The sequence below is a fragment of the Streptomyces sp. NPDC005878 genome, from assembly GCF_040629815.1.
Taxonomy (GTDB): domain Bacteria; phylum Actinomycetota; class Actinomycetes; order Streptomycetales; family Streptomycetaceae; genus Streptomyces.
Map to the genome: position 1 here is coordinate 56,356 of NZ_JBEXWK010000018.1, position 115,066 is coordinate 171,421.

Annotated in this window: 97 protein-coding genes and 2 pseudogenes (2 of these 99 running past the window's edge); 47 read left to right on the top strand and 52 right to left on the bottom strand. The window is 73.3% G+C overall.

Annotated features, from left to right (window positions below; genetic code table 11):
- Both ABZ404_RS24600 and ABZ404_RS24605 read left to right on the top strand, forming a co-directional pair.
- Positions 1–136: the 3' end of a cupin domain-containing protein gene (locus tag ABZ404_RS24600; RefSeq protein ID WP_358835236.1), read on the top strand. It extends 284 nt beyond the left edge of the window; the window shows 136 of its 420 coding nt (coding positions 285–420); its start codon lies beyond the left edge, outside the window; its stop codon occupies positions 134–136.
- A 193-nt stretch (positions 137–329) separates the two neighbouring features.
- Positions 330–2,132, top strand: coding sequence for a S8 family serine peptidase (locus ABZ404_RS24605; RefSeq protein WP_358835237.1), 1,803 nt, complete (start codon positions 330–332; stop codon positions 2,130–2,132).
- Between the two features lie 94 nt (positions 2,133–2,226).
- On the opposite strand, the gene ABZ404_RS24610 is transcribed toward ABZ404_RS24605, so the two are convergent.
- Complete coding sequence (locus tag ABZ404_RS24610) at positions 2,227–4,536, bottom strand: NlpC/P60 family protein (protein WP_358835238.1); 2,310 nt, start codon at positions 4,534–4,536, stop codon at positions 2,227–2,229.
- A 441-nt stretch (positions 4,537–4,977) separates the two neighbouring features.
- Here ABZ404_RS24610 and ABZ404_RS24615 point away from each other — a divergent pair, with 441 nt between their 5' ends.
- Positions 4,978–5,796 carry an endonuclease/exonuclease/phosphatase family protein gene (locus tag ABZ404_RS24615; RefSeq protein WP_358990877.1) on the top strand — a complete coding sequence of 273 codons (819 nt, stop codon included), beginning with the start codon at positions 4,978–4,980 and terminating at the stop codon, positions 5,794–5,796.
- A gap of 102 nt (positions 5,797–5,898) precedes the next feature.
- A complete protein-coding gene (locus ABZ404_RS24620; RefSeq protein WP_358835240.1) occupies positions 5,899–7,890 on the top strand; it encodes a glycoside hydrolase in 1,992 nt (663 codons plus the stop codon).
- A 31-nt stretch (positions 7,891–7,921) separates the two neighbouring features.
- Here ABZ404_RS24620 and ABZ404_RS24625 read toward each other — a convergent pair whose 3' ends face one another.
- Positions 7,922–8,083 (bottom strand): hypothetical protein, encoded by a 162-nt coding sequence (locus ABZ404_RS24625; RefSeq protein WP_358835241.1) that lies wholly within the window; start codon positions 8,081–8,083, stop codon positions 7,922–7,924.
- 378 nt (positions 8,084–8,461) lie between these two features.
- Between ABZ404_RS24625 and ABZ404_RS24630 the strand changes: the two genes are divergently transcribed.
- Positions 8,462–9,379, top strand: coding sequence for a MurR/RpiR family transcriptional regulator (locus tag ABZ404_RS24630; RefSeq protein ID WP_358835242.1), 918 nt, complete (start codon positions 8,462–8,464; stop codon positions 9,377–9,379).
- Between the two features lie 336 nt (positions 9,380–9,715).
- A complete protein-coding gene (locus ABZ404_RS24635; protein ID WP_358835243.1) occupies positions 9,716–10,105 on the top strand; it encodes a hypothetical protein in 390 nt (129 codons plus the stop codon).
- A gap of 16 nt (positions 10,106–10,121) precedes the next feature.
- On the opposite strand, the pseudogene ABZ404_RS24640 reads toward ABZ404_RS24635, so the two are convergent.
- Both ABZ404_RS24640 and ABZ404_RS24645 read right to left on the bottom strand, forming a co-directional pair.
- Positions 10,122–11,612, bottom strand: a pseudogene (locus tag ABZ404_RS24640) (YfcC family protein); the annotation flags it as partial.
- A 212-nt stretch (positions 11,613–11,824) separates the two neighbouring features.
- Positions 11,825–13,198, bottom strand: a complete 1,374-nt coding sequence (locus ABZ404_RS24645; RefSeq protein ID WP_358836606.1) for a M20/M25/M40 family metallo-hydrolase — start codon at positions 13,196–13,198, stop codon at positions 11,825–11,827.
- A 176-nt stretch (positions 13,199–13,374) separates the two neighbouring features.
- On the opposite strand from ABZ404_RS24645, the gene ABZ404_RS24650 reads away from it, so the two are divergent.
- Positions 13,375–13,641, top strand: coding sequence for a hypothetical protein (locus tag ABZ404_RS24650; protein WP_358836605.1), 267 nt, complete (start codon positions 13,375–13,377; stop codon positions 13,639–13,641).
- A gap of 96 nt (positions 13,642–13,737) precedes the next feature.
- Here the strand turns inward: ABZ404_RS24650 and ABZ404_RS24655 are convergent, their stop codons facing one another.
- Positions 13,738–14,739: a LacI family DNA-binding transcriptional regulator gene (locus ABZ404_RS24655; protein ID WP_358836604.1), complete on the bottom strand. Its 1,002-nt coding sequence runs from the start codon at positions 14,737–14,739 to the stop codon at positions 13,738–13,740.
- Positions 14,740–15,080: 341 nt separating this feature from the next.
- Between ABZ404_RS24655 and ABZ404_RS24660 the strand changes: the two genes are divergently transcribed.
- Positions 15,081–17,810: a GH92 family glycosyl hydrolase gene (locus tag ABZ404_RS24660; protein WP_358836603.1), complete on the top strand. Its 2,730-nt coding sequence runs from the start codon at positions 15,081–15,083 to the stop codon at positions 17,808–17,810.
- Here the strand turns inward: ABZ404_RS24660 and ABZ404_RS24665 are convergent.
- From ABZ404_RS24665 to ABZ404_RS24680, 4 genes are all read right to left on the bottom strand, one after another.
- Positions 17,783–19,354, bottom strand: coding sequence for an alpha/beta hydrolase (locus ABZ404_RS24665; protein WP_358836602.1), 1,572 nt, complete (start codon positions 19,352–19,354; stop codon positions 17,783–17,785). The genes ABZ404_RS24660 and ABZ404_RS24665 overlap by 28 nt on opposite strands.
- Positions 19,355–19,410: 56 nt before the next feature.
- The gene (locus tag ABZ404_RS24670; protein ID WP_358836601.1) at positions 19,411–20,472 is read right to left on the bottom strand and encodes an SIS domain-containing protein; all 1,062 of its coding nucleotides are present in this window, start codon (positions 20,470–20,472) and stop codon (positions 19,411–19,413) included.
- Between the two features lie 357 nt (positions 20,473–20,829).
- Complete coding sequence (locus ABZ404_RS24675) at positions 20,830–22,281, bottom strand: amino acid permease (RefSeq protein WP_358831920.1); 1,452 nt, start codon at positions 22,279–22,281, stop codon at positions 20,830–20,832.
- Between the two features lie 166 nt (positions 22,282–22,447).
- A complete protein-coding gene (locus ABZ404_RS24680) occupies positions 22,448–23,404 on the bottom strand; it encodes a hypothetical protein (RefSeq protein WP_358831915.1) in 957 nt (318 codons plus the stop codon).
- A gap of 439 nt (positions 23,405–23,843) precedes the next feature.
- Between ABZ404_RS24680 and ABZ404_RS24685 the strand changes: the two genes are divergently transcribed.
- The gene (locus tag ABZ404_RS24685) at positions 23,844–24,785 is read left to right on the top strand and encodes a DUF389 domain-containing protein (protein WP_358831914.1); all 942 of its coding nucleotides are present in this window, start codon (positions 23,844–23,846) and stop codon (positions 24,783–24,785) included.
- A gap of 71 nt (positions 24,786–24,856) precedes the next feature.
- Here ABZ404_RS24685 and ABZ404_RS24690 read toward each other — a convergent pair whose 3' ends face one another.
- Complete coding sequence (locus tag ABZ404_RS24690) at positions 24,857–25,324, bottom strand: hypothetical protein (protein WP_358831913.1); 468 nt, start codon at positions 25,322–25,324, stop codon at positions 24,857–24,859.
- A 200-nt stretch (positions 25,325–25,524) separates the two neighbouring features.
- Between ABZ404_RS24690 and tgmA the strand changes: the two genes are divergently transcribed.
- The gene (gene tgmA, locus ABZ404_RS24695) at positions 25,525–25,716 is read left to right on the top strand and encodes a putative ATP-grasp-modified RiPP (protein WP_358831912.1); all 192 of its coding nucleotides are present in this window, start codon (positions 25,525–25,527) and stop codon (positions 25,714–25,716) included.
- 15 nt (positions 25,717–25,731) lie between these two features.
- A complete protein-coding gene (gene tgmB, locus ABZ404_RS24700) occupies positions 25,732–26,658 on the top strand; it encodes an ATP-grasp ribosomal peptide maturase (RefSeq protein ID WP_358831911.1) in 927 nt (308 codons plus the stop codon).
- Here the strand turns inward: tgmB and ABZ404_RS24705 are convergent.
- Positions 26,652–28,064 carry a cytochrome P450 gene (locus tag ABZ404_RS24705; RefSeq protein WP_358831910.1) on the bottom strand — a complete coding sequence of 471 codons (1,413 nt, stop codon included), beginning with the start codon at positions 28,062–28,064 and terminating at the stop codon, positions 26,652–26,654. The two genes, tgmB and ABZ404_RS24705, sit on opposite strands and share 7 nt — an antisense overlap.
- 73 nt (positions 28,065–28,137) lie before the next feature.
- The gene (locus ABZ404_RS24710; RefSeq protein ID WP_358831909.1) at positions 28,138–29,124 is read right to left on the bottom strand and encodes a LysR family transcriptional regulator; all 987 of its coding nucleotides are present in this window, start codon (positions 29,122–29,124) and stop codon (positions 28,138–28,140) included.
- A gap of 157 nt (positions 29,125–29,281) precedes the next feature.
- On the opposite strand from ABZ404_RS24710, the gene ABZ404_RS24715 reads away from it, so the two are divergent.
- Entirely contained in the window at positions 29,282–32,761 is a 3,480-nt protein-coding gene (locus tag ABZ404_RS24715; RefSeq protein ID WP_358831908.1) for a M28 family peptidase, read from the top strand.
- Positions 32,762–32,844: 83 nt separating this feature from the next.
- On the opposite strand, the gene ABZ404_RS24720 is transcribed toward ABZ404_RS24715, so the two are convergent.
- Entirely contained in the window at positions 32,845–34,206 is a 1,362-nt protein-coding gene (locus ABZ404_RS24720) for an FAD-dependent oxidoreductase (protein WP_358831907.1), read from the bottom strand.
- Positions 34,207–34,441: 235 nt separating this feature from the next.
- Between ABZ404_RS24720 and ABZ404_RS24725 the strand changes: the two genes are divergently transcribed.
- The gene (locus tag ABZ404_RS24725; protein WP_358831906.1) at positions 34,442–34,738 is read left to right on the top strand and encodes a DUF4031 domain-containing protein; all 297 of its coding nucleotides are present in this window, start codon (positions 34,442–34,444) and stop codon (positions 34,736–34,738) included.
- Positions 34,739–34,751: 13 nt separating this feature from the next.
- Here ABZ404_RS24725 and ABZ404_RS24730 read toward each other — a convergent pair whose 3' ends face one another.
- Both ABZ404_RS24730 and ABZ404_RS24735 read right to left on the bottom strand, forming a co-directional pair.
- Positions 34,752–36,026: an MFS transporter gene (locus ABZ404_RS24730; protein WP_358831905.1), complete on the bottom strand. Its 1,275-nt coding sequence runs from the start codon at positions 36,024–36,026 to the stop codon at positions 34,752–34,754.
- 66 nt (positions 36,027–36,092) lie between these two features.
- The gene (locus ABZ404_RS24735; protein ID WP_358831919.1) at positions 36,093–36,599 is read right to left on the bottom strand and encodes a DUF664 domain-containing protein; all 507 of its coding nucleotides are present in this window, start codon (positions 36,597–36,599) and stop codon (positions 36,093–36,095) included.
- Between the two features lie 167 nt (positions 36,600–36,766).
- Here ABZ404_RS24735 and ABZ404_RS24740 point away from each other — a divergent pair, with 167 nt between their 5' ends.
- Positions 36,767–37,657: an arylamine N-acetyltransferase gene (locus ABZ404_RS24740; protein ID WP_358831904.1), complete on the top strand. Its 891-nt coding sequence runs from the start codon at positions 36,767–36,769 to the stop codon at positions 37,655–37,657.
- A 132-nt stretch (positions 37,658–37,789) separates the two neighbouring features.
- On the opposite strand, the gene ABZ404_RS24745 is transcribed toward ABZ404_RS24740, so the two are convergent.
- A complete protein-coding gene (locus ABZ404_RS24745; protein ID WP_358831903.1) occupies positions 37,790–38,194 on the bottom strand; it encodes a DUF5997 family protein in 405 nt (134 codons plus the stop codon).
- A gap of 58 nt (positions 38,195–38,252) precedes the next feature.
- Between ABZ404_RS24745 and ABZ404_RS24750 the strand changes: the two genes are divergently transcribed.
- Positions 38,253–39,047, top strand: a complete 795-nt coding sequence (locus ABZ404_RS24750) for a LysR substrate-binding domain-containing protein (protein ID WP_358831902.1) — start codon at positions 38,253–38,255, stop codon at positions 39,045–39,047.
- Between the two features lie 22 nt (positions 39,048–39,069).
- On the opposite strand, the gene ABZ404_RS24755 is transcribed toward ABZ404_RS24750, so the two are convergent.
- Positions 39,070–39,648 (bottom strand): histone deacetylase, encoded by a 579-nt coding sequence (locus ABZ404_RS24755; RefSeq protein WP_358831918.1) that lies wholly within the window; start codon positions 39,646–39,648, stop codon positions 39,070–39,072.
- Between the two features lie 80 nt (positions 39,649–39,728).
- Positions 39,729–40,235 carry a GNAT family N-acetyltransferase gene (locus ABZ404_RS24760; protein ID WP_358831901.1) on the bottom strand — a complete coding sequence of 169 codons (507 nt, stop codon included), beginning with the start codon at positions 40,233–40,235 and terminating at the stop codon, positions 39,729–39,731.
- A 299-nt stretch (positions 40,236–40,534) separates the two neighbouring features.
- On the opposite strand from ABZ404_RS24760, the gene ABZ404_RS24765 reads away from it, so the two are divergent.
- A complete protein-coding gene (locus ABZ404_RS24765) occupies positions 40,535–41,761 on the top strand; it encodes an aromatic acid exporter family protein (protein WP_358831900.1) in 1,227 nt (408 codons plus the stop codon).
- A gap of 443 nt (positions 41,762–42,204) precedes the next feature.
- A complete protein-coding gene (fusA, locus tag ABZ404_RS24770; RefSeq protein ID WP_358831899.1) occupies positions 42,205–44,304 on the top strand; it encodes an elongation factor G in 2,100 nt (699 codons plus the stop codon).
- A 70-nt stretch (positions 44,305–44,374) separates the two neighbouring features.
- On the opposite strand, the pseudogene ABZ404_RS24775 reads toward fusA, so the two are convergent.
- The 7 genes and pseudogenes from ABZ404_RS24775 to ABZ404_RS24805 all read right to left on the bottom strand — a co-directional run.
- Positions 44,375–44,794: pseudogene (locus tag ABZ404_RS24775) on the bottom strand (peptidylprolyl isomerase); the annotation flags it as partial.
- Between the two features lie 454 nt (positions 44,795–45,248).
- A complete protein-coding gene (locus ABZ404_RS24780) occupies positions 45,249–46,187 on the bottom strand; it encodes an AraC family transcriptional regulator (RefSeq protein WP_358831898.1) in 939 nt (312 codons plus the stop codon).
- A 35-nt stretch (positions 46,188–46,222) separates the two neighbouring features.
- On the bottom strand, positions 46,223–47,146 hold the full coding sequence (locus ABZ404_RS24785; protein ID WP_358990880.1) for an NADP-dependent oxidoreductase: 924 nt from the start codon (positions 47,144–47,146) through the stop codon (positions 46,223–46,225).
- A 138-nt stretch (positions 47,147–47,284) separates the two neighbouring features.
- Positions 47,285–48,391, bottom strand: a complete 1,107-nt coding sequence (locus ABZ404_RS24790) for a glycosyl hydrolase (RefSeq protein WP_358990883.1) — start codon at positions 48,389–48,391, stop codon at positions 47,285–47,287.
- Positions 48,388–50,136 carry a glycosyltransferase family 2 protein gene (locus tag ABZ404_RS24795; protein WP_358837401.1) on the bottom strand — a complete coding sequence of 583 codons (1,749 nt, stop codon included), beginning with the start codon at positions 50,134–50,136 and terminating at the stop codon, positions 48,388–48,390. The genes ABZ404_RS24790 and ABZ404_RS24795 overlap by 4 nt, the downstream gene beginning before the upstream one ends.
- A 124-nt stretch (positions 50,137–50,260) precedes the next feature.
- On the bottom strand, positions 50,261–52,237 hold the full coding sequence (locus ABZ404_RS24800; protein ID WP_358837400.1) for a serine/threonine-protein kinase: 1,977 nt from the start codon (positions 52,235–52,237) through the stop codon (positions 50,261–50,263).
- Between the two features lie 61 nt (positions 52,238–52,298).
- Positions 52,299–52,604 (bottom strand): hypothetical protein, encoded by a 306-nt coding sequence (locus ABZ404_RS24805; RefSeq protein ID WP_358837399.1) that lies wholly within the window; start codon positions 52,602–52,604, stop codon positions 52,299–52,301.
- 278 nt (positions 52,605–52,882) lie between these two features.
- On the opposite strand from ABZ404_RS24805, the gene ABZ404_RS24810 reads away from it, so the two are divergent.
- The 3 genes from ABZ404_RS24810 to ABZ404_RS24820 are packed head-to-tail and all read left to right on the top strand — an operon-like array spanning position 52,883 to position 55,473.
- Positions 52,883–54,583: a reprolysin-like metallopeptidase gene (locus ABZ404_RS24810; protein WP_358990886.1), complete on the top strand. Its 1,701-nt coding sequence runs from the start codon at positions 52,883–52,885 to the stop codon at positions 54,581–54,583.
- A gap of 13 nt (positions 54,584–54,596) precedes the next feature.
- On the top strand, positions 54,597–55,229 hold the full coding sequence (locus ABZ404_RS24815; protein WP_358836725.1) for a superoxide dismutase family protein: 633 nt from the start codon (positions 54,597–54,599) through the stop codon (positions 55,227–55,229).
- Entirely contained in the window at positions 55,222–55,473 is a 252-nt protein-coding gene (locus ABZ404_RS24820) for a DUF6225 family protein (RefSeq protein ID WP_358836726.1), read from the top strand. Before ABZ404_RS24815 ends, ABZ404_RS24820 begins: the two co-directional genes overlap by 8 nt.
- A 6-nt stretch (positions 55,474–55,479) precedes the next feature.
- Here the strand turns inward: ABZ404_RS24820 and ABZ404_RS24825 are convergent, their stop codons facing one another.
- The 3 genes from ABZ404_RS24825 to thrC all read right to left on the bottom strand — a co-directional run bounded on the left by ABZ404_RS24825 (position 55,480) and on the right by thrC (position 58,301).
- Complete coding sequence (locus ABZ404_RS24825) at positions 55,480–56,100, bottom strand: L-threonylcarbamoyladenylate synthase (RefSeq protein ID WP_358836727.1); 621 nt, start codon at positions 56,098–56,100, stop codon at positions 55,480–55,482.
- 150 nt (positions 56,101–56,250) lie between these two features.
- Positions 56,251–57,150, bottom strand: a complete 900-nt coding sequence (locus ABZ404_RS24830; protein WP_358836728.1) for an arginase family protein — start codon at positions 57,148–57,150, stop codon at positions 56,251–56,253.
- A gap of 92 nt (positions 57,151–57,242) precedes the next feature.
- On the bottom strand, positions 57,243–58,301 hold the full coding sequence (gene thrC / locus ABZ404_RS24835) for a threonine synthase (protein WP_358836731.1): 1,059 nt from the start codon (positions 58,299–58,301) through the stop codon (positions 57,243–57,245).
- A gap of 120 nt (positions 58,302–58,421) precedes the next feature.
- Between thrC and ABZ404_RS24840 the strand changes: the two genes are divergently transcribed.
- The 8 genes from ABZ404_RS24840 (at position 58,422) to ABZ404_RS24875 (ending at position 71,698) form a co-directional block, all read left to right on the top strand.
- Positions 58,422–59,258 carry a MurR/RpiR family transcriptional regulator gene (locus tag ABZ404_RS24840; protein ID WP_358836729.1) on the top strand — a complete coding sequence of 279 codons (837 nt, stop codon included), beginning with the start codon at positions 58,422–58,424 and terminating at the stop codon, positions 59,256–59,258.
- A gap of 174 nt (positions 59,259–59,432) precedes the next feature.
- Positions 59,433–63,239, top strand: coding sequence for a helix-turn-helix domain-containing protein (locus tag ABZ404_RS24845; RefSeq protein WP_358990888.1), 3,807 nt, complete (start codon positions 59,433–59,435; stop codon positions 63,237–63,239).
- Between the two features lie 213 nt (positions 63,240–63,452).
- Entirely contained in the window at positions 63,453–63,836 is a 384-nt protein-coding gene (locus ABZ404_RS24850) for a hypothetical protein (protein WP_358834233.1), read from the top strand.
- Positions 63,837–64,304: 468 nt separating this feature from the next.
- The gene (locus ABZ404_RS24855) at positions 64,305–65,576 is read left to right on the top strand and encodes an AMP-binding protein (protein ID WP_358834234.1); all 1,272 of its coding nucleotides are present in this window, start codon (positions 64,305–64,307) and stop codon (positions 65,574–65,576) included.
- Entirely contained in the window at positions 65,573–66,880 is a 1,308-nt protein-coding gene (locus ABZ404_RS24860) for an MFS transporter (RefSeq protein WP_358834235.1), read from the top strand. Before ABZ404_RS24855 ends, ABZ404_RS24860 begins: the two co-directional genes overlap by 4 nt.
- Complete coding sequence (locus ABZ404_RS24865) at positions 66,877–68,013, top strand: GNAT family N-acetyltransferase (protein ID WP_358834236.1); 1,137 nt, start codon at positions 66,877–66,879, stop codon at positions 68,011–68,013. The genes ABZ404_RS24860 and ABZ404_RS24865 overlap by 4 nt, the downstream gene beginning before the upstream one ends.
- Positions 68,010–69,158: an acyl-protein synthase gene (locus tag ABZ404_RS24870; RefSeq protein ID WP_358834237.1), complete on the top strand. Its 1,149-nt coding sequence runs from the start codon at positions 68,010–68,012 to the stop codon at positions 69,156–69,158. The genes ABZ404_RS24865 and ABZ404_RS24870 overlap by 4 nt, the downstream gene beginning before the upstream one ends.
- A gap of 26 nt (positions 69,159–69,184) precedes the next feature.
- A complete protein-coding gene (locus ABZ404_RS24875) occupies positions 69,185–71,698 on the top strand; it encodes an acyl-CoA reductase (RefSeq protein WP_358834238.1) in 2,514 nt (837 codons plus the stop codon).
- Between the two features lie 52 nt (positions 71,699–71,750).
- Here the strand turns inward: ABZ404_RS24875 and ABZ404_RS24880 are convergent, their stop codons facing one another.
- Both ABZ404_RS24880 and ABZ404_RS24885 read right to left on the bottom strand, forming a co-directional pair.
- Entirely contained in the window at positions 71,751–72,098 is a 348-nt protein-coding gene (locus ABZ404_RS24880) for a VOC family protein (protein ID WP_358834239.1), read from the bottom strand.
- An 80-nt stretch (positions 72,099–72,178) separates the two neighbouring features.
- Entirely contained in the window at positions 72,179–72,994 is an 816-nt protein-coding gene (locus tag ABZ404_RS24885) for a uracil-DNA glycosylase family protein (RefSeq protein WP_358834240.1), read from the bottom strand.
- 144 nt (positions 72,995–73,138) lie between these two features.
- Between ABZ404_RS24885 and ABZ404_RS24890 the strand changes: the two genes are divergently transcribed.
- The 5 genes from ABZ404_RS24890 to ABZ404_RS24910 all read left to right on the top strand — a co-directional run bounded on the left by ABZ404_RS24890 (position 73,139) and on the right by ABZ404_RS24910 (position 79,647).
- On the top strand, positions 73,139–74,770 hold the full coding sequence (locus tag ABZ404_RS24890) for an amidohydrolase family protein (protein ID WP_358834241.1): 1,632 nt from the start codon (positions 73,139–73,141) through the stop codon (positions 74,768–74,770).
- A 24-nt stretch (positions 74,771–74,794) separates the two neighbouring features.
- Complete coding sequence (locus ABZ404_RS24895; protein WP_358834242.1) at positions 74,795–75,679, top strand: hypothetical protein; 885 nt, start codon at positions 74,795–74,797, stop codon at positions 75,677–75,679.
- On the top strand, positions 75,672–75,983 hold the full coding sequence (locus ABZ404_RS24900; protein WP_358834243.1) for a hypothetical protein: 312 nt from the start codon (positions 75,672–75,674) through the stop codon (positions 75,981–75,983). Before ABZ404_RS24895 ends, ABZ404_RS24900 begins: the two co-directional genes overlap by 8 nt.
- 90 nt (positions 75,984–76,073) lie before the next feature.
- Entirely contained in the window at positions 76,074–79,169 is a 3,096-nt protein-coding gene (locus ABZ404_RS24905) for a hypothetical protein (RefSeq protein ID WP_358834244.1), read from the top strand.
- 31 nt (positions 79,170–79,200) lie between these two features.
- Positions 79,201–79,647 carry a hypothetical protein gene (locus tag ABZ404_RS24910; protein ID WP_358834245.1) on the top strand — a complete coding sequence of 149 codons (447 nt, stop codon included), beginning with the start codon at positions 79,201–79,203 and terminating at the stop codon, positions 79,645–79,647.
- 48 nt (positions 79,648–79,695) lie between these two features.
- Here the strand turns inward: ABZ404_RS24910 and ABZ404_RS24915 are convergent, their stop codons facing one another.
- On the bottom strand, positions 79,696–80,892 hold the full coding sequence (locus tag ABZ404_RS24915) for an alcohol dehydrogenase catalytic domain-containing protein (RefSeq protein ID WP_358834246.1): 1,197 nt from the start codon (positions 80,890–80,892) through the stop codon (positions 79,696–79,698).
- A gap of 157 nt (positions 80,893–81,049) precedes the next feature.
- Entirely contained in the window at positions 81,050–81,547 is a 498-nt protein-coding gene (locus ABZ404_RS24920; RefSeq protein ID WP_358834247.1) for a MarR family transcriptional regulator, read from the bottom strand.
- Positions 81,548–81,687: 140 nt separating this feature from the next.
- Between ABZ404_RS24920 and ABZ404_RS24925 the strand changes: the two genes are divergently transcribed.
- Positions 81,688–82,038 carry an HGxxPAAW family protein gene (locus ABZ404_RS24925; RefSeq protein ID WP_358834248.1) on the top strand — a complete coding sequence of 117 codons (351 nt, stop codon included), beginning with the start codon at positions 81,688–81,690 and terminating at the stop codon, positions 82,036–82,038.
- Here the strand turns inward: ABZ404_RS24925 and ABZ404_RS24930 are convergent.
- The 8 genes from ABZ404_RS24930 to ABZ404_RS24965 form a co-directional block, all read right to left on the bottom strand.
- Positions 81,948–82,550 (bottom strand): GNAT family N-acetyltransferase, encoded by a 603-nt coding sequence (locus ABZ404_RS24930; RefSeq protein ID WP_358834249.1) that lies wholly within the window; start codon positions 82,548–82,550, stop codon positions 81,948–81,950. The two genes, ABZ404_RS24925 and ABZ404_RS24930, sit on opposite strands and share 91 nt — an antisense overlap.
- Positions 82,551–82,661: 111 nt before the next feature.
- A complete protein-coding gene (locus ABZ404_RS24935) occupies positions 82,662–82,928 on the bottom strand; it encodes a hypothetical protein (protein ID WP_358834250.1) in 267 nt (88 codons plus the stop codon).
- 383 nt (positions 82,929–83,311) lie between these two features.
- A complete protein-coding gene (locus ABZ404_RS24940) occupies positions 83,312–84,169 on the bottom strand; it encodes an alpha/beta hydrolase (RefSeq protein WP_358834251.1) in 858 nt (285 codons plus the stop codon).
- 169 nt (positions 84,170–84,338) lie between these two features.
- The gene (locus ABZ404_RS24945; protein WP_358834495.1) at positions 84,339–84,533 is read right to left on the bottom strand and encodes a hypothetical protein; all 195 of its coding nucleotides are present in this window, start codon (positions 84,531–84,533) and stop codon (positions 84,339–84,341) included.
- Positions 84,533–84,955 carry a hypothetical protein gene (locus ABZ404_RS24950; RefSeq protein WP_358834494.1) on the bottom strand — a complete coding sequence of 141 codons (423 nt, stop codon included), beginning with the start codon at positions 84,953–84,955 and terminating at the stop codon, positions 84,533–84,535. Before ABZ404_RS24950 ends, ABZ404_RS24945 begins: the two co-directional genes overlap by 1 nt.
- A 45-nt stretch (positions 84,956–85,000) precedes the next feature.
- Entirely contained in the window at positions 85,001–86,464 is a 1,464-nt protein-coding gene (locus ABZ404_RS24955) for a HAMP domain-containing sensor histidine kinase (protein ID WP_358834493.1), read from the bottom strand.
- On the bottom strand, positions 86,461–87,156 hold the full coding sequence (locus tag ABZ404_RS24960) for a response regulator transcription factor (RefSeq protein ID WP_358834492.1): 696 nt from the start codon (positions 87,154–87,156) through the stop codon (positions 86,461–86,463). Before ABZ404_RS24960 ends, ABZ404_RS24955 begins: the two co-directional genes overlap by 4 nt.
- 93 nt (positions 87,157–87,249) lie before the next feature.
- Positions 87,250–88,131 (bottom strand): GNAT family N-acetyltransferase, encoded by an 882-nt coding sequence (locus tag ABZ404_RS24965; RefSeq protein WP_358834491.1) that lies wholly within the window; start codon positions 88,129–88,131, stop codon positions 87,250–87,252.
- A gap of 247 nt (positions 88,132–88,378) precedes the next feature.
- On the opposite strand from ABZ404_RS24965, the gene ABZ404_RS24970 reads away from it, so the two are divergent.
- The 6 genes from ABZ404_RS24970 (at position 88,379) to ABZ404_RS24995 (ending at position 97,368) form a co-directional block, all read left to right on the top strand.
- The gene (locus ABZ404_RS24970; RefSeq protein ID WP_358834496.1) at positions 88,379–88,918 is read left to right on the top strand and encodes an N-acetyltransferase; all 540 of its coding nucleotides are present in this window, start codon (positions 88,379–88,381) and stop codon (positions 88,916–88,918) included.
- 230 nt (positions 88,919–89,148) lie between these two features.
- Complete coding sequence (locus tag ABZ404_RS24975) at positions 89,149–91,587, top strand: RICIN domain-containing protein (protein ID WP_358834490.1); 2,439 nt, start codon at positions 89,149–89,151, stop codon at positions 91,585–91,587.
- A gap of 73 nt (positions 91,588–91,660) precedes the next feature.
- Positions 91,661–93,547, top strand: a complete 1,887-nt coding sequence (locus ABZ404_RS24980) for an ABC transporter ATP-binding protein (protein WP_358834489.1) — start codon at positions 91,661–91,663, stop codon at positions 93,545–93,547.
- A gap of 253 nt (positions 93,548–93,800) precedes the next feature.
- Positions 93,801–95,147 carry a discoidin domain-containing protein gene (locus ABZ404_RS24985; RefSeq protein WP_358834488.1) on the top strand — a complete coding sequence of 449 codons (1,347 nt, stop codon included), beginning with the start codon at positions 93,801–93,803 and terminating at the stop codon, positions 95,145–95,147.
- The gene (locus ABZ404_RS24990) at positions 95,147–96,382 is read left to right on the top strand and encodes an MFS transporter (protein ID WP_358834487.1); all 1,236 of its coding nucleotides are present in this window, start codon (positions 95,147–95,149) and stop codon (positions 96,380–96,382) included. Before ABZ404_RS24985 ends, ABZ404_RS24990 begins: the two co-directional genes overlap by 1 nt.
- The gene (locus ABZ404_RS24995; RefSeq protein WP_358834486.1) at positions 96,379–97,368 is read left to right on the top strand and encodes a hypothetical protein; all 990 of its coding nucleotides are present in this window, start codon (positions 96,379–96,381) and stop codon (positions 97,366–97,368) included. Before ABZ404_RS24990 ends, ABZ404_RS24995 begins: the two co-directional genes overlap by 4 nt.
- Positions 97,369–97,370: 2 nt before the next feature.
- Here the strand turns inward: ABZ404_RS24995 and ABZ404_RS25000 are convergent, their stop codons facing one another.
- Positions 97,371–99,707, bottom strand: a complete 2,337-nt coding sequence (locus ABZ404_RS25000; RefSeq protein ID WP_358834485.1) for a protein kinase — start codon at positions 99,705–99,707, stop codon at positions 97,371–97,373.
- 36 nt (positions 99,708–99,743) lie between these two features.
- Positions 99,744–100,535, bottom strand: coding sequence for a polysaccharide lyase family 7 protein (locus tag ABZ404_RS25005; RefSeq protein ID WP_358834484.1), 792 nt, complete (start codon positions 100,533–100,535; stop codon positions 99,744–99,746).
- A gap of 285 nt (positions 100,536–100,820) precedes the next feature.
- On the opposite strand from ABZ404_RS25005, the gene ABZ404_RS25010 reads away from it, so the two are divergent.
- From ABZ404_RS25010 to ABZ404_RS25025, 4 genes are all read left to right on the top strand, one after another.
- On the top strand, positions 100,821–101,663 hold the full coding sequence (locus ABZ404_RS25010; RefSeq protein ID WP_358834483.1) for an aquaporin: 843 nt from the start codon (positions 100,821–100,823) through the stop codon (positions 101,661–101,663).
- Positions 101,664–101,779: 116 nt separating this feature from the next.
- Positions 101,780–102,331 carry an AAA family ATPase gene (locus ABZ404_RS25015; RefSeq protein WP_358834482.1) on the top strand — a complete coding sequence of 184 codons (552 nt, stop codon included), beginning with the start codon at positions 101,780–101,782 and terminating at the stop codon, positions 102,329–102,331.
- Between the two features lie 76 nt (positions 102,332–102,407).
- Positions 102,408–103,661, top strand: a complete 1,254-nt coding sequence (locus tag ABZ404_RS25020) for a 4-hydroxybenzoate 3-monooxygenase (protein ID WP_358834481.1) — start codon at positions 102,408–102,410, stop codon at positions 103,659–103,661.
- Between the two features lie 146 nt (positions 103,662–103,807).
- Positions 103,808–104,737 carry an alpha-L-glutamate ligase gene (locus ABZ404_RS25025; protein ID WP_358834480.1) on the top strand — a complete coding sequence of 310 codons (930 nt, stop codon included), beginning with the start codon at positions 103,808–103,810 and terminating at the stop codon, positions 104,735–104,737.
- A gap of 83 nt (positions 104,738–104,820) precedes the next feature.
- Here the strand turns inward: ABZ404_RS25025 and ABZ404_RS25030 are convergent, their stop codons facing one another.
- Positions 104,821–105,108, bottom strand: coding sequence for a hypothetical protein (locus tag ABZ404_RS25030; RefSeq protein ID WP_358834479.1), 288 nt, complete (start codon positions 105,106–105,108; stop codon positions 104,821–104,823).
- Positions 105,109–105,335: 227 nt separating this feature from the next.
- On the opposite strand from ABZ404_RS25030, the gene ABZ404_RS25035 reads away from it, so the two are divergent.
- Entirely contained in the window at positions 105,336–105,524 is a 189-nt protein-coding gene (locus ABZ404_RS25035; RefSeq protein ID WP_358834478.1) for a DUF6381 family protein, read from the top strand.
- A gap of 222 nt (positions 105,525–105,746) precedes the next feature.
- Here ABZ404_RS25035 and ABZ404_RS25040 read toward each other — a convergent pair whose 3' ends face one another.
- From ABZ404_RS25040 to ABZ404_RS25050, 3 genes are all read right to left on the bottom strand, one after another.
- Positions 105,747–106,580: a polyphosphate polymerase domain-containing protein gene (locus ABZ404_RS25040; protein WP_358832068.1), complete on the bottom strand. Its 834-nt coding sequence runs from the start codon at positions 106,578–106,580 to the stop codon at positions 105,747–105,749.
- Complete coding sequence (locus ABZ404_RS25045; RefSeq protein WP_358832067.1) at positions 106,577–107,200, bottom strand: DUF4956 domain-containing protein; 624 nt, start codon at positions 107,198–107,200, stop codon at positions 106,577–106,579. Before ABZ404_RS25045 ends, ABZ404_RS25040 begins: the two co-directional genes overlap by 4 nt.
- A 199-nt stretch (positions 107,201–107,399) precedes the next feature.
- Positions 107,400–107,966, bottom strand: coding sequence for a thiol:disulfide interchange protein DsbA/DsbL (locus ABZ404_RS25050; protein ID WP_358832066.1), 567 nt, complete (start codon positions 107,964–107,966; stop codon positions 107,400–107,402).
- Between the two features lie 128 nt (positions 107,967–108,094).
- Here ABZ404_RS25050 and ABZ404_RS25055 point away from each other — a divergent pair, with 128 nt between their 5' ends.
- On the top strand, positions 108,095–108,934 hold the full coding sequence (locus tag ABZ404_RS25055) for a carboxymuconolactone decarboxylase family protein (RefSeq protein ID WP_358832065.1): 840 nt from the start codon (positions 108,095–108,097) through the stop codon (positions 108,932–108,934).
- Positions 108,935–109,010: 76 nt separating this feature from the next.
- On the opposite strand, the gene ABZ404_RS25060 is transcribed toward ABZ404_RS25055, so the two are convergent.
- Genes ABZ404_RS25060 through ABZ404_RS25070 form a run of 3 tightly spaced genes read right to left on the bottom strand, consistent with a single transcriptional unit; the run spans position 109,011 to position 112,733 of the window.
- Entirely contained in the window at positions 109,011–110,603 is a 1,593-nt protein-coding gene (locus ABZ404_RS25060; protein WP_358832064.1) for a class I adenylate-forming enzyme family protein, read from the bottom strand.
- Complete coding sequence (locus tag ABZ404_RS25065) at positions 110,600–111,040, bottom strand: thioesterase family protein (RefSeq protein ID WP_358832063.1); 441 nt, start codon at positions 111,038–111,040, stop codon at positions 110,600–110,602. The genes ABZ404_RS25060 and ABZ404_RS25065 overlap by 4 nt, the downstream gene beginning before the upstream one ends.
- On the bottom strand, positions 111,021–112,733 hold the full coding sequence (locus ABZ404_RS25070; RefSeq protein ID WP_358832062.1) for an AMP-binding protein: 1,713 nt from the start codon (positions 112,731–112,733) through the stop codon (positions 111,021–111,023). The genes ABZ404_RS25065 and ABZ404_RS25070 overlap by 20 nt, the downstream gene beginning before the upstream one ends.
- A 665-nt stretch (positions 112,734–113,398) precedes the next feature.
- Between ABZ404_RS25070 and ABZ404_RS25075 the strand changes: the two genes are divergently transcribed.
- Positions 113,399–113,569: a hypothetical protein gene (locus tag ABZ404_RS25075; protein WP_358832061.1), complete on the top strand. Its 171-nt coding sequence runs from the start codon at positions 113,399–113,401 to the stop codon at positions 113,567–113,569.
- Between the two features lie 158 nt (positions 113,570–113,727).
- On the opposite strand, the gene ABZ404_RS25080 is transcribed toward ABZ404_RS25075, so the two are convergent.
- The 3 genes from ABZ404_RS25080 to ABZ404_RS25090 form a co-directional block, all read right to left on the bottom strand.
- Positions 113,728–113,859: a hypothetical protein gene (locus ABZ404_RS25080; protein WP_358832060.1), complete on the bottom strand. Its 132-nt coding sequence runs from the start codon at positions 113,857–113,859 to the stop codon at positions 113,728–113,730.
- A gap of 35 nt (positions 113,860–113,894) precedes the next feature.
- Entirely contained in the window at positions 113,895–114,437 is a 543-nt protein-coding gene (locus ABZ404_RS25085) for an FABP family protein (protein WP_358832059.1), read from the bottom strand.
- 219 nt (positions 114,438–114,656) lie between these two features.
- Positions 114,657–115,066, bottom strand: the end of a protein-coding gene (locus ABZ404_RS25090; RefSeq protein WP_358832058.1) for an amidase. It continues 1,015 nt past the right edge of the window; only the last 410 of its 1,425 coding nucleotides appear in the window; its start codon lies off the right edge, out of view; it ends in the stop codon at positions 114,657–114,659.

Below are 115,066 nucleotides of genomic sequence, written 5' to 3' on the forward strand. Positions count from 1 at the left end.
CGGCACCGAGCACAAACCCTCCGCGCCGACCGGTGCCTCGATCCTCATGTTCGAGCCCAGCGGCACGCTCTCGGTGGGAGACCGCCACGAGGAGGTGCCCGCCCACGTCGACGCGACGACCGGGCACGCGCTCTGACCGCCCGCGTCCGGGCGGAGGGCCGGTGACGGCGGTGATGGCCTCGTGGGCACAGTGTGCGTGCCGCAGATGAACACCCGCACCGCGAAAGCCCCTTCCCTCCCCGGCTGATCATCTGACATCTTGCGTCCACCACTCGTTTCGTACGACCCGGTAGGTGCCACCCGTGCCTGTCGGGTCATCGGAGGACGCATTGATACCCCCCATATCCAGACGCCCCCGACGCCTCCTGGCCGGGGCCGTCGCCCTCGGAGCCGCGCTGACCTTCGCGGCTCCCGCCCTCGCGAGCACCCAGCCCGTCGCCCCGTCCGCCACCGCGCCGGCCCGCGCGACCGCGCCGGTCACGGCCCGCACCACGGCGGCCTGGGCCGCGGGCACCCGTGCCTACCTGGTCATCACCGCCCCCGGTGACACCTCGGCAGTGCGCTCGGCCGTCACCGCCAACGGCGGCACGGTGTTCTCCTCCTTCGACGCGATCGGCGTCATCGTCGCCCACTCCGCCTCCGGCACCTTCGCCGCCACCATGCGGGGCGTCGGCGGAGTCCAGCAGGTCGGCGCCACCCGCACCGCGGACGTCCCGGCCGACGCCTACAACCCGGCGCTGCCCGCCAACCCGGCCCAGTCGACCACCCCGGCCGGTGAGCCGGTGCGCTGGGACATGAGCCAGATCAAGGCCGACCAGGCCTGGGCGGTCTCCACCGGATCGTCCTCGGTGAAGGTGGGCGTCCTCGACACCGGTGTGGACGACCAGCACCAGGACCTCTCCGCCAACTTCGACGCCGCCGACTCCGTCTCCTGCGCCTACGGCAAGCCGGACACCCGCGCCGGCGCCTGGCGCGATGTCGACAGCCACGGCACGCACGTCGCGGGCACGATCGCCGCCGCCAGGAACGGCAAGGGCGTCGTCGGCGTCGCCCCCGGAGTGAAGATCGCCTCGGTCCGCCTGGCGGAGCCGGGCTCGACGCTCTTCTACGCGGAGAACACCGTCTGCGGTCTGATGTGGGCCGGTGACCACGGCTTCAAGGTCACCAACAACAGCTACTACACCGACCCGTGGCAGTTCAACTGCCCGGACAACGCCGACCAGGCCGCCATCATCGAGGGGGTGCGGCGCGCCCAGGCGTACGCCGAGGGCAAGGGCTCCCTCCAGGTCGCCGCCGCGGGCAACTCCAACTACGACCTCGCGAACAAGACGACCGACACCGAGAGCCCCAACGACTCGACGCCCACCACCCGCCGCATCACCAACGCCTGCCTCGACATCCCCACCGAGCTGCCGGGCGTCGTCACCGTCTCGGCGATGGGCAGCGGCAACGTGAAGGCGTCCTACTCCAACTTCGGCAACGGCGTCATCGACGTCGCGGCCCCGGGCGGCGACGGCTCCAACGGCGTCTACTCCACCCTGCCGGGCGGCAAGTACGGCACGAAGAGCGGCACCTCGATGGCCTCCCCGCACGTCGTGGGAGTGGCCGCGCTCCTGGCGAGCGCCACCCCGGGGATCACCCCGGCCCAGCTCCGCGACAAGCTGGCCGTCCAGGCCAACGACGTCGCCTGCCCGTCGGACAGCCGGTGCACCGGCACCACCGCCAAGAACGCGTTCTTCGGCGAGGGCCAGGTCGACGCGCTCAAGGCGGTCGGCGGCACCGTCCCGCCGGGCGCGTACTTCGAGAACACGGCCGACGTCGCCATCGGCGACAACACCACCGTGGAGAGCGCGCTCACCGTCACCGGCGTGACCGGCAACGCCCCGGCCGCGCTCAAGGTGGGGGTGAACATCGTGCACACCTACATCGGCGACCTGAAGGTCGACCTCGTCGCCCCCGACGGCACCGTGTACACCCTGCACAACCACACCGGCGGCAGCGCGGACGACATCCACCAGACGTACACCGTCGACGCGTCCGCGCGGGTGGCCAACGGCACGTGGAAGCTGCGCGTCAACGACAACGCGGGCGGTGACACCGGCCGGATCGACAGCTGGAACCTGACGTTCTGAGACGGTCGGGCCCGCGTACCGGCGGAAAAGGCCCGGGCGTCCACTCCCCGGAGGGAGCGGACGCCCGGGCGTCGTGCCGTTCACCGCACAGCGGTCAGGCCCTGGTCTCCGGGTCCAGGGCGGGCGGCCGAGTGCAGTCGATGACCCGGTCGAGCCAGTAGGCGCCCTTGACGAAGATGTTGCTGACCCAGCCGTTGTAGTCCGGCAGGTACGACCACACGTCGTTGGTGACGCCCTCGGCCGTCACCGACTGCGCGTGCTTCTGGCAGCCGATCCTGACCTGGGTCGGGCCGCTGAAGGTGTTCTTCACGTCGGAGGTGACGTACGGACGCGCATGGGTGTTCACCCCGGTGCCCCAGGTGCTGAACATACCGTCGGCGCCCGCGCTGGTGCCGCCTCCGCTGCCGGTGTCCGGGTCCAGGGCCGGCGGCCGGGTGCAGTCCATGACACCGTCCAGCCAGGCCGGGCCCTTGAGGTAGATGTTGCTGATCCAGGCCCCGTAGTCGGGCAGGTACGACCACACGTCGTTGGTGATGCCCTCGGCGGTCACCGACTGGGCGTGCTTCTGGCAGCCGATCTTCACCGGGGTCGGCCCGGAGAAGGTGCTCTTCACCGCGGAGGTGGTGGTGGGGTGCGCGTGGGTGTTCACGTCGGTGCCCCAGGTGCTGTTGTTGCCGGTCGACGTGCCACCGCCGCAGTCCGGCACACCGTCGAGCCAGGCCGCGCCCCTGACGAAGATGTTGCTCACCCAGCCGCCCAGGTCGGGCAGGTGCGACCAGGCGTCGTTGGTGATGCCCTCCGCCGTCACCGACTCCGCGTGCTTCTGGCAGTCGATGTGGATGGCGGTGGGGGCGGAGAAGGTGGTGACCACCGAGCCGGAGCGCGAGGGCGTGGAGCGTACGTTGACGCTGTCGCCCCAGGTCGAGTGCTCCCCGGAGCCGCTCGCACCGCCGCAGTCGGGCACCCCGTCGAGCCAGTAGGCGCCCTTGACGAAGATGTTGCTGACCCAGCCGTTGTAGTCCGGCAGATGGGACCAGACGTCGTTGGTGATGCCCTCGGCGGTGACCGACTCGCCGTGCTTCTGGCAGTCGATGGTGATCGCCGTCGGACCGGGGAAGGTGGTGACGACCGAGGCCGAACGGGCCGCGGCGGAACGGACGTTGATACCCGTTCCCCACGTCATGTGGTTGCCCGAGCCCGCCCCGCCCATGAACCGCAGACCACCCGCGTAGTCAGCCATGTTGTGGCTGTTCAGGTCCGAGACCATCACATGGGTGTCGGACTCGCGCGCCTCGACGATCTTCCCCGCGCCCAGGTAGATGGCCACGTGGTGCACCGACCGCTTGCCCCAGAACACGATGTCACCCGGGCTGAGCGCCGTGGTGTCCGTGCCGAGCCGCTGTCCCGGCAGGCTGAAGATGCCCGCGGCGGTGGTGTTGCCCATGACGTCGTAGCCCACCGCCTGCGACCAGGCCCACCGCACCAGGCCCGAGCAGTCGAAGCCCTTGCGGTACGGGTCGTTCTTGCTGCGTTCGGGATCCGACTGGTCCACCCACCCGTAGGAGGCACCGGGCGAGGCTCCGTGGCCGCCGCCCCAGCTGTACCAGGTGCCCGCCGCGACCTGCGAACAGGCCGCGTCGATGGCCCGGTTCGCGGCCGGGGAGACCGCGCCGCCGTGGGCGGCGCACCCCCAGGTGTTCTGCCCGTCCGGCGGACCGTACTGCCACGGCCAGTAGAGGTGCCCCATCTCGCAGGGGATGTGCGCGTTGCGCGCCAGGTCGACCGGGTAGCGGCACTGCGAGTCGAGGTGCTCCAGGAAGCCGTCGGGGTACGCCCACTGGTGCCACTCGCCATGGGTGATCCCGTACGACAGGTTCTTGGCGTACTGGTCCCAGATGATGGTGGCGACCGGCGTGTTGTAGGTGAGCCACTCGCTCAGGCTCCACGGCCCGTCCGCCCGTACGTGCAGCAGCAGCGCGCTGTCCGTGCGCTCGATCCAGAACACGATGGCGCGGCCCGCGCCCTCGGAGTGGCCGGGCAGCGAGACCAGCCGGAAGCCGGTGGTGTACACGTCGGTGGCCTGCACCGGGTTCTCGGTGCCGAGGTAGGAGAGCATGCACTTCGCGCCGGGCTTGAGCTGGCCCTGGCAGTCGGTGTCGAAGGCGAAGTACTGGGCGAACCGCCACTCGGCCATCGCCGCGACCTGCCAGGCCGCGGGCTCCGCGGAGCCCTTGTCGACGGATGCCAGGGTGTAGGTGAGCTCGTGCGCGTCGTCCGCCCGGGCGGTGGTGGTGCCGGTGAAGAGCAGGGTGCCGATGGCCATGATGAGACCGGCGGCCAGGGCGAGGGCACGGTGCCACACGCTCCGCGGGCGCCCTGGCGCCCGTGCGACCTGTGAGGTCATGGTTCTCCTTGGTCAGGGGGGTGCGCGTGCCCGTTGGCGGAAAGCCGACCCCCCGGTCGGCCGGGAACGCGCGCACGGATCATAGCGTTGTCTGAGCACGGTCAAAGTGGATCTTGAGGGGGCTCCCGGGAGGCCGGGACAGGTCCGCCCGGAGGGCGTCGAAACGCTCCTCTTCTTCGCCGTTTCACACGGGCCAAGAGGGCGCTTTTCCATCCAATCGGATGATTTTTGTCAACCTTGCTCGGTAAGTGGGGAGTTAGACAGCAAGGCAGCGAACCCACCCCCCGTCCACCGTCCCATCCCCCGTCCCGTTCACGCCCGTGTCGATGTCGCTCTGACGGCCCCAGGCAGCACCCACCCCGTCAGGGCGTGTCGGCATGCTCCGGGTTGTGCGCGGGCCCGTACGACGACTTCCGCAGACTTCGAAGACAGAGGTGTTCCGTGATCCGTGTGTGCGCCAGGCCCGCGCTGGCACTCGTCCTGATGCTCGTCCCCCTGGCCGTCGCACCGACGTCCTCGGCGGCGGCCGCACCTCAGACCCTGACCGTGCTGACCTACAACATCCACCACGGCGCGGACTCCGACAACGCCCTCGCCCTCGACCGGATCGCCGCGGTGGTGAAGGACAGCGGCGCCGACGTCGTGGGTCTCCAGGAGGTCGACCGGCACTACGACGCGCGCAGCGACTTCGTGGACCAGGCGAGCTGGCTCGCGGAGCGCCTCGGGATGCAGGTGGCCTACGGCGCCAACCTCAGCCTCGACCCGCCGCGGGCCGGGGCGCCGCGGCGGGAGTACGGGACCGCGATCCTGTCCCGGTTCCCGGTCGTCGCGGCGCACAACACCCCGCTGCCCCGCCCGCGCCAGGGCGAGCAACGCGGCCTCCTCGAGGCCGACATCGACGTGAACGGCACGGCGGTGCGCGTCCTGAACACCCATCTGGAGCACACCTCGCAGACCGAGCGCCTCGCCCAGGCCGACGCCGTCGGCAACGTCATCAAGAGCTCCAGCCGTCCCACCCTGCTGATGGGCGACCTCAACGCCCCTCCGGCGGCCGGCGAGGTCGGCGTACTGACCAGGATCCTCGCCGACGCGTGGCGCAAGGCGGGGGAGGGCGCGGGATACACCTTCGACGTCCGCAACCCGCGCAAGCGCATCGACTACGTCCTCGCCTCCTCCACCGTGGCCCCCCAGCAGGCGCGGGTCCTCGACAGCGAAGCCTCCGACCACCTGCCGCTCCGCGTCGAAGTCACCCTTCCCTGAGCCCTGCGGGCCGACGGAGGAGGCGGTGGGTGTACGGATCGTCCGGCGCCCGGCGGCCCGCCCTCTTAGAACCCTCTTAGGGGACACGACTATTCACGACCCATGAGATCAATCCTCCCGGCCCCGGCCCGGACACCCCGCCGTGCCGCCGCCCACGGCCTCGCCGCCGCCCTCGCCCTCGCCGCACTCGCCGGATGCACCACGGCGAACGGCGCCGAGGTCTCCGCCCCCGACGGAGACGGCAAGGTGACCGTCCCCGTCCGGGGCGGCACCGCCGTCATCGACACCGCCTCACTGGCCGTACGCGCGCACCCGGCCGCCGGGGGAGAGCTGGAGCTGTCCGCCCCGGCCGCCACCGGCCTCGGCCGGCCCGGTCCGGTCACCCGGATCCGCGGGGGAGCCCGCTGGACGTACCCCGCGAAGGGTTTGACGGTCACGGCCGTCGCCGAGCGCGGGCGGCTGCGCGTCGACATGGCGGCCGGACGCGACGGGGAGGTGCGCTGGCCGGTCACCGGCACCGACGCGTCCGCCTCCGACCTCCAGCTGCCGCGCGGCGAGGGCCTGAACATCCCCGTGGGCGACGCCTTCTGGAGCGCGCCCGAGCGCGGCCTGACCGGTGACCCGATCGACCTGGGCTCCGGCGCCCTCACCATGCCGATGTGGGGCTATACGTACGGCGGGCGCGGCGCGAGTTACCTCGTCCCCACCGACATCGGCACCTCGCTGCGGTTCGCCTCCGAGGGCGGCCGGCTGCGCGGCACGGCCACCCACACCTTCGACCGGGGCGAGGACACCCGCGCGTACACCGTCACCTTCGCCCTCACCGACGGCAACCCGGTGGCCCCGGCCGTCGACTACCGCGACTGGCTCTCCGAGCACGGCCGGCTCGGCAGCCTGCGCGACAAGATCAGGGCCAACCCCGCCGACGGTCGGCTGCTCGGCGCCTTCCACGCCTATCTGTGGGGCGACGCGCGCACCCCGCGGGGCGTGCGGGAGCTGCACCGGCTGGGGGTGAGCCGGATGTGGCTCGGCTACGACGCGGGCAACGACCCGATGAGCTCCCAGGCCGTGCGCACCGCCGAGAGGAGCGGCTACCTCGTCGGCCCGTACGACTCCTTCGCCAACGGGCAGGACCCCGCCACCGCCGACTCCCCGAGCTCGGCGTGGCCGGGCCGGGTCTACCCCGACCACTGCGTGACCGACGCCCGGGGCAAGCCGGAGACCGGGTTCGGCAACCGGGGCTGCTACCTCAGCTCGCAGGCGTTCGAGCAGACCGAGCCGGGCAGTCACCTCCTCGCCGACCGCACCCGCCAGATGGTGGCCAACGGCGCCGACAGCTACTTCCTCGACGTCGACGCGGCCGGAGACCTCTTCCGGGACCACAGCCGCGCCCACCCCATGACCAAGGCGCGGGACCGGGCCAACCGCCTCGCCCGGATGCGGCGCCTCACCGACGGCGGGCTCGTCCTCGGCTCCGAGTCCGCCCGCGCCTGGGCCAACCAGGTCCTCGCCTTCGACCACGGATCGGCCACCCCCGTCGGCGACGGCCTGTGGCCGCTCCAGCGCGACAAGGAGGTGTGGGGCGGATACGCCCCCGAGAAGGCGCCCAAAACGTTCTTCAAGCCGGTCGACCTGCCCGCCGACCTCGCCCGGGAGATGTACGACCCCCGGTACCGCGTCCCGCTGTACGAGACCGCCCTGCACGGCTCGCTCGTCAACGTCGAGCGCTGGGAGCTGTCCTACGGGAAGCTGCCGCGGCAGAAGACGACCCGGGCGATGCTGGCGATGCTCTACAACATCCCGCTGAACTACGTCCTCGACGGCCCCGCCCTGAAGAAGGACGGGCCCGAACTGGCCGCGCTGCAACGGTACTTCGCCCCGCTGCACCAGAAAGCGGGCACCGAGCGGCTGACGTCCTTCCGCTGGCTGACCGCCGACCGCGCCGTGCAGCGCACCGTCTTCGGCGCCGGTGTGCTGACGGTGACCGCCAACTTCGGGGCCACCGCGTCCCACGGCGTCCCCGCCGGATGCGTCAGCGCGAAGCTGAAGGGCGACGGCGGGCCGAGGCTGCTGTGCCCGAAGGCGGTGTCCTGACCGGCTTCCGCCGACGCGGTGGGGCGGGTGGTCAGCGGAAGAAACCCGGCGTCGGCAGGCCCGGGCGGAACGGCATGATCACCTGCTCCAGGTGGCGCTGGATCTGCTCGGCCTCCCGGCGCACGTCGCCAGGGACGTCACCCCGTTCCCGTATGAGCTGGGCGTAGATCGGTACGTCACTGTCGCTGTTCACCGCGCGCTGTCCCTCCTGGCCGCCGGCGCGTCCCGCCGGCGGCACGATTTTAGGCGGTACGGGGGAGCGGTCGGTCACGGCGGGTCGTTTCCCGGCCGGTATCGCGCTCGCCGCGGCCCCCAACAGGCCCTGCCCGCAGCGGTGTTCGGCCCGGGCGGAGATGGCGGGCGCCGAGGGTGACGAGGCAACCGGAGTACGGGCGGCGCCCGCCGTGCGAGGGAGGCCGATCGAGCGGGGGACGCCACCGTGCACGAGGATCCGGACGGGGCCGCCGGAGCCCCGCGCGTACGCGGGTGACCAGCGGATGGAACGGGCGCCTGCCCGTCGCGGCGGTGAGCTATGTTTTGAGCACACATGGCATGAGAAGGAGGCCCGCCGGTGTCATCGGGGCAGAAGGCGCGCGCCCAGGCGGCCGCGATCACGCCGAGCGGGCAGGCGTCGCACCACGAGCGCCCCGCGGCGGACCGGGTGCGGGCCCTCTTCGACGGCCACCGCCTCTCCCCGGGGCAGCGGCGCATCGCCCAGTACCTGATCGACCACCTCACCGAGGCCGTGTTCCTCTCCATCACCGAGCTCGCCGAGCGGGCCGGGGTGAGCCAGCCGTCCGTGACCCGCTTCGCCGTCTCCCTGGGCTACAGCGGCTATCCGGCGCTGCGGGACGTGCTCCAGCCGATCGCGCTGAGCGCGGTGGCCGGCTCGCCGGAGACCCGCGAGGAGATCCGCCACAACGAGCTCCAGGCGGCGGTCGACGCCGAGATCGAGAACCTGGAGAACGTGCGCAGGCTGGTGGCCAACACCAACCAGGTCCTGGAGACCGGCCGCGAGCTGGCAGCTTCGGTTCCGCTCACCGTCCTCGGGCTGCGGATCTCCGTGTCCCTCGCGGAGTACTTCGCGTACGCGGCCCGGCGCATCCACCCCGATGTGCGGCTGGTGACGCGCGGCGGCAGCGTCGCCTACGACGCGCTGCTCCAGTCGCGCTCGGCGGGCGGCACCTGGGTGCTGGCCTTCGCCATGCCCCGGCACGCCAAGGAGACCCTGGCCGCGCTGCGGGCCGCCCGCAGCGCCGGGCTGCGCATCGCGCTGATCACGGACACCACCCTGGGGCCGCTGGTCGACGAGGCCGACGTGGCGTTCACCGCGGGCACCGGGTCGCGGCTCGTGTTCGACTCGTACGCGGCGCCGGGCGTGCTCGCGGCCGCTCTTCTCCAGGCCATGGCGGACGCCGACCCGGAGCGGACCCAGGCGCGCCTCGAAGAGTACGAGCAGGCCGCCGACCAGCACGGTTTCTTCCTGTAGGACCCGATTCGGGCCCGTTTCCCCGGTGGGGCTCCTCAGGATCTTCACACCGTACGTGCGCATGAATTTTTTCATACCCTTGTTTACTCAACGGTATATATGTTTACTGAGGCGGAGGCGATCCCCCCGATCCCCCAGATGCCAAGGAAGGCGCTTCCCCACGCCCTCCCAGAGCGGACAGCCGACGTGACGCCCCCCTCCTCGCGTCAGCCGGACGTCCGATCCAGGCTTTCGGATCCGGGCGGACGCCCACGGGCGGCCTCGGCCAACCCCTAGGCCGGGGCCGCCCCCTCCCCACCTCTCGATCAGAGTTCGACAACTTCGGAAGCGACGAGAATGCCCCACACGGCCCCCACCATCGCGCTCAGCCCGGACTGGCCCTGTCAGGTCAAGGAACCCGGGACGCGGGACTGGGAACGCACCGCGACCCGCTGGCTGCGCGACCTGCTGCCGGCCCGCTACGCCGGCTACTCACCGCTGACGCGCCACCACGTCATCCTCGCCCGGCACGCCCAGCTCCAGCTCCAGCACGAGATGCGCGCGGTCCGGGTCGCCCTCCAGACCAGCCGCGCCGAACTGCCGACGCTGGGCGTCGCGGAGGCGGTCATCGAGAACACCATCCGCATGTACGCGACGGAGCTGGACCAGCTGGGCCGGCTCGCCCGCGGGGTGCGCCTGGTGACGGACGCCCTGATGGGCGACCACCCGGCCCACCGCAGGGTGTAGGCCCCTGCCCCGCCGCTCAGGTGACGGCCGCGCCCAGCGCCACGAATCCGCAGATCAGCACGGCGAGAATGACCAGCAGGGGCCAGACGAACCGCAGGTACTTGTCGTAGCCGACCTTGGCGAGGGCGACCCCGCCGATCGTCACCGCCGTCGTCGGCACCCACAGGTTCATCCAGCCGCTCGCCGCCTGCCAGGCGGTGACGACCACCGCGCGCGAGACGCCCGCGAAGTCGGCCAGCGGGGCGAGGATCGGCATGGCGAGGGTGGCGTGGCCGGAGGTGGAGGGGATCAGGAAGGCCAGCGGCAGGTTCACCACGAAGACGATGATGGCGAACACGCCGGACGAGGTGCCCTTCACCACGCCCTCGATGGAGTGCAGGACCGTGTCCGTGATCCGCGAGTTGTTCATGATCACGGTGACCCCGCGGGCCAGCATGATGACGAGCGCGGGGGAGACGAAGTCCCCCGCCCCCTGGACGATCGTCGAGCTGGTCTTCTGCTCCCCGAGGCGGGCCACCATGCCGACGAGTACCGCGGCGCACAGGAACAGGGCCGCCAACTGCGGGAAGGACCAGCCCAGTTCGAACGAGTACGGTGTGGCGTCGGCCTTGCCCGTCAGCGCGCTCGACCACGGCACCACCGAGAAGATCATGAAGGCGAAGACGAGGCCGAGCACCACCAGCACGGCTTGGTGCGTGCCGGTGAGGCGCGGGGCCTCGCCCGCGTCCGTCGCCGTCCGCTCGCGGTCCCCGGGCAGGAAACCGCTCAACGAGCGCCCGGGCACCTTCTGGACGCGCCGGGCGTAGCGCACGACGTAGGTGATGGTGACCGCCGTGAGCACCAGCCACATCACGAAGCGCAGCACGATGCCGTCGCCCAGCGAGATGTCGGCGGCGGAGGAGGCGACGCCCGTGGCGAAGGGGTTGACGGTCGAGCAGAGCACGCCCACCCCGGCGCCCAGGATCGCCGTGCCGACCGCCACCATCCGGTCGTAGCCGAGCGCGAGCATCATCGGCACGAGCAGTCCGTAGAACCCGAGCGTCTCCTCGGCGAAGCCCTCCACCGTGCCCAGCACCGAGAAGACCAGCATCACCCCGGCGATCAGCAGGGCGCCGCGGTCGCGCAGCCGGTGGGCGAGGCGCTCGATGCCCCGGTCGAGGGCGCCGGTGGCGAAGACGACGGTGATGAACGCGCCGATCGCCAGGACGAACAGGAACACGCCCGCGCTGCCGTACAGATCACCGGTCAGATCGGGGCCGACCGCGCCGGAGGTGGAGTCCCGGATGCCGTACAGACCGTTGACCGGGGCCAGGAAGAGGTCGTTGAGGCGGTCGACGAAGCTCTGGCCGGAGGAGACCCGGTGATAGGTGCCCTGGACGGGGGCGCCCTTGTCGTCGCGGTCGTACTGGCCCGAGGGGATGAGGAAGGCGAGCAGCCACACGGCGACGGTGACGATCGCGAGGACGGTGAGCGCGCTCGGAAACGCGAGCCTTCGCTTCGGCGGCGGGCCGGGCGGCTCGGTCGAAGCGGTGCCGCCCGGCCCCGGGGGACCGCCCGGCTCACCGGGTCCGACCGGTTCCAGCGGTGTACCGCCCGGTCCTCCCGGGGCGACCGGCTCGACCGGCCCGGGAGACCCGCCGGACCCCGCAGACCCCCCGGGCCCAGCCGTCCCGCCGGTCCCAGCCGCCCCGCCGGGGCCGCCCACGCCGCCCACGCCGCTCACCGGGCGGCCCCCGCTCCGCCGCGCGCCTCGCCCCGGGTGAAGTTCTCCGCGTACTCGCGGACGAACGCGGCCATGGCGATCACGGTGCCGCGCAGTTCGGAGAAGAGGACCCGTTCGTTGGGGGCGTGCAGGTTGCACATGCTGTCCTGGGCCCCGAACAGCAGCACCTCCGCACCCGGCGCCGCCTCGGCCAGGCCGTTGACCAGGGGAATGGAGCCGCCCGTGGCGACGTACGAGGCTTCCTCGCCCCACGCCTCCTTCAGCGCGGTGAGCGCTGCCCGGTAGGCGGGACCGCCGGTGGCCGCCTCGTATCCGGGCCCGGTGTCGCCGGGGGTGACGGTCAGCGGGATGCCGAAGGGGCGCAGCGCGCGCAGATGGTCGACGAGTCCGCGCTGTGCCTCGCGCGGGTCCTGGAGCGGGTGGAAGCGCAGGTTCAGCTTGGCCCGGGCATAGGGGACCACCGCCGAGGCGGCGTGCTCGACGGCCGGCGCGTCCAGGCCGATCACGGTGATCGCGGGCCCGCTCCACAGCCGTTCACCGAGCGACCCGGATCCGATCAGGGGAAGCCCCTCCCGTACGCCCGCCAGCGAACGGAACTCCTCCTCCGTGTACGTCGTCCCGGTCCACGGGTCGCGGCGCAGGCCCTGAACGGCCACGTCGCCGTGCAGGTCGTGCAGTGTGGCCAGGGCCTTGAGCAGGACCAGCAGCGCGTCGGGCGCCGCCCCGCCGAACTCGCCGCTGTGGCGGGGCTCGTCCAGGGTGCGCACCTCGACCGTCACCTCGGCCGCCCCGCGCAGCCCGGTGGTCAGGGTCGGGGTGCCGGGGCGGAGGTTGCCGAGGTCGGCGACGACCATCGCGTCGCAGGCGAACCGCTCGGGGTCGGTCGGCGGGTAGGTGTCGAAGGCGCTGCCGTACTCCTCCTGCCCCTCGATGACGATCGTGACGCCGACGGGCGGGCGCCCCCCGTACACCCGCAGCATCCCGAGGTGGGCGATGACGTTGGACTTGTCGTCCGCGATGCCCCGGGCCCGCAGCCCGCCCTCGACGGGCGTCGGCTCGAACGGCGGGGAGAGCCAGAGAGTCCGGTCGCCCGGGGGCTGGACGTCGTAGTGGCCGTAGAGCAGCACGGTGGGCGCGTCCGGGGACGGGGCGGGGATCCGCCCGTAGACCACCGGGGCGGTGCCGGGGAGGTCGAGCCGTTCGATGTGGGGCACCCCGGCGTCCCGGAGCAGCTCCACCACCAGGTCGTGCGCCTCCTCGACGGGACCGGGCGGGAAGCCGGGGAAGGCGATCGAGGGGATCGCCGCCAGCCGTTCCAGGTCGGCGCGGAGCCCGTCCATGAGGCCGTCGACCCGGGTTTCCAGCTCCATCGCGCGCCGCCCTGACTGCCGCTCCGCCGCCGCGCCCGGCGCCCGGACCGGCGGATTCCGAATGCCGTCGGGACACCACGATCGGCGATCGCACGGGGGGCCGCACCCCGGGCGGCGCACCCGGGTCACCGCGCCCGGAACCGGCGTTGTCAGTGGTGGGTGGCACGCTGACGGGTATGGACGAGCTGATACGGCGCCGGGTCTACGGGGCCGACCACGACGATCCGGACCCCGGACCGCGACCGGGGCGTGTCTACCGCGAGCTGGTGGCGGGCCCGCTGGACGGGCTGCTGCTCGACGTCACCGGCTGGACCGAGCGGCAGCTGGGCGAAGGCGCGGCCCTCGCCACGGAGATCGGCTCGCACGGCCCGGGCGGCCGCGCGTGGTACGGACCCCGGCCGGGCGACCCGCACCACTGGGACTGGGCGGGCGACACCCCCTGACCGTGTCGCGTGCGGACCGCGGCGCGCCGGTCGGCCGCGTGCGGGGAGCGGCGCGGGCGCACCGAGGGCTCGTCGCGGCCGTCGCGCCGGGCGAGGTCAGGAGTCGTGCCGTTCCGGGCCGCCGCGGACGATCAGCCGGGTGAGCAGGACGACGGACCTGGGCGCCGAGCGGTCGCCGTCGATCCGGGAGAACAGCAGCTGGGCGGCGGTGGCGCCGAGCGCGACCGGGTCCTGGCTGACGACGCTGAGCGGCGGGCTGAGGCGGTCGGCGAGGGGGAAGTCGTCGAAGCCGACGACGTCGACGCGGTCGGCGTCCCCGAGCGCGCCCATCACCCCCATGGTGATGACGTCGTTCGTGGTGAACAGGGCGGTGGGCGGCCGGCCCAGGGCCCGCAGCGCCGCCAGGGCCGCGGCCGCGTCCGGCCGGCTGCGCAGTTCGTGCCGTACGAGCGCGGGGTCCTCGGGTATGCCATGCGCGGCCAGCGCGTCGCGATAGCCGGCGTGGCGCTCGCGCTGGGTCCAGATGCCGAACCGGTCGCCGAGGTAGGCGATCCGGGTGTGGCCCCGGGCGAGCAGATGGCGTACGGCCCGCTCCGCGCCCGCCCGGTTGTCGACCGTGACGGTGTCGACGGCCAGCCCCTTGGCGGGCCGGTCCACGCAGACGACCCGGGTGCCGCCCTCCATCGGCTGCTTGAGGAACCCGTGGCCCCCGATGGTGGGCACCAGCAGGAGACCGTCGACCTGGCGGGCGGTGAAGGCCGCTATCACCTCGCGTTCGCGGCGCGGCTCGTCGTTGGTGCTGCCGACGAGGACGAGGCAGCCGCGGCGGTGCGCCTCGTCCTCCACCGAGCGGGCCATCAGCGCGTAGAAGGGGTTGGCCAGGTCGTCCACGACCAGCCCGATCGTGGACGTGCCGGGGTTCTTGCGCCGTAGGTTGCGGGCGTTGTCGTTGCGCTGGTAGCCCAACTGCCGTACGGCCTGCTCGACTCGGGCGGCCGTCCCCGGCGAGACGCCGGGCTCGCCCGACACCGCGCGCGACACGGTCATGGGGCTGACCCCGGCGGCGCGGGCCACGTCCTTCATCGTCGGGCGCTTCACGGGTCTCCTCGGCGGCGGATCCGTCCCCGGACGACGGACGGTGGTGTGTCGATGATTGCAGACGGAGCCGCATGTCAGGCCGGATGAGCCGACCTTGGGACCGCTGGTGCGGCCTGAGCCTTCGCGGGGCCCGGACTTGGTAACGTTCCCATCCCCGACGTCCGGTTCCCCGGCTTGTTACGTGCCGGGCCCTTGACGTGTCGTCAGGGACACCTCAACAATCCTGAGTTGATTGGTAACGTTCACAACGACCGTCACGCACCCGCACTCCGAGCATCCCCCGTCCCCGAGGCAGCCCGCCGGACGGCGGGCGGGCCTCCGCGAGAAGGTGGTCCCCCCTCGTGCTCCGATCCGTGCACCCCACCCGATCCCGTCCGCGCCCCCGGTACGCGGCGGCGCTGAGCGCCCTCGCCCTGGCCGCCACCGGCCTCGTCGGCCTCGCCACGGCGGCGCCGGCCCACGCGGCGGTGCTGCCGCTGACCCAGTACGTCGATCCGTTCATCGGCACGGACGACAGCAACGCCCCCAACCCCGTGCCGGGCGGCGCCGGGGGCAGCACCTACCCCGGCGCCGTAGTGCCCTTCGGCGGCGTGCAGTTCAGCCCCGACACCCCCACCGCCTCACCGTCCGGCTACCGCTACAAGGACACCACCGTCGAGGACTTCAGCCTCACCCACTTCGACGGCGCCGGCTGCCCCAACAACGAGGACCTGCCGCTGCTGCCGGTCACCGGCGCGCTCGGCACCTCACCCGGCTCCAACTGGACCGGCTACGCCTCGGGCCACACCAAGGCGAACGAGACCGCCCGCCCCGGCTTCTACAAGACGCGCCTGGACCGCTACGCCACCGACGTCGAGCTGTCCGCCACCACCCGCACCGGCATGGGCAGACTCACCTACCCCGCCTCGTCCGCCTCCCGGCTGCTGGTCGCCACCGGCCGCAGCGCCACCGGCAGCCGGGCCGGAACCGTGCACGTCAGCGGCGGTGAGCTCACCGGCAGCGTGACCGCCGGAGGCTTCTGCGGCTCGTCCAAGACGTACCAGATCTACTTCGACATCCGCTTCGACCGCACCCCCACCGGCTTCGGGACGTGGTCCGGCGCCACCGTCACCGACCGCTCCGCGAACGCGTCCGGCACCAACACCGGCGCCTACGTCACCTTCGACACCACGGCGAACCGCACGGTCCAGTTCAAGGTGGGCCTGTCGTACGTCAGTGTCGCGGGCGCCCAGGCCAACCTGGCCGCCGAGAACGGCGGCTGGGACTTCGGCGCGGTGCGCACGGCGGCCGACGACTCCTGGAACCAGCTGCTCAACCGGGTCCAGGTCGGCGGCGGCAGCACCGCCGAACGCCAGAAGTTCTACACCTCGCTCTACCACGTCCTGCAGAGCCCCAACATCTCCAGCGACGTCAACGGCGACTACCGGGGCTTCGACAACGCCGTGCACCGCTCGGCCCGCCCGGTCTACCAGAACTACTCCGGCTGGGACATCTACCGCTCCTGGGCCGCATTGATAGGGCTGATCGCGCCGACCGAGGCCAGTGACATCGCCAAGTCGATGGTCCTGGACGGACAGCAGGGCGGACTGCTGCCCAAGTGGTCGCAGCAGACCAACGAGGACTTCGTGATGACGGGCGACCCGGGGCCGATCATCGTGAGCAGCCTGTACGCGTTCGGGGCCCGCGACTTCGACACGGGCGCGGCGCTCGCCCTGATGGAGAAGGCGTCCAACGGCGGCACCACCCAGGGCAGCGCGATCCGGGGCCGCCAGTCGGCGTACACCAGCCGCCACTACCTCGACGATCCCTCCGACTCCCTGGAGTACTCCGCGTCCGACTTCGCGGTGGCCCAGTTCGCCAGGGCACTCGGGGACACCTCCGCGTACACCACCCACATGACCCGCGCCCAGTGGTGGCGCAACACCTTCAACGCCGAGTCGTCCTACGTCCAGCAGCACAAGAGCGACGGCTCCTGGACCTGGCCGCTGGACCCGGCGAGCCAGTCCACCTTCACCGAGGGCAACGCCTCCCAGTACACCTGGATGGTCCCGTACGACTTCGCCGACCTGATCAGCTCCATGGGCGGCCGGCAGACCGCCGTCCAGCGACTGGACCACCACTTCACCGAGGTCAACGCCGGTCAGAGCAGGCCCTACTACTACATCGGCAACGAACCCGAGCACGGGGTGCCGTGGGCCTACAACTACGCCCGCCGCCCCTCCGGCGCCTCGGACGCCGTGCGCAAGGTGATGGCCGAGTCCTTCACCACCGGCGCCGGCGGCCTGCCCGGCAACGACGACCTCGGCGCGACCTCCGCCTGGTACGTGTGGGCCGCGCTCGGGATGTATCCGGCGACGCCCGGCGCGGACACGCTGGCCCTGCACGGGCCGCAGTTCCCGTCCGTCCTCATCCAGCGCGTGGCCGGGAACATCACCATCAACACCTCCGGCTCCGGCGCCTATGTGCAGGCCCTCGCCGTCAACGCCACCCCCACCAGCCACAGCTATCTGCGCTACCCGGACCTCGCCTCCGGCGCCACCCTCACGTACACCATGGGGTCGGCGCCCGGCGCCGCCTGGGGCACCGGGGCGGCCGACGTACCGCCCTCCTTCCAGGACGGCGCCACTCCGGTACCGGCCGCGCCCGAGCTCGGGGCGAACCTCGCCCGGGGCGCGACCGCCACCGGGTCGGCCGTCTGTGCCGCCGCCGAGTCGCCCGACCGGGCGGTGGACGGCTCGTTGCGGAACAACAGCAAGTGGTGCTCCTCCGCGAGCGGCCCCTTCCTCCAGGTGGACCTCGGCTCCGCCCGGACCGTGTCGTCGTTCGTCGTCGAACACGCGGGTCTGGGCGGTGAGAACACCGGCTGGAACACCGGCGGCTTCGAGATCCGGACCAGCGCCGACGGCTCCTCCTGGACCACGGCCGCCACCGTCACCGGCTCCCGCTCCAGCCGGACCTACCACCCGGTCTCCCCCCGCACCGCCCGCTATGTCCGCCTGCTGGTCACCAGCCCGGCCAACACCTCCAACAGCGCGGCCCGGATCTACGAACTGGAGGTCCACGGCACCTGACGCCCCGGCCCGGTCGACGGGCCGTCGCCGCGCGCCGCCGGGCAGACGAGGTCGGCGCGCGGCAGCCGTCCGTCGGCCAGGTAGGCGTTGACCGCGCCGTTGACGCAGGCGCTGCCGTAGGCGAGCCCGTACACCGCGTGCCGGTAGGAGTCCTTCACCGTGATCAGCCGGGAACTCGGCCACCTGGCGTGCATGGCCCGCGCCTCGGTGTACGGCACGCGCGGATCGCCGGTGGCATTCACCATGAGCGCCGGCACGTCGTTGTCCACGACGGTCGGCCGCTCGCGCGGCGCGGGCCAGAACGGACACGGGGTGACGTCATTGACGATCGGCCCGAACAGCGGATGGGCGGCGCGGCTGCGCTCGACGGCCCGCCGGTAGACCTCCGGGTCGCGCGGGCCCGGGGTGTCCGCGCACAGATACGCCGTCTGGGCGCTGCCGTACGCGGAGTACTCGCCGGTGAACAGGCTCGGGAGCAGCTCCGCGAGTCCGGGGTCGGGTTCGGCGTGGCCGGTCGCGGCGGCCTGCTTCAGCGTGCCGACCATGACGGCGATGCCCGCGTCGCTCTGTTCCAGGTCGTCGCCGAGGACGCCGTACAGGAGCACCGGCAGGACGTGGGCGTCGATGCGGAAGGTGCCGACGGTGAACGGGTGGCGGGCGGCGGTGGTCCGGACGCGGTCCACGGTGGCGAGGACCGCGTCGGCCGTGGTGCCCAGTCCGTAGGCGGCGTCGCGCCGCGCGGCCCACCGGGCCCAGTTCCGCAGGGCGTTCTCGTTCACCCGCTCCGTTCCGTACTCGGCCCAGGGGGCGAGGTGGCGCGGTTCGTGGACGCCGTCGAGGACCATCCGGTCGGTGCGGCCCGGGAACATCGCGGTGTAGACCTCGCCCAGATACGTGCCGTAGGAGATCCCCAGATAGGAGATCCGCCGCTCGCCGAGCGCCGCGCGCACCAGGTCGAGGTCGCGGGCGGCGTTGCGGGTGGAGGCGTAGGGCAGCAGAGCGGCGGCGTCGCGGCGGCACCTGGCGGCCAGGTCGCGCTGGAAGGCGGTCATCCCGTCGAAGCCCGCCTGGTCCTCGCCCGCCGAGCGGAAGTACGTGCTGGTCGGCCAGTGGCAGTCGAGCGGCGCGTTGCGGCCGGTGAAGCGGGGGTCGACGCCCACCAGGTCGTACCGGGCGGCGAGCCGGCCCAGCGCGGCGTGGCGGTCCGGCAGATAGTCGACGACCGGGTCGGCGGGGCCGCCCTCGTTGACCACGAGGGTGCCGATGCGGTGGGCGGTGTCGGTGGCCGGGATCCGGGCCACCGCGACGCCGAGGGCCGGGCCGCCGGGGCGGGTGTGGTCCAGCGGGACTCGCACCTCCGCGCACCGGGCGCCCAGCTTCTCCAACTCCCGGCCGGAGGTGTCCTGGGCGTCCCGCACACAGCTGTGCCAGCGGGGCCCGAGCGCGGCGGCGGACGGCGGCGTGGCGGTGAGCGACAGGAGGGCGGCCACGGCCGTGGCCGCCCCGAGCCGGACGCGGGTGTGTGTGCCGTACGCCATCCTCATGTCACCGAGGGTAGCCGGACGATTCCGCACTCCGCCGTCGAAAGCGGAGATTTGCGTCAGAGAGCGGCGACGGGGGAGGCGTGCGCGAAGTCCGCCACGACCACTCCGCCCTCCTTGGTGTCGTCGTTGATGAAGACGATCGACTCCATGGGCACGTTCCGCTCCTCGCCGAGCGCCGCCACCAGTTCCTGCGCCACCACCGTCTCCAGGACGACCCGGGCGCCGGGCGCGGTGTCGGGCAGCCGGACGACGGCGAGGTTCTCGGCCCCCTCGACCCGGGCGGTGGTCACCAGCAGGGTCAGATGCCCGGCCGCCGACAGCGAGCGGGCGAGGGCGATCTCGCGGCCGCGGCCGAAGACGAGGTGCAGGGTGTTGCCCGCCGACTCCATCTCGCCGTGCAGGTAGTTGCGGGTGACCGAGGCCGCGGCCGGCATCCTGGGCACCTCGCGCAGCAGCAGCGCCGCCTCCTCCGCACAGACCCGGGAGGCGCCCGAGGCGACGCAGTCGACGGCGACGCACCGCGCGGCACGGGCCAGCAGCGGGGCGACGGCGTGGGCGGCCCGTGTCCGTACGGCCTCGGCCTGTTCGGGGACGCCGTCCCAGGAGTCGCCCGCGCGGCCCGCGAGGCCCGCGAGCACTCCCGCGATCAGGTCCAGGGCGATGACCGTGCCGGTGAAGCCGACGGTCGAGGCGCAGGAGTCGGGCTCGTTGCCGAGGTCGACGGTGAGTGCGGCGAGGGCGCCCAGGGGGGAGGGGGTGACGTTGAGGACCGCCAGGGTGGGCACGTCCCGCGCGGCCCGGAAGGCCGCGATCGTCTCCGAGCTGCGGCCGCTCTGCGACACCCCGATCAGCAGATCGGTGTCGAAGCCGCCGAGCCCCTCCTCGATCTCGCTGGCGAGCACCCGCTGGGCGGGCACCCCATGACCGCGCAGCACCTCGACCGGCAGGGCGAGCGCCGCGTACGAGGCGCCGATGCCGGCGAGGAGCGGGCGCCTCGCCGCGCGCAGCCGGTCGCCGGCCGGCCCTGCCAACTGCCGCCGCACCTGGGCGGTCACGCGCTCCAGCGCCTGCGGCTGACCGGCCAGGCCGTCGAGGAAGGTGATTCGTGTTCCGGGCATGAGGAGTCCTTTCGTGCGCCCCCCGGCGTGAGCGGGCGGGGGCGCGGTGCGGGGATCAGAAGGCGGACGAACCGGGCAGGCAGGACGTTGAAGGCAGGATCATCCTGCGAAGTGCCGACCGGGGGAATGGCGCCCGGGGAGCGCACGGTGGCGGACGTGTCCGCCGTGACAGCAGGCGTCCCACCCGCCCCGCGGGCGCGCCGGGGCCCACGGCGCCCGGCGCCGTGTGTCCGCCGTCGGGCCGTACGCCGACCGGCTGGAGGAACGGAATCCGGGGTACCCGCGCACATACGCGGGCCGTCCCCCGCTCCGAAGAGGCGGGGGACGGCCCGGGAGGTCAGGCGCGGACGGCCGGTGTCAGATGAGGTCCATCGCGGCCACCTCGTCGGGGCTGCCGTAGCTGACGGGGCCCTGGAAGCGGTGGCGGGCGGTGGCGAACCACCACAGGGTGGCGATGAAGAGCACCGCGCCCAGCGCGATCGGGGCGTAGTTGAACGAGTCGGTGGTGATCGGCGAGGTCTGCGGCAGCATGAACAGCACGCTGCTCAGCACGATCCAGGCCACCGCGACCGCCGCCACGGGCCTGCCCCAGCGGCCCAGGTTCCACGGACCGGGCTGGAAGTCGTCCAGGCGCAGCCGCAGGAAGATCGGCACGCCGTAGGCGAGGTAGAGGCCGACGACGTTGACGCTGACGATGGCGGTGAAGGCGGTGTGCGACCACCAGCCGGGGATGATCAGCACCAGCGAGCACGCCGCCGCCAGCCACACCGCCTTGACCGGGGTGCGGGTGCGCAGCGACACCGAATGCCACCAGCGCGAGCCGGGCATCGCCCCGTCGCGCGAGAAGGCGAAGATCTGGCGGGTGTTGCTGGTCATGTTGGCGAGGCCGCAGAAGAGCATGGCGCCGATCACGATCAGCAGCAGGAGCTTGGCGGTGCCCATGCCGAGCGCGTCGATGAGGATCTGCACCGGCGGGGCGGCCGAGCTCGCCTCCCCCGCGTAGTCGCGGATCGCGTACACCAGGGCGAGCATCAGGACCAGTCCGGCGAGCGCCGAGTAGATGATCGCGCGCATGATGCCCTTGGGGGTGTTGACCGTGGCCTTCACGGTCTCCTCGGACATGTGGAAGCTGCCGTCGAAGCCGGTGAACGTCCAACTGGTCACCAGCAGGCCCAGCAGCGCGGCGTACAGACCGCTGCTGAAACCGGTGGTGTTGACGAAGTGGTTGGCGAACGAGGCGGACTGGTGGTGCGAGGGCTTGAGGGTGAGGGCCGCCACGATGACCACCATCCCGATCAGCAGCCACCACACGGAGATCCGGTTCACCACGGCCACCAGCTGCACCGTGTACGTGTTGGCGAGCGCCTGCACGACCAGGATCACCGCGGCGATGCCGACGGTCTGCTGGGGCGTGGGGTGGTAGGAGGACCACTGCATCGAGACGAAGGCCTGGATGAAGGTGGCGGCGGCGTAGTTGGTGGCGGCGGTGCCGCCCACCTGGCCGACGAAGTTCAGCCACCCCGTGTACCAGGACCAGGCGCCGCGGTGCCGCTTGGCGAGCTTGCCCGCGGAGAAGTACAGGGCGCCGCTGGTCGGGTAGGCGGAGGCGATCTCGCCCATCGCCGCGCCGACGAACAGCACCATCAGCGACACGCCGATCCAGCCGAAGATGAGGATGCGCGGCCCGCCGGCGCCCATTCCGAATCCGAAGGCGGAGAATATGCCGGAGATGATGTTGATGATCGTAAAAGATATCGCGAAATTGTCGAACGCGTGGAATCTTCGGGTGAGTTTCCGCGGGTAGCCCATCGCGTGCAGGGTCGCGTCGTCGTCGAGGGCGACGGGCGGTTCCCGGCGAGGGGCTTTCGCGCGGAGCGGGGACGTGCGCTCGGACACTGGGGGCAGCCTTTCCTGGGGGGGTGGACAGGACGCGTGTCGTACAGGTGCCGCTGGGCCGTGCGGTGGTGCGGGCGGGTCAGGCCGGGCCGGGGGTCGGCAGCCCGCAGGCCCGCCGGGCCCTGGTCAGCCGTTCCTCGGGATCGCCGAACGCGCTCCAGGGCATCCGGGAGGCGTAGGGCCCCATGGCCGTGAGCACCTCCCGGGCCTCGAACTCGCGCTTGGCCATGTACAGCGCGTGTGCCAGATACGCCAGGTCCAGGACCGGGGTGAAGCGGTAGGCCGCGGTCCGGGGAAACCAGTTCTGGTAGATGCCGAGCGCCGTCGCCGTCCACTGGGGCTGGAGCCAGGTGCTGTCCGCGAGAAGGGCGGACGGGTCGTAGTCCTCGACGAGCGCGACCAGGGGCAGCAGGCGCAGCGGCGAGGTGAGCGGGGCGCGGTGGCTGAGGAAGGAGGCGACGTCCCAGCGGGCGCTCGCGGAGCCGCCGTGGCGGGTGAAGAAGAAGGCGAGGAAGCGGTGGTGGGCCTCGCGGTTCCAGGGGTCGAGCCGCAGGATGTGCGAGAAGAGCTGCCAGGGTCCGGGCGGCGCGGTCAACAGGCCCTTGGGGGCCGGGTCGTGGGAGCGCTCGAAGCGGGCGAGGGCGAGCTGGGCGACCCACGGGGTGGGGTCCTGGGGCAGCATTCTCGCGGCGCGGCCGCAGGCGGCCGTGGCGATGCGCACCAGCGCGCCGGCCCGGCCGTCCCGGGCGTCGGCCATGCGTAACGCCCGGACCATCGCGACCCGCGCCGCCAGCAGCGCTGCCTCGGCGCTCGGTTCCTCGGCGAGCCAGCGCTCGGCGAGGTCGGAGTCGGCGGCCTCGGACGCGAGCACCAGCGAGCGGTGGGCGCGCACCTCGAAGTCGGTGCGCGCGTCCTTGAGGACGTTGTGCGCGCTCAGATACCGGCCGGCCCGCACGTCCGTGCAGGCCTGCGCCAACTCGCGGTCGTCGGCGGCCGGATGCCACACGTACTGTCCCTCGAACGAGCCCGCAGTCACGATCCCCTCTCCATCCCGAAGACGACGCCACCCGCATGCGCATTCCGGCCATGGCGAATTCGGCCAAGGGACGTCACCCCTACGCAGGCTCACTGACAGCGAGCCACACCTTACTCATCATGAAGTCGTATCGAAACTCGTCGCCCGGAATATCTGGTTCCTTGTCATTTATGGGCCGGGCAAATGCGGTTGGGTCCGCCCGGCGCCGACACCGGGCTTTTGGCGGACACCGGTGGGGGGTGTGGGTACGGTCCTATTCCGCGGCGGTGACGTCTTTTCGGCCGTGGCCTGATTTCCCGCGGTGGCCGTTGCGCGCCGGTCGGTGGCGCGCGTGACGCGGCGGCGCGGGCGTGCCACCCTTGCCGTCGACGGAGGCCCTGGTCACGGGGCCGGAAGCCGGGGCCGGCCGGCGCCGAGGAACCGATCTGGAGTAGGGCTGTTGCTGCATCTGCGTCTGAACGTGCCCGCCGACCTCACCGACGAGGTGGTGCGGACCCTGGAGGCCACGGTGGGCACCGCCCATCTGGCCGTCGTCCCGGGTGCCTCCCGCAACCCCGTGGGCGACCTGGTGCTGTGCGACGTCGCGCGCGAGGCCGGGGACGAACTCATCGCGCGGCTGCGCGCGCTCGGGCTCGACCGGTCCGGCGCGATCGCCGTCGAGAACATCGACTTCTCACTGTCCAAGCGCGCCGAGAAGGCCGAGGCGGAGGCTCCCGGCGAGGGCGTGGACGCGGTGCTGTGGGAACAGCTCACGGACGCGACGCACGAGGAGTCGACGCTCACGGTCACCTATGTGGCGTTCCTGGCGATCGCCACGATGCTCGCGGCGTGCGGCGTCATGCTCGACAACGCCATTCTCATCGTGGGCGCGATGGCGGTCGGCCCCGAGTTCGGACCCCTGGCCGGTATCTCCACGGCACTCGTCCAGCGCGCGCCGGGCCTCGTGTGGCGGTCACTGACCGCGCTGGTGGCCGGCTTCGCCGCGGCCATGCTGCTGACGGCCGGCTTCGGCTGGCTCCTGGACCAGGTGGGGCTCTTCGACAAGGGCATGCTGGAGGCGACCCGTCCGAACACCGCCTTCATCTGGAAGCCCGACTGGATGTCCTTCGTCGTCGCCTTCCTCGCGGGAGTCGCCGGAACGCTCTCGCTCACCTCGGCCAAGTCCGGAGCGCTCATCGGCGTGGCCATCTCGGTGACCACCGTCCCCGCGGCGGCCAACGCCGCCATGGCGTTCAGCTACCGGGAGTACGCCCAGACGTGGGGCTCCACCGAACAGCTCCTCGCCAACCTGGGCGGCATCGTCCTCGCGGGCACCCTCACCCTGCTCACCCAGAAGGCGCTCCTGAGGAGCCCGCGCCGGCGCCGCGAGCCCGCGCGCTGAGTGCGGGACGCCGCATGGCGCGGGTGCCGGGGAAAGACCCCGCGCACCCGCGCCACACGCGACCGGTCCGGTCAGTAGCCCGTGTGGCTGGCGCTGTGCCAGCTCGCCCAGCCGCAGTCGGACTGGTAGTGGGTGCCCTTGTTGGCGCTCGTGTCGCCCTCCATGTGACAGGCGCCCTTCCTGCCGCCCTCCAGGCCGTGGTCGCGGCCGTGGTCACGGTCGTCGTCACGGGCGTAGCCGTGGTGGCGGTTGTCGTCACGGCCGTAACCGTGGCCGTAGTCGTGACGGCGGTCGTCGTTGCGGCCGTGGCCGTAGTCGTGGCGGCGGTCGTCGTTGCGGCCGTGGCCGTAGTCGTGGCGGCGGTCGTCGTCGCGCCCGTAGCCGTGGCCGTAGTCGTGACGGCGGTCGTCGTCACGGCCGTAGCCGTAGCCGTGGTTGCGGCCGTGGTCGTCGTCGCCGTGGGCCAGCGCGGTCGTCGCGCCGCCGAGGACGACGCCGACGGCGAGGACGCCCGCGGTGAGGGTGGTACGCAAACGCATGTGTGCTCCTGTGGGGTCGGAGGCAGATCGTGACGTCCTGAGCGATCACCGTTACGGACGGTGGCGAAACCTGCCTTCACCCGACTGCCGGGGGTGTGACCTCCTTCACGCCGATGTGGCGGTACGTGATGAATTCCTTACAGGGGCACTCCGTACAGGTGAGGACAGGATCGGCGTGACGTCGCAGCAGGAGGTTCCCCATGAGGCCGTTCACCTTGCGCTACACGGTGCCCCAGGAGCCGGAGGAGCGGCCCGCCGCCTACCGCTTCGACGCCTCGCGGCAGCTGAACGTGCTGCCCGACGGGCGCCCCGCCGTCACCGACCGTGCGGTGCTCAGAGCAAGCGGAACCACCGCCTCCACCGCCGGTTCCCAGACCCACTTCGACGACTGACGGCCCGGCAGCCGGATGACGGTTCTCATCCTCACGTGCGAACAGGACGTCACCACCGACATGGTGGTGACCCATCTGCACGAGCGAGGCGTCCCGCTGGTGCGCCTCGACCCCGCCGACGTGCCCGGCCGAGCGGTGCTCTCCGCCGAGTACGCCCACGGGGACTTCAGCGGGCACCTGTCGGTCGACGGGTTCGTGGTGAGCATGTCGGGGCTGCGCTCGGTGTGGGTGCGCCGGCCGGGGCAGCCGGCCGCCCACGCCCCGGAGCCCTCCGCGTGGCTGACCGCCGAGACGCGGCAGGCGCTGTTCGGCATGCTGTACTCGGCCCCGGCGCGCTGGATGAACCATCCACGCGACGCCGAGGCGGCCCGGCTCAAGCCCTGGCAGCTGCGGGTCGCCCACGTCAGCGGGTTCGCCGTGCCGCCGACCGTCGTCACGACGGTGCCCCGGGTGGCCAGGCAGTTCGCGCAGGAGTACCGGGACGTGGTGGTCAAGAGCGCCGCCGGGCCGCCGCCGGACGAGCCCCTGATGGCGCTGCCGACGACGCTGATCGGGCCCGACGCGGACTTCTCCAGCGTCCGGGCGGGGCCGGTGCTCCTCCAGCGCTTCGTCCCCAAGAGGGCGGACATCCGGCTGACCTGTGTGGGGGCCGCGCTCTTCGCCGCCCGCAAGGTCTGCGACCCCGGCCAGGTGGACGGCCGCTACGGCGGCGGCGGGCGCGGCTGGGAGCCCGTCGGTGTGCCGGGCCGCATCGCCGAGTCGGTGCGCGCGTACACCCGGCGCACCGCGCTCGCCTACGCGGCGTTCGACTTCGCCGAGGACACCGACGGGGTCTGGTGGTTCCTGGAGTGCAACCAGGGCGGGCAGTTCGGTTTCGTCGAACTCGACACCGGCCAGCCGATAGCGGCGGAGGTCGCCACCTGGCTGGCCGGGGCTCAGTGAACCGCGGCCCGCGGGCGGCCCCGCACCGTCGCCAGCAGCGGCACGGCGGGCTGGAGCAGCAGTCCGGCGCGGGGTACCGCCTCGGCGGGCGGCACGTCGAGGTGGTGGCGCTGGGCGAGGGTGGCGAGCACGAGGGCGGCCTCGACTTGCGCGAAGCGGGCGCCCAGGCAGGTCCGCTGGCCGCCGCCGAACGGGTACCAGGCGTGGTCGGGCACCGTGTCCGGCGCGTCGGCGTCCCAGCGCTCGGGGCGGAACGCGTCGGGGCGCGGGAACCAGCGCGGATCGCGGTGCGTGGTCCACGGGCTGCACCAGACGATCGTCCCGGGCGGAACGCGCGTGCCGGCGAGCGTGGCCCCCGGGCGGGCGACCGCGCCGATGAGCCAGGCCGGCGGGTACAGCCGCAGCGCCTCCTTGACGATCTGCCGGGCCCACACGAGCCGGTCGTAGTCGTCGGCGGTGGGCGGGCGGCCCCCCAGCACGTCGTCCAGCTCGGCTTCGAGGCGGGCGCGGACCCGCGGGGCGCGGCCGAGCAGGTACACGATCCAGGTGAGCGCCGTGGAGGTGGTCTCGTGTCCGGCGGCCCACAGGGTGACGGCCTCGTCGCGCACCTCCTTGGGCGAGAGCGGACTGCCCTCCTCGTCGCGGGCCGCGAGCAGCCTGCTGAGCAGGTCGTCGCGCTTGCCGAGGTCGTCGGGGGCGCTCAGCCGGGCCCGGATGAGCCGGTGCACCTCGGCGTCGATGGTGGCCACCGCGCCCAGCAGGGAGCGCCGGGAGGGGGTGCGCACCCAGCCGGGCAGGAACAGGCCGATGCCCCGCAGCTCCGCCCCCACCGCCTGCTCCGCCACGGTCATCGCGTCGCCGAGCGCCCCGGTCTGCTCCCCGAGGTCGTTGCCGAACAGGGTGCGCAGCACGACCCGCTGGGTGATGAGCGCCATCTGGCGGTGCACGTCGATCCGCTCGCCCTCGCGCCAGGCGTCGGCCGCCGCGCCCGCGCACTCCACCATCGTCGCCGCGTACCCGCGGACCTGGCGCGGCCGTACCGTCGGCTGCACCAGCGAGCGCTTGCGGCGCCAGTCGGCTCCTTTGCTGAGCAGGACGCTCCGCCCGATGATCTGCTTGAGCGCCCAGCCGATGTCGAGGATCTCGTACGCGTGCTCACGCCCCGTCAGCAGTTCCACGATGTGCTGGGGGTGGGAGAGGAACAGAGAGCGCCGGGGGCCGAGCGACCAGGTCACCGCGTCGCCGAAGCCGTCGCGCAGTCCGCTCAGGAAGTCCAGGGGATCCCTGCCGAAGGCGAACAGGTCGCCGAGGGGGCGGGGCAGGCCCCGGGGGCCGCGGACGGGCCGGAGCGGGGGCGCGGTCAGGGGCAACGGGGCTCCGGCGGTGGGCCGGTCAGAGCTCGACATGCTGCTTTTCTACCCATCTGCCCGAAACGGCAAGCCGGTGGGGCAAGCGCTCGCCGTCCGGTCCTCCGGAGGTTCAGACGTCGGAGGCCTGGAGCTCCGGTCTCTCGTACGGGGGGTGCAGCTCGGGATGGCTGTCCCACCACAGGCGGTGGAAGGCGTTGTTGTCCACATTGGCCAGATACGCGCACAGGGCCGCCCGGTAGAGCAGTTCGGCCTGCCGGTCCGGGACGGCCGAGCGGTTCCAGGCCAGCCGGATGCGCCCGGTGAGGGGGGCGCCGGCGAGGGGGCGCATCACGGTGCCCTCCGCCCCGGGCGCGGTCGGCTGGCTCAGGGCGACGGCACGGCCCCCGGCGATCAGTGCGTACTGCATCTGGCGGTCCGCGATCCGGTAGCGCAGCCGGGGTGCGAATCCGGCCCGCGCGCACGCCTCCGCGAACGCCTCCGGCCCGCCGTCGTCGTCCTCCACCAGGGTCATCCAGGACTCGTCGGCCAGCTCGGCCAGTTCGATGTGCTCCCGGTCGGCCAGCCGGTGGCGGGCCGAGAGCCGGATGGAGAAGGGCTCCTCGGGGATCAGCGTCCTGGCCAGGACCCCTTCGGGGAGCGGGACTTCGTGGCCGTTCACCTCCCCGTAGACGATGGCGTCGTAGCGTCCGGCGCCGAGCATCCGGGTCAGGGCGGTCACCGAGTGCTCCAGGTCCACGGTGATCTCCTGGCCGGAGAGCGAGAGGTCGGTCTGCTCCAGCAGGCCGTCGAGCAGGACCAGCAGGATGCAGCCGAGCCGCAGCGGGGCGTCGGTGGCCACAGCGCGGGCCCGGGTGCCGAGCGCGTCCATCTCGCTGAGCACCCGGCGCGCCCTGGCCAGCACGAACCGGCCGAGCGGGGTGGGCTCCGTGCCGTGGCGGCTGCGGACGAAGAGATCGCCTCCGGTGACCCGCTCGATGCGCCGCAGTTGGGCGGAGAGCGAGGGCTGGGAGACCCCGAGCCGGCGCGCGGCGCGGCCCAGACTGCCCGCTTCCGCGATCTGGCAGACGGCCTGTAAGTGCCTCAACTCCAGCTGCATCTTCCGAGCGTACGCAGCGGCCCGGCGGCGCACCATAACCCGCGTCGTATGCCCGACTGGTATGTACCACGTTTGCCATGTCCACGCCCATACTGCGCGGAGAACAGGCCCCCCACGATCGGAGTGGACGTTGCGCCCCTTCAGATTGACGGCCGCCGTGGCAGCACTGAGCCTGACCACGGGCCTGACCGGCGCTTTGGCCGGTACGGCATCGGCCGCACCTCATACGCAGTCAGGGACCGCCCAGCGGCCCAGCCCCCTCTCGCGTGCCGTCGCCGCCGCCGACCAGGCGGTCCGCAGCGGACTCGACACCTTGGTCAACTCCCCGCAGGAGCAGTACGAGCGGCGCATGGTCACCCCCTGGGTGAAGGACCTCTACTCCGTCGCCTACGAGCGCAGCTACCGGGGACTGCCGGTCGTCGGCGGCGACGCGGTGGTGCTCGCGGACGGCGACGGCGACATCCGCGCCGTGCAGTCCGCCTCCTCCGTACGGATCGACGTGGCGACCACCGCCTCGGTCACCGCGAAGGCCGCAGAGGCCACCTCGCGCGCCCGGCTCGCCAAGGTCGACAAGGTGGTGCAGAGCCGGCTCGTCGTGCGGCTCGCGGACGGCAGGCCCGCGCTCGCCTGGGAGACCGTGCTCACCGGACGCACCGAATCCGCGCCCAGCAGGCTGCACGTCTTCGTGGACGCGCGCACCGGCAAGGTCCTCGGCACCCACGACGACGTCGAGGCGGGTACCGCCAACAGCAAGTGGAACGGCCCCAGCCCGGTCACCATCGACACCACCAACTCGGGCGGCAGCTACTCGCTGCGCGACCCCAGTCGGGCGGGGCTGAGCTGCGCCGACTACAGCACGGGCTCCGTGTTCACCAAGTCCTCCGACTCCTGGGGCACCGGCAACCCCACCAGCAAGGAGACCGGCTGCGCGGACCTGATGTTCGCGGCGCAGAAGCAGTGGGACATGCTGGGGCAGTGGCTCGGCCGCAACGGCGTCAGCGGCAACGGCCGCAGCTTCCCCGGCAAGGTCGGCCTCGGCGACCTCAACGCGTACTGGGACGGCAGCTCCGTCACCATCGGCCACAACAGCGCCAACGAGTGGATCGCCGGGATCGACGTGGTGGCCCACGAGTACGGGCACGCCATCGACAGCAACACCCCCGGCGGCACCAGCGGCCAGGAGGCCGGACTCGGTGAGGGCACCGGTGACATCTTCGGCGCGCTGACCGAGGCGTACGTCAACGAGCCCTCCCCGTACGACACCCCGGACTACACCGTCGGCGAGATGATCAACCTCCAGGGCCGGGGCCCGATCCGGAACATGTACAACCCGCCGGCCGTCAACAACGACCCGGCCTGCTACAGCTCCGCGATACCCGGCACCGAGGTGCACGCCGCCGCGGGCCCGCTCAACCACTGGTTCTATCTGCTGGCCGAGGGCAGCAGCCCCGGCGGCGGCAAGCCCAACAGCCCCACCTGCAACCAGAGCACCGTGACCGGGGTCGGCGTCCAGAACGCGGGCAAGATCTTCTACGGCGGCATGCTCCTGAAGACCAGTAGCATGTCGTACAAGAAGTACCGCACCGCCACGCTGAGTTCGGCCAAGTCGCTCGACGCCACCTGCAACTTGTTCAACCGGACCAAGGCGGCCTGGGACGCCATCAGCGTGCCCGCGCAGAGCGGTGACCCGACCTGCCAGCCCAGCGGCCAGAGCGACTTCTCCCTCGCCCTGAACCCGGCGTCCGGCACCGTCCAGCAGGGCGGCTCGGTCACCACCACCGTGACCACCAGCATCACCACGGGCTCGGCCCAGTCGGTGACGCTCACCGCCTCCGGCCTGCCCTCCGGCGTGACCGCGTCCTTCAACCCGGCCACCGTGCAGTCCGGCCAGTCCTCGGTGCTCACGCTCTCCGCGTCCACCAACGCGGCCCCCGGTCCCTCCACCATCACCGTCAAGGGCCAGGGCACCACGCTCTCCCACACCGTCGACTACGTGCTCAACGTCGGCGGCACCCCGCCCGGCACCGACCCGCCCAACATCGACGTCGCCAACGTGCAGGCGCACCTGTCGCAACTGGGCACCATCGCCACCCAGAACGGCGGCAACCGCCGTGCGGGCAGCGGCGGACACACGCAGTCACTGGCCTACATCAAGGGCAAGCTCCAGGCCGCCGGATACACCGTGGCCGAGCAGAACTGCACCACCTGCACCTACCCGTCGAACAACCTGATAGCCGACTGGCCCGGCGGCCCGGCCGACCAGGTGCTCATGCTCGGGGCGCACCTCGACAGCGTGTCGGCCGGCCCCGGCATCAACGACAACGGCTCGGGCTCCGCGACCCTGCTGGAGAACGCGCTGGTCCTGGCGCAGAAGAACCCCACCATGACCAAGCACGTGCGCTTCGCCTGGTGGACCGACGAGGAGCAGGGCCTCAACGGCTCCGAGTTCTACGTCAACCGGCTGAGCACCACCGACCGCGCGGCCATCAAGGCGTACTACAACTTCGACATGGTGGGCTCGCCCAACGGCGGCTACTTCATCAACAACGTCAACTCCACCGCGGCCGCCCCGCTCAAGGCGTACTGGGCCTCGCTCAACCTCGCCCCCGAGGAGAACGTCGAGGGCCAGGGCCGCAGTGACGACGCGTCCTTCCAGGCGGCCGGCATCGCCACCTCCGGCTACGCGGCCGGCGCCAGCGCCCGCAAGACCTCGGCGCAGGCGGCCAAGTGGGGCGGCACGGCCAACGCCGCCTACGACTCCTGCTACCACAGCGCCTGCGACACCCCGAGCAACATCAACGCCACGGTCCTGGACCGCAGCGCCGACGGTGTGGCGTACGCGATCTGGAAGCAGGCGGTCGGCGGGACCACCCCGGCGCAGGACTTCTCCCTCGCCGTCACCCCGCCCTCCGGCAGCGCCAACCCGGGCGGCAGCACCACCGCGACGGTGAACACCACCACGGTCAGCGGTGACCCGCAGACGGTCGCCCTGTCGGTCTCGGGCGCGCCCAGCGGCGTGACCGCGACCCTCGACCCGACCTCGGTGCAGTCCGGCAAGTCCTCGACGCTGACCGTGCAGGTCGGCGCGGGCACCACGCCGGGCACCTACACCCTGACGGTCACCGGTTCCGGCACGGTGAGCCACAGCACCACCTACACGCTGACCGTCGGCGGCGGTGGCGGCTGCACCGCCCGCCAGCTCGTCGTCAACGGCGGCTTCGAGAACGGCTCCAGCCCGTGGACGGCCACCTCGGGCGTCATCACCAACCAGGCCGGCGAGACGCCGCACGGCGGCTCCTACATGGCATGGCTGAACGGCTGGGGCTCGGCCCGCACGGACAGCGTCTCGCAGTCGCTGAGCATCCCGTCCGGCTGCTCCGGCTACCGGCTCTCGTTCTTCCAGCACATCGACACGGACGAGGACGAGAACGTCGCGTACGACACGTTCACCGTCTCGGTCGGCGGCCAGACCCTGGAGACCTTCTCCAACCTCGACGCGAACTCCGGTTACGTCCAGAAGTCCTACGACCTCTCGGCGTTCGCCGGACAGACCGTCACCCTGAAGTTCAACGGCGTGGAGGACCAGGCTCTGCAGACCTCCTACGTCGTGGACGACATCACCCTCCAGGTGAGCTGACAACCCATCCGGTCACCTCGTGAACGGCGTCGGCCCCCGCCTCTCCCCGGCGGGGGCCGACGCGCGTGGCGCGGGGCGGGCGGTCACGCGCCGCTGGCCCTCAGCATGTCCTCACGCTCGACGATCTTGACGCGTTCGCGGCCCTGCGGCTCGCCCAGCGCCTTCTCGGCCGCGTCGAGCCGGTGCCAGCCCTCCCAGGTGGTCCAGCGCACCCCGCGCTCGGCGAGGAAGGCGTCGACCGCCTCGGGCTCCGGCGCGGAGGGGGTGCGCAGCCGGCCCTGGGCGTGGTCGTCGAGGAGGTTGGCGACGGTCTCGTTGGCGTCGCCCTTGGTGTGGCCGATCAGGCCGACCGGGCCGCGCCGGATCCAGCCGGTGACGTAGGTGGAGGCGAGGTGCCGGCCGGCCTCGACGACACGGCCGCCCTCGTTGGGGACCGTGCCCGACTCCACGTCCCAGGGCAGCTTCGGCAGCTCGTCGGAGAGGTAGCCCACGGCCCGGTAGACGCCCTGGACGTCCCAGTCGTGGAACTCGCCGGTGCCCGCCACGTTGCCGGACCCGTCGAGGCGGGTGCGCTCGGTGCGCAGGCCCACGACCGTGCCGTCCTCGCCGAGGATCTCGGTGGGCGACTCGAAGAAGTGCAGGAAGAGCTTGTGCGGGCGCTCGCCGACGTCGCGGATCGCCCAGTTCTCCAGGGTCTTGGCGACCATGTCCGCCTGCTTGTTGGAGCGGCGGGTGGCGATGGAGCCCTCGTCGTAGTCGATGTCCTCGGGGTCGACGATGACCTCGATGGTGGGGGAGTGGTCCAGCTCGCGCAGCTCCATGGGGCTGAACTTCGCCTGGGCGGGGCCGCGGCGGCCGAAGACGTGGATCTCGCGCGCCCGGTTGGCCTTCAGGCCCTCGTGGACGTTGGGCGGGATCTCCGTGGAAAGCAGCTCGTCGGCGGTCTTGGCGAGGATGCGGGCGACGTCCAGGGCGACGTTGCCGACGCCGAGCACGGCGACCTTCTCCGCGTGCAGCGGCCAGGTGCGCGGGACGTCGGGGTGTCCGTCGTACCAGGACACGAAGTCGGCGGCGCCGTAGGAGCCGTCGAGGTCGATGCCGGGGATGTCGAGGGCGCGGTCGGCGTCGGCGCCGGTGGAGAAGATCACCGCGTCGTAGAACTCGTGGAGCTCGTCGAGGCTGATGTCGCCGGGGTAGTCCACGTTGCCGAAGAGCCGGATCTGCGGCTTGTCGAGCACCTGGTGCAGGGCGGTGACGATGCCCTTGATGCGGGGGTGGTCGGGGGCGACGCCGTAGCGGATCAGCCCGAAGGGCGCGGGCATCTTCTCGAAGAGGTCGATCGAGACACCGGGGTCGGTGGCGGCCGCGGACTTCAGCAGCGCGTCCGCGGCGTAGATCCCGGCGGGACCTGCGCCCACGATGGCTGTCCGCAGGGGGCGGGGCATGGCTGTTTCCCTTCGACCGACAACGAAATGGCTCGTCGGACACCCTAAGCTTAGGCAAGCCTAAGTGGGTACCCGCCCCCTCTTTATGAGCTCATAAGCCAACCTTATGTCATCCCAAAGTGAGGGTGATGGGCGGGGTCGAACGGCGCGAAACGGTCGTTCCGGCGGGGTGTCCGGGAGTCCGTGCGGGGCAAGGAAGAATACAAAGCCTCAGCAGGAGTGGGAGGTTGCCCCCTTGACCGTCTACGTGGACGACGTGAAGGACTACGGCGCTCTCGCGCGACGACGAGGTCTGCCGTCCGCGCACTGGTGCCATATGACCGCCGACACCGAGGAGGAGCTGCACGCGTTCGCGGCGGCCCTCGGCATGCGCCGCGCCTGGTACCAGCGCAAGGGCCCGGGCGACCACCGCTGGCACTACGACATCACCCCACCCACCCGCGCGCAGGCCGTACGACTGGGCGCCCGGGAGGTGGACCGGCGGTTCATGGGCAACCTGATGATCAGCCGCAGCGACGGCGTCCGGGTCTGACCCGGCGCGCGGGCTACGGCGCCGCGCTCACCTCCCGCCCGGCCGCGGGCCGCACCGGAGCGGGCGCGCGCCGCGGCTTCCGGCGTGCGAAGGCGTGCCGGACCAGGGCCGCCGTGACCAGCACCGCCACCAGGGCGCACACCCCGGGCCAGCCGACGGCGGCGTACGCCCGCGCCTCCGCCCACGACCCGAGGCTGCCACCCAGGTAACCGCAGGTCATATAGGCGGTGTTGAGCCGGCTGCGGGCCTCGGGACGCAGCGCGTAGAACCGCACCTGGTTGGCGACCATGCCCGACTGCATCCCGATGTCGAGCAGCAGCGTGCCCACCACCAGCGCGACCATCCCTCCCGTGCCGCCCAGCGCGCCGAACACCAGGACGACGGCGGCCGCGAGGGCGCCCAGCATGCTCACCAGGTTGACGGCGTCGGGCCCCCGGCGGTCCGTCGCGCGCCCCGCGTACGGCGTGCAGAGCATGGTCGCCGCGTTGACCAGGGCGAGCGCGCCGACCGCCCGCGCCCCCATGCCGTACGCAGAGCCGGTCAGCAGCAGGGCCACGCCCGTCCAGACCGCCGAGAAACCGCCGAACACCATCGCCTGGTAGAAGCAGGACCGCCGCAGCTCGGGTTCGGCGCGCAGCAGCCGCAGCGGTTCGGCCAGCAGCGCCGGATACCGCTGCCGCGAGGGCGGGGACGTCCTCGGCAGCACCCGCCACAGCAGGGCGGCGGTGGCCAGGGCGAGCACGGCCGCGAGCAGATACGGGGCACGCCATCCCAGCCACTGGCCGAGCGTTCCGCCGAGGGAGCGGGAGAGCAGCATGCCGCCGATGGACCCGCTCAGCAGCGTCCCGCTCACCGCCCCGCGCCGGTCCTCGGGCACCAGACCCACCGCCAGCGGTCCCGCGATCGGGGCGATCACCGTGGTGACGCCGATCAGCGCACTCGCCCCCACCAGCGGCCCGAGCGACGGCGCGGCGCCCGCCGCGAGCAGCCCGAGCCCGGTCAGCCCCAGCAGCGTGACGAGCAGCCGCCGGTGGGCGATCCGGTCCCCGAGCGGGACCAGGAGGAAGATCCCCGCCGCGTACCCGAACTGCACCGCGGTGACCGTCAGGGCCGCCGCGTCCGGGGAGACACCCAGCCCGGCGGCGACGGTCGGGCCGATCGCCTGCGGGAAGTAGACGTTGCCCACGGCCACCCCGCAGACGAACGCCAGCAGCAGGATCACCCGGCGGCTCACCGGGGCGCCGTCCTGGACGACGCCCGCCGGCCGGGACTCGCAAAGATCAGTCATACGGGCAAGTTCACGTCATGGCCGCGCCGCTGACCACTCGATGTGCGGCTCCCGTCAAACGTATGGTCAGCGCCGGGACAGCACACCCCGGACGAAGGCGGCCTGGCCGGCGTGCTGGAGGCTGTCGGAGACGACGCTGACCAGCCGGACCGCCAGCGTGACCGGCGGGTCCCAGGAGGTGTCGACGACCCGGGCGAGCGCCTTGCCGTCGAGCCCCGCCAGATACGCGGCGGTCCGCGCGTGCACGGCGTCGTGGTAGCCGGTCAGCAGCTCGGCCGAGGCGGTGACCGAGGCGACCTGGGCGGAGGTGTGGCCGTAGCCGGTGTCCGAGTCGTCCAGCGGCAGCCCGAACCGCCGCGCCCACCCCTGCCCGGTCCACACCTGTTCGCCTCCGGCGGCATCCGCGATGTGGTCGTCCTGGATCCTGGTCAGATGCCACACCAGCCAGGCGGGGGAGTTGGCCGAGCCGTCGATCCGGAGCGCCAACTCCTCGCCGCTCAGGCCCTCGACGGCCTCCGCGACGACCTCGCGGATCCTGCCGAACGCGTCGAGAAGGAGATCGGAACTCGTCACCGTGGTCACGCCTGCCAACCTAGGGCCTGCCGCCGCTCCTCGCACGGGGAAGCGCCCGAGGAACGCGGGCATACGGCCGACGCCGCCACGGTTGACCGTCGTGAAGCGGACGAGGTGGGACCCGACGGTGTACGGATGGACCCGTGCGGGCCCAGAGGAGGCGAGCGATGACAGAGCCGGCGAACGTACGCGGCTGGTCGGGGGACCGGCTGGACCTGGACGCCTATCTGGCCCGTATCGGGTACGAGGGGGAGCGCGCGCCGACGCTGGAGGTGCTGCGCGGGCTCCAGCGGGCGCATGTCACCTCGATCCCGTTCGAGAACGCCAACGCCGTGCTCGGCCGACCGGTCGCGCTCGATCTGGAGACCGTCCAGGACAGACTCGTGCGGGGCGGCCGGGGCGGCTACTGCTACGAGCACGTCGTGCTCTTCGCCAGTGCGCTGGAGCGCCTGGGCTTCGCCTTCACCGCCCTCATCGGGCGCGTCACCCTGGGCAGCGACAAGATCCTCCCGGCCACCCACGCCCTGACCGGGGTGCGCCCGACCGACGACGACCGGCTGTGGCTGTGCGACGTGGGCTTCGGCAGCGGACCGCTCGCGCCCGTCGAGATCACCGACGGGGCCGAGGTGGATCTGGAGGGCTGGAGGTTCCGGACGCGGCGGGTGGCGGGCGCGCTCGGCGTGGACCAGTGGTGGCTCGACCAGTACGGCCAGGACGGCTGGACGCCCCGGCACACCTTCACCCTCACCCCGCAGTACCCGATCGACTACACCGTGGGCAGCCACTTCGTGAGCACGCACAGCCGCTCGCCCTTCACGGCGCGCCTGTTCGCCCAGAAGTTCAGCGCCGACCGGCTGCACCAGCTGGACGCGGCCACCTGGAAGACCGTCCGGCCGGACGGCTCCGCCACCGAGCGCACGATCGAACCGGCCGAGCTGGGGCACGTACTCGCGGACGCGTTCGGGATCACCGTGGAGGCGCGGGAGCTGGCGCTTCTGGAGCAGGGCATCGCCGCCGCCCGGCAGGCGGAGCGGGAACCGGGCCTCGACATGGCCTGACGCCCGGGCTGCCGGACCGGCGGGACGCGAAAGCCGGTGACCTTCGCCGTGGCGAAGATCACCGGCAGTTCACCGGCCGCTCACGCCTGGGTCCCGGACGCGGGGCCCCGGCGGCGCCGCCCGTGCGCGGGCTCAGGAACGCTTGTCCCCGGACTCCTCGGCGCGCTGCGCGTTCTTCTCCTTGATGCGCACGGCCTCCTTGCGCACCTCGGCCTGGGTGGCGCGCTCCTTCTGGAGCCACTCCGGGTTCTCCTGCTTCAGCGCCTCGATCTGCTCGGTGGTGAGCGCCTCGGTGACACCGCCGCGGGCGAGGCCCGCGATGGAGACGCCCAGCTTCGCCGCGACCACCGGCCGGGGGTGCGGGCCGGTGCGGCGCAGCTCCTGGAGCCACTGGGGCGGATCGGCCTGGAGCGCGTTCAGCTCGGAGCGCGAGACGACACCCTCCTGGAACTCTGCGGGGGTGGCCTCGAGGTACACACCCAGCTTCTTCGCCGCGGTCGCGGGCTTCATGGTCTGGGCGGTCTGGTGCGACGTCATGGTGCCAAGGGTATCGAGCGTGTGCGCCACCTCCGACCATCACCGGTAACCTGGCGGAGTGACAGGCTCGGAAGCATCCCCCTCGTTCCGGCTCGCGTACGTCCCGGGCGTGACCCCCACCAAGTGGGTGCGGATCTGGAACGAGCGGCTGCCCGACATCGCGCTGACCCTGGTCGCGGTCCCCGCCGACGAGGTGTTCGGCGTGCTGCGCGACGGCGGCGCCGACGCGGGTTTCGTCCGGCTGCCGGTCGACGGGACCGACCTCAGCGCCATCCCGCTGTACGAGGAGACGACCGTCGTCGTGGTCCCGAAGGACCATGTGGTCGCGGCGGTGGACGAGGTGTCCGCCGAGGACCTGGCCGACGAGACCGTGCTGCACCCCCTCGACGACACCCTCGACTGGGAGCGCCCGCCCGGGCAGCCCGCCTTCGAGCGCCCCGCCACGACGGCCGACGCGATCGAGCTGGTGGCGGCGGGCATCGGCCTGCTCGTCGTGCCGCAGTCGCTGGCCCGGCTGCACCACCGCAAGGACCTCACCTACCGGCCGGTGACGGGCACCCCGGAGTCCCGTGTCGCCCTGTCGTGGCCGCAGGAGCGGACCACCGACCTGGTGGAGGACTTCATCGGGATCGTCCGCGGGCGGACCGTCAACAGCTCCAGGGGCCGCGCCCAGACCCCGGCCAAGGCCGAGCCGAAGGCCAAGCGGCCCGACCCCGCCGCGGCCCGGCGCAAGCCCGCCGCGGGCAAGCCGACCGGCAAGAACACCCGGACCGGCGCGGGCGGCTCCAAGAGCGGCGCGAAGGGCGGATCCAAGGGCGGAGCCAAGCGCGGCAAGCCCCGCGGCCGCTCCTAGCCCTCGTCCCCCGGGACACCCCTCACGGCGCCAGCAGCTCCCGTACGGCCTGTTCGGTCCAGTGCGGGTGCGCGCCGGGGCGGGACGCCAGATAAGCGGCCACCGCGCCGGTGTCCCACGCTCCCGCCTCCGCCAGGCCCGCGGCCAGATGGCGTACGTACGCGGCGGACGGCACGGTCGTCGGCACGTCGGACATCTTCCAGGGAGCCGTGAAGGTGAGCACGGGAACCCCGTCCAGCCGGCCCGCGCGGACCAGGGTCTCGTAGCGGCCGTCGCCGAGCGCCGAGCGTCCCCGGGTCAGCACCTCGGTCAGGTCCAGGTCGGTGCCCGGCTCCCGGTACATCTCCTGCGCGGCGATGTCGGCGAACTGGGAGGCCGACAGGAGGTGGGCCCGCGCCAGTACGCGCCCTTCGGCGTCGGGGTCGTAGAACGCCCGGCCGCCGCCCCAGACCGGCGACCGGGTGGCGAAGTACAGCGCGCCCGGCAGCTCCACGGGCACCGAGGCCGACGGCGGGCTGCCGTCGCGGCACCCCGGATGGACGCGGGTCCCGCCGAGCGGCCGTCCACCGGCGAGGTAGCAGGAGAGCCGGTGCAGGAACATGTTCGAGCCGTACGAGGCGTACCAGACCCGGCGAGGGGTCAGATCGCGGACCGGGCCCGGGTCGATGGCCCGCGCGGCGATCACGGGAGCCTCGGCGACGCCTCGTCCTCCAGGCTCCGCTCGAAGCGCAGCCCCGGCCGGCCGCTCAGCTCGATCTCGCCGCAGGGCGTGAAGCCGGTGCGGGCCAGGACGGTCCGCGAGGCGGTGTTGTCGAGGGTGGTCCTGGCGCGCAGCCCCGTCAGACCGTACTCGGCGGCGGCCAGGGCGCAGGCCTCGCGCACGCCCGCCGTGGCCAGTCCGCGCCCGGCGGCGCGTTCGGCGACGCGGTAGCCCAGCTCGGCGCGGCCGTCGGCCACGTCCACCAGGTTGAACCGCCCCAGCACCTCGCCGTCGTCGTCCACCAGCAGGTGGAAGAAGTGCAGGCCCGCGGCCTGTTCGGTGAGCAACTCCGCGTGGCGTGCGGCGAAGTGGGTGAAGTAGTCGTCGCCCCGGTCCGGGATGGACATGGCGAAGTAGGCGCGGTTCTCCCGCTCGAACGCGAGCAGGGCCGCGGCGTGGCCGGGCCGCAGGAGCTGGAGTCGGGGCATGACCGGCATGGTACGCAGCGGGCCCAGCGGACGGCGATCGCCTTTCGGGCCCGCCGATCCCCTGCCTGGCCCTCGCCGCAGCCCGGTTGGTGGATCGGCCGCGCGCCGCGACGATGGTTTACCACTTTGTGGGAATCGTGCGGGGATCGTGGGAGCCGTCGTGTGAACCCGTCCCGCGCCGCCGAAGTCGGCTTCCGAAGCGGACCGGCTGGTCGGGTGATTCGGATCACCATGCCGTGGAAGCGGCGGATCACCGGACATCAGTGGTAGGGAAACCACGGAGAGGGAAGGTGCGGGAGGTGCTTGAGTTCACTGATCCCCTCATCCATCTCGCCCGCCGGCGCCGGGAACCCGCGGTGGTCCAGACCCTGCGCTCCACGGCGGCCGCCGTCATCTCCTACGTCGTGGCGCTCCAGCTCAGCAGCGAGCCGGCGCCGCTCACCGCCCCGCTCACGGCCCTTCTGGTCGTCCAGGTCACCCTCTACACCACCCTGATCACCGGGGTACGACGGGTGAACTCGGTGATCGCGGGTGTCCTGCTCGCCATCGGGTTCAGCGCGCTGGTGGGGCTGACCTGGTGGAGTCTCGGGCTCATCATCCTGGCGGCGCTGGTGATCGGGCGCTTCGTCAAGGCCGGGGAGTTCGTCCCGGAGGTCGCCATCAGCGCGATGCTCGTGCTCGGGGTGACCCGGGTGTCGGCGACCGCGTGGGACCGCGTCCTGGAGACCCTCATCGGCGCGGGCGTCGGGATGCTGTTCAACGTGCTGCTGGTGCCACCGGTGTGGGTGGAGTCCGCGGGTGAGGCCATCGAGGAGCTGGCGGCCCGGATGAAACGGCTCCTGATCGACCTCGCGGAGGAGGTGGGCGGGCACACCCCGGTCGCGCGGGCGGCGGCCCGCCTGCACGAGGCCCGCAAGCTCGACCACGACATCGTGCAGGTCGACGCCTCGCTGCGGCAGGCCGAGGACAGCCTGCGGTTCAACCCCCGGGTCAAGGAGGGGCTGCTGTCGCGCATCGTGCTGCGCACCGGCCTGGACGCGCTGGAGATCTCCGCGGTCGTGCTGCGGGTGGTGTGCCGGTCCGTCACCGACCTCGCCAAGGAACGCACCGAGGAACACCTCTTCGAGCCGGAGACGGGGATGGCCCTGCGGGACGTCTTCGAGCACATGGCCCAGGCCGTGGAGAGCTTCGCCGTACTGATCACTACGCAGGTCAGGGCGAACGCCGAGGAGGCCGAGAACCGCTTCGCCGACGAGCTGGCCGCGGCCCGCGCCAGCCGCGACCGGGTCGCGGTCCTGCTGCTCGACCAGGTCCGGCGCGACGCCCGGCAGTGGCAGCTGCACGGCGCGCTGCTCGCGGAGGTGGACCGGATCCTGGACGAACTCGACGTGGAGAAGCGCTCCCAGCGCCTGGTGGAGGAGCTCGACAAACACTCCCGCGAACGCCGTGAGCGCTATCGCCTCCTGGGCCGACTCCAACGCGGCCTGCGCCTGCGCGACGCGCGACGCGCAAACCGCGGGGTCTAGGGAGTTGCCCGATCGGCGGCGTCGGGGAGCGTCGGGCATCGGTGTGTGCGGGGAGTCGAGCCGCGCGGGAAATAATCCCGTGCCGACGCCCCGGCCGCCCTCCTACACTCACACCGAGGCCGCCACCGCGGGCCGCACACCGACGAGTTGAGGGGAGCACGGCATGGGCGAGTACCCCGCCGTCGTCGTCCCCCCGTCGCGGTACGACGTGATCCCGGTGTCTCTCTCCTCCCGGTGACCGCTGCGCGGCCGTCACCGGATGCCCGCGACGAACCCCTGACCCCGGCCCGCACGGGATGCCCTGCGTGGCGTCCCGGCCACGGTCCCGATCCCTCCCCGCCGCTCACGCCGCGTCAGGGATCCCCGCTGCCCGCGCCCAGGACCCGGGTCCCGTCCGGGAATCGCGCTGCCCAGACACACCGCATACCGAAAGGCCCCGGGCCGTGCGCACCAACCTCCGACCCCACTCCGCCCCCGCGCTGACCGCCGTACGCAATGTGGGTATCCTCGCCCACGTCGACGCCGGCAAGACCACCGTCACCGAACGCGTCCTGTACGCGACCGGCACCACCCACCGACGCGGCGAGGTCCACGACGGCACCACCGTCACCGACTTCGACCCGCAGGAGCGCGACCGCGGTATCACCATCTTCGCCGCGGCCGTGAGCTGCGACTGGGACGGCCACCGGATCAACCTCATCGACACACCAGGTCACGTCGACTTCGCCGACGAGGTGGAGCGCTCGCTGCGCGTACTGGACGGCGCCGTCGCCGTGTTCGACGCGGTCGCGGGCGTCGAGCCGCAGAGCGAGTCGGTGTGGCGGCAGGCCGACCGGCACCGGGTGCCCAGGATCGCGTTCGTCAACAAGCTGGACCGGGCGGGCGCCGATCTGGACACGGCGGTCGCTTCGATCCGGGACCGGCTGCACACCGTCCCGCTCGTCGTCCAGCTGCCCATCGGCAGGGAGGACGGCTTCACGGGCGTGGTCGACCTGGTGCGGATGCGCGCGCTCGTCTGGGCCGCGGGCGGTGAGGCGTACCGGGAGAGCCCGGTCCCCGACGAGCTGCGCGAGGAGGCGCTGCGCCGCCGCCGACTGCTGGAGGAGACCGTGGCGGAGCTCCATGCCACCGCCCTGGAGGAGTTCTGCGCCGCCACCGCGCTGCGGGACGACACCCTGACGGCGGTCCTGCGCGACCTCACGCACGAGGGCGGGGGCGTCGTGGTGCTGTGCGGCTCGGCCTACCGCGACCGGGGGATCGAGCCGCTGCTGGACGCCGTGGTGGCCTATCTGCCGTCCCCGCTGGACGTGCCGCCCGTACGGGGCACCCTGGACGGGGCGGAGGTGGAGCGGGCCGCCGATCCGGCCGCGCCCTTCGCCGGGCTGGTCTTCAAGGTGACCGCGACCCCCACGGGCCGCCTCACCTATGTGCGGGTGTACGCCGGAACCATCGAGAAGGGAGACACCGTGCTGGACGCCACGGGCGGCCGCACCGAGCGCGTGGGCCGCGTCCTGCGCGTACAGGCGGACCGGAACACCGACGTGGACCGGGCCCTGGCCGGGGATATCGTGGCCCTGGTCGGACCCAGGTCGGCCCGTCCGGGCGCCACGCTGTGCGCCCCGGACGCACCGGTGGTCTTCGAGCCGCCCTCCGTCGCGGCGCCCGTCGTGTCGGTGGCGGTCGAGGCCCGCCGGAGCCTGGACACGGACAAGCTGGCCACCGCGCTCGCGCACCTGGTGGAGGAGGACCCCTCGCTGGCCGTGCGGACCGATCCGGAGACCGGGCAGACGGTGCTGTCCGGGATGGGCGAGCTGCATCTGGAGGTCGCGGTGGAGAAGATCCGGCGCGCCCAGGGCCTGGAGCTCGGCGTCGGAAGGCCGCAGGTCGCCTACCGCGAGACGGTCGCCCGCGGGGTGAGCGGACTGCTGTACCGGCATGTCAAACAGGAGGGAGGAGCGGGCCAGTTCGCCCATGTCGTCCTCGACGTGGAGCCGCTGGACACCGCCGCCGGGGCCACCGGCGGTGGCGTGGAGGGCTTCGTGTTCCGCTCGGCCGTCACCGGCGGGCGGGTGCCGCAGGAGTACGTCCGCGCGGTCGAGGCAGGGTGGCGGGACGCGCTGGCCGAGGGGCCACTCGGCGGCCATCCGGTGACCGGGCTGCGGGTCACGCTCGCCGACGGGGCCACCCACTCCAAGGACTCCTCGGAGATGGCGTTCCGCACGGCGGGGCGGCTCGCGCTGCGCCAGGCCCTGCGGGCGAGCACGATGGTGCTCCTGGAACCGGTCATCGAGGTCACCGTCACGGTGCCGGACAGCGCGGTCGGCGCGGTCCTCGGTGATCTGGCGGCCCGGCGCGGCCGGGTCGGCGGATCGGTCGCCCGGGCGGGCACCGCGGTGGTCACCGCGACCGTACCGCTGGCCGAACTCTTCGGCTACGCCTCCCGTTTGCGCGGTCGCACCCGGGGCCGGGGCGCCTTCGCCACGCGGCCCGTGGGGTACGCCCCCGTCCCGGCCCAGGTGGCGGACGCCCTGCCGGCACGCTAGCGGCGCACGGTACGGCCCTGCCCGAGGGCGGGGCCGTACCCGCGTCGGCCCCGCCCCGGAGTGACCGCAGCTACTTGTTCTTGATCTGTACGCGCTTGATGTTCACCGGGAGCGTCGGGAACCCGTCGCCGGGCCCGTTCTGGTCGTCCTCGCCGCCCGCGGCGATCTTCTGCAACACGTCGAGTCCGGCCGTGACCTTCCCGAACGGTGTGTAGGCCGGGGAGAGTTTGGTGTCCTTCCAGACGAAGAAGAACTGGCTGCCGTTGGTGTTCGGCCCGGCGTTGGCCATCGCGACCGTACCGGCCGGGTAGGTGGCGCCGGTGAGGTTCTCGTCGGGGAAGGAGTAGCCGGGCCCGCCGCTTCCGGTGCCGGTCGGGTCGCCGCACTAGAGCACGAAGATCCGGGCCGTGGTGAGCCGGTGGCAGTGCGAGCGGTCGAAGTAGTCGCGCTGCGCGAGGAACTTGAAGGAGTACGTGGTGCACGGCGCCTTGTCCGTCAGCGCCCGGAAGGTGATGGCGCCCTGGCCGGTGCGGAGGGTCGCGCTGTACGGCCTGGCGGCCTTCACCGGGTCGAAGACCGGTATCCCCTTGAAGTTGTCCGCGGGCACGGCCGGCGTGTAGGTGCAGGCCGTGGGCGCGGGGACGGTGGGGGAGTCGGCTGCGGCCCGCGTCGCGGCGCCGAGCGGTAACAGGGCGGCAGCGGCGAGCAGGGCGTACGGCTTACGGAGCACGAGACGGGTCCCTTTCGGATCGGCACCGGACGGGCGTACCGGAGCCAGGGTGTGTCATGGCCGCCTCATCCTGCCCGCTGTGGCACGCGCCATGCGCGGGACCGGCCCCGGGACCGGTTCCGGGACCGGCCGACGCGCGGTCACGGCCGTATGACCGCGTGCGCCGCCGCATCCGGTGCCGTGAAAGCCCGGTGCTCCCCGGGGCGTTGGCGGGTCAGGCCGCCCTCGCTCGGCGGCGGTATCCGCCGGGCGCCAGGCCGTACTCCCGCTTGAACGCCTTGGCGAAGGCGAACTCCGACCCGTAACCGGCGCGCGCCGCGACCGAGGTGAGCGGGGCGTCGCTCTCGCGCAGCAGGCGCGCCGCCGTCGTCATGCGCCAGCGCGTCAGATACGCCATCGGGGGCTCGCCCACCAGGGCGGCGAACCGCCGGGCGAACGCGGCCCGGGACAGCCCGGCCCGCTCGGCCAGCGACTCCACCGACCACGGCGCCGAGGGGTCCTCGTGGATGGCCGACAGAGCCGGTGCGACTGCCGGGTCGCCGAGGGCCGCGGCCCAGCCCCGGGCGGAGGCCGCGGGCTGCTCCTCCAGCCAGGCCCGCAGGATGTAGAGCAGCAGGGAGTCGATGAGTGTGGGCACGATGCCGTCGGAGCCGATGCGCGGGTTCTCCAGCTCGGAGCCGAGGAGCTGGACGGCTGCGCTCAGTTCGGGGTGGCGGCCGTGCCGCGTCCGCAGATGGATCACCTCGGGAAGCTGGCGCACCAAGGGGTGCGCGCGGCCCTGGTCGAGGTGGTAGTTGCCGCACAGCAGACGCGTCTCGGGGCCCCCGGCACCGACCGTGACCGAGCCGATGGGCGAACTCTGCGCGCACTGCTCGGCCCTGGCCTCCTCCGCCACCGTCGTGGGGTGGTCGGCGAGGATGTGGCCGCGCCCGTCCCGCAGGAACACCACGTCGCCGGGGCTCAGCGGGATCGGTTCGAGACGCGGCGGCGCGTCCTCCAGCGGCACCAGCCAGCACGTCCCGTACAGGACCACGTGGAACCCGGCGCCCGCGACGGGCGGCAGACGCAGGCCCCAGGGGGCGTGGCCGTTGGTTCGTACGGATGTCGGGTGTCCCGTGCGCATCGAGGCCAGCGCCTCGGTCAGGATGTCCATACGGCCCCGCCCCTCTCCTCCACGGCCCTCCCCGGTCAGACCGTCAGGACAATCTTGCCCTGGACCCGCCCCGAGCCGACCAGTTCGTGGGCCTTGGCCACCTCCGCCAGCGGAAAGGTCTCCTCGACGTGGGGACGGATCCGGCCCGCGTCCACGAGTTCGGCGATCGCCTCCAGCGCCGCCCGGTCCGGCTCGACCGACACGCCCGCGAAGCGCCGTCCGGCCGCCTCCACGCGCGCGGCCACCTGCGTGTCGTGGTGTTCCAGGATGCTGATCAGCACACCGCCGGGGCGCACCGCGGCGACGGAGAGGTCGGACTGCGCCGTGGAGTCGAGGAGGATGTCGACCGGCTCCACGGCCTCGGTGAAGTCGGTGGTGCGGTAGTCGATGACCTCGTCGGCCCCGAGGCCGCGCAGGAAGTCGTGGCGGGCCGCGCTCGCCAGGGCGGTCACCAGGGCGCCGCGCGCCTTCGCGATCTGCACCGCGAAGTGCCCCACCCCGCCGGCCGCGCGCTGGATCAGCACCCGGTCGCCCGCCTTGACGCCCGCCTCGCGCACCAGCCCCTGCCAGGCGGTGAGGGCCGCGAGCGGAACGGCGGCGGCGTGCACGTGGTCGAGGGAGGCGGGCTTGCGGGCCATGTGGCCGGCGGGCACGGCCACGTACTCGGCGTATCCGCCCGCCGTGCGGGGGAAGAGCGGCATCCCGTACACCTCGTCGCCCACCGCGAACCCGGCGCCGGGGCCGGCCTCCGCGACCACACCGGAGACGTCCCAGCCCACCCCGAACGGGGGCTCGCCGAGCAGCGGGAAGGCACCGGCCCTGACGGCCACGTCCACGGGGTTGATCGCCATGGCGTGGACCTCGACGAGTATCTCGCCGGCCCGCGGTACGGGCCGGTCGGTCTCGACGATCTCCAGGACCTCGGGGCCGCCGACGGACTTCTGGATGACTGCGCGCACGGTAACTCTCCCTGAGTCGGGTTCTGCTGCTTGATGTCCTCAACCCTAGGAAGATCGAACGAGCCGCAGAATGGCCTTCCGTCTCGCTTGTATGTCCCAGCGTCTCGCCGCCCGGTGGTCGCGGTGGGGATCGTCGGTTCAGCGCAGCCGGGGCGCGCCGCCCGGCTCCCACCGCTGCTGGTACCGGGCGGCCGAGGCGCCCGCGGCGAAGGCGGCCGACGCCGCGGGGGAGGTGCCCACACGCCAGTCGATCTCCTTCACCGCCTGGTACCAGATGACACCGATGACATCGCGGTGGCGGGGCAGCGCGCGGAACATCCCGGTGATCCACTCGGCCTTGCGCCCGGCCGCGTCGGTGGCGCCCACCTCGGTGATGACCAGCGGCTTGCGGGTGAAGCGGCGCAGCTCCTTGAGGGAGGGAGTGAACAGGGCCTCGAAGGACTGGTAGTTCTCCTTGCCCGTGGTGCCGTAGTACCCGGACAGCCCCACCCAGTCCACATAGGCGTCCCCCGGGTAGAGGCGCCGCAGCGGGGTGGAGTTGGTGTAGCTGATGTTGGGGCTCCACACCCACACCGCGTTGTGCGCGCCCGCCGCGTCGAAGATCCGGTGGACGTGGCGCCACGCCTCGACGTACTCGCCGCGGCCGTTGTCGTTGGACTGCTCGCACCACGGGTACCAGTAGCCGTTCATCTCGTGGGCGAGGCGGATCGCCACGGGGTAGCCGAGCGAGGCGACCCCGCGCGCCCAGGAGCGTACGTACGCGTCGAAGTCGCCGTCGACGATCCGCGACAGGCGGTACGCGGGCTGCTCGCCGCGCAGCTTCGGCTCCTCGGCCTCCTCGCGGTGGTCCCACGGCTCCCAGGCGACCATCGGCATCATGCCCCGCGCGGCCACCCGGTCCAGGGCCTTCGCGTCGAAGCGGTCGTGCGCCCAGTCCGCCGAGAACTCGAAGACCTGCGGCCGGTGCCGGGTCCCGCGGGCGAAGTCGGCCGCCTCGGTGAAGTCATGGGTGCCCTGGGAGGTGAAGACACCCAGGAACGCCTTTCCGGGGGCCGGGAAGGGCGTCGTGGCGCGGCGGGCCGCCTCGGCGCCGGGCAGCCGGGTGGTCGGCGGCAGCACGGCGTCGGCGCGGGCCGCCGCGGCGCGCCGGCCCCGGTCCGCGACGTCCGGCGCGACCTGGAAGGTGTACCAGCACAGGACGACGGCGCAGAGCAGCACGAGCACCCTCGGCGCGGTGACCCTCACCGCTCGGCCCTCGCCGTGCGCAGCCGGGCGGAGAGGCCGTCGGCCAGGGCGAGGAGCGGTGGCGCCGAACCCGCCGCCAGACACAGCAGCGTCCACACCCGCATGCCCGTGTAGTCGTGGTGGTGGACGAAACTGACCACCAGCAGCCCCCCGGCCAGCAGCGCCCACAGCAGATGCAGCCGGAACGTGCGCGGCGACTCCGAGCTGCGCAGCTCGCCCTTGGCGGTGACGACGTACGCGAGGGGGCGGCGCAGCAGGGCGTTGACCGCGGCGGCGATGTACACGGGCCCGGCGAACAGGGTCAGCAGGATTCCCGCCGTGCCGATCTCGCGCCGCTCGTGCTCGGCGAGGTGGAACCGGCGCAGCCACAGCCACAGCCCGAACGACCCGGCCATGCCCGCCGACCAGAGCAGGAACCAGGGCAGGCCCGGCAGGTGGATCGACTCCACCCCGAGCAGCATGTACAACGCCGTGGCGAGGGTGCCGAGCGCCAGGTTCACGGCGATGCTCGGGTAGTAGAACTGCACCAGGTCGTACAGCAGGCGCTGGCGGGGCCGGAGACGGATGCCGTTCCGGAGGCGGGGGTTGAGCTTGATCTCCCAGATGCCGTACGCCCAGCGCTTCTGCTGGTTGAAGTAGTCGGTCCAGGTCGTGGGGCCCTCGCCCACGGCCACCACGTCCGGGGTGTAGACGCCCCTCCAGCCGTTGCCGGTGGCGGGGTTGAGCGTGCCGTGGACGCGCATGCTCGTCAGATGGTCCTCGATGATCGAGTCCTGGTACCCGCCGATCTGCCGCCAGGCCGCCACCCGGTAGAGGTGGTTGGTGCCGATCAGCAACGGGGCGTCCAGACCGTTCCCGCCGCGCTCGACGATGCTGCTGAAGAGGTACTGCTGCACGGAGGCGCCGTGGGCGACCCAGTTGTCGTACGCGTTGCCGTAGACCTGGGGGGCGACGACGAACGCGGTGTCGGGGTCGTGGAAGTAGCCCAGGGTCCGCTCAAGGAAGCACGGCAGCGGAACGTGGTCCGGGTCCATCTGCGCCACCACGTCGTACCGGTCCTCGTGCTCGGCGCGCCACGCGTTGTGGTTCCCGGACTTGGTGCGGGCGCGGAACGGGCCCGAGGGCCGGTTGTACTCGGGGCGGTTCCTGCGGCTGAAGTGGTGGACGCCCAGCCACGCGGCCATCTGCCGGACCGCCGGGTCGTCGCCCTCGTCCAGGATCCACACGTCCACCGCGCACTCCCAGCGCTCCACCTCCAGCATCGCGCGCAAGGTGCGCTGCACGACGGCGAGCGGCTCCTTGGCGGGCACGATCGTCGTCAGCAGGGCGACCCGCAGCCTGGCGGGCGGGGTCATGGGGATGGGGTCGCGGGCCCGGAACGCGAACACCCAGATCGCCACCGCCTGCACGACCTTGATCGCCTCGACCGCGATGACCAGGCAGAACCCGATCCGGGCCAGACACAGCCCGCAGCCGCCGAGCCCCGTCACCCCGGGCCCCGGCACATGCTCGGGCAGGAGCAGCCAGCCGATGAAGGCGAGGTCGGCGAGCGCGGTCGCGGCGACCAGCGCCGTGAGCGAGATCCGGTCACCGGTGCGCAGGACGGAGAGGTACGCCACCACCCCGCGCGGGTTCGCCAGCGGGCCGCAGCCCCGGGCCGCGCGCCGGTACTCCATGACGGCCCGCGCGTTGCGGCGGGCCCTCTTCTCGGCCCGCGCGGCCGGCCGGGATGCGTATCCTGACATGTCCCCCCTTGCTGACCGACACCATCGCGGCGGTGTGAACAGGCCGTTACTTGCGGTGAGTAGGACAGTCGTCACCCGGTGTCCGGTTCCCGCCCCTCGGCGTGGCCGGGTGGTGGGGCGCGCGTCAGAGGCGCACGGCGTACAGCGCGCTGTCGGCACAGCCGAAGTACACCGTGTCCTCGGTGGCGGTGGGGGCGTGCACCGGGGCGGGGGCGAGATGGCTCCAGAGCGGGCGGCCCGTGGCCGCGTCCAGCGCGTAGAGCCTGCTGTCGTCGCTGCCCACGTACACCGCGCCGCCGGCCACCGCCGGGGCGTGCACGTCACCCGCCGCCGCAAACGTCCAGCGGGCCCTGCCCGTGGTGGCCTCCAGTGCGGACAAACGCTTGCCGCCTCCCACGTACACCAGGTCCCGCGCGACCGCGGGCCCGGCGCCGACCGACGCGCCCGGGAAGCGCCAGACCTGCTGTCCGCTGTCCGCGCCGACCGCGTACAGGCCGCCGTCGGTGCTGCCGAAGTAAACCAGGCCGCCCGCGACGACCGGGACGCCGGAGACGGCGCCGCGCGTGGGGAACGCCCACCGCTTCTCGCCGGTGGCCGCGTCCACCGCGTACAGACGGGTGTCGCTGCTCCCCACGTACACCGTCTCGCCCGACACGGTGGGGGAGTGCGTGTCGTTGCCCGCGGTGAAGGCCCAGCGGCGCTCGCCGGTGGCCACGTCCACGGCGTGGAGGCGGTGGTCGGCGCTGCCGACGTAGGCCACACCACCGGTCACCACCGGCGTGTGGACGATGCCCCCGGTGCTGTACCGCCAGCGGATCGCGCCCGAGCGCGCGTCGAAGGCGTACAGGACGCGGTCGTCGCCGCCCAGATAGACGGTGCCGCCCAGAACGGCGGGCGCGGAGCCGATGGCGCCGCCGGTGGTGTACGCCCAACCGCGGCGCCCGTCCGCCGCGTTCAGCGCGTAGAGCGTGCCGTCGTTGCTGGCCGCGTAGACCAGGTCGCCCGCCACTCTCGGATACGACAGGACCGTGCCGGTGGTCGCGAAGCGCCAGCGCGTCGTCCCCGCCCCCGGCGCGCCGCCGTGCGACAGCGCCCAGCCGGCCGCGGCCGCGCCACCGGCCGCCAGCACGCCGGCAGCCGAGTACAGCACCCGCCGACGATCCACCGGAGGCCCGGGCGGCGGGACCGCGGGGACGGGTGGCCCGAACACCGAGGTGGGGGTGGGCGGGAGGGCCGGCGCCGTGTCCTCGCCCTGCCAGGGCTCGGGCAGCCAACCCGGCGCGAGCAGCTCTCCCGGCGGGCGTCCGCCGGTCAGGGCGTGCATCAGCGCGGGCAGCTCCGGGCGGTCGGCGGCCTTCTTCGCCAGGCACCGGCCGACCAGCTCGCGCAACTTTGGGGGCACCGCCTGGAGATCGGGCTCCTCGTTCACCACCCGGTACAGCAGCGCGGGCACCGACGCCTCCCCGAACGGGCTGGTGCCCGTCGCCGCGTACGCCAGCACCGAGCCCAGCGAGAACACGTCGGTCGACGGCTCGACCCGCAGCCCCTGGATCTGCTCGGGCGACATATAGCCCGGCGAGCCGATCGTGGTGCCGGTCAGGGTGAGGCCGCTGTGCTCGCAGAGCCGGGAGATCCCGAAGTCGATGACGCGCGGGCCGTCCTGGGCGAGGAGGACGTTGGCGGGTTTGAGGTCGCGGTGGATGAGGGAGGCGCCGTGGATCGCGGTGAGCGCCTCCACCAGCGCCGCCCCGAGCGCCCGGACCGAGCGCTCGGGGAACGGCCCGCTCTTCTGCACCGCCCGCTGGAGCGAGGGGCCCGGGATATAAGCCGTGGCCAGCCACGGCCGGGGCCCCTCGGGGTCGGCGTCGACCACCCCGGCCGTGAAGAAGCCGCTCACGGCACGGGAGGCGATGACCTCGCGGGCGAACCGCTGCCGGAAGGCCGGTTCCTGGACGTACTCCGGCCGGATGACCTTGACCGCGACCTTCCGGCCCGCGGGGGAGTACCCGAGGTAGACCCGGCCCATGCCGCCGCTGCCCAGCCGGGCGACCAGCCGGTACGGCCCCACGGCGGCCGGGTCGTCGGACTCCAACGGCTCCAAGGCGCCCCCCGGGTCCCCTCCTGGACGTCACCACGTCGCTCGTCGCACAGCGTAGCGCCGCTCAGGCGGCGCCGCCGACCCCCGGAGCCACGAACCGGCGGTGCAGCGGCAGCAGTTGGGTGTCCGGCTGACCGGTGATGCCGGCCTTCTCGACGGCGGGCGCGAGCCGTTCGCCGAAGAACCGTTCGAAGTCCTCCTGCGACTCCCAGACATCGGTGACGCACAGGGCACCCGCGTCGAACCACGCCACGTGCAGACAGGCGCCGTCGGGCGCCCGCTCCTCCCACCCCACGGCCTCACGCACCGCGTCGTACTGCTCCGGGGTCACCTCGGCCCAGCTCAGCGACAGGCAACGGCCATCGCCCACCCCTCTCCCCAAGTGCCCGCCCTCGTGGACCGGGCGGGGCAATTCTCGCCGCGGGGGTCCGTTTCCGGACACCCCTGCCGAGGGCGTGCGGCAGCGTACGGGAGCACGTACGGAAACCGGCACGCCCCTGGGCCGGCCGTGCGGCCGTCACCCGGACGGCGGCTCCGGACGTTCCCGGCGGAGCCGGCGCCACCCGTCCAGCGGCGGTCGGCGCGCCACGGCGCCGGGCGGGCGCGAGCCTGGGGCTGTAGCCCGTCGACCCCTGCCCAGGAGAACCCGTGCCCTCTCCCCGACGTCTGCTCCGCGGCGCGCTCGCGGCCGCCGTCCTCGCGCCGGCCCTGCCCGCCGTGACGGCCGCCGCCGAGGGCCCCGCGCCCGGGACGGTCCGGACGAGCCGGGTGGAGTGGGCCGATGGGGCCTTCCGCTCCCTCTGCGGCACCCGGCGGGGCTCCGCGCCCGACCGCCGCACCTTCCGGTTCTTCGAGGAGGCGGGGATCGAGGCGGTGGCCTCGCGCATCTCGCGCGACCCGCAGGGGACCGTGCTGTGGACCGGCCACCTCACGGACCACCCCGACCGGCCCGTGACCCTCGCCGTCGATGGGGCGTGCGGCCAGGGCCCGCCGAGGGTGGCCGGGGAGGTGCATCTGGGCAGCAGGCGGTACGTGATCGACGCCGACCGGGCGGGCACCTCCACCGTGCGCGAGCTGACCTACGCGGGGACGGCGCCCCCGCACGACGACGTCGTACGGGTCCAGGCACCGCGCGACACCCGGCCCGCGCACCTGCCGCCCCCGGCCCGGCGGCCGGGGCGTGACGCGCGGGCCGCCGTCACCGCCCCCGTCATCGACCTGCTCATCGGCTACACCCCGCACACCGTCAGCAGCACCGAGGGCGGGGCACAGGCCCTCGACCTGAAGGTGAAGGCCGCGGTCGCGGGCGCCAACGCCGCCTACTCCGAGAGCACCGTCACCGCCCGGCTCAACCTGCTGGGCACCTTCACCACCAAGGAGTGGCCGGGCGACGACAGCGACGCCGAGGGCATCACCTATGCCCTGTCGGACCCCGGGGACCCGCGCTACGCGGGCGCGTTCGCCACCGACGCGCGCAAGCAGCGGGACGCCAGGGGCGCGGACCTGCTGCACGTGCTCACCCAGTTCACCCCCCGGCCCGGCGCCGTCTACACCGCCGGAACGGCCAACACCCCCGCGCTGCCCCGGACCGGTTCCGGTGGCGCGGCCGGCAGCGCGGGCGAGGCCTTCGGCGCCCAGCAGGCCGACACCCTCGGCACCTACCACCTCGCCCACGAGGTCGGGCACAACTTCGGCCTCAACCACGACTACGTCACCGACCCGGTCGACCGCTCCGACCCCCGCTACCGGCCCGTCAACCTCAACCCGTACTACCCCGACAACCACGGCCACCTGCCCGCCGACCGCAGCTGGACGGACATCATGGGATACACCCTGTCGTGCGCGGACGCGGCCAGGTGCGAGACGAAGCTGTGGTTCTCCAACCCCCGCCAGACGTACGGGAACACGCCCCGGGGTGTGCCGCTGGGGCAGCCACGGCCCGCCGACTGCGTGCGCGTCATGAACCTCACCGGCCCGGTCCTCGCCAACTACCGCACCCCGCCCGCCCCCAAGGCCCCGGCCGCCCGGTACGCGCTCACCGCCGCTCCGGACGACCCCGCCCACGGCACCGTCACGGTGGCCGCGACCGGTCTGTTCGACAAGGGCGACCAGGTCACCGTGGCCGCCGCACCCAAGGCGGGCTACCGCCTCGACCACTGGACCGTGGACGGCGGGATCCAGCCCACCACCGCGGCGGCCGAGCTCACGGTCACCATGGACGGCGACCACTATGTGACGGCCCGGTTCGTCCCGGCGGCGGCGACCACGACCCGGCGTCCCGCGAGCCCCGCCCGGACCGTGGTGGGCGGCACCCCGAGCGCGTCCCCCGACTCCACCCCCACCGACTGAACGGACCCCTCCCATGCACCTCCGGCAGACCCTCGGCGCCGCCTCGGCCGCCGCCGCGCTCACCCTCTCCGTCGCCGCGCAGCCCGCGGCCGCCGACAACGTGGCGGTGGCGGTGGCCACCGGTTTCGCGGCGGCCACCGGCTCCCCGGCCGGCCGGGCGGTGACGTACGTTCCCACGTGGGTGCCGGTGGGCTCCCTGGTCGCCGTCGGTGAGTCCGCGGACGACACCATGAGCCGCTTCGAACTGAGCCTCAGGGGCGTCCTGCCCAACCACACCTACGGCGCCCATGTGCACCGGTTGCCGTGCGGCGCCAACCCCGACGACTCGGGCCCCCACTACCAGAACCAGCCCGACCCCGTTCAGCCCTCCACCGACCCCGCGTACGCCAACCCCCGCAACGAGGTGTGGCTCGACCTGACCACCGACGCCCGGGGTGACGGGAAGTCCACGGCGCAGGTCCCCTGGCGTATCCGGCCGGGCGAGGCGAACTCGCTGGTCATCCACGAGAAGGCCACGGCCACCGGCCCGGGCCAGGCGGGGACCGCGGGGGCGCGGCTCGCCTGTGTCAACGTGCGCTTCGCGCCCGTTTCCGGCGCGGTGACACGGCCCGGCCCACCCGCGCCGCTAGCCTCGCTCCATGACTGACACCTTTGAGCACAACCCCCGGGTGTGGACCGCGGCGCGTCTGCGCGAGGCCCTCCAGGGGCTGCCGGACGACACCCCCATCCACGTCGGTGTCGCGGACGGGCCGGGCGACTTCGACGGGTACAGCGAGTACGCGCTGGTCGACCTGGAGCCCGTCGAGAAGGACGACGACGCGCACGGCGGTGTGGAGTACACCCTCTTCGCGGACTTCAAGGCCGGCCAGTACCACTTCGACCTGGACTGATCCGGGCTACTCGAAGCGCGAGGTGTCGCCCGCCCCGCGGCGGACGATCTCGGCCTCGCCGCCGGAGAAGTCGATGACGGTGGTCGGCTCGGTGCCGCACTCGCCGGAGTCGATCACGGCGTCCACCACGTGGTCGAGCGCCTCCTTGATCTCCCAGCCCTGGGTCATCGGCTCATCCTCGTCGGGCAGGAGCAGGGTGCTGGAGAGCAGCGGTTCGCCCAGGTCGGCGAGGAGCGCCTGGGTGACGGTGTGGTCCGGGATGCGCACCCCGACGGTCTTCTTCTTGGGGTGCAGCAGCTGACGTGGCACCTCCCGGGTCGCGGGCAGGATGAAGGTGTAACTGCCCGGCGTCGCCGACTTGATGGCCCGGAACACGTCGTTGTCGATCTGCACGAACTGGCCGAGCTGCGCGAACGTCTCGCACACCAGGGTGAAGTGGTGCCGGTCGTCGAGCCGGCGGATCGACCGGATCCGGTCGATGCCGTCCCGGTTGCCGAGCTGGCATCCCAGGGCGTAGCAGGAGTCCGTCGGGTACGCCACGAGCGCGCCGGAGCGGATGCTGTCGGTGATGCTGCTGATGGTGCGCCGCTGCGGATTGTCGGGGTGCACGTCGAAGTACTTCGCCATCCGCCGAGTCTACGGGGCGGGCCCGAGGAGTTCCCGGGGCGCCCGTTCACTCGTCGGTGTGGCGGATCCGGGCGGGACGCCGGACCGGGCGGCCGGCGCCGGCAGGCCCGGTGGACGGCGCGCCGACGGCCTGCCGCGTCCGCGCGCAGCTCAGGGGCGGGGCCCGAGGGCACCGACCACCAGGTCCGCGAGGAGGCGGCCCGCCGTGCCGTCCGGGTCGAGATCGGGGTCGTAGATCGTGAGGTTGAAGCCCACACACCGCTCCGAGCCGACCAGCGCGCCGAGGAGTGGCGTGAGCTCGCCGGGCATCAGCCCGCCGGGGTCGGGGCTGTCGACGGCGGGCATCACCTCCGGGTCGAGGACGTCGGCGTCCAGATGCACCCAGAACCCGTCGAGGACGTCCGTCTCCAGGGACCGGCGCACCGAGGCGCCGATCTCCGCCGGGCCCCACTGCCTGATCTCCCCGACCGTCGCCGTCGGGATCCTCAGTCCGGCGAACTCCGCGAGGTCCTCGTCACCGTCCCGCAGACCCAGGATCCGGACGTCCTCGTCGCGTACGTACGGGCGCAGCCCTTCCAGGTCGGTCAGGTCGGTTTGGCCGCGCCCGGTGCCCAGGGCCAGTTCCTCGCCGCCGGCCGCGCCGATCCGGTCGGAGTTGCCGGGGTGGCGGAAGTCCGCGGAGCCGTCGACGACCACCAGCCCGTAGCGGCCGGTGCGGCGCAGCGCCAGTGAGGCGCCCAGCTGGATCGAGCAGTCGCCGCCGAGCACCACGGGGAAGTCGCCGGCCCGGACGTGGTGTTCGACGCGGTCGGCGAGCTTGCGCGTGTACGAGGCGATGGCGGCGGCGTTGAAGACGCCGTCGCCCTCCTGCCATTCGCCCCGGTCGTAGCGCGGCGGGACCACCACACCGCCCTCGTACGCGCCGAGCCGCCGCACGATGCCGAACTCCCGCATAGCACCCGCGAGTTTGTAGCAGCCGGGGACCGTGCCCGGGGCGGGTGGACGCAGGCCGAGGTTGGACGGGGCGTCGATGACCACGAGACGTCGCATGCCCGCCATCCTCACCGAGGACGGCCCGGTGATCAACGGGTATACGGGGTGAGCGACCTTCTGCCCGCGGGCCCCCGGGCACGCCCCCGGGGTCAGGACTCCAGGTGCAGGGCCCGCGCCACGTCCGCCGTACGGGCCGAGGACGTGGTGGACTCGTAGCCGCCGCGCATCGACGCGTCCGGGTCCTTGAGGCCGTTGCCGGTGACGGTGACCACCACGCGCTGCCCGGCGTCGAGGCGGCCCGCCCGGTGCTCGGCGAGGAGCCCCGCGATGCCGGCCGCCGAGGCGGGCTCGACGAAGACGCCCTCGTGGCGGGCGACGAGGCGGTACGCGTCGAGGATCTGCTCGTCGCCGACGGCGCCGATGAGGCCCCCGGAGCCGTCGCGTGCGGCGATGGCGCCGGTCCACGAGGCGGGGTTGCCGATGCGGATCGCGGTGGCCACCGTCTCCGGCTCGGCCACCACTTCGCCGTGCACCAGCGGCGCGGCGCCCGCCGCCTGGAAGCCCCACAGCCGGGGCCTGCCGGTGGCGAGTCCCGCGGTGGCGTACGCCTCGTACCCCCGCCAGGCGGCGGTGATGTTCCCCGCGTTGCCGACCGGCAGGCAGTGGATGTCGGGAGCGTCGCCCAGCGCGTCCACGACCTCGAAGGCGACGGTCTGCTGGCCCGCAAGACGGTGGTCGTTGACCGAGTTCACCAGCGCGACCGGGTGGTGCTCGGCCAGTTCGCGGGCGATGCGCAGACAGTCGTCGAAGGAACCGGTCACCTCGACGATCTCGGCGCCGTAGCGGACGGCCTGGGCGAGCTTGCCGAGCGCGATGTGCCCGCGCGGGACGAGGACGGCGGCGCCGATGCCGGCGCGGGCCGCGTACGCGGCGGCCGAGGCGCTGGTGTTGCCGGTCGAGGCGCACACCACCGTCCGCGCGCCGGCCTCCACGGCCTTGCTGACCGCGACGGTCATGCCCCGGTCCTTGAAGGAACCGGTGGGGTTGGCGCCCTCCACCTTCAGCCACACGTCGCAGCCGGTCAGCGCCGACAGATGGGTGGCCGGGACGAGCGGCGTGTTGCCCTCGTGGAGCGAGACCACCGGTGTGGTGTCCGTGACGGGGAGCCAGGCGCGGTAGCCGGCGATGAGACCGCGCCAGGGGCGGATCCGTACGGAGGTGCTTGCGGAGGGGCGCTCGTCTATAGTCACGAACGTTACTCTAACCCGAGAGAATCAGTGGTTGCGTAACAATCGTTTCTTCATCGGCGACGGCGGCGGGGGAGTGGCATGGCGGACGACGACGAAGTGGCGGCCCGGCTCGGGGCGGTCTATCCGGAGCTGCCGCGCGGGGAGCAGGCCATCGTGCGCGTCCTGCTCGACGACTATCCGTTCGCGGCCCTGGGCTCGCTGCGCTCCCTGGCGGACCGGGCGAAGGTCAGCCCGCCGACCGCCTCCCGGCTCTTCGCCCGGCTCGGCTGGTCCGGCTTCGCCGAGTTCCAGGCCGCGGTGCGCGCCGAGGGCCGTGAGCACGACCGCTCCCGGCTGCGCGAGTTCGTGGCCACCGCGCCGGACGGCCCGCGCCGCGCGGCCGAGCAGCTGCGGGCCGGTCTCGACGCCACGGTCGCCGCGGCCGGCGAGCCCCTGCTCGCCCGGATCGCCGCCCTCCTCGCCCAGGCGCGCGGGGTGTGGGGGATGGGCGGCCCCCTCAGCGAACTCGCCGCCGACTACCTGGTCCGCCAGCTGGCCAGTCTGCGCCCGGGCGTGCGCCGCGTCCCGGACGGGGCCGCCGAGCGCGCCCGGGTCCTGCTCGACCTCGGCCCCGGCGACCTGGTCGTCGCGTACGACTTCCGCCGCTACAGCGACAGCACCGCCCGCTTCGTCCGCGCGGCGCGGGCGCGCGGGGTGCGGCTCGTACTGGTCACCGACGCCTGGGAGTCCCCGCTGGCCGCGCAGGCCGAGGTGCTGCTGCGGCTCCCGCGCGACGCGGCGGGCCCCATCGCCCCGCTCACCCACGAGATCGCGGTGACCGAGCTGATCCTGGTCGCGACCGTCCCGCTGCTCACCGAGTCGGCCGGGCGCCTGGAGGGCCTCGACGCCCTGACGGCGGAGCTCGGCCAGGACTGAACGGGTCCGCAGCGGGGCGGCCGCGGCCCGGGGGATCCGGCCGGCGCGGTTCCGGTGTCGCCGCCGTCGCGGAGGCCGTCGCGGGGGCCCGCATCCCGTGCGGCCCCGGAGTCCGCCGGGCGCTCCTGCCTCCCGTGAGGCTTACGTCCCGTCGGTCACGGAAAGGAACGGCTCGTGCCGACGAACGACGAGAGGGCCGGTGAGTTCGCCGCCGAGCTGCGGCGGCTCAGGAGCCTGCGCGGGATGTCCCTCACCGAGCTCGCCCGCTCGGTCCACTACAGCAAGGGCTACCTCAGCAAGATCGAGAACGGGGGAAAGCCCCCGACCCCCGACGTCGCCCGGCGCTGCGACGCCGTGCTCGACGCGGGCGGGGTCCTCACCCGGCTCGTCCCGGACCCGCCGCCCGCTCCGAAGACCCCCGCCGGGCCGTCCGCCACCTCCGGCGTCCCCGCGGCCCGCTCGGGCGAAGGCGGGTGCGACCCGGAGTGGGCGCCTTGCCCCTTCCGGGGGCTCGCCGCCTACGGGCCGCAGGACGCCGAGTGGTTCTTCGGCCGGGACGCCGCCACGGCCGAGCTGGTGGGGCGCCTCGCCGAGCGCGTCGGCCACGGCCCTCTCGCCGTGGTCGCGCCCTCGGGCGCGGGCAAGTCCTCGCTGCTCCAGGCCGGACTGCTGCCCGCGCTGCGGCGCGGCGCCCTCCCGGTCGCCGGGTCCGCCGCCTGGCCCGCCGTGGTGTGCACCCCGACCGCGCACCCGCTCAAGGAACTGGTGCGCTGCGCCGCGGACCGGCTGGGCCGCGCGGGCGACGGCCTCACCCCCGAGGCGCTGACCGCACGGCCGCGGGCTCTGCTGGACGCGGCCCGCGACGCCGACGGCCGGCCCGGACTGGTGCTCGTGGTCGACCAGTTCGAGGAGCTCTTCACCCTCTGCGCCGACGAGGACGAACGCCGCGCCTTCGTCACCGTCCTGCACACCCTGGCCTCGGACACCGGGGCGCCCACGGCCGAGGCGGCCGTCGTCCTGGGCGTGCGCGCCGACTTCTTCGGGCCCTGCCTCGACCACCCCGAACTCGCCGAGGCGTTCACCCACGGCCTGTTCGCCCTCGCCCCCATGTCCGACGCCGAGCTGCGCGCCGCCGTCACGGGCCCCACCGAACGGGCCGGCCTCACCCTGGAGGCGGGCCTGGCCGAGCTGCTGCTGCGCGACCTGCGCTCCGGCCCGGCCGCCTCGCCGGGCTCGCTGCCGCTCCTCGGCCACGCCCTGCTGGCGACCTGGCAGCAGCGCTCGGGCCGGGTGCTGACGGTCGCGGGGTACGAGACGACCGGCGGGATCCACGGGGCCGTGGCCCGCACCGCCGAATCCGTGTTCAGCCGCCTCGATCCGGCGGAGCAGCGGATGGCGCACCAGCTGCTCGTCCGCTTGGTGCAGGTCGGCGAAGGCGCCGCCGCCCAGACCCGCCGCCCCCTCGAACGCGCCCTGATCCCCGGCCAGTCGGCGGACCCGGAGGCCGCCGCGCGCGCCCTCGACGCGTTCGTCCGGGCGCGCCTGGTCACCGCGGGCGCCCAGAGCGTGGAGATCACCCACGAGGCGCTGCTGCACGCCTGGCCCCGGCTGCGCGGCTGGATCGAGAGCGACCGCGCCGCCCTCGTCCAGCGCCAGCAGCTCGCGGACACCGCCGTGGAGTGGGCGCGCGCCGGCCGCGACCCCGGCCTGCTGTACCGGGGCGCCCGGCTCGACGCGGTCCGCGACTGGGACCGCCGGCCCGGGGGCGGGGACCCGCTGGGGGAGCGGGAGGCCGCGTTCGTGGCGGCCTGCCTCGCCGAGGAGGAGCGCGGCCGGCGGGCGGCCCGCCGCCACGTCCGGGTCCGCCGCACCCTGCTCGGCGCGCTCGCGGCCCTGCTCGCCGTCGCCGTGGCGGCGGGCGCGGTGGCCTTCGGCCAGCGTTCCGACGCGTACCGGGAGCGGCGCACCGCCCAGTCGCAGGCGATGGCGGTACGGTCCGAGGCGCTGGCCGAGGGGCGCCCCGAGGCGTCCATGCTGCTGGCCGCCGCGGCCTACCGGACGGCCTCCACCCCCGAGTCGCGCGGCGCCCTGCTCAGCACCCAGGCCCAGTACTTCGACGGACGCCTGACCGGCCATCAAGGAGCCGTGAACGGCGTCGCGTTCAGCCCGGACGGGCGCCTGCTCGCCTCCGGCGGGGCGGACGGCACCGTACGGATCTGGGACACCGCCCGCCACCGGGAGACGGCCACGCTCACGGGGCACGACGGCCCGGTCACCGCCGTGGCCTTCGCGCCCGGCGGCCACCGGCTGGCGACGGCGGGTACGGACGGCTCGGTCCGTCTGTGGGACGTGCCCGCGCGCCGGATGACCGCGATGCTGACCGGCCATCGCGGAGCCGTGCGCGCCATCGCGTTCGCGCCGGACGGACGCACGCTCGTCTCCGGCGGCGCCGACCGCACGGTACGGCTGTGGAACACCGCCGACGGCACGGCCCGCGCGGTGCTCACCGGGCACGGCGACGCGGTGATGGCGGTCGCCTGCGCCCCGGACGGACGGACGGTCGCCTCGGCGGGCGCCGACCGTACGGTCCGGCTGTGGGACACCGCCGACGGCCTGGCCCGCGCGGTCCTCACCGGCCACACCGACCAGGTGCTGGGACTGGCCTTCGCGCCGGACGGCCGCACCCTGGCGTCCGGCGGCGCCGACCGCACCGTACGGCTGTGGGACCCGGAGGACGGCACGGCGCGCGCGGTGCTCACCGGGCACGGCGACGACGTGAACGCGGTGGTCTTCAGCCGCGCGGGGGACACCCTCGCCAGCGCGGGCGGAGACGGCACGGTCCGGCTGTGGGACCCGGTGAACCGCCGGGTGGCGGCGGTGCTCTCGGGCCACACCGACTATGTGCTGTCCCTCGCGGCGGGCCCCGACGGGCGCCTGGCGAGCGGCGGGTTCGACCAGTCGGTGGTGGTGTGGGACCCGGCCGGACCGGCGCTGACCGCCCGGCCGTTCACCGAGGCGTGGCAGTCGGCCTTCTCCCCGGACGGACGGCTGCTGGCCGCGGCGGCGGCCGATCACACGGTACGGCTGTGGGAGGTGGCCCGGCGCCGCCCGCTCCCGCCGCTCACCGGGCACGACGGATCGGTGTTCGCCGTCGCCTTCTCGCCCGACGGCAGACTGCTGGCCTCGGCGGGCGCCGACCGCACGGTCCGGCTCTGGGACGTGGCCCGCCGCCGGCTCCTCACCACGCTGACCGGCCACGCCGGTTCGGTCTTCGCCGTCGCCTTCGCCCCGGACGGCCGCACCCTGGCGTCCGGGAGCGCCGACCGTACGGTACGGCTGTGGCGCGCCGCCGACGGCGCGCCCCTGGCGGTCCTGCGCGGCCACACGGACTTCGTCAACGCGGTCGCCTTCGCCCCCGACGGGCGCGCCCTCGCCACCGGCAGCGACGACCTGACGGTCCGGCTGTGGGACCCGGTGGGACACACGGCGGGCCGGATCCTGCGCGGCCACACCGGCTCGGTGCGCGGGGTGGCGTTCTCACCCGACGGCCGCACCCTGGCCGGCGGCGGCAACGACGGCACCGTCCGTCTCTGGGACACCCGGCGCGGCGCCGCGCTCCGCACGCTCACCGGGCACAGCGGCCCGGTGCGCGCGGTGGCCTTCAGCCCGGACGGGACCGTCCTCGCGAGCAGCGGCGGCGACCGGACCGTACGGCTGTGGCAGCCCGGCCCGGGGCGGCTCGTCGCCACCCTGAGCGGCCACACGGGCGCCGTATGGGGCGTGGTCTTCGCGCCCGGCGCGCGAGGCGGGCCGCGGACCCTGGCGAGCAGCAGCAACGACGGCACGGTCCGGCTGTGGACCACCGACGTACGGGCGCGCCGGGCCCAGGTCTGCCGCCTTCTCGGCGACCCGGGTCCACGCGACTGGGCGCGGCTGCTGCCCGGGCTGCCCTACGAACGCGTCTGCGGGCCGGACGGCTGACGGCGGGCCCGGCAACGGGCGCTGTTTCCCGGGGTGTTTCCCGTTTCACGTCGGCGCGGGCGACGGCCGGCTCCTCGACAGGGGCTCCCGGCGACGGCCAGGCTCGAACCCGTCCAGGCCGCGGCGGACGCCACCCCCACCTCGCACGAGCGTCGCTCCACGCGGCCCGGGACACGCGCAGCACTCACGACGCGAACAAGGAGCACGCACACCATGAACGTACGCGACAAGCTCGCCCTGATGGCGTCCGCCACCGTCCTCGCGACCGGCCTCACCGCCGCCGTCCCGGCCGTGGCCGCCGCACCCGCCAAGGCCGCCAAGCCGGCCGCCGAGTGCGGGGTGCGCTCGGACGGACGGCTGTACTGCGGCAACAAGGCGGGTGCGAAGGGCTATGCGGACCGTTCGTACCGCTCGGCCACCCGCGGGCAGCTGAACGGGACCTTCAGCTGGTTCCAGTGCTGGGGCCACGGCGACCCGCACCCGGGCCAGAACGACATCTGGTACTGGACGCAGCTCGACAACGGCGCCTGGGGCAATGTGCCCGCGGTGGACGTGAACACGGGCCAGGACCCGGCCCCCGGTCTGCGCCAGTGCTGACCGCTCGCCGGTAAGTGACACCGCGGCCGCTCGCCGACTCTCCCCGGCGGGCGGCCGCGGCGCGTCCGGACGCCGGGCACCCACCGCCCGGGCCCGGGAAACGGGGGCGTGGACAGGTCGAAGGGGACGACTCCGTCGACGGCGAGGACGGCCACGGCGTGCACGGCGCCAACCTTGGAAGAGTCTCCTGGTTCCGGCCGAACGCCTTCGATCGTTGCATGATCAACCGGTTTTCCCCGTAGGAATCATTGTTTTCGGCCAGGAATACCGGTGGATGTGCGGCCAACTTTGCGATTCGCGCGCGGATGTTCCATCATCGTGACCGCGCGTCAGTTCTCGACGCGCCTCAAGGCGCCGGGGGCACGGGGAAAACCCCTGGACGTCGACCGATCCCGCAGGCGGCGAGCACCTCATCGCGCCCTGCCGCGGTGATTCCCGCCCGACTCCGTTCACCTAGGCAAAGGCCGCATGTCCGCCCAGCAGCTTTCGGACCTCATCCGGTTCGCCCGTCACAACTCGCCCTTCTACCAGGAGCTTTACGCGTCCCTGCCACCGGACGCCAGCCGCCTCACCGACCTGCCGGTCGTGGACCAGGAGGCGTTCTGGGCGGCCAACACCCTCGACGGCAACCGCGTCCTGACCGGACCGCTCAGCGAGGCGACCGTCTACAAGACCGGCGGCACCACCGGGGCCCCCAAGTTCTCGGTCTACACCCGCGACGAGTGGCGCACCTTCGTCACCGTCTTCGGCCAGGGCCTGGTGGACACCGGTCTGCGCCCCGGGCACCGCGTCGCGGACCTCTTCTACGCGGGCGAGCTCTACGCCAGCTTCCTGTTCCTCCTCGACTCGCTCGCCCACGCCCCCGTGGACAACGTACGGCTGCCCATCGGCGGCGCCGCGCCGCTGGAGTCGACGGTGGCGACCCTGCGGGAATTCGCCGCGCAGGTCCTCACGGGCACCACGACCACGCTGTGCCGCCTCGCCGAGCACGTTCTCGCGGCGGAGCTGCGCCTGGACGCGGTCGAGCTGGTCCTCTTCGGCGGCGAGGCCCTCTTCGCCGACCAACGGCGGCTGCTGGCCGCCGCCTTTCCCAACGCGGCGATCCGCTCGGTGGGTTACGCGAGTGTCGACGCGGGACTGCTCGGCCGCCCCGTGCCCGGCCCCGACCCCCGGGTGCACCGCGCCTTCACGCCGCACTCGGTCGTCGAGATCCTCGACGACACCACCGGCGAGCCCATCACCGAGCCGGGCCGCCCCGGCCGCGCCGTGGTGACCAGCCTGTTCCGCCGCCTCATGCCCGTCATCCGCTACCCCGCGGGCGACCGCGCCGAGTGGACCGACACCGAGCGCGGCCACTTCCGCATCCTCGGCCGCGCCGAGGAAGGCGTGCGGGTGGGGCCCGTGTCCCTGTACGCGCAGGACGCGCAGGACGCCGTCGCCCAGGCCGACATCGAGGGCCGTATCGCCGGTATGCAGCTGGTCGTACGCCGCTGGGAGGGACGCGACGGCCTGGTGCTGCGGCTCGCCACCGCCCCGGGCGACGACGACCCGGCCGTGCTCGACGTCCTCGCCAAGGCCGTCGTCACCGAGCTGGAGAGCGCCCGGCCGCTGTACCCGGACAGCGTGACCGCCGGCTTCGTGCACCCGCTCTCGGTCGAGTGGGCGCGCCACCGCGACCTCGCCGTCAACCCGCGTACGGGCAAGCTCGTCCGTGTCCTGGACGAGAGGCCCACGATATGAGCGCCCCGCTCGTGGACGGGGGCCGCCGCGCCCCGCTGGTCCTGCGCAACCGCGCCTTCGGCGCCGTATGGCTGAGCCAGGTCCTGACCCAGGCGGCCGTCCGTATGTTCCAGGTCGGCGTCTCCTGGTGGCTGGTGGCCTACGCGGTCGAGGGCGGACGCGGCCTCGCCTCCGGCCTGTTCATGGCCGTCAGCACCCTGCCCGCCGTGGCGCTCGCCCCGGTGGTGGCCCGTGTCGTCGCCCGCAGCGCCCACCGCTCGGTGCTGCGCACGGCCGCCGCGGTGGCCGGAGCCGTCGCCCTCGCGCTCGCCGGGTGGGCGTGGACGAGCGGACTTCCGCTGCCCGCCGTCTATGCCGCGACCCTGGCACTCGCCACCTGCCAGGCCTTCTTCGACCCCTGTCTGACCACCTCGGTGCCCGAACTCGTCGACGACGAGGACATCGAGACCGCGACCGGTTTCGAGCTGTCCACCCAGTCCCTGGCCGGGCTCGGCGGGGCGCTGCTCGGCGCCGTGACCGTCGACCGCGCGGGCTTGGCCGGGCTCGGGGCGGGCTGCGGGGCCGCCTACCTCGCCGCCGCGCTGCTCATCACGGGCGTCCGCTTCCGTACCGCACCCGGCGCCGACGGCGAGCACACCGAGAACACCGAGCACACCGCACCCGGGCGGCGCACGCTCCGCGCGATCCTCGGCGGACTGCCGTACGTACGCCGCATCCTGGTGTGCTTCACCGCCGCCAACCTCTTCACCACGGCCGTGTTCGTCGTCATCCCCCTCTACACCCGCACGGTCCTCGACGGCGGCGGCTCCACCGTGGCCCTCCTGGAGGCGTCCCTGGGGTGCGGCACGCTGCTCGGCTCGTTCACCGGCGCCCGGGTGCCGGGCCGGCCCACCGTGACCGGCGCCTGCTGTCTGGCGCTGATGGCGGGCGCCCTCGCCCTGCCGGGCCTGTTCCCCGGGCGGCCGGTCTTCGCGGGGAGCCTGGTCGTGGCCGGCTGGTGCGTCGGCGTCATCGGGGTCCGCTTCGTGGCCCTGTTCCAGCGGCTGGTGCCCGCGGCCGACAAGCCCGGCTTCTTCGCGGTGATGCAGGCGGTCCTCGGCGCGTCCTTCCCGGTGGCCTCGCTGCTGTTCGGCCTGGCCGGGGACCAGCTGTCCGCGCGGACCCTGTGCCTGGTCCAGGCGGCCGGACTGCTGCCCGCCGCGGTGGCCCTGGCCCTGCTCGGGTCCCCCGACTCACCCGCGGACAGCACGAGTCCGAGCGAACCCACCGCCCGGACCCCCGAGACCGTCGGGAGCGAGCGGTGAACGCCCTCGTCACCCCGGCCACCGGCGCCGACATCGCCGAACTGCGCCAGCTCTACTACGCCGTCTACGGGCCCCACTACCCGGCCGGGCTCGGCACCGACCCCGCCGAGATGGCCCGCCTCATCCAGGACCCCGACTCCCTGTGGCTGGTGGCCCGTTGCCCACAGACCGGCGCGCTCGCCGCGTCGGCCGCCATCCACGGCGAGCCGGGCAGCAGGATCGGCCGCCTCGAAGGCCTGGCCGTCCACCCCGAGCACCGCGCCGGCGGCCTGGCCGCCCTGCTGACCGAGGCGCTCTGCGCCCGCATGCTCGACAGCGGGCGCCTGGACTCCGTGTACGCCACCGTCCGCACCGTCAGCGCCGGACCCCAGCGCGTCGTCGCCCGCAACGGGTTCCGCCCCCTGGGCGTCCTGCCCAACGCGGTCGATCTCAGCAGCCGTGAGAGCCTCGCGCTCTACGCGCGTCACTCGGCCGGGGTCCTGGAGCGCCGCGTACCGGTCACCGAGGTGCCCGCCGCGCTGCTCCCGCTCCTGAACGCCGTGGAGGGCTGTCTCGGCGTCAGTTACGGCGACGTCCGCGCCACCGGCCCGCTCCCGGCGCCGGAGCGCGGGGACACCGAACGCCTGGAGATGATCGAGGCCCCCGCCTTCGTGCGCCGCCGCTTCCACGAGCGCTTCCCCGACACCGCCGGGTGGTTCTACCCGCTGCACACGCCCAATGTGCTGCTCACCCCCGAGGACGGCCGGTTCGAGGTCTACGCGTACCTCAACCGCACCGGCGGCTACTGCTCGCTCCTGACCGCCCACCCCGGCCCCGCCGCCGCTGCCGCCCACCTCGAACCCGTGACCAGGGCCCTGACCCGGGCCGGGGCGGGCTATGTGGAGGCGCTGGTGCCGCTCGCGCACCACCAGGCGCTCTCCGCGTTCCTCGCGCAGGGCTTCGTCGCGGGCGCGCTCTACCCGGCGATGCGCGCGGACGGCGACGGCTTCCACGACTACGTGGTGCTCTCGCGCACCACCGAGCAGATCGACTTCCGCGGCGTCGTCGTCGAGCCGCCCCTCCAGCCCTATCTGGACTGCTATGTGTCGGCCTGGACGTCGACCTACCTGCCCACCCCAGAGGTTGCCTCATGAACCCCCATCTCGCCCCGGTCGGCGTCCCCGACCCCGCGCTCCTGCCGCATGTGCAGGAGCTGTGCGACCTGACCGACCCGTACGCCTGCGGGCCCGCCGTGGACGAGCTGTTCGCCGCGGCCATGGCGGAGACCAACGCCTGGCACGCCGAACGCTCCCCGTTCTTCCGCTCGCTGTACGAGGCGACGCCGCCCGCGCACCCCTACCGGGCCCCGCTGGTGCACGCCACCTTCTTCAAGCGCCACGAGGTGCTGTCCATCCCGCGCGAGGACGTCGACCTGCATCTGACCTCCTCCGGCACCACCGGCCAGAAGTCGCAGATGTTCTTCGACCGCTGGACCATCCGCTCGGCCCAGCGCATGGTCGCCCGCATCTTCGAGCGCAACGGCTGGATCACCCCGGACACGGAGGTCAACTACCTCCTCTACAGCTACGAACCGTCCCCCGCCCTCAACCTCGGCACGGCCTTCACCGACAACTACCTCTGCGACTTCGCGCCCGCCCGCACGGTGGAGTACGCGCTGCGCAACACCGGCGACGGCCACGAGTTCGACCCCTTCGGCTGCGTCGCCGCGCTGCGCCGCTTCGAGCAGGACGACGCCCCCGTGCGCATCCTGGGCTTCCCCGCCTTCCTCTACTTCACCCTGGAGCGGATGCGCGCGATGGGCCTGCCGCCGCTGCGCCTGCCCGAGGGCTCCCTGGTCGTCCTCGGCGGCGGCTGGAAGGGCCACGCCGACCGGAGCATCGGCAAGGACGAGCTGTACGCCCGCGTCACCGAGCAGCTCGGCATCCCCGGCGACCGCATCCGCGACACCTTCGGATCCGTCGAGCACTGCATCCCCTACATCGAGTGCGACCACCACCGGCTGCACGCCCCCGTCTGGTCGCGCGTCGCCATCCTCTCCACCGCCACCCTGGAGCCGCTGCCGTACGGCGAGAGCGGCTATCTGCACCTCGTCTCCCCGTACATCACCTCCGTACCGGCGCAGAGCGTCGTCATGGGTGACCTCGCCTCGCTGCACCCCGGCTCGGAGTGCGGGTGCGACCTCGGCACCGACTGGTTCACCGTCCACGGACGCGCCGGAGTGAGCCGCAACAAGAGCTGCGCGGTGGCCGCCGCCGAACTGATGAAGGGCATGTCGTGACCGCGCGGACAGAGACGGAGAGGGATATGGAGACCGAGACCATGGACGGGACCGGCGGGCCCCACTACTGGCAGGGCGCGTTCATCGGCGACGAGGAGGCCGGGCGGCGCCTGGCCACCCTGCCCGCCGTCGTCCAGGAGGCCCTGGCGAGCCCGCTGGAGACCGAGACGGTCCTGGCCGCCTGCGACGCCCTCGCCACGGCCCTGCGCGACCCGGCGCACCCGGTGCGCGACCGGCTCGTACGGCATCTGCCCGAGGGCGAGGACGCGGCGCTCCTCGACGAACTCGGCACCCACCTCAGCCGTACCGAGCTGACCCGCAAGCTGCGCCGCGAACTGGGCGGGACCGCCCCGGGACGGCTGAACCGGCCCGACGCCCGCGAGACGGTGTACGAGGCGTGGGCGCCGGTCGGCCTCGTCGCCCACATCGCGCCGGGCAACGCGGCCACCGTCGCCCCGCTCAGCATCGTCGAGGGCCTGCTCGCCGGAAACGTCAACATCCTCAAGACCAGCGGCGGCGACACCCTCCTCACCCAGCACCTGCTGGCCGAGCTCGCCGCGTTCGACACCTCCGGCGCCCTCGCCGCCCGCGTCGTCGTGCTGCGCTTCTCCTCCTCCCGCAAGGAGTGGCTGGAGCAGATGTGCGCGCCCGCCGACGCCGTCGCCGTATGGGGCGGCGAGAGTGCCGTCGAGGGGATCGCCGCCCATGTGCCGCCCGGCTGCCGGCTGGTGGAGTGGGGCCACCGCATCTCCTTCGCCTACCTCACCCGCGACGCCTGGGACGAGAGCGAGACGCTCGAGGCCCTGGCGGACGACGTGTGCCTCCACGAGCAGCAGGCCTGCTCCAGCCCCCAGGTGGTCTATCTCGACACCGAGGACGAGCGGGACGTCTTCGCCTTCGCCGAGCGCTTCGCGGAGGTCCTGGCGGCCCGGCCCGCGGCCGTGGAGGAGCCCGACATCGCCGAGCAGGCCGAGCTGACCACCACCGAGCTCGTCGCCCGCCTGGAGGAACACCTCGGTCTGACCAGGGTGTTCGCCGCTCCCGACGGCTCCTGGCGGGTCATGGCCGACACCCGTCCGGCCCTCACCGCCTCGCCGCTGCACCGCAGCGTGTGGGTCAAGCCGCTGCCGCGCGGGAAGCTGATCGCGACCCTGCGTCCGATGCGCCGCTACCTCCAGACCGTCGGCATCGCGGCGAGCCCCACCGACACCGCCGAACTCGCCCGCGCCGCCTTCGCCGCGGGCGTCACCCGCGTCACCCCGCTCGGTGCGATGCTCGCGGGGTACTCGGGAGAGCCGCACGACGGGGTGTACGCGCTCCAGCGCTACAGCCGCCGCGTCGCGGTCCAGGCCGACGCCCGGTTCGCCACCACCGCCTGCCTGGACGACCTGGCCCGGCCCGTCCTCCTGCCGCCCCCGAGCGGCCCGCTGACCGGCAAGGAGGAGGCCCAGGAGCTCAACCGCCAGGTCTCCAGGGCCGACGCCGAGCTGTACTTCCACAGCGGCGGCAGCACCGGCGCCCCCGCGCTCTCCCTCTTCAGCTACGACGACTACGACACCCAGATGCACGCCGCCGCCCGCGGCCTGCTCGCCGCGGGCTACGACCCGATGGCGGACCGTACCGCCAACCTCTTCTACTGCGGCGGTATGTACGGCAGCTTCATCAGCTTCTTCTCCATCCTGGAGCGCCTGGGCGGCGTCCAACTGCCGCTCGCGGCGGGCCCCGACCACCGGGCCACGGCGCGGGCGCTGATCGACCACCGGGCGGACACCCTTTTCGGTATGCCCTCCTACCTGTGGCAACTGCTGCACGAGGAGGCGGACGCGCTGCGCGCGTACGGCGGCATCCGCAAGGTGTTCTACGGCGGCGAGCACTTCACCGACGCCCAGCAGCGCACCCTGCGCGACACCTTCGGCATCGAGGTCGTACGGTCCATCACGTACGGCAGCACCGACCTCGGCCCGCTCGGCTACCAGTGCGCCCGGAGCACCGGCGGCGTCCACCACCTGCACGCCGATCTGCACACCATGGAGATACTCGACCTGGAGGCCGACCGCCCGGTGGCCCCGGGGGAGACCGGCAGGCTGGTCTTCACCACGCACGCCCGGCGCGGCCAGCACCTCGGGAGGTATGTGATCGGCGATCTCGGCCGCGCGGTCGAGGGCCGCTGCCCGTGCGGCAGCCACGCACCCCGCTTCGAACTGCGCGGCAGGACCGGGGACGTGGTGCGGGTCGCCACGTACTTCCTCAACCACCGCCGTTTCGCGGCCATCGCCCAGGAGCGCGCCGGCTACAGCGGTGAGCTCCAGACCGTCCTCATCCGGCAGGACACCCGCGAGCGGCTCACCGTCCGGGTGGAACGCGCCGGCGCGGCCGACCCGGAGCGGCTGCGGGAGGCGTTCCTGGCCGGCTATCCCGAGCTGCGCTCCGCCGTCACCGAGCGGCTGCTCGACCTGGCGGTGGAGGCGGTCGACGGCGCGAAGCTGGACCGCAGCCCCACCAGCGGCAAGCTGCGCGCGGTGGTGGACCTGCGCGGATAACCGCCGCCCCGCTGCCGGCCCGGACGATACGCCCGGGCCGGCAGGGGCCCTGTCAGCGGTGTGCCAGCACGTTGACCACCCGGCCGTCGGGGTCGCGGACGAAGAACCGGCGCACACCCCACTCCTCGTCCTGGAGCGGATGCACGATCTCGGCGCCGCTCGCTCGTACGGCCGCGTAGGCCGCGTCCACGTCGTCCACCTCGACGCTCAGGTCGGGCACCACCGGCGCGGTCCTGTCCTCGGACATCAGGCTGACCTGCGCGGTGGCGGCGGCCGGAGAGGCGAGCGTCATGATCCAGCCGTGGTTCATCACCTCCTCGAACCCCAGCAGTCCATAGAACTCCCGGCTCCGGGGCAGGGCTTCCGTCCGGATGTTGGGCACTACGCGGCGCACGGCCATGGCGGTCTCCGGTCTCCATAAGGGCACAGACGGGTTTCGGTCGCTCCTAGGAGTACCAGAAGCGGCCCCGCGGCCGGGATTCAGGTGAACGGGCGCTGGTCGGCCGGAATTTGGACGGTGATCGTGGCCCGCTTCTCCGCCGGGGTCGCCCCCTGCCGGGAGGCCCACGGCTCGTCGGAGCGCATCCACGCCGGGAGCCCCGCCGGGAGGTCGCCCGGGGGGATGGTGGCGAGGTCCGCCGGGGTCAGGGTGGTGCCGTAATGCACGAGCGGGCGCGCGGCGTCGGGCGTGACCGTGCCGTGCAGGGCGTCGAGCGCGCTGTTCCAGTTCGTCAGCAGCTTCGCCATCGCCACCGCGGGGTCCGTCCCGGAGCCGGCCGCGCTGTCGGGGTAGGTGGGATGGAGGATGTGCTGGTAGGCACCGGTGTACGCGGCGCCCGACGTGGTCTCGCGCCAGCTGTGGAACGCGGTGTCCGCGAGGCCGCCCAGGGCGATCACCGCCTCGATGGGCTGGTGCTCGACGATCGCGTCCAGCCAGCGGTGCCGGTACGCGGCGATGTGCTCGTCCCTGGCGTGCGCGGTACCGCCCTGCTGGCCGTAGACGCTGTACAGGAACGTATTGACCATCACATAGCTCGTGTCGACGCCGAGTTTGGCGAGGAAACCCTGGAAGCGGCGGCCCGCGGTGCCGACGAGGATGCGGCGCGTGATGGCCTCGTGGGCCGCCGGGTCCTGGCCGATGACCAGCACGCGGGCCGTGCCGTCGAGCCGCCCGCGGTGGAAGATCGGGCCCCACTCCACGCGGAAGTGGTTGACCGGATAGATGTCGGGGCCGGGGTGGTCGCGTACGAGCGTGGCGTACGGCTCCTGCGCGTAGCCGGGGTCGAAGGGCTGCATTCGGGCTCCTACTCCATGCGGGCGATCAGTCATGACAGAAGGTGATCGCCGGATGACATTACGGCATGGTGTCTATTAAGTGATGTTCATCCGATATGCGGTGTTCATCCTTACCTCCTCGGGAGGACGAGAAGGGACGCCCGTATGTCACCTGGAGCAGACGCCCCGGATACCGGCCGGTACGCCCTGCGCGGCCGTATCGTCACCCTCGACCCGGCGGACACCGTGCTCGACGACGGAGTCCTCTATGTGTCCGGCACGCTCATCGAGGCGGTGCTCCCGGCCACCGCCCCCGCCCCGCCCGGGTTTGCGGGCGTGACCCCCCTCGACACCCGGGGCTCGGTCTACCCGGGGCTGATCGAGCTGCACAACCACCTCCCGTACGACGTGCTGCCGCTGTGGCAGGTGCCGAAACGGTACGGCAACCGCTCGCAGTGGGGCGGCAGCGGCAACCCCGCCTACCGCACCCTGGTCACCGGCCCGATGAAGGTGCTCGGCCAGGACCCCCGGCTGATGCCCGCCGTCGTGCGGTACGTCGAGGCGAAGGCCCTCGTCAACGGCACCACCACCAGCCAGGGCATCGCCCTGTTCAGCAACGCCGGGGCCCGCCGGATGTACCGCGGCGTCGTCCGCAACGTCGAACAGACCGACACCCCCGACCTGCCCGAGGCCGCCTCGCGCATCGCGGACGTGGAGGCGAAGGACGCCGAGAAGTTCCTGGCCCGCCTCAAGCAGCCGCACCGCCTCCTCCTGCACCTGGCCGAAGGCACCGACGCGGCCGCCCGCGCGCACTTCCAGGCCCTCCAGTTCCAGCCCGGCAAGTGGGCCATCACCGAGAACCTGGTGGGCATCCACTGCACCGGCCTGAACGCCGAGGACTTCACCGTGTTCGCCGCGCACGGCGGCTCCATGGTGTGGTCGCCGCTCTCCAACCTCCTGCTGTACGGGAAGACCGCCGACATCGCCGCCGCCAAGGAGGCCGGTGTGCTCATGGGTCTCGGCTCGGACTGGTCGGTGTCCGGCAGCAAGGGGCTCCTCGGCGAACTCAAGGCGGCCCGGCTGGCGTCCACCGCCGCCGGATCCGTCTTCAGCGACCGGGAGCTGGTCGCGATGGTCACCCGGGACGCGGCCCGCATCCTGCGCTGGGAGTCGGCCCTGGGGTCGCTGGGCGCGGGGATGCGCGCGGACCTCGTCGTCGTCGCCGGCACCCACGGCGACCCCTATACCTCCCTCGTCGACGCCCGCGACGAGGACATCCGGCTGGTGGCCGTCGACGGCGTCGCCCGCTACGGATCCGGGCGGCTGATGCGGGCCCTCGCCCCCGGGGAGAACCTGGAGCCGGTCCCCGGGACGGCGGGCGAGCACGTACTGCGCCTGGACGACGGGACGGCCGACACCATCGTCGCCGGGCTCAGTCTCGGTGAGGCCACCGAGAGGCTGGCCGGCGCGCTGGCCGACCTCCCCGCGCTCGCCGCCACCCCCGTCCCGCCGATCACGGCGTCCCCCGGCGGCGGGGTGCGCTGGCAGCTGGCCCTGGACGAGATCGAGCCCACCGGCGCCGAACTGCGCCCGCGCCTGCCGCTGCTGAGCGCCAGTGGCGAGACGCACCCGACCGGGCCCGGGATCGGCCCGCTCACCGCCGCACCGGCCGAGCTGGAGCCGGTCGCGCTGGACGCCCTGACCGCGTCGGGCGACCCGGTCTTCCTCGCCACCCTGGCCGACGAGGGGAACCTGCCCGCCGACTACGCCGAGGCGCTGGCCCGCCTGCTGACCTGACCCTTCCCCAGACAAGGAGCCCCCATGCTGGTCACCCAGCTCGCCCTCGTGTCCGAGACCGACCAGATCACCTCGTCCCAGCTCACCCGGGTGGCCGCCGCCCTCCAGAAGCAGGCCATCCGGGACTTCGCGCCGCTGTGGCAGATCCCGGCGTCCGTCGACGCCTTCGACAGCCTGCACGACGTGCCGGTCGGCTACTGGCCGATGATCGTCCGCGACGACATCGGCGAACCCGGCGCGGCCGGTGTCCACATGGACAAGAACGGCCAGCCCTTCTCCCTGATCCAGTACAGCGACAGCTGGTCGCTGACGGCCAGCCACGAGATGCTGGAGATGCTCGGCGACCCCTGGGGCAACCGCCTGGTGGCGGGGCAGTCACCGAAGAAGGACCAGGGCGTGGTGGAGTTCCTCGTCGAGGTCGCCGACCCCTCCGAGGCGCCCGAGAACGGCTACACCATCAACGGCTTCCTCGTGTCGGACTTCTTCACCCCGAACTTCTACGACCCCGTCACCGCGCCCGGCGTCCGCTACAGCTTCACCGGCAAGCTCGACGGGCCGCGCAAGATCCTCGAAGGCGGCTATCTGAGCTGGCGCGAACCGGTCACGGACCACTGGTGGCAGCAGATCTGGTTCGACACCAAGGGCCCCGTCTTCCGCGACCTGGGCAAGCTCACCGCGCACGCCGGAAGCCTGCGCTCCGCCATCGACGCGCACACGAGGACCAACGCGCGCATCGCCGCCAGCGGCCCGGAGTCCGACCGCTTCAGCGCCGCCCGGACCCTGACCGCCACCGTCAAGAGGACGACCGCCTCGCGCGCCGATCTGTGGCGCTCCCAGATCGACGAGCTGAAGGCCGGTCAGGTCACCGAGGGGACCTGGCAGGGCGGCGGCAAGCACGACCATGGGTAGCACACCGCGCTCCGGCGCCTCCGGCCCGCGGGAAGAGCCCGAGGACGACGCGACCCGGACCCCTGAGCCCGAGACCTCCGAGCCCAAGACCCCTGAGCCCGAGACCCCTGAGCCCGAAACCTCCGAGCCCAAGACCCGCGAGCCCGAGACCGGGCCGACGCCGTCCACGCCCGGCGAGGAGAGCCTGCGCGAGGCCGTGCACCGCCGGATGCGCGAAGTGGACGACCGCCGCGCCGGGAAGCCCGCCCCGGGCGACGACAAGGCACCCGCCGACGACGTGGAACCGGAGGAACCTCCGGACTGACCCGCGCGTACGGTCCGGGTGGCACACCGAAACGGGGACGGTGGACCACCAGGACGGTACGCATGACCACCGACCTCATGAGGTGAGCCGATGCCTCACTCCTCGCCGCCGCTCGCGACCACCGTCCGGCCCGCCCGGCCCGTCACCGCCCGCCAGGGCTTCCTGCGGGCCTGGGCGGCGCTCGTCCCGGCGGCGCTCGGCCTCGCCTACTTCCTGTGGCGCGCCCCGGACGTCGACCTCCCCCGGCTCCAGCTCGCCGGCTCGGCCACCGCCGCCAAGGAGGTGTACGACGGGCACGCCGCCGCCTTCCGGGACGCGCTGGTGGCCCATATGGTCTGGATCGCCTGCGGCGCCGCGACGCTGCTGCTCGTCTTCCAGATCGGGCACCACACCTACGCCGGGCTGCGCGGCCGGCAGGTCGCCCACTGGGCGCTGATCGCCACGTTCGCCGGGGCGGTGTTCGGCCTGGTGGAGAACGGCCTGCTGGTCGGCGCGCTGCGGGCGCACGGCCGCGTCCGCGACTGGCCGTTCGCGACGGCCGCGGCGCTGGAGACCGTCCGATGGCTGCTGCTCGGAGCGGCCACGGTCGTCGGCGTGGTGGTGTGGGCCACCACGGTCACACGCGCGGGCAGAGGCATGCTGGCACGGCCGACGGCCACGACCCCCGACACCGGCGAGGAGCAGGATCAGAGCCAGGACCGGGACGAGGACCAGGGCGAGGGCCAGGACCGGGGCCAGGGCCAGGGCCAGGATCAGGAGCAGGATCAGGAACAGGGCGACGGCCAGGGCGAGGGCGACGGCCAGGGCCAGGATCAGGGCCAGGGCCGGGGCGAGGGCCAGGACCAGGGTCAGGACCAGGGCGCGGACCACGAGACGCCCGCCCCGCCGCCCCCCTCGTCCCACCACGACCACGCCCCCTCCACCCCCGAGCTGGTCCCGCCCTGGCCCGTCATGGAGGCGGACGGCCGGTTCTGGCCGACCGGCGTCGCCCATCCGCACACCGAGCCCGGGGTCGTCTCGGCGCACTGGCGCTACCACAGCACCACCGCCCCCGGCCGGGACCACGCGGAGCTGGGCTTCTGCGTCTCCGGAGGCGGTATCCGCTCGGCCACCGTCACCCTCGGAGCCCTCCAGGCCCTGCGCCGGTCGCTGCGGCAGGCCAGGTACCTGGTCTCCGTCTCCGGCGGCGGCTACACCGTCGGCGCGATGCAACTGGCCCTCAACGGCAGCCTCACCTCCGAGCAGGTCTTCACACCCGGCTCGCCCGAGGAGGACCATCTGCGGCGGCACTCCAAGTACGTCGCCGACGGCACCGCGCAGTGGATGGTCGCCCTCGGGGTGCTGCTGCGCGGCCTGCTCGCGTCCCTGCTGCTCCTGGCCGCCGCGACCGCCGCCATCGGACTGGCGCTGAGCTGGGCCTACCACGCCGTACCGGTGACCGACCTGACCCCGCTCGCCCACCCCGGTGTCCGCTTCTGCGCGGAGTGCACCGCCACGCCGCCGCGCCCGGCGTTCCGCGACCCGGCGGTGTGGGCGGTCGCGTACACGCTCGTCGCCACCGCCGGGCTCTGGCTGCTGTGGCTGGGCGCGTACGTCTGGGACCGCGCCGACCACCTGGCGCGCTGGTTCGCCCGGGCCTTCCAGGCGTTCGTGGTGCTGACGCTGGCGCTGACCGTGGTGGTCTTCGTGCTGCCGCTGCTCGCCTGGGCGGCGGTCTACCTCCAGACCCGGCATCAGGTCACCCGGCCCGACGCCACGGTGGGCGCGGGCCTGACCGTGCTGGTCACCTATGTCGCGGCGCTGGTGGGCACGTTGTGGCGGCGGCGCCAGACCGTGCGCACGGGTCTGTCCAGGGTGATGGACGTGGTGCGCGGACGCTCCGGCCTGAGCCGGGCCGTCCCCAACGGGTTCGTGCAGTATCTGGCGGTGTGGGTCGTGCTGCTGCTGCTCGCGGCCGTCTTCCTCCTCGTCCTCGGGTGGGCGACGGCGACCGGCTGGGCCTGGCCGCTGTGGCTCCAGATCTGCGTCCCGGCCGTGCTGGTGTTCATCGGCTCGCTCCTGGACCAGACGTGGATGAGCCTGCACCCCTTCTACCGCCGCCGCCTCGCCTCCGCGTTCGCCGTACGCCGCGAGGTGCTGGCCGGGACGGACGGCACGCAGGTGGCCCGGCCGTACGACTTCGCCAACGAGACCACCGCGCTGAGCGTGTACGGGGCGCGCAAGGAGGGTTTCCCGCAGGTCATCTTCGCCGGGGCGGCCAACCTCTCCGGCAGCGAACGCACCCCGCCCGGCCGCAGGGCGGTCTCCTACACGCTCTCCCACGACTACGTCGGCGGCCCCGACGTCGGCTACGCCTGCACCACCTGTCTGGAGCGGCGCTCCAAGCGGCACATCGCCCGGGATCTGACCGTGCAGTCGGCCGTCGCGATCTCGGGTGCCGCCTTCGCCTCCGCCATGGGGTCCCAGGCGCGGGCCTTCCAGACGCTGTTCGCCCTGTCCAACGCCCGGCTGGGCAGCTGGCTGCCCAATCCCGGGGCGCTGGCGCGGCAGTGGAACGCGCCGCCCTGGCCCTCGCCCCCGGCACCGCTGATCCGCCGTCTGCCGTATCTGCTGCGCGAGGTCGTCGGCCGCTATCCGATGGACGACCGGCTGCTGCTGGTGACCGACGGCGGCCACTACGAGAACCTCGGTCTCGTCGAACTGCTGCGGCAGGGCGTGCGGACGGCGGTGTGCATCGACGCCAGCGGTGACATCCCGCCCTTCGCCGCCACCCTCGCCCAGGCGATCGCGCTCGCCCGCGAGGAGCTGGGCATCACCATCACCCTGCACGAGCCGACCACCCTGGTCCCCGGCGGCAGCGACCCGCTCCAGCCGCCCGGCGTCCTCTCCGAGCTCAACGCCCGGCTCTCCCGTACGTCGGTGGTCACCGGTGACATCACCTATCCCGAAGACCTGGACATCGACGGCCGCCGGGACCGCCACGGCACCCTGATCGTGGCCCGCACCACGCTGACGAAGGACCTGCCGTACGAACTGCTCTCGTACGCGGCCGCCCACCCGGTCTTCCCGCACGACAGCACCAGTGACCAGTGGTTCGACCACCGGCAGTTCGACGCGTACCAGAACCTCGGGCGCTGTATGGGGGAGCGGGTGCAGGAACTGCTGGACGGGATGGAGGCGTCCTGAGAGGGGAGAGTGGCTCAAAGGCGGGGGAACGATGCGGGTGGGCACGGCCGGGCAGAGCGGGCGGCGCGGGAGCGCGTGGCGGAGGCCGGGGGCGGAACACGTGGTGGGCGCGGGCGCGCTGCTGAGCGCCCTGGCCCTGGTCGAGCGCGTGCCGCGGCTCGTTCCGGCCCACGAGTACCTGTTGTGCCACGGCTCACCGGCCCTCGACCGGCTGACCCTCACGGCGCTGGGCCTGGTCCTGGCGGCGGCGGTGGCCGCCGTGGCGGGCGGCATCACCATGCAGTCCCGGCGCCTCTCGCATCCGGTCCTCCCCGTGGTGTGGCTGGCGGTCGTCGCCGCCCTCCTGGTCGCGGCGGACGGGGTCGACGCGCACGGCGAGGCGCTGGCCGCACGGCAGTCGGCGACGGGATTCGCGGCCGGCGGGTGCGACTACGTACCGCAGGACTACAGCGCCACCCCGGGCTGGTTCTTCTGGTGATCCACCGCCCGGCCGTGGCCCCTCGGGCAGGCACGCCGGACAGCCCGGTCAGGGCCGCAGCAGGATCTTGACGGCGCCGTCGGCCCCGCGGTGGAAGAGGTCGTACGCGTACGGCGCCTGCTCCAGCGGGAGGTGGTGGGTGGCGAAGTCGTCCACGCCGAGCGGGTCGTCGTCGGCGAGGAAGGACCTGATGTCCTCGCTCCAGCGGTGGACGTTGGTCCGGCCCGCCCGGAGCTGGATGTGCTTCTCGGACAGGGTCATCAGCGGCAGCGGATCGGCCGTCCCGCCGTAGTCGCCGGCGAGGGAGACCGTGCCGCCCCGGCGGACCAGGGCGAGGGCGAGACGGAGGGCGGACAGCCGGGTGGCGTCGCCGGAGGGGCGCCGCGCTTCCTCACCCCGCGTTCCGGCCGCTCCCCGGGCCTCGGCCAGGCGGGCGAGGAGGCCGTCGCCCGCCTCGGTGCCGACGGCGAGTACCACCGAGTCGGGACCGCGGCCGAAGGTGTGGGTGCCGATCGCGGCGATCAGGTCGTCCTGGGTTGCGTAGTCGCCCGGGTCGAACACCTCCACGCCCCGCTTGCGTGCCCGCGCCAGCCGTTCGGGCACCACGTCGACACCGATGGCGTGCGAGGCGCCGCGTTGCAGGGCGATCCGGCAGGCCATGTCGCCGAGCGGGCCGAGGCCGAGCACGGCCACGGTGCCGGCGGGCGGTATGTCCGCGTACTGGACCGCCTGCCAGGCGCTCGGCAGCAGGTCGGAGAGGTAGAGGAACCGGTCGTCCGGCGGCCCGTCCGGCACCGGGACGAGCCCGAACGGGGCCTGGGGCACACGCAGATACTCCGCCTGCGCGCCCGGCACCGAGCCGTACCGCCCGCCGTGGCCGACCAGCGCCGCCCCGGTGTCGTGGTCCGGGTCGCGGGTCGTCCGGCACTGTCCGGGCAGGCCCGCCGAGCACATCCAGCAGTGTCCGCAGGCGAGCTGGAACGGCACGACGACCCGGTCGCCGGGCTTCACTTCCGTGACGTCGGAGCCGGTCTCCTCGACGATCCCGACGGCTTCGTGGCCGAGGATGTCGCCCGGCCTCATGAACGGGGCGAGCGTGTCGTGCCGCTCGTACAGACGGAGGTCGAAGTCGCTCAGTGCCGTCGAGGTGACGCGCACGATGGCGTCCGTACGCTCCTGGATCACCGGTTCCGGCACGTCCTCCACCCGGACGTTCCGCTCGCCCTGCCACGTCACAGCCCTCATCGGCGGTCCCCTCCCAGTCGTCGCACCCGCGCAGCGGGACCCGCCGGGTACCCGGGCAGCGCCGTGGGAACCCGTCAGAGTCGACGGGTTCACGCCAAAAGCGCCGTCCGGTCCGCCGTCCGCGCCGCCGCCGCGACCGCCGACGGGGCCGCCGAGGTCACCCCTCGGCCGCGCCACCGCCGCCGCGGATGGCGTCGAGGGACTCCTGCATGAGCCCCTTCGCGCGCGTGAACCAGTCGGCCAGTACGGCGACCTCCGCCGGGCCGTAGTCCGCGAAGAGCGCGCCGAGGCGCTCGTAGAACGGACCGTAGACGGCGAGGACACGCGTCTGCGCGGACTCGTCCATGACCACCCGCACACGGCGGCGGTCCTGCGGATCGGGCTCGCGGTGGGCGTACCCGGCCTTCTCCAGGCGGTTGAGCACGCCGGTGATCGCGCCGGTCGTCAGGCGCGCCCGTTCGGCGAGGTCGCCCGCGGCGAGGGACTGCCCGGCCATGGAGGCCTCGATGAGGAAGCCGAGGCAGGTGAGGTCGGTGACGTTGAGGCCGAGCCGTGCCGCGATGTCCTGCTGTCCCACATGGGCGAGCGCGATCATCCGGTCCATCGCGTGCAGCGCCTGCTCCGGTGTCGCCGCCGGACGCGCCTTGCCTTCCACCAAAAATCCCCTTACCGTCTAAGATGCTTAGCTACTAAGGCATTCTATCGCGGGGCCGTGGGCTTTCCTGCCCCACCGCGCCCGCACACCTGCCCGTACCGGTCTGAGGTGTTCATATCTCAGGGGCCCGAGGAGACGACATGGGGATGCACGGCGATCACGACATGGGACATACCGTCGCCGGCTGGACCGGGACCGGGGTGGGCATGCTCGGCAGCGTCGTCACCGGTCTGGGACTCGTCGCGGGGTCCCCGGCCGGGATGCTGCTGGGCGGCGCCCTCGTCGGCGCCGCCGCGCTCGCCACCTGGACGCTGCACCTGGCCGGGTGGGGGAAGGCGTCCGGGCCGCGCCCGCCGGGGCGGCGGCACTGGCGCACGCGCGACACCGCGGCCCGCCGGGGTCACTCCGGCTGTGTGGGCTGCCGCATGGCCGGGCGCCGGGGCGCGGGTACGGCGGAAGTCGCCCCGGCGGCGGTGTCCGTGGGCCTCTGAGCGCAGGTCAGCACGCGGGTCGTGCTGCCGTCCTCCTCGGTGATGTCGCGGACGTGCGCGAAGCCGAGGCGGTCGAGGACGGCCAGGGACGCCGTGTTCGGTGCGGCGACGGTGGCGTGCACCTCGGCCAGTCCGAGGGTGTCGAAGCCGTACGAGACGATCGCCCGCGCCAGCTCCCGGCCGAGGCCGAGACCCCACGCCTCGGGGGCCAGCGCGTAGATGATCTCGTGGCCTCCCACCTGGTCGGTCCGCTTGATCTCGGCGTGCCCCACCAGCCTCCCGTTCAGGCGGACGGCCCACACGTCGAACCGCTCCTGCGGGTAGACCAGGGTGAAGACGCGCCCGAACAGGGCCCGGTCCTCCGCCTCGGAAGCGGGTCCGTCGCCCATCCACCGGGACACGCGCGTGTCCTGGAACAGCGCGACGAAGTCCTCCTCGTCCTCGGGCGTGTACCGGTCGAGGAGCAGCCGCTCGGTGCGCAGGGTGGGGGACGTGGCGGGTGTCGGGGTCACGAGCGGCGACGCTAACCGCGCACCGCGCGGACCGGCAACCGCATTTCGCGACGACCGTCCACGGACGCCCGCCGGACCCGTTCCGCCGTCCCGCCCTCGCCCCGGGCCCCGTTACAGATGCGCCGCCGTCATCGCCATCGCGAGGACGATGGTCAGCAGAGCCAGACTCATCATGGCCGCCCGGGCGGGGCTCATCCGGTCGCCCTCCCACCCCGCGCCGGAGGTGCCGGAGCGCTGGAACGCCCCGTGGTCGGCCTCCCGCAGCCGGGTGCACCACTCGCAGTCGAATCCGGGGCGGGCTGGTGTGGACAGCCAGTAGGCCCCGGTCAGTTCGGCCCGGTGCGCGGTCTCCAAGCCGTGTGCAGCGTCCCTGTCCATGCCCCGTCCAACGGCGGAGCGCGGCCGCGGGGAATGCCTGCGTCCGGTTTCGCGATCAAATCGTTGCCACCGAGCACGGTCCGGGGGGCGGACACGAGAGCGTTCTCCGCCCCTTTGTGCGCCTTCGGTGCGGTGATTCTGGCCGGGGGTTCACTGGTGGCGGGCGCGCGGCGCCTGGGATGCTGGCGGCAGGGCCTCGAAGCGGCCGCGCCTGTCCTTCGGTACGGCCGTGCGCGTGCCGGGACGCAGGGCTCCCCTCCCACTGCGTCCCCGGCACCCGGTGCCCGTTCCGCCGGCAGCGGAGCGGGCACCGACGGCCCGCCGGGCGGGATCGGCGCCCAGACCTCGGCGACCCCGTCCGCCCCGGTGGCGGCCCGGCGGGGTCAACCCACCTCGCGGCCCTCGCCCAGGAACGTGTCCACGGCCGCGACGAACCGCTCGGCGTCGTCGAGCCACGGGAAATGCCCCGCTCCCGGCTGGACGGCCGGCTCGGCGTGGGCGAAGAGCCCGGCCAGCTCGGTCATCGCGCTGGGCGGCGAGTTGAGGTCGACCTCCCCGGCCAGCACCAGGACGGGCGCGTCGAGTGCGGCGAGCGCCGCCCCTGTGGCCCGCGGATCGAACGCGCCCTCGCCGCCGAAGACCGCTGCCGCCTCCTCGTTCTTCTGCCCGTCCTCCGCGGCCCGGTGCGCCCGGGCCGTCGCGTCCCAGCGTCCGTACCAGAAGGGCGCGACGGCCTGCCAGGCGCCGTCCGTCGCCTTCCCCGCGAAGATCGACTCCAGAGCCGCGAACGCCTCCGGGAACCACGGCTCCTCCCGGCGCAGCAGCGCCGTCTCCCGCCGCGTCTCGCCCGTGACCGTGATGCCCGCCGCGATGACGCTCGGCGTGATGAGGGCGAGCTTTCCGAGGCGCTCGGGATGCCGCTCCGCGTACCGCAGGGCCAGATTCGCCCCGGCCGAATGCGCGAGCACGTCCACGCGGTCCAGCCCCAGGTGTTCGCGCAGTGCCTCGACGTCGTCGACCAGCCGGTCGCAGCGGTAGGACGCGGTGTCCCGGGGAGTCCGCGACGCGCCGGTGCCCCGGAGGTCCAGGGCGATCAGCCTCCGGTGAGCGGAGAGGCCGCCCAGATCCCCGAGGTAGGCGGAGGCCTGCATCGGGCCGCCGGGCAGGCAGATCAGCGGGGCTCCGTCCCCGTGGACGTGATAGGCGAGTTCGGTTCCGTCGTACGCGGAGAAAGAAGGCATGGCCGCGACCTTCTCAGGGCCGGTGTGCGCCGGGCAAACGCAATACCGCGCGGGCGGCGGCCCGTCGTGCCGCGGGTGCGGGCGATCGGCGGGCTTCTCACACCGCGCGCGGCCGCGCCCGGGGTGCCGCGTGGCGACCCGCCGCCGACAGGGCGGCTCGCGCACACCGCTACTTGTCGCCCCGGGCGTCCGCCTCGGCCGCGGCCGCCGCCGACTCCGCCGCGCCGACCTTCTGCTCCATCTGCCGCTCCTTGCCCGAGGGGGACTCGGAGGAAGGGGAGGGGGAGGAGGGGGAGCAGCCCGCGGCGAACGCGACGGCCAGGGCCGCGGCCGCCACGGCGTGCGGGAAGGTGCGGACGCGCATCACTTCTTCCCGTTGCCGTTGGCCGCGCACCAGGCGGTCACGTCCTTGAGGTCCTTCTGCCGCTGCTGAAGGGCCGTCACCAAGCCCTTGCGGTGCGCGAGTTTGTCGTTGAGATACGCCTCGATCGCGGTGTGTCCCTCCTTCTTGGCGTTGTCCACCCTCTGTCGCAGCCGGGCCACCGAACCCACGGTGGTCACCCCGCCGCCCAGCCGGCCGAGCGCGCGGTCGAGGCGCGCCGCGACCTTGGGCGCGCGCTCGCAGATGCCCTGGGCGCCGTCGGTCGTGGGTGCCTCGGCCGTGGTGCGCGGCGCCTTCGAGGGGGTGGAGTCGGCGAAGGCGCCGGGGGCGGTGACGGTGAGGGCGGCGGTCGCGGCGAGCGCGGCGGCGGCCGTCCGGCGGCGGGACGGGAAGGGTGTGTTCATGGATGCTGCCTCCTGGTCCACAGGATCGGTTCGGACGATTGGAGGCTAGGAGGGCTCTTTGTGGAAACTCTGTGACCGGGCGGCCGTGACGGTGAGCCAGTCCCGCTGGAGGGGGAGCGCCCCGCCCTGCGCGGGGGCGGGCGCGGGCAGCCGTACCGTACAGCGGGTCCCCCTGCGGCCGGGCCCCTCGCCGAGTTCGACGGTCCCGCCGTGCAGCGCGGCCTGCTGGGCGGCCAGGGTGAGGCCGAGTCCGGAGCCGGTGCTGCCCGGGCCCCGGTGGAAGCGGCGGAACACCTCCCGGCGGGCCCCGGGCTCGATGCCCGGGCCCCGGTCGTCCACGGTGAGCACCACCTGCCCGTCCTCGCGGCGGACCGTCACCGCGATGTCGGCCCGGCCCCGCGCGTCCCTGCCATGGGCGAGCGCGTTGCCGAGGAGGTTGTCGAGCAGGATCCGGATGCCGGGCTCCCAGCAGTGCGCCGGCGCGGGCTCCGCGTCCAGGGTGATACGGGCGTCCGGTGCCCGCCTCCGGGCCTCGGCCACCGCCGCGTCCGCCGGTTCCGCCAGGTCCAGCAGCCGGAACGCGTCCGGTTCCACCAGATCGCCCCGCCCCAGCTCGCGCAGCGCGACCAGCAGGGCGAGCAGCCGCGCGTGATCGGCCCGCAGGTCCTCGACGACTGTGGCGCGCTCCGCCTCGGCGAGCCCGGGAAGGGTCAGGACATCGAGGTTGGTGCCCATGCTCATCAGCGGGTTGCGCAGTTCGTGCGAGGCGGCCGAGGAGAAGGAGCGGGCGGTGTCCAGCGCCTGCGCGGTGCGCGCGGCCTGTTCGTCGTAGCGGGCGAGGACGGTCTGGAGGGTGGCGGCCAGATCGTCGACCTCCGTGACCCGGGTGTGCCGGTGCTCCAGCCGGGCCGCGCTCGTCCGGGGGTCGAGGCCCGCCGCGCTCCTGCCCAGCCGGCGCAGCGGCCGGGTCGCACCGCCGGCGACGGCCCACGCGAGGAGCCCGGAGAGCGGCGCGGCGAGCAGGGCGGTGGTCACCGTCCGCCTGCGGACGACGCCGAGCTGGGCCCGGTTGGCGGTGTCGGGCGCGAACACCCACAGGGTGCCGGACACCTGCGGCCCCTTCACCGGCAGCGCGTACGCCCGCCAGCCGCGCCCCGCGCCGCGCACGGTCACCGGCCCCTTCACGGTGTGCGGCAGCGGGACGGACGCGTCGGGCTGCGGGCCGCCGCTGAACACACCGTCGGGGCCGACCAGCCGTACGCCCACGTCGAGCGCGGAGGTGAGAAGCCGGCGGCGGCGGTTCTCCTCGGCGGTGGGCCGGTCCTCGGCGGCGGCCCGCAGCAGGGTGCGGGCGTCGTGGGAGAGCGCGGTGGCCCGGGTCCGCAGATGGCTGTCCTCCGCGCGGTGCAGATCGCGGGCGACCAGGGTCAGCAGCAGCCAGCCGCAGGCCAGGACCAGGACCGGCACGACCGCGCCCACCGCGAGGGCGATCCGGGTGGACAGTCTCACGGCCGCTCCCGCAGGACGAAACCCACTCCGCGCACGGTGTGGACGAGGCGCGGGGCGCCGTCGGCCTCCAGTTTGCGGCGCAGATAGCTGACGAAGGTGTCCACCGCGTCGGTGCGGACGTCGACGTCGTAGCCCCAGACCCGCTCCAGCAGTTGGTCGCGGGTGAGGACCAGGCCGGTGTTGCGGGCGAGGACTTCGAGGAGTTCGTACTCGCGGCGGGTGAGGTCGAGGAGGCGGCCGTCGCGGTGCGCGGTGCGGGCGGCGGGGTCGATGACGAGACCGCAGGCGCGCACCACGTCGTGGTCCACGGGCGGGCGCCGGCGCAGCAGCGCGCGCAGCCGCAGCACCAGCTCCTGGAGCGCGAACGGTTTGACCAGGTAGTCGTCGCCGCCCGCCTGGAGCCCGGCGATACGGTCGGCGGTCTCGTCCAGCGCCGACAGCATCAGGACGGGCAGGTCGTGCCCGGCGCCGCGCAGGGCCGTGCACACCTCGATGCCGTTCATGCCCGGCATGGACACATCGAGCACCAGCACGTCGGGCGGCACCTGGGCGACGGCGGCGAGCGCCGCGCGTCCGCCGCCGGCGGTGCGCACCCGGAAGCCGCTGAGCCGCAGGCCCCGCTCCAGCGAGCGGCGTACGGCGTGGTCGTCGTCGACCACCAGGACGTCCCCGGGCCGGTCCGGACCGCTCATCCGCCTCACCTCACTCCACGCCACCGCCCTCGCGCCGCGGCGGGGGGCCAGGGTACGACTCCTGCCTGTGGGCGCCCGGGCGGTCGGCGCGGCCTACAGGTCGAGCTGGTACTCGTGGGCGCTGTGCGTGGGGACGTAACCGAGTTCGTCGTTGACGCGCCGCATGTGGGGGTTGTTGTCCGCGGTGTCGGTGAGCAGTCCCGCGAGCCGGGGGTGGCGTGTGCGGGCCCACTGGATGGAGGCGGCCTTCATCCAGTGGGCGAGGCCGTGGCCGCGGTGTTCGGGCAGTACGGCGGTGCCGTAGTGCTGGGCGTCGCCGGTGCCGTCGCCCGGAACCACGAGCTCGGTGAAGCCGACGACCGAGCCGTCCGAGGCGTCGAGGGCCGCGACGGTGTGGAGGAGTTCGCCGCGCCCGGCGACGGCCGCGGCCGCCGCCCTGACCCGGTCGAGGTCCCAGACGACGGTGCCGAAGTCGGTGGCGCCCATCGGCATGTCGTCCATGGCCCGCCGCGAGGCGACGAAGGTGTCGGCGAGCTCGTCGGGCACCGTCCCCTCCCAGGACGTCAGCCGGTAGCCGGGGTGCGGCGTCCCGACCGCCCGGGCGAGGGCGGCGAGGTCCGCCTCGGCCGACGGCAGCCGGGTGTGGGTCAGCGTCAGCACCTTGCGGAAGCCACGGGCGGGCAGGAACGCGTCGCCGGGGGAGCCCGCCTCCGCCTGCGCGATCACGCTGCGCCGGCCCTCCCGCCGCCCGGCCTCGACGGCCGCTTCGAGCAGCCGCGACCCCACGCCCGCGCGCCGCTCGACGGGATGCACCTGGATGTCCAGCTCCGCGAGATGGTCCTGCCCGGGCCGCGTGAACAGCCGCAGGAAGGCGGAGCCGACGGGAGCGCCCTCGGCATGGGAGGCGAGCCATACGAGCCGGCGGCCGGCGCTGTTCTCGGCGGGATCGGTCAGGGCGGTGATGCGCGGTGACAAGGGTGGCTCCAGGGCGGGAAGGGCGGGGAAGGGGGTGCGTGGGACCGCGTGGCCCGACTCGCGGGCAAGGGCAGGGAGCTTCGGGCCGGGGACGGGACAGGGCGTGCACCGCGGGCCGTGTCCCGGGCGCGAATTGCCGTGCGTACGAGACGTACGGCGGCCTACGCTCGCCGCCATGACATCACATGACCAGCAGGAACGCTCCCCGATTTCGACTGTCGGAAGCAGCGCCCCCGAAGGGGAGTTGGTGATCCGCCAGGAGACGGACGCGGATCACGCGGCGGTGCGCGAGGTCCACGCGCGCGCCTTCGGTGCTGAGCCGGTGCCCGCTCTGGTGGAGGCGCTGCGCACGGCACCGGCGCCGCTGGCGCCGATGTCCTTCGTGGCCACCCTCGGCGGGCGGGTGGTCGGGCACGTGATGCTGACCGCGTCACGGCTGGACGCTCCGCGCCGGCTCCTGGACGTCCTGACGCTCTCACCGCTCGGTGTGCACCCCGACGCCCAGCGCCGGGGCATCGGCGCCCGCCTCATCGGGCACGCCCTCGCGGCGGCCGACGAGCGGGGGGTGCCGCTGGTGTTCCTGGAGGGGGCGCCGGTGTACTACCGCACGCGCGGCTTCGAGGCGGCGAGCCCGCTGGGCTTCCGCGCACCGTCCCTGCGCATCCCCGACGCCGCGTTCCAGGTCGCCCGGCTGTCCGCGTACGAGCCGTGGATGACGGGAACCCTGGTCTACTCGGACACCTTCTGGGCGCTCGACTGCGTGGGTCTGCGCGACCCCGAGGCCTGAACGGGCCGTGCCGCCACACCTCTTCAGGGCCCGCCGACCGGCGGGCCCTTTCGCGTGGCCGCGCTCCCCACGCCGTTCGACGGGAAGCCAACAATTACCCCACCGCGCCCGGGCACTTGACGCCCCACGCCCCCCTTCCTAGTGTTTGCTGCTGCTCAGTTGAGTTCGCTTGTGATCGAAAATGTGCGTGCATGTAGTGATTCCCCCCTGTCAGAGAGGGTCGCACCACGATGAGATCCCTTCCCCGCGCCCTGCTCGCGGTCCTGCTGCTGTGCCTGTCGCTCACCACCGTCCCGCAGGCGGCCGGAGCGGCACGCGCCGCCCCCGGGACCACCGCCGCCGGCACCGACATCACCGTCGACGGGGCTTCCCCCGGCCGCGTCTTCGACGGTGTCGGAGCGATCAGCGGAGGCGGCGGCAACACCCGGCTGCTCCTCGACTACCCGGAACCGCAGCGCGGCCAGATCCTCGACTACCTCTTCAAGCCCGGCTACGGCGCCGCTCTGCACATCCTCAAAGTCGAGATCGGCGGCGACACCAACTCCACGGACGGCGCCGAGTCCTCCATCGAGCACACCCGGGGCAGCGTCAACTGCTCCAACGGGTACGAGTGGTGGCTGATGGAACAGGCCAGGGCCCGCAACCCCGGCATCAAACTCGCGGCCCTCTCCTGGGGAGCACCCGGCTGGGTGGGCAACGGCACCTTCTGGTCCCAGGACATGATCGACTACCTGATGGCCTGGCTCGGCTGCGCCAAGCAGCACCACCTCACCATCGACTACCTCGGCGGCTGGAACGAGCGCGGCTTCAACGCCGCCTGGTACAAGAACCTGCACGCCACCCTCGCCGCCCAGGGGTACGCCACCAAGGTCGTCGGCGCCGACGACGGCTGGCAGATCGCCACCGCCATGCGCGGCGACAGCGCCCTCAACGACGCCGTCGACATCGTGGGCGCCCACTACCCGTGCGGCTACATGTCCGCCATGACCAGCTGCTCGACCACCCCGGACGCGCTGGCCACCGGCAAACAGCTCTGGGCGAGCGAGAACGGCTCCGAGGACGCGGCCACCGGTGCCGCCCCGATGGCCCGCGCCATCAACCGCGGCTATCTGGACGCCCGGATGACCGCCTTCATCAACTGGCCGGTGGTGGCCGCGCTCTACCCCAACCTCTCGTTCAACAGCATGGGCCTGGTGACGGCCAACCAGCCCTGGTCGGGGGCGTACAGCGTGGACCGCAGCGCCTGGGCGACCGCGCAGACCACCCAGTTCACCGCGCCGGGCTGGCAGTACCTCGACACCGCCTCCGGCTACCTCGGCGGCAACCGCTCCAACGGCAGCTACGTCAGCTACGCCGCGCCGGGCCGAGCCGCCTGGTCCACCGTGTTCGAGACGATGGACGCGACCGCCGAGCAGACCGTCACCCTGAAGGTGTCCGGCGGACTGCCCGGCGGCGCCCTGCACGTGTGGTCCACCGACTTCTCCACCAACGCCGCCACCGCCCACCTGGTGCCCGGACCCGACCTCACCCCCACCTCGGGCACGTACCGGCTCACACTGCGGCCCGGCCACCTCTACACCGTCACCACCACGACCGGACAGGGCGCGGGCACGGCCGCCGCGCCGCAGCGCGCCCCGCTCTCCCTGCCGTACGCGGACACGCTCGCCGGGACCGCCACCGGACAGGAGGCGCGGTACCTCGCCGCGATGAACGGCGCCTTCGAGACCGCGCCCTGTGCGAGCGGACGCACCGGCCGCTGCCTGCGCCAGCAGGCCCCGACCACACCCATCCGCTGGACGAACGAGTCACGGCCGCAGCCCTACGCGGTGCTGGGCGACGTGAACTGGACCGACTACACCGTCCGTACGGACGCGCTCCTGGAACAGCAGGGGGCCGTCGAACTGCTCGGCCGGGTCGGCACCCAGGGCCGCAACAACAACGGCCTCAACGCCTACCACCTGCGCGTCGCGGACACCGGTGCCTGGTCGCTGCTGCGCACCGACACCGCCTGGTCCACCACCACCCTGGCGAGCGGCACGGTCGCGGCTCCCGGCCCGAAGACCTGGCACACCCTGGCGCTCACCTTCCAGGGCGCCACCATCACCGCAAAGCTCGACGCGGCCACCCTCGCCACCGTCACCGACGCCGAGTACGGCGCGGGCCAGGTCGGCCTCGGCACCGCGGGCTACTACGGCGCCCAGTTCGCCAACCTGAGCATCACCCCCGGTACGACGGCGCCGCTCGACGGCACGTACCAGCTCGTCAACGCCAACAGCGGCCAGCTCCTGGACGCCTCCGGGCAGGGCACCGCCGACGGCACCCCGGTCATCCAGTGGTCGGACAACGGTGGCACCAACCAGCGGTGGCGGCTCGCCTCGACGGGCGACGGCTACTACACCGTCACCGGCGTGGCCAGCGGCAAACGCCTCGACGTGCCCGACCGCAGCGTGGTGCCGGGAGCGCAGCTCGACCTGTGGACCGCCAACGGAGGAGCCAACCAGCAGTGGCGCATCACCCCCGGCAAACGCGGCTGCCACACCCTGGAGTCCCGCCTCGACGGCCATCTCGCGGACGTCAGCGGCGGCTCGCTCGTCCTGGGCGCCCAGGTGATCCAATGGCCCGCGAACGGGGCCGCCAACCAGTGCTGGAGGCTGGTCAAGGTGGGCTGACCGGCGGGCCCGGCGGCGGGCCGATTCGGGAAACGCTTGACCTCGACTTAACTAGAGGTCGTACGTTCCTCGTATGAGTATGGAAACCACCGCGTGGACACAGCTCCACAACGTCATCACCGCGCAGCAGGAACGACGTCCGTTCAACCGCGCCACCCTGCGACGCATCGCTGTGTTCGCGCGGCCCCACCGCCGCCGCATCGCCCTGTTCCTCGTGCTGAGCATCGCCACGGCGCTCCTGGCGGTGGCCACCCCGCTCCTCGCCGGGCGTGTCGTCAACGCGATCGTCGGCGGCGAGGAGACGGGGACCGTCACCCGGCTGGCCCTGCTGATCGCCGTGATCGCGCTCGCCGAGGCGGCCCTGGGCGTGGTCGGCCGATGGCTGTCCGCGACGCTCGGCGAAGGCCTCATCCTCGACCTGCGCACGGCCGTCTTCGATCACGTCCAGCGCATGCCGGTCGCCTTCTTCACCCGCACCCGCACCGGCGCCCTGGTCAGCCGCCTGAACAACGACGTCATCGGCGCCCAGCGCGCCTTCAGCAACACCCTCTCCGGGGTGGTCAGCAACCTGGTGACGCTGCTGCTCACCCTCGCCGTGATGCTCGGCATCTCCTGGCAGATCACCCTGCTCGCGCTGGTCCTGCTGCCCGTCTTCGTGCTGCCCGCGCGCCGTATGGGCACCCGGATGGCCCGGCTCCAGCGCGAGGCCGCCGAGCACAACGCCGCCATGGGCACCCGGATGACCGAGCGGTTCTCGGCGCCCGGCGCGACCCTGGTCAAACTGTTCGGCCGGCCCGGCGACGAGTCCGCCGAGTTCGCCGCCCGCGCCGGGCGGGTCCGCGACATCGGCGTCCGTACCGCGATGGCGCAGTCCGCCTTCATCACCGCCCTCACCCTCGTCTCCGCCCTCGCGCTCGCCCTGGTCTACGGACTCGGCGGCTACTACGCCCTGCACGGCGAGCTCGAAGCGGGCGCGGTCGTCTCCCTCGCCCTGCTCCTCACCCGCCTCTACGCGCCGCTCACCGCGCTCGCCGGCGCCCGGGTGGAGGTCATGAGCGCGCTCGTCAGCTTCGAGCGGGTCTTCGAGGTCCTGGACCTCAAGCCCCTCATCGCCGAGAAGCCGCAGCCCCGGACGGTGCCCGACGGGCCGGTCTCCGTCGAGTTCGACGACGTGCGGTTCGGCTACCCCTCCGCCGACAAGGTCTCGCTCGCCTCCCTCGAAGAGGTCGCCGGCCTCGACACCCGAGGGGGAGCCGAGGTGCTGCACGGCATCTCCTTCCGCGCCGAACCCGGCCAGATGGTCGCCCTGGTGGGCTCCTCCGGCGCCGGCAAGTCGACGGTCGCCCAACTGCTGCCGCGGCTGTACGACGCGGACTCCGGCGCGGTACGCCTCGGCGGCGTCGACGTACGGGACCTGAGCGCCGAGTCGATCCGCGACACCGTCGGCATGGTCACCCAGGACGGCCACCTCTTCCACGAGTCGGTCCGCTCCAACCTGCTGCTCGCCCGCCCGGACGCGGCCGAGGAGGACCTCTGGGACGCCCTGCGCCGGGCCCGCCTCGACGGTCTGGTCGCCTCCCTGCCCGACGGGCTCGACACCGTCGTCGGCGAACGCGGCTACCGGCTCTCCGGCGGCGAGCGCCAGCGGCTGACCATCGCCCGGCTGCTCCTCGCCCGCCAGCGCGTCGTCATCCTCGACGAGGCCACCGCCCACCTCGACAACACCTCCGAGGCGGCCGTGCAGGAGGCCCTCGGCGAGGCGCTGGAGGGCCGCACCGCCGTCGTGATCGCCCACCGCCTGTCCACGATCCGGTCCGCCGACCTCATCCTCGTGGTGGAGAACGGCCGCATCGTGGAACGCGGCACCCACGACGAACTCCTCGCCCGCGACGGCCGCTACCAGGAGCTCTACCGCACCCAGTTCACCCGCCCCGGGGACGCGCCGGCCGAACTCGGCTGACGGCCGGGGGGCCGCTCCCGTGCCGCCCGCACGGTGCTGTCCGGCCGTCGTGCCGGACTACTGGTAGGAAACCTTACGATCCGCTACGCTCCCCGGCGGCGGCTTGGCGCGGTGCCCGTCCCCGTGGGCATGACGCGCTCAGCGAGAGCTCTGACCCGGCTGCCGTGGCGCTGCCCCCTGCCCGTGCGGGCGGGGGGCGGGGCCGCGCACCGGTGTCCAGCTCTCGCCGTTCACCCAGCCACGGAGTCCAGGTATGCGCCTGAACACCCCCGCCCCCCTCCGCCTCCTCCCACGCGGCCGGGCCCTCACCCTCGTCCTCGCCGCCGTGCTCGTCCTCCTCGCCGGGCTGCTGCTCGCCTGGCCCGGACGGGCCGGGGCCGCCGCCGACCCCCTCATCTCGCGCGGGAAGCCCGCCACCGCCTCCTCCACCGAAACCTCCTCCCTCGCCGCCAAGAACGCCTTCGACGGCGACACCGCCACCCGCTGGGCCAGCGCCGAGGGCAAGGACCCGCAGTGGATCCGCGTCGACCTCGGCGCCACGGCCGCCATCAGCCGCGTCAAGCTCAGCTGGGAGGCCGCCTACGCCAAGGCCTACCGCGTCGAGGTGTCCGAGGACGGCGCGTCCTGGACCCCGCTCGCCGAGGAGAAGGCGGGCAACGGCGGCACCGACGACTGGACCGGACTGTCCGGCAAGGGCAGGTACCTGCGCGTCTACGGCACGGCACGCGCCACCGCGTACGGCTACTCGCTCTACGAGGCCGAGGTGTACGGCACCGTCGACGGCGGCCCGCCGCCCGGCGGCGCCTTCACCGTGGTCGCGGCCGGTGACATAGCCGCCCAGTGCACGGCCTCCGACAGCGGCTGCGCCCATCCCAAGACCGCCGCGCTCGCCCAGCGGATCGACCCGAAGTTCTACCTCACGATGGGCGACAACCAGTACGACGACGCCCGCATAGCCGACTACCGCGCCTACTACGACAAGACGTGGGGAGCCTTCAAGGCCAAGACCCACCCCATCCCCGGCAACCACGAGACGTACGACCCGGCCGGCTCCCTCGCCGGCTACAAGGCGTACTTCGGCAGCATCGCCTACCCGCAGGGCAAGAGCTACTACAGCTTCGACGAGGGCAACTGGCACTTCATCGCCCTCGACTCCAACTCCTTCGACCAGGCCGCCCAGATCAACTGGCTCAAGGCCGACCTCGCCGCCACCGGCAAGCAGTGCGTCGCCGCCTACTGGCACCACCCGCTGTACTCCTCCGGCGGCCACGGCAACGACCCGGTCTCCAAGCCCGTCTGGAAGCTCCTCTACGGCGCCAGGGCCGACCTCGTCCTCAACGGACACGACCACCACTACGAGCGGTTCGCCCCCCAGGACCCCGACGGCAGGGCGACCGCCGACGGCATCGTGGAGATCGTCGGCGGCATGGGCGGCGCCGAGCCGTACCCCATCGAGCAGGTCCAGCCCAACAGCCAGAAGCGGATCAGCGGCCAGTACGGCGTGCTGAAGCTGGAGTTCACCGATTCCGGGTACCAATGGACCTACGTCGGCACCGACGGGCAGGTCAAGGACACCAGCCCCAAGTACGGCTGCCACTGATGTACCTGGCCACCACCGGCCGCCCGGACGCGCCGCCCCGCACCTCGGGTGCGGGACGGCGCGTCCCCGGCACCGTCCTCGCGCTCGGCGCGGTCAGCCTCGTCACCGACGTCTCCTCCGAGATGGTCACGGCGGTGCTGCCGCTCTACCTGGTCCTGGGCCTCGGCCTCTCCCCGCTCCAGTTCGGCTTCCTGGACGGCATGTTCAACGGCGCCACCGCGCTCGTACGGCTCCTCGGCGGGCGGCTCGCCGACCGCGGCGGCCGGCACAAGCGCGTCGCCGGCGCCGGCTACCTGCTCTCCACGCTCTCCCGGCTCGGCCTGCTCCTCGCCGGCGGCGCCACCGCCGGCATCGCCGCGGCCCTCGCCGCCGACCGGCTCGGCAAGGGCATCCGCACCGCCCCGCGCGACGCCCTCATCTCCCTGAGCGGCCCGCCGCAGACGCTGGGCCGCTCCTTCGGCGTCCACCGCGCCATGGACACCACGGGCGCGCTCCTCGGGCCGCTCGCCGCCTTCGCCGTCCTCCAGGCGACCACCGACGCCTACGACGCGGTGTTCGTGGTCAGCTTCTGCACCGGCCTGCTGGGCGTGGTCCTGCTCGCGGTGTACGTCCCGGGCGCCTCCCGCACGGCGCCCGCACCCATGACCCCCCGCCCGCGCACGGCCCTGCGCGACCCGGTCTTCCGCCGCGTGCTGTACGCGACCGCCCTGCTCGGCGCCGCCACCATCGGGGACTCCTTCGTCTACCTGCTGCTCCAGCGCGGCCTCGACCTGCCGACCGCCCTGTTCCCGCTGCTGCCCCTGGGCCCCGCCGCGGGCTATCTGCTGCTCTCCGTCCCGGTGGGCCGGATGGCCGACCGGACCGGGCGGCGGCTGCCGTTCCTGGTCGGGCACGCGGCCCTGCTCGGCGCGTACGCCCTGCTGCTCGCCCCGATCGCCCGGCCCACCGCCGTGGCCGTACTCGCCCTCCTCGGCGTCTTCTACGCGGCCACGGACGGCGTGCTGATGGCGCTCGCGGGACCGCTGCTGCCCGCCCACGGCCGCGCGGGCGGCCTCGCGGTGCTCCAGACCGGCCAGGCGCTGGCCCGGCTCCTCGGCGCGGCCGGGTTCGGGGCCGCCTGGACCCTGTGGGGGCAGCGGCCCGCCCTGTGGCTGGCGGGGGCGGCGCTCGCCGCCGCGCTCCTGGCCGCCTGGCGTGTCCTGCCCGCCGCCGTACCCGCCGAGGAGGCGTCGTGAAGCCCGTCCACCGCCGTCTGCGGCTCGCCCTCGTCGTCGTCGCCGTGCTCCTGCTGGCGGGCGGCTCCCTCGGTTACGTCCTGCACGCCCGGCACCGCGACCAGCCGTCCCGGCAGACCGCGGCCGACAGTTCGTTCGGCCTCGACGTGCCCGGCCTGTACTTCCGTGACTCGGCCACCGGACGGGTCGCGCGCCTGCCGGAAGGAGGGGCCGGGCGGGCCGTCGGCGGCCCGTCCTGCGATCGCTTCCACGCGGCGGGCGAGCGCGCCCTGTGCCTGCGCAAGCTGCCGGGCCTGCCCGCCCGTACCCAGGCACTCGTGCTGGACCGGCGGCTGCGCGAGGTGCGGCGGGTGACCGTGCCCGGCATCCCCAACCGGGCCCGCGTCTCCGCCTCGGGACAGCTGCTGTCCTGGACCGCGTTCGCCGTCGGCGACTCGTACGCCGCCTCCGGGTTCTCCACCCGGACCTCGATCCTGGACCTGCGCACCGGCTACCTCATCAAGTCGATCGAGGACATCCCGCTGACCGTCGACGGCGTCCGCTACCACGCACCGGACGTCAACTACTGGGGCGTCACCTTCGCCCGCGACGACAACCGCTTCTACGCCACCGTCTCCAGCCGGGGCCGCACCCGCCTCGTCGAGGGCGACCTGCGGAACTGGTCGGCGAAGGCCCTGCGCGAGAACGTCGAATGCCCCTCCCTGTCGCCGGACGGGACCCGCCTCGCCTTCAAGAAGAAGGTCTCCGGCGACCCCCGGGCGCCCTGGCGGCTGTACGTCCTCGACCTCGCGAGCATGCGCGAACATCCCCTGGCGGAGCGGCACAGCGTCGACGACCAGGCCGCGTGGCTGGACGACGCGACCGTGGGCTACGCCCTGCCGGGCGGCGGCGGGCACACCGGCGACATCTGGTCGGTCCCGGCGGACGGCACGGGCGAGGCCCGCCGGGTGGCGGCCGGCGGCTCCTCCCCGGTGGCCGTCGGGTGACGTCACGGCCGGTCGGGCGTGTACGGGCGGCCGTCGGCGGAGGTGACGGCGATGGTGGTGGTGCGGCCGGTCGGATCGATGCGGATGATCGGGATGGCCTTGTCCCGGGGCCCGCCGTCGCCGTCGACGGCGACCCAGCCGCTCGCACCCGCCACCGGCGGTCCGCCGCGCAGCGCGGCGAGCGTCCGGTGGACGTCGGTGGCCGTCGGGTCGGAGACCGCGGGGGTGGTGCGCAGCGCCCGGGTGGCGAGCAGCACCGTGTCGTACATCATGATCGCCCGCCCGTCGTCGAGACGGGAGCCGGGGAACGCGGTGGCGAACGTGCCGTCGCGGAACGGGGCCACGGCCCGCGGGGCGAACGCGTGCGGCGCCACGCGCCAGGCCCCCGGGTGCGCGAGTCCGGTGTAGACGAGGTCGACGCGGCCCGTGCGCAGCGCCGCGGCCAGTTCCCGCGGGCCGAAGCCGTCCGTGCGGACCACCTGCGTGGTGTCGTCGCCGGACAGGACCGTCAACGGGCGGTCCCGGCACGGCCGTTCGGCGAGCGCGGTCAGGAACGCCGGCAGCGAGGTGCCGCGGCCCGCGAAGTAGACGACGTCCGGCCGGGCGGCACACAGCTCGCCGCTCTGGCCGCGGAAGATGCCGGTGGGGTCGGGCGCGGCCGAGTCGAACAGCAGGGCGCCCGCCAGCCGTTCGGCGGGCATCCGGGCGCGGAACTGCGTGGCGAGCGTGCTGGTGTACTGGTCGCCCGCGGCGACGTCCTCGACGAGCAGGAACCGGTCGTCGGCGCGGCCCCTCGCCGACAGGAACCGTACGGCCGCCGCGGCCTGGTCGGCGTTGGCGGGCGCGACCCGGAGGAGACCGGGCGTGCCGGCCCAGGAGTCGGCGGTGAGCACCGAGCCGAACGCGGGCAGCCCCGCGGCGGTCAGCTGCCCGACCATGTCCTGGCTGGAGGCGGTGCTGCCGCCCAGTCCCACGGCGGCCACGATGTGCTCGGCGCGCCGGCGGTGGAGCACCTGTCCGACCGCGTAGGCGCGCTGCTCGGCGCTGCCGCCGGTCTGGGCGACCAGCACTCGGATCCTCGGCCCCGTGCCGGGCTCCCGGTTGGCCTCGCGCTGGGCGAGATAGGCGCCCTCCAGATCGTGCCGGACGCTCGCCATCATGCTGGTGCCGTCGTATGCGGCGGTGATGGGCGTGAGGTAGACGACGGAGGCGTACGGCCGGGCGTGCGGCCCGGTGGAGGCCCCGACGACCTCACGGTTCTCGGCGTGGATCAGCGTCAGGACCGGGGCCAGGTCGCTCTCGGAGGCCTGCGGGGGACCCGGCCGGGCGAAGGCGCCGGCGAGCAGGCCGACGCAGGTGCGCTCGGCGCCCTCGCCGACGGCGCGCTGGCCGGTGGCGCAGCCGGAAGCGCCCGGCAGCACGGCGGACGACGGCGCGTCGGCCCCGGCCAGCAGGGCGGCGAGCACGGCGAGGACAGCCGGCGCCGTGCGGCGCCACCGCCCGCGCGCCGGGAGCGCCCCGCTCTCCTCGCATCCGCCCGCCCCGGCCCGGGCGGCCAGGCACAGCACCTCGTCCAGACGGGGCCGCCGGCCGGGCTCCTTGTCCAGGCAGCGAGTGACGAGCGCGCCCAACGGCCGGGGCAGCCCGGTCAGATCCGGCTCCTTGTGCACCACGGCGAAGGCGGCGGCGATCGGCTCCGCGCCCGCCGCATCGGCGTCCTCGAACGGGCTGCGCCCGAGGGCCGCGTACGCCAGCACGGACCCCAGCGCGAACACGTCGGTGGCGCAGGAGACGCGGTGCGGCCCGCACAGCTGCTCGGGCGCCATGAACGCGGGAGTGCCGACCATCGCGCCGGTGTGGGTCAGCGCCCGGCTCTCCGACACCGCCTTGGCGATGCCGAAGTCGATCACCCGGGCGCCGTCCTCGGCGAGCAGGACGTTGCCGGGCTTCAGGTCCCGGTGCACGATTCCCTGCCGGTGGATGTCGCGCAGCGCCTCGGCCAGTTGACCCGCCAGCCGGGCGATGTCCGCCACCGGCAGCGGACCGCCCGAACCGACGCGCGCGGCCAGCGACTCGGCCGGTACGTACTGGGTGGCCAGCCAGGGCGGGTCGCCGTCAGGGGCCGCGTCCACCACCGAGGCGGTGAACGCGCCGCTGACCTTGCGGGCCGCCGCGACCTCGCGCCGGAAGCGGGCCCGGAAGTGCGGGTCGTCGGCGTACTCGGGCCGGATCACCTTCAGCGCGACCTGGCGTCCGGTCGGGCTGCACGCGAGGTACACCACGCCCATCCCGCCGGCTCCGAGCCGCCGTTCCAGGGTGAACTCCCCGATCCGCCGCACCAGGACAACATAGCGAAGCGGGAAGGGGGCGTGTGCTCAGCCGTGGGAGACCGTGAGCTTGTAGAAGCCGACGCGGGCGCCCCTGGTGGTGCTGTCGGAGGACGACTGGTTGTACGAACCGGCCTTGAAGTACTGCTTGTAGCCGTTGAACGAGGACGGGATGGCGTAGTGCGTCGTCGTGCCGTTGACGGTGAGGTCGATCGTGTGGCCGCCCGACACACCGATCGTGTAGCTCCACGTCTTGCCGACCGCGACGTGCCCCACGGTGTGGAGGGTCTGGCCGCCCGACGGAGAGTTCTCCGTGCCGAGGACGATGTCGCCGCCGGCGCGGTAGTACAGCTCCAGCAGCGGTTTGGTGGAGGAGCCGCCGGTGCCGAGGTGGATCTGGCCCACGCAGACGTTCGATGTCACGGACACCACGCGCAGGGTCGCGCTGAGCCGGTGGGTGCCGCTCAGGGGCCAGTTGGCGGAACTGCCGTCGCGGTTCATCTCGCGCAGCTCGGAGCGGGCGTAGTGCGAGTTGGGGGTGGTGACGCCCTTCTCGGGCGCCCAGAACGTCATCGCGCCGTCGCGTGTGTCCGTGGAGAAGTAGGCGTCCTGGAAGCCGTTGGGCCCCTGGAGCCGGGACGACGGGATCGTGGTCGGCGAGCCGGGGGAGCCCACCGGCTCCTGGAGCTGCCACACGGAGAGGTCGAAGTTGCCGCCGGGCGCGACCGACGGGTCGGCGAGGGCGCCGGTGGTGGCGGCCGAGGCGGCGGGGGAGAGCAGGGCGAGGCCGCCGGCCGTGGTCGCGGCGGTCACGTATATGAGCAGGGAGCGGATGCGCATGGGAGGCGTCCTGTCATGTGGGGGGACAGATGCTCGGAGCGAGGCTCTGGGGCGAGCCGTAGGTTCACATGCATGAACCTCATGTGGTGACGTGAACTCGGAGAACCGTAGAACTCCGGGATGCCCGCGTCAATGGCCGGGAGGCGACGGGGAATTCCCCACCCGTACCGGAACGCGGGGAAGCCGCCGCCGCCCCGCCGCAAGACGCTGTTCCCGGTCATTTCGCGGCCGGTTGGGCCCTTCGCCGCGTTCCGGCGGGCGGGCGGCCCTACCCTGCGCCTGTCCATGGCCGCCCGCAGGGGCGGCGGGCGGGTCGGCCGAGACGAGGGGGACGGACCGGTGTCCGACGGGGGAGCGGGGACGGGGCGGGCGGTGGCGCCGGACGGGCCGCGGCTCGCCCCGGGGAACGAGCCGTGGCGGGGCGCGGCGGTGGAGTGCGCGCTCACCGCGGCCATGATGTTCGTCGTGGTGACCGCGGTGCGGTGGCTGCTCGATCCGGGCTCGCCCCTCTTCATCGCGGATCCGCGCCTCGCGCTGGGGGTGGTCGGGGCCCTGGTCGCGGTGCTGCTGGCGGGGCTGATCCTGAGCCCGGCGGGCCGCCGGTCGGGGGCGCACCTCAACCCGGCCGTGAGCCTGACCCTGTGGCTGATGCGCGTCTTCCCCGGAAGGGCGGTGTTCCCTTACGCCGTCGGGCAGTTGGCGGGAGGACTGGCCGGGACCGCGCTGGCCCGGCTGGTGTGGGGGCCGGTGCTCCAGTCGGCGGCCCTCAGCGACGGACTGGCCCGCCCGGGGCCCGGCCGCTCCTCCCTGGCGGTCTTCGTCCTGGAGGCGGCGAGCTTCGCGGCGGTGGCCCTGCTGATCGGCTTCTTCGTCGCCCACCCCGGGCTCGCCCGGCCCATGCCGTACGCCGTGGGTCTGGTGGTCGGCCTGATCATCGCGCTGCTCGGCCCGGTGAGCGGCGGTGCGGCCAACCCGGCCCGCCAGCTCGGCCCGGCCGCCGTCTCGGGCACCACCACCGCGCTGTGGGCCTACCTCACCGCACCCCTGCTGGGGGCCGCACTCGGCGCCCTGGTCCATCGCGGATACGTCGTGGCACGCCCCAAGCCGGGCGCGTACGGGCGCGGTTGACCGGCCCGCGCGGGACGGAAATCCAGGTGCCCCGACCGGCGGGGTGCGTACCATGCGGACCGTCGTACGGACCGAGGGCCGACAGCGCCACAGCAGTGCAGAGGAGCGGAGCAAACGTGCCGGAAACGTTCTTCCAGGGGCAGGCCGTCGACACCGGCCCCGCCTCCGCGGTGTTTCTCGTCATCGGCATCCCGGGGTCCGGCAAGAGTTCGGTATCGGGGGCGCTCGCCCGCCGGTTCCCGCTCGGCGCGCACATCGAGGGCGACCGCCTCCAGGACCTCGTCGTCGCGGGCGGGCGCCCGCCCTCGCCCCGCCAGGACCTGGAGGCGGACCGCCAACTGCTGCTGAGGGCCCGTAACGCCTCCGTGCTGGCCCGCAGTTTCCATGCCGCCGGTGTGGTTCCGGTGATCGACGACGTGGTGGTCCGACGGGCCCATCTGGACTTCTATCGGGAGCAGTTGAAGGACCTCCCCCTACGGCTGATCGTCCTGGCCCCGGCGCCCGAGGTCGTCTCGCGCCGGGTCGTCGAGCGGGACAAGGTGCTGGCGGACGACTGGTCGTTCCTGGACGCGGCGCTGCGCGGTGAACTCGCCGGTCGGGGAACGTGGTTCGACAGCTCCGACCAGACACTGGAGGAGACGGTCGACGCCATCCTGGCCCAGCGCTGAACGGCCACCGGAAGGGACGGAACCTTCGGACCGTCCAGCCCCCACGCCCCACGCGACGCGAAAGGACGAACGCGCCATGGCGGACACCGTCACCCGGACCCAGGTCGGCATCGTCGGCGCCGGCCCGGCCGGACTCATGCTCTCGCACCTGCTCGCCCGCTCCGGCATCGACTCGGTGGTGGTCGACCACCGCACCCGCGCCGAGATCGAGGGCACCAGCCGCGCGGGCATCCTGGAGGCCGACAACGTCCGGCTGCTGACCGACTCCGGGGTGTCCGACCGGGTGCGGCGCGAGGGGCGCCCGCACGACGGCATCGAGCTGCGCTTCGGCGGCGAGAGCCACCGCGTGGACTTCCGCGCCCTGGTCGGGGAGAGCGTATGGCTCTATCCGCAGACCGAGGTGTTCACCGACCTCGCCGACGCCCGCGCCCGCGACGGCGGAGACGTACGCTTCGGCGTCTGTGGCACCCGGGTCGTCGACCTCACCTCCGAACGCCCGGGCATCCTGTTCACCGACGCCGACGGGGCGGCGCGTGAATTACGCTGCGACGTCCTGGTCGGCGCCGACGGCTCGCGCGGGGTGTGCCGCTCCGCGGTGCCCGAGGCGGAGCGCACCCACTACGTCCGGGAGTACCCCTACGCCTGGTTCGGCGTCCTCGTCGAGGCCCCGCCCAGCGCCCCCGAACTCGTCTACACCCACTCCCCACGCGGCTTCGCCCTGATCAGCCAACGTACGGAGTCCGTGCAGCGCCTGTACTTCCAGTGCGACCCCGACGAGGACCCGGCCGCCTGGACGGACGACCGGATCTGGGCCGAGCTCCAGGAACGGGTGCGCGGCGCGGACGGCTTCACCCTCAAGGAGGGCCCCGTCACCGACCGCTCGCTCCTGCGCTTCCGCAGCTTCGTGTGCGAGCCCCTGCGCCACGGCAACATGCTCCTGGCCGGCGACGCCGGCCACACCGTCCCGCCCACCGGAGCCAAGGGCCTCAACCTGGCGCTCGCCGACGTCCGGCTGCTCGCCGAAGCCCTGGAGACGGCACTGACCACCCGCGACCGCGCGGCCCTCGACACATATGGGCCGCGCGCCCTGCACCGCGTCTGGCGCGCCCAGCACTTCTCGTACTGGATGACGACGATGCTCCACCGCGCCCCCGGCACCACCGACTTCGACCTCCGCCGCCAGCTCGGGGAGCTGGCCGCGGTGGTCGACTCCACGGCCGGCTCCACCTACCTCGCGGAGGCGTACACGGGGTGGAGCGAACGCCGGCCGGGGCCGGGCGGGGCGCGGGCCCGCGTGGTGAGGGCGGGCGCCGGGCCGCTCCCAGGTTGACGGAAAGCCTACTGTGGTCCGGGGCGGGCCCTTCCGTACATTCGGGGAACGCTTCTGTCCGAGTACCGCAGCAGGTTCTTCATCCTTCGCACCGGTCGCGGGCCGCGTCCCGGCCGGGCGCGAGGGGGCAAGGGGACCAAGCCGGGATGAGTGACCGCGAGATCGTTCTCATGACCGACCACAGCTCGACGGAGGGCAGCCGCGCCGCCCTGGCCGCCGCCGTGGAGCTCCTGACGGGACGGCCGCCGGTGCCGGTCGACGCACGGCACTTTCTGACCGGCGGGTCCGGCCGGACGCGCTTCGTGGACCGTGCCGTACGTCTGGAAGTGCCGACGGAGCACCTGGTGGTCACCCCGTCGGTTCTCCTCGTCTACGAGGTCCAGCCGCCCGAACGCCGCCGCTTCGAACCGTTCCAGCGGCTGATGGCCCGTCACGGGACGGTCTCCCTCGGGACGGACGCCGACGCGTGGCGGGCGGCCACCGACAAGGACCTGACGACGGCCCGGTTCGCCCTGCACGGCATCCCGCACATGCAGACCGTGACCCTGGAGCGGCCGAGCGTGGACGTGGCGGCGGCCGCGTTCGACCGGCTCGGCCGGGACGTCTGGGCCCGGCCCGCACTCGGTACCCGTGGCGACGACGTCCGGCACATCACCACGTTCGCGCAGCTCTTCCAGGCGCTCGCCCACTTCGCCGACACGGAGCAGACGTGGCTGATCTCCCGGGACGCCCGGAACTTCAACGCCGCCGGGCAACGCCACCAGTTCCGCGTGTCCGTGCTCGACGGGCGCGCGGTGCAGGCGTGCGAACACGTCCAGGGCCGCCCGGACGAGCCCTGCAACGAGGCCCAGGGCGCGGCCTGCACCCCGATGCCGGTGGACGACCTGCCGGTGGACCTCTGCGAGCTGGCGGTCGCCGCCACCAAGGCCGTGGGGCTGCGCTTCGGCGGCGTCGACCTCGCCGTCGAGAACGGCGGCGCGGTGTTCGAGGTCAACGTCCATCCGATGCTGGGCGCGGCCCATCCGGCGGAGTCGGTGGCGGTCCCGTATGTGGAGGCGCATCTGGCCATGCTGTGACGGATGGCCGGCCCGTCCCGCCGGGAGCACGTCGGCCGCCACCAGGACGGTGCGGGCCGGGTCCCGCGCGGCGCGGGCCGCCCCTAAGCGTCGGCGGCCACGTAGTGGTTGTGTACGCGCGCGACCTTCGGTTCCGGGCCCTGGGGCAGGTCGGTCTCGGCCGCGAGCGGGGTCACGATCGACATGAACTTCTGCATGGCCTGCTCGGACTCCCACAGGTCGGTGATCTGCACACCCCCGCCCGTCTGGACGCAGATGTGGGCCAGACAGCCCTCGAAGGGGTTGCCGGGCAGAGCCCGGAGCTTGGCGTGGAGGGCGTCGTACTGGTCCGTCGTCACACCCGGCAGCTCGACCTGCATCAGAATCGCCATGGGGTTCTCCTCCGCGAAACGGGGTTCCCGCCCCTCCCCGCCGCCATGGTGACGGCCCGTACCCACGGACAGCAGAGCACGCCAGGACCCGCCGGGCATCCCGTTCGGCGCCGGACGAGTGGCCTGTCCTGCGGCGATAGCGGTGCGTGAGCGTTCCGGATGCGCGGGGTGCGCAGCGCTGATTCTCTGGTGGCGTCCGCTCCCCCCCCAAGAACTCAGGAGTGATCATGAGCATCGCAGACGAGACCGGTGGCCGTGCCCGGCAGATGCGCCAGAAGGCGGAGCAGCTGGAGCAGGCCGCCGAGCGCGCCAGCGACCCGGCCGAGCGTGACCGGCTGAAGCAGAAGGCGCGCCGGCTGCAGGAGGAGAGCAGGCAGACCGACCAGATGGGCAGTGGCGGCATCGACCCCATGTGACACCCCCGTAGGGGAGCCCCTCGCACGCGTGCGGGGCGCTGACTCCCCGCGTGAGTGACCGGGCCGGCCGGTGACACCCCCGCGACGACGCGGGAGCACGGTGTCACCGGCCGGCCTCTGCCGTCACGGGGTGCTCAGCTCCACCCAGCGAGACCCGGCCGCCCGGCCAACGCCCCGGAGGTTCTTCCGGCGCCCCTTCGCGGCCGCGCCGTCGGCCGTCCGCTAGGGAGCGTGCGCCCCGTCGGTGACGAAGGTCCGGCGGGCCGCCCGGCGCCAGCGGTTGGCGGGCAGGGAGGGGCGCAGCACGGCGAGGGCGCCGCAGTACTTGGTGAAGACGGCGGGCCGCACCCGGTGGGCATGGAGCAGGCGGTCCGCCTCGGTCAGGTGGTCGGCCGACTTCGTCTCGACCAGGACGAGGCCGCCGTCGCACCGTACCCGGCTCCCGGTGCGCAGGTCGACGCAGACCAGCCCGGCGTCGCAGGTGATGCGCTGCCCGTCGGCCACGAACGTCGAACGGAGGTAGTCCGTGCTGAGCGAGGACCGCAGCACCGGCGGCGGCGCGATGCCGTACGCGCGGTGCAGGGTGTCCGCGAGGAACGCCCGGGGTGTGTCGTCCAGCGGGGTCTGATCACCGGTCAGGGGGACGCGGTACTTGACGGTGTCGCCGCGGCCGCCCTTGAGCTTGATCTCGAACTGCCGCTCCCCGCTGTCCGCGTAGAGGCGCTCGCGGATCTTGAAGCGGCAGCGGCGGCCCTGGCGGTGGTCGTGAAAGGAGCGCAGTTCCGGGGTGTCGAAGTAGACGGAGTGGTACCGGAAGGCGCGGCGGCCGTCGATGGTCAGGGCCCGGAACGGCTCGCCGCCGGGGGAGGACCGAGTGAGGTGGCCGATCACCCGCAGGAAGGTCGCGGCGGGCACGAGGTAGCTGCGGTCGAAGCGGGCGAGCAGGGCGGACCGCTCGTTGAGTTCGGCGAGCGAGACGGGCGCGGCCCGGTGGGCGGCTTCGTCGATGGCCCGGACGGCCGCCGTCGGAGCCGGCAGGAAGGTGTCGGTGCTCATACGGCGTCCACAAGGGTCTCGGGGCGGTGCGCGGTCCCGGCGCCCCGGCGGGCGGCGCCGACGCCCGGTTCGCGGTAGCGGACGTCGACGACCATCAGGTCGCGTACGAAGTCGATCTCCATCACCGTCCAGTGCAGCGGCTCGCCCAACCGGCGCGCGAGGTCCGCGCGGAGCGCGGCGGGGTCGCCGTGCACCGCGTCGAGGGTGACCACCGAGCGGCGTACCCCCGACAGCAGCCTGGGGTGGTCCGCGGTGTAGACGACCAGCAGGAGGACGGCGCTCAGCGTGGCCGCGAGCCAGAACCCCAGGTGCGGCAGCCCGCACAGGAGCCCCAGGACGAGCGTGGTGAAGTAGTACGCCACCTCCTCGTGCTGGACGGCGTCGGAGCGCAGCCTGATGATCGACAGGACGCCGAAGAGACCGAACCCGAGCGCCATGCCGCCGCTGCCACCGACTTCGGCGAGGGCCGCGACGATGGTGAACAGGGCCACGTTCAGAGCGAGATACGCGGGTACGAGGTCGCGCCGCCGGTGTCTCGGGTAGTAGATCGCGAAGGTCAGCAGGCATATCGCCGTGAGGTCGAGACCGAGGTGGGCGGTGAGGTGACGCAACGAGTCCAAGACTCCGCTCCCTGTGCGTACGGGGTGGGACCCCCAGACTCTAGGAGTACGCAGGGTGACCGGTTGGCAACTTCCCGAGGAACAACACGGATCGCTGACGGGGGCGGAGGGTATTTGTCCGATACCGCACGGCTGGTGTCGTGTTCCGCGCTCTTGCCGGACCGGTCCTGCCGGCGGTCGAGAAGGCCGGGCGCACCGGCTACCGGCCGCGTACCATCGCCACGAGCCCCTCCACCACCCGCACCAGCTCCGCGGGGCTGCCCGCCGTCCTGAGGTCCGTCCGGTACGTGCCGTTGACGAGGAAGGCGGGGACGGTCTGGACGCCCGCCCTGCGCGCCTGCGCCTTGACGGCGGCCAACTGCCCCTTCAGGCCGAAGGAGTCGAGGACCGCGAGGTAGCGGGCGCGGTCGACGCCGAGCCCGGCCACGAAGTCCGCCTGCTCCTCGGGCTCGGCCAGCCGCCTCCCCTCGCGCTGGACGGCCTCGTGGACGGCCCGCATCGTCTCCGTGTCCGCGTGCCCCAGGGCCTCCAGCGCGAAGTGCAGCCGCGCGTGCGCGTCCCACGGGCCGCCGAAGGGCGCCGGCACACGGACGAACGTCACCCCGCTCTGCCGTCCCGCCCAGCGGCGCACGGACGGCTCGATGGCGTACGAGTGCGGGTCCCCGTACCAGAAGAACTCCCACACCTCGACCGTGCCGGCCGTGGTCCTCGGGACGGGCGGGGACAGCTCCACATACCGTCCGCCCGTCGGAATCTCGTCTGCCATGTGCTGCTCTTCCTCACCTGTGTACCGGCGCCGCCCCGGTCGGCCGCGGCCGGGCCGTGGCGCCACTTTTCCGCGCCGGGCGCGGTCCGCTTGCGCTGGAGTGCGCTCCAACCCCTAGTTTCGTGCATATGAACAGCGCACAGAACTCCGAAGCCGCGTCCCCCGCCCCTTCCACCACCGCCGCCGGGCCCGCCGACGAGCGCTTCGAGCGCGGCCTGGCGCTGCTGCGGAAGGTCGGCGGCCAGGAGCGGCCCGCCGTGCCCGACAGCCTCGCGGACATCGCCCCCGACCTCGGCCGGATGACCGTCTCCTTCGGCTACGGGGAGCTCCTGGCGAACGACCGGCTCACCCTGGAGCAGCGCGAGCTCGCCACCGTCGCCGCACTGGCCGCGATGGGCACGGCCGCTCCCCAGCTGCGCTTCCACATCGACGGCGCGCTGAACGTGGGCGTCACCCCGGCCGAGGTGGTGGAGGTGCTCATCCACACCGCCGTGTACGTGGGGGTGCCCGCGGCGCTCAACGGCATCGCGGTGGCCCGCGAGGCGTTCCGCGACCGGCCCGGACTCGCCCACGAACCGGTCGCCACCGGCGAGCGCGGGCAGCGCTACGAGCGGGGCCTCGCCAAGCTCGCGGAGGTCGACGGCCACGCCGGGGAGGCCGTCGTCGCCTCGCTCCAGGACATCGCCCCCGACCTCGGGCGGTACATCATCGAGTTCGCGTTCGGCGACGTCTACTCCCGCCCCGGCCTCGACCTGAAGTCCCGTGAGCTGGCCACCGTCGCGATGTGCACCGCCCTCGGCACGGTCGCCCCGCAGCTGCGCGTGCACATCCACGGCTTCCTCAACGTCGGCGGCACCCGCGAGGAGGTCGTCGAGGTCATCACGCAGATGGCCGGCTACGCCGGGTTCCCGGCGGCGCTCAACGGGATCGCCGCCGCCCGCGAGGTGTTCGCGGAGCGGGACCGCTGACCCCGCCCCACGGGCCTACCCGCCCGTGGGCGGGGCAGAGGTCAGCGGCTTCCGCCGAGGGAGCCCGGCGGGGCCGTCAGCCTTCGGTGTCCGCGAAGGCCACGCGCATACTGCGCTTCAGCGCCTTCCCCGTGACGCCCACGTGTTCCTCGGCGCCCTTGACGAGGACCTTCGCCACCAGCGGCCAGCCGCGCTCCGCGAGCAGGGCGTTGACCCGTGAGCGCAGGTCCGCCAGTTCCTCCTCCGAGGACGGCACGTCGATACTGAGCACGGGCACCTGGCGGTCGTCGCCCTCACCGCTGTCGACACCCACGACCGAGCAGTCGACGAGACCGGGGAAGTGGCGCAGTATCAGCTCCTCGGTCTGGGCGCTGTAGAGGACGCCGTGCGCGGTGCTGATGCGGTCGGTGGTCCGGTCGACGTGGTAGCAGAGGCCGTCCTCGCCGCGGTAGGCGAGATCACCGGTGAGCCAGTAGCCCTGGATCCGGTTCTTCTCGCTGAGCAGGCTGTTGTTCCAGTAACCCCCGGTGATCGTGGGCGACTTGAGGGCGAGGCGGCCCACCGTCCCGTCCGCCACGGGCTCGTCGTCCGCGTCGAAGATCTGGACCTCCACCCAGGCGAACGGGCGGCCGATGCACCGCTGGTAGCGGTCGCTGGTCGGCGTGTGCACCGTACGGAACATGGCGAAACCGAACTCGGAGGAGCCGAAGTTGTCGATGAACAGCGAACCGGGCCGCGGGTTCCCGTCCCGGTCGACGTGGTTGCCGCGCGCCACCAGCTTGCGTATGTGCCGTTCGTGGTTGGCGTCGCCGGTGGACATCCACCGGGCGACCGAGGACAGGTCGTAGGCGTCGAGATCGACGCGGCACAGGTCGACGAAGGTCTTCGGGAAGCCCGCCACCAGGTGCGGGCGGAACTCCTGGATGGCGAGGGCGATCTCCTCGGGACCGCGGCGGGTCGCGAGCAGCGTGGTGGCCCGCCGGGCGACCGCCGACATCAGCACCGAGATCGCGGACGCGTGGCTCTGCGGCAGGGCCGAGAGGATTCGGGTGCCGAGGTCGGCCCGGATCTGCTGCCGGACGCCGAAGAAGAACCCCTTGTGGTTGAACTGCACGGCCTTGGGGATGCCGGTGGTCCCCGAGGTGTGGGCGATCAGCACCGGGTCGTCGTCCTCGTGGGTGAAGAGCTTGTAGGCCCCCTGACCGTACGGCTCCTCGGTGTAGTACGTGATCGGTAACCGGTCCTCGGCGAGCCGCTCGGGGTCGGTGACCACGGCCGCCGCCCCGACGTGCTCGACGAACCGCGCCGCGGTCTCGGAGGGGAGCGAACTGTTCACGAACACCGGAATGGCGCCGATCTTCGTCAGCGCGATGTAGTGCACGAGATAGCGCACGCTCTCGGCCACATAGACGGCCACCGGGTCCTTGGGGCGGATGCCGTCGGCGTAGTACCCGGCGGCCACCCGGTCGGTGAACTCGTCGAGCGCCGCCAGGGTGAGCCGGTCGTGGCGGGTCCCGGTGGGAGCGCGATAGGGCAGGTCGAGTTCGATCACGGTCTCGGCCGTCTCGCTCGCGGCCGCCGCCAGCCGGAAGAAGTTGCCCGCGCCGAGGCCGTCGGTCTCGATCAGGCCGATGAGGTCGGCGGCGGAGTCCCTGCGGTCGGTCGTCATGTGTATCGCTCCATCGCTGTACGGATGTCCTGGGGGATGGGGATCGGGCCGTGCCCTTCGAGCGACGTGGTCACCAGCACCGCGCGGATGCGGGCGCGCACGTCCTGGCCCGGCGCCCCGGTACAGGCGTAGCGCAGCTCGAACGAGGACGTGCCGATGCGTTCGACGGTGAGCGTGATGTCCAGCGCGTCGCCGAGCCGGCTCGGCGCGAGGAAGTCGCATTCCAGGCGGACGGTGGGAATGCCGATCCGCCGCTCGGCGAACAGTCCCGCGTAGCCGACCTCCAGCCCCGTCTCGAACCAGTCCTGGAGCACCTCGTTGATGAGGAGCAGATACTGCGGGTAGAAGACGATGCCCGCCGGATCGCAGTGGTGGAAGAAGACGCGCTTGCGCTGGGTGAAGCCGGCCGCGCCGGCTTCAGAGGGAGGCGGCGTCACCACTCGCTCCTTCCCGCTCGGCCGACGGAGCGGAGCCGCCGTCGGCGCCGCGCAGACGGAAACGCTGGATCTTGCCGGTGCCGGCCCGGGGGAGTTCGGCGCAGAACGTGATGAGGCGCGGATACTTGTAGGGCGCCATCTCGGCCTTGGCGAACCGCTGGAGTTCCAGAACGAGTTCGGGCGAGGGGGTGTGCCCCTCCGCGAGCACGACGTGGGCCCGCACCACCGCCCCGCGCTCGTCGTCCGGCGCGGCGACCGCCGCGCACTCCTTCACGGCCGGATGGGTCAGGAGGGTGGCTTCGACCTCGACGGGCGAGATGTTGTATCCGGCCGACACGATCATGTCGTCGAGGCGGGCGTGGTAGTGCAGATAGCCGTCCTTGTCGGCCCAGCAGGCGTCGCCGGTGAGGTTCCAGCCGTTGCGTACGTAGTCCGCCTGCCGCGCGTCGTCCAGGTAGCGGCAGCCCGTCGGCCCCTTGACGGCCAGCGCGCCGACCTCCCCGTACGGCAGGGGGCGCCCGGCGTCGTCGACGACCGCGGCGAGGTAGCCGGGCACCGGGCGTCCGAGCGCGCCGGGCCGGGTGGCGGCCTCGTCCCCGCGCATCGCGATGAAGATGTGCAGCATCTCGGTGGAGCCCAGCCCGTCGATCAGGTCGTGGCCGGTGCGCTGCTTCCACATCTTGCGGGTGACGGGTGGCAGCGGTTCCCCCGCCGAGACGCATTCGCGCAGCGAGGACAGTCGGTACGGGGCGGGGTCCATGCACATCGCCCGGTACGCGGTCGGGCCGCTGAAGCAGACCGTGGCCCGGAACTCGTCGATCGCCCGGGCGAGGTGGCGGGGTGAAGCCCGGTCGAGCAGGACGACGGAGGCGCCGATGTGCAGGGGGAAGAGCAGCAGCCCGCCGAGGCCGTAGGTGAACGCCAGGGAGGGGGTGCCGATGAAGCGGTCGTCGCTGGTGGCCCGCAGCGTGTGCTGGGGGAAGGAGCGGCACACCGCCATCACGTCACGGTGGGAGTGCACGGTCGCCTTCGGCATCCCCGTGGTGCCGGAGGTGAAGGCGATCAGGCAGGGATCGGTGGCGGCGGTGTCCGCGGGGGAGAACCGGCCGGGGTGGCGGGCCATGGCCTCTTCGAGGCCGGCGCCCGCGCCCGGGTCCGTGCCGTCCCGCGTCGCGCCCGGGTCCGTGTCGTCCGGCGTCGCGCCCGGGTAGTACATCGTCCGCGGCGCGCTCCCGTCCGTGCGCGCCGCCTCCAGTTCGGCACTGAGGGCGGACTCGCACAGCGCGTGGGTGATGCGTGCCTTGTCGATGACGTACGCGAGTTCCTTGGCGCGCAGCAGCGGCATGGTGGCCACCACCACCCCGCCGGCCCGCACCACGGCCAGCCAGATGGCCACCGTCATCGGGGTGTTGGTGCCCCGCAGCAGCACCCGGTTGCCCGGCACCAGGCCCATGTCCTCGGTGAGGACGTGGGCGATGCGGGAGACGGTGGCGTGGAGTTCCGCGTAGGTCCAGCGCACCCCGTGCGGCGAGAGCACCGCGAGACGGCCCGAGCGGTCGGCCGCGCCGACGGGGCCGTCGAGAAGCTCCGTCGCGCAGTTGAGCCGGGGCGGGAAGCGCAGCGTGGGCAGGTCGAGCAGGGTGTCCGGCTGGAGGGCGGGGGGCGGTAAGTGGTCCTGCACGAAGGTGTCCACGTGCCCGGTGCCCGTTTCGGGTGGCGCGGGAGGCGCGGAGGAGGACGGGGGCGGTGACGGGGCGGGAAAGGAGGATGGGGTGCTCAACTGCCTGCCCTTCGGGTGGCTTCCGGTCGGCTGACGCCTCATTCAAGGGGCGACGGCGGGGGAATGCGTTGACGATGCGTGCACGGTGGTGGCCTGTTCGTGCGCGGACCGCGCGTACCGTCCCCCGTGGCGTGGACGTGCCGCTACGGGGAAGTGGGGGGCAGGTGGTCGGGAGAGGGGGGCGAGTGCCGTCTCCGCCACGCTAGGGGGCTTCCAGGCGAGGCGTAATCCCGCAGTTTAGGGATTGCGCAATGACGCGGAGCGTGAGGCCTTGGGGAGGGCTCGCTGGCTGAAATGACCGTCCCGAACCGGCAGTTGGGCACACCGGCCCCTTGGCCGGAACCGTGTGGAGCCCGCCAGACGCGCCGCCGAGCCGGCTCCCCCGCCCATCAGCTCGCCGGGCCTGCGGGGCCACCCGCCGCCCCTGCGGTGCGAGCACCGACCGGATCTCTGCGCAGGGCGGCCGGAAGGCCCAGGGGGCACGCACCTGCCGCCCGATATGCCTGTAATGCGATCTTCGTACGTATGTGCGAGCCTGGTGGGGTTCACCCTCCGCGGTCCTTGAAGGAGGCAACGTCGTGGGTAAGAAGCAGACCCGGCAGAACCGTGGCGCCCGCACCGGCGGACACGAGCGCGCCGCGACGGCGGAGACGAAGGAGTCGACGGGGTCGCCCGCGGTACGGGAGGCGATGCACCCGGTCCCGCAGGAGCCCTCCCACAAGCAGTCACGGAAGTTCGGGCACAACTGACCGCCGTCGAAGCGGAAGGGGAGACGACGGCTCCCCCGGGCGACGGGAGTTGGCGGGGGAGCCGGTCGTGCGGCTGGGACCGGCCGCAGGTCCGACGTCTCCGGAGCCGCGCCGGGCGTTACGCCCCGGCGCGGCTTTGCGCGCGGTGCGGCGGGGCGTCAGCGCGGCCCGAAGAGGAACAGCGCGAGCAGCAGCAGGAGCAGCAGCGACCAGCCGAGCACGCCGACGCTCCGGCGGTGCGGGTTGCGCCCCTGGGGCCATGCGTCGACGTCGTGCGGGTCTCTGTCCATACGGGCCAGCTTACGAGCGGGCGGCCGGGGCGCGGCTATGCCGTGCGCCGTAGGCGTGCCGAGAGGTGGTGCTGGAGCGGTTGGCCGACCGCGGCCAGGTCGTGGACGAAGGTGAGGGTGTCGTCGCCGGTGAGCGTGTAGCGGCGCCGGGTCGCGGTCACCTCCTTGGCTGTCGGGGTGAGGGCCACCTGGTCGGCCGAGAGGTCGACGGTGTTCTCGCCCGCGTGGCCGACCGCGATCTCCGCGATACCGGTCGGCTGGGTGATCAACGCCTCCACGCGGCCGTCCGCCTGGAGCCGCCACCAGCCGCTCTCCCGCGCCGAGGGGCGCAGCGGCGCGTCGTCGACCCCGAGCAGCCAGGCCCGCGCCTCGTACCGCAGGAAGGGGCGCCCGTCGTGGCTGAAGACGACTTCCTGCGCGTAGGAGAACTCCCCGTCGATCGTCGGATACGCCCCCTGGCCCCGGCCGTGCCAGGTGCCGATGAAGCCCAGCACCGGCCCCAGCAACTCGTGCGGTGCGGGCACGTCGTCGATGCGCCCGCTGTCGGGGTACGGGTTGTCCAGCACAGGGTCGAACACGGGGGCACTCCTGGGGTCGGGGGCGGCGGCCGGGCCGGCACCGGGTGGGTGAAGCCTAGAACGAGTACCCCCGGGCGACGGGCTTACCGCCCCGCTGTCGGCGGGTGGTGGACCGGCCGCAGTGGTCCCGTCGCGGGCCGAGCGGCCGCCCCCCCGCACGGTCCGGCCCGCGCCACCCCTCGACGGCTGCGGACCGGCGCCCCCAGATCGTCGGCGCCCCTACCGGGCCGGCCGGGGATCCACCGGCGTCAGCACCCCGAGCCGGTCCTCGACCGCCTGGGCCGCGTCCAGGCACAGGTCCTCGCGGAAGGGGCGCCCGATGATCTGCACCCCGCAGGGCAGCCCGTCGGTCAGCCCGGTCGGCACGGCCACGGCCGGTACGCCCACGAAACTCGTCGCCGTGCACAGGCGCATCGCCGAGGCGACCCGGTCCCGGCCCGCCCTGTCGCGCGACTCGAGACCCGGCTCGACCGGCGGCTCGGTGAACGACGGACCGAGCACGAGCGGGTACGTGTCGAGGAACTCCGCCCAGGAGCGGCGGATGTTCATCCACGTGCCCATGAGCCGCATGACCTCGTCCGCGCCGGTGGCGGGCGGCGTCCGCTCCATCGCCATCTCGATGTAGCGGT

What these genes read in the sequence shown, in the direction of transcription:
- ABZ404_RS24610 (WP_358835238.1), bottom strand. Translation starts at nt 4,536, where the DNA reads ATGACCTCACAGGTCGCACGGGCGCCAGGGCGCCCGCGGAGCGTGTGG.
- ABZ404_RS24620 (WP_358835240.1), top strand. Translation starts at nt 5,899, where the DNA reads ATGAGATCAATCCTCCCGGCCCCGGCCCGGACACCCCGCCGTGCCGCC.
- ABZ404_RS24635 (WP_358835243.1), top strand. Translation starts at nt 9,716, where the DNA reads ATGCCCCACACGGCCCCCACCATCGCGCTCAGCCCGGACTGGCCCTGT.
- ABZ404_RS24645 (WP_358836606.1), bottom strand. Translation starts at nt 13,198, where the DNA reads ATGGAGCTGGAAACCCGGGTCGACGGCCTCATGGACGGGCTCCGCGCC.
- ABZ404_RS24650 (WP_358836605.1), top strand. Translation starts at nt 13,375, where the DNA reads ATGGACGAGCTGATACGGCGCCGGGTCTACGGGGCCGACCACGACGAT.
- ABZ404_RS24665 (WP_358836602.1), bottom strand. Translation starts at nt 19,354, where the DNA reads ATGAGGATGGCGTACGGCACACACACCCGCGTCCGGCTCGGGGCGGCC.
- ABZ404_RS24670 (WP_358836601.1), bottom strand. Translation starts at nt 20,472, where the DNA reads ATGCCCGGAACACGAATCACCTTCCTCGACGGCCTGGCCGGTCAGCCG.
- ABZ404_RS24675 (WP_358831920.1), bottom strand. Translation starts at nt 22,281, where the DNA reads ATGGGCTACCCGCGGAAACTCACCCGAAGATTCCACGCGTTCGACAAT.
- ABZ404_RS24690 (WP_358831913.1), bottom strand. Translation starts at nt 25,324, where the DNA reads ATGCGTTTGCGTACCACCCTCACCGCGGGCGTCCTCGCCGTCGGCGTC.
- tgmA (WP_358831912.1), top strand. Translation starts at nt 25,525, where the DNA reads ATGAGGCCGTTCACCTTGCGCTACACGGTGCCCCAGGAGCCGGAGGAG.
- tgmB (WP_358831911.1), top strand. Translation starts at nt 25,732, where the DNA reads ATGACGGTTCTCATCCTCACGTGCGAACAGGACGTCACCACCGACATG.
- ABZ404_RS24705 (WP_358831910.1), bottom strand. Translation starts at nt 28,064, where the DNA reads ATGTCGAGCTCTGACCGGCCCACCGCCGGAGCCCCGTTGCCCCTGACC.
- ABZ404_RS24710 (WP_358831909.1), bottom strand. Translation starts at nt 29,124, where the DNA reads ATGCAGCTGGAGTTGAGGCACTTACAGGCCGTCTGCCAGATCGCGGAA.
- ABZ404_RS24720 (WP_358831907.1), bottom strand. Translation starts at nt 34,206, where the DNA reads ATGCCCCGCCCCCTGCGGACAGCCATCGTGGGCGCAGGTCCCGCCGGG.
- ABZ404_RS24730 (WP_358831905.1), bottom strand. Translation starts at nt 36,026, where the DNA reads ATGACTGATCTTTGCGAGTCCCGGCCGGCGGGCGTCGTCCAGGACGGC.
- ABZ404_RS24740 (WP_358831904.1), top strand. Translation starts at nt 36,767, where the DNA reads ATGACAGAGCCGGCGAACGTACGCGGCTGGTCGGGGGACCGGCTGGAC.
- ABZ404_RS24745 (WP_358831903.1), bottom strand. Translation starts at nt 38,194, where the DNA reads ATGACGTCGCACCAGACCGCCCAGACCATGAAGCCCGCGACCGCGGCG.
- ABZ404_RS24755 (WP_358831918.1), bottom strand. Translation starts at nt 39,648, where the DNA reads ATGTTCCTGCACCGGCTCTCCTGCTACCTCGCCGGTGGACGGCCGCTC.
- ABZ404_RS24760 (WP_358831901.1), bottom strand. Translation starts at nt 40,235, where the DNA reads ATGCCCCGACTCCAGCTCCTGCGGCCCGGCCACGCCGCGGCCCTGCTC.
- ABZ404_RS24780 (WP_358831898.1), bottom strand. Translation starts at nt 46,187, where the DNA reads ATGGACATCCTGACCGAGGCGCTGGCCTCGATGCGCACGGGACACCCG.
- ABZ404_RS24795 (WP_358837401.1), bottom strand. Translation starts at nt 50,136, where the DNA reads ATGTCAGGATACGCATCCCGGCCGGCCGCGCGGGCCGAGAAGAGGGCC.
- ABZ404_RS24815 (WP_358836725.1), top strand. Translation starts at nt 54,597, where the DNA reads ATGCACCTCCGGCAGACCCTCGGCGCCGCCTCGGCCGCCGCCGCGCTC.
- ABZ404_RS24820 (WP_358836726.1), top strand. Translation starts at nt 55,222, where the DNA reads ATGACTGACACCTTTGAGCACAACCCCCGGGTGTGGACCGCGGCGCGT.
- ABZ404_RS24825 (WP_358836727.1), bottom strand. Translation starts at nt 56,100, where the DNA reads ATGGCGAAGTACTTCGACGTGCACCCCGACAATCCGCAGCGGCGCACC.
- ABZ404_RS24830 (WP_358836728.1), bottom strand. Translation starts at nt 57,150, where the DNA reads ATGCGACGTCTCGTGGTCATCGACGCCCCGTCCAACCTCGGCCTGCGT.
- ABZ404_RS24840 (WP_358836729.1), top strand. Translation starts at nt 58,422, where the DNA reads ATGGCGGACGACGACGAAGTGGCGGCCCGGCTCGGGGCGGTCTATCCG.
- ABZ404_RS24850 (WP_358834233.1), top strand. Translation starts at nt 63,453, where the DNA reads ATGAACGTACGCGACAAGCTCGCCCTGATGGCGTCCGCCACCGTCCTC.
- ABZ404_RS24855 (WP_358834234.1), top strand. Translation starts at nt 64,305, where the DNA reads ATGTCCGCCCAGCAGCTTTCGGACCTCATCCGGTTCGCCCGTCACAAC.
- ABZ404_RS24860 (WP_358834235.1), top strand. Translation starts at nt 65,573, where the DNA reads ATGAGCGCCCCGCTCGTGGACGGGGGCCGCCGCGCCCCGCTGGTCCTG.
- ABZ404_RS24870 (WP_358834237.1), top strand. Translation starts at nt 68,010, where the DNA reads ATGAACCCCCATCTCGCCCCGGTCGGCGTCCCCGACCCCGCGCTCCTG.
- ABZ404_RS24875 (WP_358834238.1), top strand. Translation starts at nt 69,185, where the DNA reads ATGGAGACCGAGACCATGGACGGGACCGGCGGGCCCCACTACTGGCAG.
- ABZ404_RS24880 (WP_358834239.1), bottom strand. Translation starts at nt 72,098, where the DNA reads ATGGCCGTGCGCCGCGTAGTGCCCAACATCCGGACGGAAGCCCTGCCC.
- ABZ404_RS24885 (WP_358834240.1), bottom strand. Translation starts at nt 72,994, where the DNA reads ATGCAGCCCTTCGACCCCGGCTACGCGCAGGAGCCGTACGCCACGCTC.
- ABZ404_RS24890 (WP_358834241.1), top strand. Translation starts at nt 73,139, where the DNA reads ATGTCACCTGGAGCAGACGCCCCGGATACCGGCCGGTACGCCCTGCGC.
- ABZ404_RS24895 (WP_358834242.1), top strand. Translation starts at nt 74,795, where the DNA reads ATGCTGGTCACCCAGCTCGCCCTCGTGTCCGAGACCGACCAGATCACC.
- ABZ404_RS24900 (WP_358834243.1), top strand. Translation starts at nt 75,672, where the DNA reads ATGGGTAGCACACCGCGCTCCGGCGCCTCCGGCCCGCGGGAAGAGCCC.
- ABZ404_RS24905 (WP_358834244.1), top strand. Translation starts at nt 76,074, where the DNA reads ATGCCTCACTCCTCGCCGCCGCTCGCGACCACCGTCCGGCCCGCCCGG.
- ABZ404_RS24910 (WP_358834245.1), top strand. Translation starts at nt 79,201, where the DNA reads ATGCGGGTGGGCACGGCCGGGCAGAGCGGGCGGCGCGGGAGCGCGTGG.
- ABZ404_RS24915 (WP_358834246.1), bottom strand. Translation starts at nt 80,892, where the DNA reads ATGAGGGCTGTGACGTGGCAGGGCGAGCGGAACGTCCGGGTGGAGGAC.
- ABZ404_RS24925 (WP_358834248.1), top strand. Translation starts at nt 81,688, where the DNA reads ATGGGGATGCACGGCGATCACGACATGGGACATACCGTCGCCGGCTGG.
- ABZ404_RS24935 (WP_358834250.1), bottom strand. Translation starts at nt 82,928, where the DNA reads ATGGACAGGGACGCTGCACACGGCTTGGAGACCGCGCACCGGGCCGAA.
- ABZ404_RS24940 (WP_358834251.1), bottom strand. Translation starts at nt 84,169, where the DNA reads ATGCCTTCTTTCTCCGCGTACGACGGAACCGAACTCGCCTATCACGTC.
- ABZ404_RS24945 (WP_358834495.1), bottom strand. Translation starts at nt 84,533, where the DNA reads ATGCGCGTCCGCACCTTCCCGCACGCCGTGGCGGCCGCGGCCCTGGCC.
- ABZ404_RS24950 (WP_358834494.1), bottom strand. Translation starts at nt 84,955, where the DNA reads ATGAACACACCCTTCCCGTCCCGCCGCCGGACGGCCGCCGCCGCGCTC.
- ABZ404_RS24960 (WP_358834492.1), bottom strand. Translation starts at nt 87,156, where the DNA reads ATGAGCGGTCCGGACCGGCCCGGGGACGTCCTGGTGGTCGACGACGAC.
- ABZ404_RS24975 (WP_358834490.1), top strand. Translation starts at nt 89,149, where the DNA reads ATGAGATCCCTTCCCCGCGCCCTGCTCGCGGTCCTGCTGCTGTGCCTG.
- ABZ404_RS24980 (WP_358834489.1), top strand. Translation starts at nt 91,661, where the DNA reads ATGAGTATGGAAACCACCGCGTGGACACAGCTCCACAACGTCATCACC.
- ABZ404_RS24985 (WP_358834488.1), top strand. Translation starts at nt 93,801, where the DNA reads ATGCGCCTGAACACCCCCGCCCCCCTCCGCCTCCTCCCACGCGGCCGG.
- ABZ404_RS24990 (WP_358834487.1), top strand. Translation starts at nt 95,147, where the DNA reads ATGTACCTGGCCACCACCGGCCGCCCGGACGCGCCGCCCCGCACCTCG.
- ABZ404_RS25005 (WP_358834484.1), bottom strand. Translation starts at nt 100,535, where the DNA reads ATGCGCATCCGCTCCCTGCTCATATACGTGACCGCCGCGACCACGGCC.
- ABZ404_RS25010 (WP_358834483.1), top strand. Translation starts at nt 100,821, where the DNA reads ATGGCCGCCCGCAGGGGCGGCGGGCGGGTCGGCCGAGACGAGGGGGAC.
- ABZ404_RS25020 (WP_358834481.1), top strand. Translation starts at nt 102,408, where the DNA reads ATGGCGGACACCGTCACCCGGACCCAGGTCGGCATCGTCGGCGCCGGC.
- ABZ404_RS25025 (WP_358834480.1), top strand. Translation starts at nt 103,808, where the DNA reads ATGAGTGACCGCGAGATCGTTCTCATGACCGACCACAGCTCGACGGAG.
- ABZ404_RS25030 (WP_358834479.1), bottom strand. Translation starts at nt 105,108, where the DNA reads ATGGCGATTCTGATGCAGGTCGAGCTGCCGGGTGTGACGACGGACCAG.
- ABZ404_RS25035 (WP_358834478.1), top strand. Translation starts at nt 105,336, where the DNA reads ATGAGCATCGCAGACGAGACCGGTGGCCGTGCCCGGCAGATGCGCCAG.
- ABZ404_RS25040 (WP_358832068.1), bottom strand. Translation starts at nt 106,580, where the DNA reads ATGAGCACCGACACCTTCCTGCCGGCTCCGACGGCGGCCGTCCGGGCC.
- ABZ404_RS25050 (WP_358832066.1), bottom strand. Translation starts at nt 107,966, where the DNA reads ATGGCAGACGAGATTCCGACGGGCGGACGGTATGTGGAGCTGTCCCCG.
- ABZ404_RS25055 (WP_358832065.1), top strand. Translation starts at nt 108,095, where the DNA reads ATGAACAGCGCACAGAACTCCGAAGCCGCGTCCCCCGCCCCTTCCACC.
- ABZ404_RS25060 (WP_358832064.1), bottom strand. Translation starts at nt 110,603, where the DNA reads ATGACGACCGACCGCAGGGACTCCGCCGCCGACCTCATCGGCCTGATC.
- ABZ404_RS25080 (WP_358832060.1), bottom strand. Translation starts at nt 113,859, where the DNA reads ATGGACAGAGACCCGCACGACGTCGACGCATGGCCCCAGGGGCGCAAC.